General features: G+C 41.0%; 64 protein-coding genes and 1 pseudogene. 28 read left to right on the top strand and 37 right to left on the bottom strand.

Features of this window, described 5'->3' with window-relative positions; all coding sequences use genetic code 11:
• From WA352_RS17345 to WA352_RS17335, 3 genes and pseudogenes are all read right to left on the bottom strand, one after another.
• Positions 1 to 3,132, bottom strand: a 3,132-nt coding sequence (locus tag WA352_RS17345) for an ESPR-type extended signal peptide-containing protein (protein ID WP_336143436.1), incomplete at its 3' end; no start/stop codon positions are given.
• Positions 3,133 to 3,541: 409 nt separating this feature from the next.
• Positions 3,542 to 4,333 (bottom strand): trimeric autotransporter adhesin/peptidogylcan-associated protein TpgA, encoded by a 792-nt coding sequence (gene tpgA, locus WA352_RS17340; RefSeq protein WP_005323053.1) that lies wholly within the window; start codon positions 4,331 to 4,333, stop codon positions 3,542 to 3,544.
• Between the two features lie 60 nt (positions 4,334 to 4,393).
• A pseudogene (locus WA352_RS17335) lies at positions 4,394 to 9,247 on the bottom strand (ESPR-type extended signal peptide-containing protein).
• Between the two features lie 485 nt (positions 9,248 to 9,732).
• Between WA352_RS17335 and WA352_RS17330 the strand changes: the two are divergent.
• The 5 genes from WA352_RS17330 (at position 9,733) to WA352_RS17310 (ending at position 15,869) form a co-directional block, all read left to right on the top strand.
• The gene (locus tag WA352_RS17330; protein ID WP_005202345.1) at positions 9,733 to 10,320 is read left to right on the top strand and encodes a 5-formyltetrahydrofolate cyclo-ligase; all 588 of its coding nucleotides are present in this window, start codon (positions 9,733 to 9,735) and stop codon (positions 10,318 to 10,320) included.
• 144 nt (positions 10,321 to 10,464) lie between these two features.
• The gene (gene lon, locus WA352_RS17325; protein WP_005202342.1) at positions 10,465 to 12,894 is read left to right on the top strand and encodes an endopeptidase La; all 2,430 of its coding nucleotides are present in this window, start codon (positions 10,465 to 10,467) and stop codon (positions 12,892 to 12,894) included.
• A 323-nt stretch (positions 12,895 to 13,217) separates the two neighbouring features.
• A complete protein-coding gene (gene rlmH, locus WA352_RS17320; protein ID WP_004801239.1) occupies positions 13,218 to 13,697 on the top strand; it encodes a 23S rRNA (pseudouridine(1915)-N(3))-methyltransferase RlmH in 480 nt (159 codons plus the stop codon).
• 100 nt (positions 13,698 to 13,797) lie between these two features.
• On the top strand, positions 13,798 to 14,571 hold the full coding sequence (locus WA352_RS17315; protein WP_005202340.1) for a DODA-type extradiol aromatic ring-opening family dioxygenase: 774 nt from the start codon (positions 13,798 to 13,800) through the stop codon (positions 14,569 to 14,571).
• Positions 14,572 to 14,762: 191 nt separating this feature from the next.
• Complete coding sequence (locus WA352_RS17310) at positions 14,763 to 15,869, top strand: META and DUF4377 domain-containing protein (protein ID WP_005202338.1); 1,107 nt, start codon at positions 14,763 to 14,765, stop codon at positions 15,867 to 15,869.
• Positions 15,870 to 15,959: 90 nt separating this feature from the next.
• On the opposite strand, the gene gdhA is transcribed toward WA352_RS17310, so the two are convergent.
• Positions 15,960 to 17,306: an NADP-specific glutamate dehydrogenase gene (gdhA, locus tag WA352_RS17305; RefSeq protein WP_005202337.1), complete on the bottom strand. Its 1,347-nt coding sequence runs from the start codon at positions 17,304 to 17,306 to the stop codon at positions 15,960 to 15,962.
• A 357-nt stretch (positions 17,307 to 17,663) separates the two neighbouring features.
• Here gdhA and WA352_RS17300 point away from each other — a divergent pair, with 357 nt between their 5' ends.
• Together WA352_RS17300 and nth are read left to right on the top strand one after the other, a co-directional pair.
• Entirely contained in the window at positions 17,664 to 18,479 is an 816-nt protein-coding gene (locus WA352_RS17300; RefSeq protein ID WP_225761804.1) for an RnfABCDGE type electron transport complex subunit B, read from the top strand.
• A complete protein-coding gene (nth, locus tag WA352_RS17295; RefSeq protein ID WP_005202335.1) occupies positions 18,480 to 19,166 on the top strand; it encodes an endonuclease III in 687 nt (228 codons plus the stop codon).
• Here nth and WA352_RS17290 read toward each other — a convergent pair.
• From WA352_RS17290 to WA352_RS17275, 4 genes are all read right to left on the bottom strand, one after another.
• A complete protein-coding gene (locus tag WA352_RS17290) occupies positions 19,163 to 19,345 on the bottom strand; it encodes a hypothetical protein (RefSeq protein ID WP_004801249.1) in 183 nt (60 codons plus the stop codon). The two genes, nth and WA352_RS17290, sit on opposite strands and share 4 nt — an antisense overlap.
• Positions 19,346 to 19,406: 61 nt before the next feature.
• The gene (gene adk / locus WA352_RS17285) at positions 19,407 to 20,060 is read right to left on the bottom strand and encodes an adenylate kinase (RefSeq protein WP_004801251.1); all 654 of its coding nucleotides are present in this window, start codon (positions 20,058 to 20,060) and stop codon (positions 19,407 to 19,409) included.
• An 83-nt stretch (positions 20,061 to 20,143) separates the two neighbouring features.
• Entirely contained in the window at positions 20,144 to 21,457 is a 1,314-nt protein-coding gene (locus tag WA352_RS17280; protein WP_005202334.1) for a hypothetical protein, read from the bottom strand.
• 61 nt (positions 21,458 to 21,518) lie between these two features.
• Positions 21,519 to 22,037: a hypothetical protein gene (locus WA352_RS17275; protein ID WP_004801255.1), complete on the bottom strand. Its 519-nt coding sequence runs from the start codon at positions 22,035 to 22,037 to the stop codon at positions 21,519 to 21,521.
• Between the two features lie 239 nt (positions 22,038 to 22,276).
• Here WA352_RS17275 and mrdA point away from each other — a divergent pair, with 239 nt between their 5' ends.
• Both mrdA and rsmD read left to right on the top strand, forming a co-directional pair.
• Complete coding sequence (mrdA, locus tag WA352_RS17270) at positions 22,277 to 24,316, top strand: penicillin-binding protein 2 (protein WP_005202332.1); 2,040 nt, start codon at positions 22,277 to 22,279, stop codon at positions 24,314 to 24,316.
• The gene (gene rsmD, locus WA352_RS17265) at positions 24,316 to 24,864 is read left to right on the top strand and encodes a 16S rRNA (guanine(966)-N(2))-methyltransferase RsmD (protein ID WP_005202330.1); all 549 of its coding nucleotides are present in this window, start codon (positions 24,316 to 24,318) and stop codon (positions 24,862 to 24,864) included. The genes mrdA and rsmD overlap by 1 nt, the downstream gene beginning before the upstream one ends.
• On the opposite strand, the gene WA352_RS17260 is transcribed toward rsmD, so the two are convergent.
• On the bottom strand, positions 24,861 to 25,265 hold the full coding sequence (locus tag WA352_RS17260) for a hypothetical protein (protein WP_005202329.1): 405 nt from the start codon (positions 25,263 to 25,265) through the stop codon (positions 24,861 to 24,863). The two genes, rsmD and WA352_RS17260, sit on opposite strands and share 4 nt — an antisense overlap.
• A gap of 390 nt (positions 25,266 to 25,655) precedes the next feature.
• Between WA352_RS17260 and WA352_RS17255 the strand changes: the two genes are divergently transcribed.
• Positions 25,656 to 26,006 carry a hypothetical protein gene (locus WA352_RS17255; protein ID WP_004801268.1) on the top strand — a complete coding sequence of 117 codons (351 nt, stop codon included), beginning with the start codon at positions 25,656 to 25,658 and terminating at the stop codon, positions 26,004 to 26,006.
• Positions 26,007 to 26,081: 75 nt separating this feature from the next.
• On the opposite strand, the gene WA352_RS17250 is transcribed toward WA352_RS17255, so the two are convergent.
• Entirely contained in the window at positions 26,082 to 26,783 is a 702-nt protein-coding gene (locus tag WA352_RS17250) for an IS1 family transposase (RefSeq protein ID WP_004282341.1), read from the bottom strand.
• A 58-nt stretch (positions 26,784 to 26,841) separates the two neighbouring features.
• On the opposite strand from WA352_RS17250, the gene WA352_RS17245 reads away from it, so the two are divergent.
• Positions 26,842 to 27,480 carry a DUF2238 domain-containing protein gene (locus WA352_RS17245; RefSeq protein WP_005202327.1) on the top strand — a complete coding sequence of 213 codons (639 nt, stop codon included), beginning with the start codon at positions 26,842 to 26,844 and terminating at the stop codon, positions 27,478 to 27,480.
• 25 nt (positions 27,481 to 27,505) lie between these two features.
• Here the strand turns inward: WA352_RS17245 and blp2 are convergent, their stop codons facing one another.
• From blp2 to WA352_RS17215, 6 genes are all read right to left on the bottom strand, one after another.
• Positions 27,506 to 29,653 carry an Ig-like repeat protein Blp2 gene (blp2, locus tag WA352_RS17240; RefSeq protein WP_005202326.1) on the bottom strand — a complete coding sequence of 716 codons (2,148 nt, stop codon included), beginning with the start codon at positions 29,651 to 29,653 and terminating at the stop codon, positions 27,506 to 27,508.
• Between the two features lie 252 nt (positions 29,654 to 29,905).
• On the bottom strand, positions 29,906 to 30,868 hold the full coding sequence (gene sohB / locus WA352_RS17235; RefSeq protein WP_005202324.1) for a protease SohB: 963 nt from the start codon (positions 30,866 to 30,868) through the stop codon (positions 29,906 to 29,908).
• 147 nt (positions 30,869 to 31,015) lie between these two features.
• A complete protein-coding gene (gene pstB / locus WA352_RS17230) occupies positions 31,016 to 31,930 on the bottom strand; it encodes a phosphate ABC transporter ATP-binding protein PstB (RefSeq protein WP_005202323.1) in 915 nt (304 codons plus the stop codon).
• A 14-nt stretch (positions 31,931 to 31,944) separates the two neighbouring features.
• On the bottom strand, positions 31,945 to 33,339 hold the full coding sequence (gene pstA / locus WA352_RS17225) for a phosphate ABC transporter permease PstA (RefSeq protein ID WP_005202321.1): 1,395 nt from the start codon (positions 33,337 to 33,339) through the stop codon (positions 31,945 to 31,947).
• Positions 33,336 to 34,715, bottom strand: a complete 1,380-nt coding sequence (pstC, locus tag WA352_RS17220; protein WP_004652128.1) for a phosphate ABC transporter permease subunit PstC — start codon at positions 34,713 to 34,715, stop codon at positions 33,336 to 33,338. Before pstC ends, pstA begins: the two co-directional genes overlap by 4 nt.
• Before the next feature lie 99 nt (positions 34,716 to 34,814).
• Positions 34,815 to 35,846: a substrate-binding domain-containing protein gene (locus tag WA352_RS17215; RefSeq protein WP_004801282.1), complete on the bottom strand. Its 1,032-nt coding sequence runs from the start codon at positions 35,844 to 35,846 to the stop codon at positions 34,815 to 34,817.
• Between the two features lie 356 nt (positions 35,847 to 36,202).
• Here WA352_RS17215 and WA352_RS17210 point away from each other — a divergent pair, with 356 nt between their 5' ends.
• Positions 36,203 to 36,652 carry an SRPBCC family protein gene (locus tag WA352_RS17210; RefSeq protein WP_005202319.1) on the top strand — a complete coding sequence of 150 codons (450 nt, stop codon included), beginning with the start codon at positions 36,203 to 36,205 and terminating at the stop codon, positions 36,650 to 36,652.
• A 56-nt stretch (positions 36,653 to 36,708) separates the two neighbouring features.
• Here the strand turns inward: WA352_RS17210 and WA352_RS17205 are convergent, their stop codons facing one another.
• Positions 36,709 to 38,091, bottom strand: a complete 1,383-nt coding sequence (locus WA352_RS17205; protein WP_017402412.1) for an amino acid permease — start codon at positions 38,089 to 38,091, stop codon at positions 36,709 to 36,711.
• 139 nt (positions 38,092 to 38,230) lie between these two features.
• Positions 38,231 to 39,952, bottom strand: coding sequence for an alpha-keto acid decarboxylase family protein (locus tag WA352_RS17200; RefSeq protein ID WP_336143425.1), 1,722 nt, complete (start codon positions 39,950 to 39,952; stop codon positions 38,231 to 38,233).
• 135 nt (positions 39,953 to 40,087) lie between these two features.
• Between WA352_RS17200 and WA352_RS17195 the strand changes: the two genes are divergently transcribed.
• Positions 40,088 to 40,573 carry an Lrp/AsnC family transcriptional regulator gene (locus WA352_RS17195; RefSeq protein WP_336143423.1) on the top strand — a complete coding sequence of 162 codons (486 nt, stop codon included), beginning with the start codon at positions 40,088 to 40,090 and terminating at the stop codon, positions 40,571 to 40,573.
• A gap of 72 nt (positions 40,574 to 40,645) precedes the next feature.
• On the opposite strand, the gene WA352_RS17190 is transcribed toward WA352_RS17195, so the two are convergent.
• Positions 40,646 to 42,076, bottom strand: coding sequence for an aldehyde dehydrogenase family protein (locus tag WA352_RS17190; protein ID WP_336143421.1), 1,431 nt, complete (start codon positions 42,074 to 42,076; stop codon positions 40,646 to 40,648).
• Positions 42,077 to 42,479: 403 nt separating this feature from the next.
• On the opposite strand from WA352_RS17190, the gene WA352_RS17185 reads away from it, so the two are divergent.
• Positions 42,480 to 43,535, top strand: coding sequence for a Rieske 2Fe-2S domain-containing protein (locus WA352_RS17185; protein WP_336143419.1), 1,056 nt, complete (start codon positions 42,480 to 42,482; stop codon positions 43,533 to 43,535).
• Positions 43,536 to 43,622: 87 nt separating this feature from the next.
• Here the strand turns inward: WA352_RS17185 and WA352_RS17180 are convergent, their stop codons facing one another.
• Both WA352_RS17180 and WA352_RS17175 read right to left on the bottom strand, forming a co-directional pair.
• On the bottom strand, positions 43,623 to 45,155 hold the full coding sequence (locus tag WA352_RS17180; RefSeq protein WP_005202314.1) for a pyridoxal phosphate-dependent decarboxylase family protein: 1,533 nt from the start codon (positions 45,153 to 45,155) through the stop codon (positions 43,623 to 43,625).
• Positions 45,156 to 45,158: 3 nt separating this feature from the next.
• Positions 45,159 to 46,529: a diaminobutyrate--2-oxoglutarate transaminase gene (locus WA352_RS17175; protein ID WP_004652118.1), complete on the bottom strand. Its 1,371-nt coding sequence runs from the start codon at positions 46,527 to 46,529 to the stop codon at positions 45,159 to 45,161.
• Positions 46,530 to 46,993: 464 nt separating this feature from the next.
• Between WA352_RS17175 and WA352_RS17170 the strand changes: the two genes are divergently transcribed.
• From WA352_RS17170 to WA352_RS17160, 3 genes are all read left to right on the top strand, one after another.
• Entirely contained in the window at positions 46,994 to 47,695 is a 702-nt protein-coding gene (locus tag WA352_RS17170) for an SIMPL domain-containing protein (protein ID WP_241334007.1), read from the top strand.
• 187 nt (positions 47,696 to 47,882) lie between these two features.
• Entirely contained in the window at positions 47,883 to 50,096 is a 2,214-nt protein-coding gene (locus tag WA352_RS17165; protein WP_336143416.1) for a TonB-dependent receptor family protein, read from the top strand.
• Between the two features lie 240 nt (positions 50,097 to 50,336).
• Entirely contained in the window at positions 50,337 to 52,514 is a 2,178-nt protein-coding gene (locus WA352_RS17160; RefSeq protein ID WP_336143414.1) for a TonB-dependent receptor family protein, read from the top strand.
• 32 nt (positions 52,515 to 52,546) lie between these two features.
• Here the strand turns inward: WA352_RS17160 and WA352_RS17155 are convergent, their stop codons facing one another.
• Together WA352_RS17155 and WA352_RS17150 are read right to left on the bottom strand one after the other, a co-directional pair.
• Positions 52,547 to 53,008 (bottom strand): GFA family protein, encoded by a 462-nt coding sequence (locus tag WA352_RS17155; protein WP_336143412.1) that lies wholly within the window; start codon positions 53,006 to 53,008, stop codon positions 52,547 to 52,549.
• A 29-nt stretch (positions 53,009 to 53,037) separates the two neighbouring features.
• A complete protein-coding gene (locus WA352_RS17150; protein ID WP_241272827.1) occupies positions 53,038 to 53,667 on the bottom strand; it encodes a TetR/AcrR family transcriptional regulator in 630 nt (209 codons plus the stop codon).
• Between the two features lie 111 nt (positions 53,668 to 53,778).
• On the opposite strand from WA352_RS17150, the gene WA352_RS17145 reads away from it, so the two are divergent.
• Complete coding sequence (locus tag WA352_RS17145) at positions 53,779 to 54,246, top strand: hotdog fold domain-containing protein (protein WP_005323026.1); 468 nt, start codon at positions 53,779 to 53,781, stop codon at positions 54,244 to 54,246.
• 52 nt (positions 54,247 to 54,298) lie between these two features.
• Here WA352_RS17145 and WA352_RS17140 read toward each other — a convergent pair whose 3' ends face one another.
• Positions 54,299 to 55,393: a fatty acid desaturase family protein gene (locus tag WA352_RS17140; protein ID WP_070076810.1), complete on the bottom strand. Its 1,095-nt coding sequence runs from the start codon at positions 55,391 to 55,393 to the stop codon at positions 54,299 to 54,301.
• A gap of 14 nt (positions 55,394 to 55,407) precedes the next feature.
• The gene (locus WA352_RS17135; RefSeq protein WP_004801312.1) at positions 55,408 to 56,475 is read right to left on the bottom strand and encodes a ferredoxin reductase; all 1,068 of its coding nucleotides are present in this window, start codon (positions 56,473 to 56,475) and stop codon (positions 55,408 to 55,410) included.
• A gap of 140 nt (positions 56,476 to 56,615) precedes the next feature.
• Between WA352_RS17135 and fabR the strand changes: the two genes are divergently transcribed.
• The 3 genes from fabR to dps all read left to right on the top strand — a co-directional run bounded on the left by fabR (position 56,616) and on the right by dps (position 59,126).
• Positions 56,616 to 57,311 (top strand): HTH-type transcriptional repressor FabR, encoded by a 696-nt coding sequence (gene fabR / locus WA352_RS17130; RefSeq protein WP_005202301.1) that lies wholly within the window; start codon positions 56,616 to 56,618, stop codon positions 57,309 to 57,311.
• Positions 57,312 to 57,397: 86 nt separating this feature from the next.
• Entirely contained in the window at positions 57,398 to 58,414 is a 1,017-nt protein-coding gene (locus WA352_RS17125; RefSeq protein WP_004801314.1) for an AI-2E family transporter, read from the top strand.
• Positions 58,415 to 58,631: 217 nt separating this feature from the next.
• Positions 58,632 to 59,126, top strand: coding sequence for a DNA starvation/stationary phase protection protein Dps (dps, locus tag WA352_RS17120; RefSeq protein WP_004801316.1), 495 nt, complete (start codon positions 58,632 to 58,634; stop codon positions 59,124 to 59,126).
• A 57-nt stretch (positions 59,127 to 59,183) separates the two neighbouring features.
• Here the strand turns inward: dps and rapA are convergent, their stop codons facing one another.
• From rapA to WA352_RS17090, 6 genes are all read right to left on the bottom strand, one after another.
• Positions 59,184 to 62,021, bottom strand: a complete 2,838-nt coding sequence (rapA, locus tag WA352_RS17115; protein ID WP_336143405.1) for an RNA polymerase-associated protein RapA — start codon at positions 62,019 to 62,021, stop codon at positions 59,184 to 59,186.
• Positions 62,022 to 62,165: 144 nt separating this feature from the next.
• Complete coding sequence (locus WA352_RS17110; RefSeq protein ID WP_336143403.1) at positions 62,166 to 62,810, bottom strand: RluA family pseudouridine synthase; 645 nt, start codon at positions 62,808 to 62,810, stop codon at positions 62,166 to 62,168.
• 142 nt (positions 62,811 to 62,952) lie between these two features.
• A complete protein-coding gene (locus tag WA352_RS17105) occupies positions 62,953 to 63,369 on the bottom strand; it encodes a GlcG/HbpS family heme-binding protein (RefSeq protein WP_336143401.1) in 417 nt (138 codons plus the stop codon).
• A gap of 328 nt (positions 63,370 to 63,697) precedes the next feature.
• A complete protein-coding gene (hemL, locus tag WA352_RS17100) occupies positions 63,698 to 64,996 on the bottom strand; it encodes a glutamate-1-semialdehyde 2,1-aminomutase (protein ID WP_336143400.1) in 1,299 nt (432 codons plus the stop codon).
• Positions 64,997 to 65,078: 82 nt separating this feature from the next.
• Positions 65,079 to 65,690 carry a thiamine phosphate synthase gene (gene thiE / locus WA352_RS17095; protein ID WP_336143442.1) on the bottom strand — a complete coding sequence of 204 codons (612 nt, stop codon included), beginning with the start codon at positions 65,688 to 65,690 and terminating at the stop codon, positions 65,079 to 65,081.
• 153 nt (positions 65,691 to 65,843) lie between these two features.
• Complete coding sequence (locus tag WA352_RS17090) at positions 65,844 to 66,215, bottom strand: DUF962 domain-containing protein (protein ID WP_005184094.1); 372 nt, start codon at positions 66,213 to 66,215, stop codon at positions 65,844 to 65,846.
• A gap of 177 nt (positions 66,216 to 66,392) precedes the next feature.
• Here WA352_RS17090 and WA352_RS17085 point away from each other — a divergent pair, with 177 nt between their 5' ends.
• Positions 66,393 to 67,847: a CYTH and CHAD domain-containing protein gene (locus WA352_RS17085; RefSeq protein ID WP_336143399.1), complete on the top strand. Its 1,455-nt coding sequence runs from the start codon at positions 66,393 to 66,395 to the stop codon at positions 67,845 to 67,847.
• Between the two features lie 255 nt (positions 67,848 to 68,102).
• On the opposite strand, the gene WA352_RS17080 is transcribed toward WA352_RS17085, so the two are convergent.
• Positions 68,103 to 68,735 carry a hypothetical protein gene (locus tag WA352_RS17080; RefSeq protein ID WP_336143398.1) on the bottom strand — a complete coding sequence of 211 codons (633 nt, stop codon included), beginning with the start codon at positions 68,733 to 68,735 and terminating at the stop codon, positions 68,103 to 68,105.
• Positions 68,736 to 68,840: 105 nt separating this feature from the next.
• Between WA352_RS17080 and WA352_RS17075 the strand changes: the two genes are divergently transcribed.
• The gene (locus tag WA352_RS17075; RefSeq protein ID WP_005202289.1) at positions 68,841 to 69,224 is read left to right on the top strand and encodes a DUF3144 domain-containing protein; all 384 of its coding nucleotides are present in this window, start codon (positions 68,841 to 68,843) and stop codon (positions 69,222 to 69,224) included.
• A 52-nt stretch (positions 69,225 to 69,276) separates the two neighbouring features.
• Here WA352_RS17075 and WA352_RS17070 read toward each other — a convergent pair whose 3' ends face one another.
• Both WA352_RS17070 and WA352_RS17065 read right to left on the bottom strand, forming a co-directional pair.
• Positions 69,277 to 72,045 (bottom strand): M16 family metallopeptidase, encoded by a 2,769-nt coding sequence (locus WA352_RS17070; RefSeq protein ID WP_336143397.1) that lies wholly within the window; start codon positions 72,043 to 72,045, stop codon positions 69,277 to 69,279.
• Between the two features lie 144 nt (positions 72,046 to 72,189).
• Positions 72,190 to 73,008, bottom strand: a complete 819-nt coding sequence (locus tag WA352_RS17065) for a PhzF family phenazine biosynthesis protein (RefSeq protein WP_336143396.1) — start codon at positions 73,006 to 73,008, stop codon at positions 72,190 to 72,192.
• A 273-nt stretch (positions 73,009 to 73,281) separates the two neighbouring features.
• Here WA352_RS17065 and WA352_RS17060 point away from each other — a divergent pair, with 273 nt between their 5' ends.
• The 4 genes from WA352_RS17060 to WA352_RS17045 all read left to right on the top strand — a co-directional run bounded on the left by WA352_RS17060 (position 73,282) and on the right by WA352_RS17045 (position 75,775).
• The gene (locus WA352_RS17060; RefSeq protein WP_336143440.1) at positions 73,282 to 73,893 is read left to right on the top strand and encodes a DJ-1/PfpI family protein; all 612 of its coding nucleotides are present in this window, start codon (positions 73,282 to 73,284) and stop codon (positions 73,891 to 73,893) included.
• A 340-nt stretch (positions 73,894 to 74,233) separates the two neighbouring features.
• Positions 74,234 to 74,749 (top strand): PAAR domain-containing protein, encoded by a 516-nt coding sequence (locus WA352_RS17055; RefSeq protein WP_336143395.1) that lies wholly within the window; start codon positions 74,234 to 74,236, stop codon positions 74,747 to 74,749.
• The gene (locus WA352_RS17050) at positions 74,746 to 75,456 is read left to right on the top strand and encodes a hypothetical protein (RefSeq protein WP_336143394.1); all 711 of its coding nucleotides are present in this window, start codon (positions 74,746 to 74,748) and stop codon (positions 75,454 to 75,456) included. The genes WA352_RS17055 and WA352_RS17050 overlap by 4 nt, the downstream gene beginning before the upstream one ends.
• A gap of 1 nt (position 75,457) precedes the next feature.
• Positions 75,458 to 75,775: a hypothetical protein gene (locus WA352_RS17045; protein WP_005202282.1), complete on the top strand. Its 318-nt coding sequence runs from the start codon at positions 75,458 to 75,460 to the stop codon at positions 75,773 to 75,775.
• A gap of 411 nt (positions 75,776 to 76,186) precedes the next feature.
• Here the strand turns inward: WA352_RS17045 and WA352_RS17040 are convergent, their stop codons facing one another.
• Both WA352_RS17040 and icd read right to left on the bottom strand, forming a co-directional pair.
• The gene (locus WA352_RS17040; protein WP_336143393.1) at positions 76,187 to 76,807 is read right to left on the bottom strand and encodes a pentapeptide repeat-containing protein; all 621 of its coding nucleotides are present in this window, start codon (positions 76,805 to 76,807) and stop codon (positions 76,187 to 76,189) included.
• A gap of 138 nt (positions 76,808 to 76,945) precedes the next feature.
• A complete protein-coding gene (icd, locus tag WA352_RS17035) occupies positions 76,946 to 78,202 on the bottom strand; it encodes an NADP-dependent isocitrate dehydrogenase (protein ID WP_005202280.1) in 1,257 nt (418 codons plus the stop codon).
• 194 nt (positions 78,203 to 78,396) lie between these two features.
• Here icd and WA352_RS17030 point away from each other — a divergent pair, with 194 nt between their 5' ends.
• Positions 78,397 to 79,215, top strand: coding sequence for an rRNA large subunit pseudouridine synthase E (locus WA352_RS17030; RefSeq protein WP_336143389.1), 819 nt, complete (start codon positions 78,397 to 78,399; stop codon positions 79,213 to 79,215).
• A gap of 86 nt (positions 79,216 to 79,301) precedes the next feature.
• On the opposite strand, the gene WA352_RS17025 is transcribed toward WA352_RS17030, so the two are convergent.
• Positions 79,302 to 81,533 carry an NADP-dependent isocitrate dehydrogenase gene (locus WA352_RS17025; RefSeq protein ID WP_336143387.1) on the bottom strand — a complete coding sequence of 744 codons (2,232 nt, stop codon included), beginning with the start codon at positions 81,531 to 81,533 and terminating at the stop codon, positions 79,302 to 79,304.
• Positions 81,534 to 81,881 lie beyond the last annotated feature (348 nt).

The raw sequence follows: 81,881 nt of genomic DNA, 5'->3' as shown, positions 1-81,881 counted from the left end.
CGTCGTTGCATCAATGGTCGTGTTGCCGCCAATTGCGGTCTTAACACTATCCGCTACGCCTTGTAACTGACCACCATTCACCGCATCTTTAGAACCAGATGTTATCGCGCCATTCGCAACATTACTGATCTTATTGTTACCCGCATTGATGCCTGTCTTATTTAGACTTGGTGTGTTTGTTGTTTGTGTCACACCATCAGCATCAACAAATTTGACACCATCTTTACTTACATTTAGGCCACCAGCCGCATCTTTAATAACTAAACCACTGTTATCTAATTTACTATTCCCCGTTGAAACAGACGTGAAGTTAGGGTTATCACTGGTTGCAACGGTAATATCCTTACCGCTTTGTGTAATTGCAACATTCTTACCTGCAATAAACTTCACTTCTTGGTCTGGGGAAACCTGCGTTGAAGCATTACCTGATACGGTTCCACCAGTTGTAGCGCCAGTATTGACTTTCCAACCCTTATTCGCATTGTTCGCAACATCGCTTACAGTTTTTAATTGGTCTTCTGTTGCTGCTTGACCAGATGTGGCTGTACCACTCCAAGCCTTATTCGTTAATCCACTCACTGTACCTGTTGTACCATTAATCGTTACAGGGTTCGTTCCGGCACCACTACCGATGGTAATGTTGTTCGCTAGGCCAAGTTGAACACCGCCTGCAACTGTTGTGCTGGTGATGTTACTGTCGCCTTTAACATTAATATCACTGCCCAACGCATAGTTGTTCTTGCCTGTTGTGCCACCAAAGTTGATGCCTTTATCTGCTGTTGTTTTAGCTGCGTCTGCTGTGCTTTTTACACTCGTGATCGCACCATCAATGGTGTTCGAGCTTGTGCCACCAATGTTACTTGTGGTGATTGCACCCGTCGTTGCATCAATGGTCGTGTTGCCGCCAATTGCGGTCTTAACACTGTCTGCTACGCCTTGTAACTGACCACCATTCACCGCATCTTTAGAACCAGATGTTACCGCGCCATTCGCAACATTGCTGATCTTATTGTTACCCGCATTGATGCCTGTCTTACTGATACTTGGACTATTGGTAACAGGTGTTGTTCCATCTGCCTGTACAAAACTCAAACCATTGTTGTTAATAACTGTACCACCAGCATTAACACTATCAAATTTTACAGAGTCTGCTGTTGCAATAGTAATGCTAGTTCCTGTCCGAGAAAGCTTAATATTTTTGCCATCAATAAATTTAACTTCTGCGTCTTTACCTACGACTGCAGCAGTATCCGAATTGGTGTTTAACTTCCATGTCTGATTTTCTAAGCTAGTTGTACGATTATCAATATTCGTAATAGCATCACCAACATTCGTTTTTGTAGTACCACCTACATTATAAGTTGGGGTTGTAACTGCCCCCGTCGTTGAATTATAAGTTGAACCACCACCTAAAGCAGCAGCAGTATCAGCACCTTGCTTATCTGTTATTACTTTGAATTGTTTTAATTGAGCAACTGTTACACCATCAGAGTCTACGGCACCATCTGCCAAATTAGTTAGACGACGTTTAACATTGTTAGTGCCATCACCAACTGAAATTGTTCCTTGTGTTGTTGCCCCTACATTTGTTAAAAATGAAGAGCCTGTTTGTGCGGAAGCAACTGATTTTTGCCCTAATGCAATACTATTATCACCTGTGACTTTTGCCTCTGCTCCAATAGCAACACCTGACGTAACACTACTACCAGCTCCTCGCCCAATAGATACAGCATCCGTTTTTGTTGCAATAGAACCACTACCAATTGCAACAGAACCTTCTCCACTTGCTAACGATGTACTACCTATAGCCAAGGCATTATTTGCTAGTGCAGCTGTTGCAGTACCAATAGCAATCGCACGCTGTCCTAATGTGACTGACCCGCCGTGTCCTAAAGATTGATATAATGCATTCGCTTGTTCTGCTGTTAAAGTTTGTCCGTTGTATGATCCACCAGTAATCGCACCAACTGTACCTGTCGTTGCATTACCAGTTCCAGCAGCCTGATTAATTGTTATTGCAACACCATCCACTGTTCCAGTTAGCGTACCGGCAGTCCCTCCTAGGGTATCTTTTACTGTATTAGAACCATTAAAAACTCGAGAACCGACCGTTTTATTAGTTATTGTACCTTGCCCTAAAGACGTTGCTAATTGAATAGGTGCATTTGTACCGCTTGTAACATTCGTTGCACCATTACCAATAGATAAACTTTGTTGTCCCAATGCGGCACCACGGACACCAACCACTGCTGCACCTTGTTCTGTTGCACCAGAGAAGGCCCCTATAGTCATCCCTTCATCTTTTAACGATTGAGAACCACCACCAAAAGCAATTGCGTCCCGCCCAGATGCTTTCGTTTGCCCAACAGTTTGATATGCTGCCCCAGCTTGGCCAGCAACTACAGAAGCATTATCAATATCAGGTGAACCAATCGCAATACCACGATAACCTGTAGCTGTTGCTGAATGGCCAATAGCAAGAGCACCAGTTCCTGTTGCTGCAGCTACATTACCTATAGCTTGAGCATAATCTGCAGTTGCAGCAGATTGACGACCAATTGATAAAGATGTATTTCCTGTCGATAAAGCCGCGGCACCTATTGCTACTGCAGCAACATTATTTGCAGTTGCGTATGTCCCTATAGCAGTAGCTAATCCCTGATTTGCATTTCCAGCAGAAGCACCTGTACCAATCGCAGTATTACCACCAGATGTAGTATCAAAAGTTACTCTGCTGTTACTAGTACTAGTATTATATGGATTGGATCTATCCGCAATTACAGAGTCCTTTGCTCCAGCAATACTAGAACATCCTATTGCTACTCCATTTGTAGTAGTCGCAGATGCTGTACAAGTATTAATATTAGTGATATTAGCCCCGCTTTTAGTCGGGGTTCCACTAACTTCAGTACCTGCATAAGTCAAAGTAGGTGTAACAACTGTAATTAGTGCTAGTGATAAACTCTTTAAATTTATTGTTTCCGAGTGGCTCTTTTCATTAGACTCCTCTAGATTAGAAACCTCCCCAACCTTGCCATTATTACTACCTTTTACTTTTCCTTTCGCAAGTTCCGAAACCGCTACCCAAGCACCCAATGAGGCGTTCCATACAACCTTATAAACCTTATTCATAATATTTTTCCAAACGCAGATAAAAGTTACAACGTGTTCACTTATGTGTACAAGTCTGTCTATTAAGTTAAAGAAATGTAATTTATTACTATTAAAATAACTTTTTTAAAATGAGATGTAAATCACATTAGTACATGTTGTACATCTATCAATTCACCAATTTAAATTAAAATTTTAATTTTTATTTCTAAAATTAAATATTACAAATCAATAGTTAATTTTTAACTACAAGTAAAAAGTAAATCGCATAATCTTCACATTATGCAAATTTATATACAAAAAAAGTCGATACATGACGTAAATTGACATTCTCCTCCTAAATTTATGTTCAAATTTCGCATTAATATTTGTATCTAAATGTCAAAAATAAAAAAAGCCAGCATACATGCTGGCTTTTTTCTCAGGTATTCTACCAAGTTACATTGACACGTCTATTTGGTGCGAAACAACCAACCAATTGTGCATTTGCTTTATTACCTGCACATTGTTGATATAAATCAGTCTGGCTATTGGCTTGAATTTGGATACGATTTGCATCAATTCCTTGATTAACCAACAGCTTCGCAACAGTGTTGGCACGTTTTGATGACAATTGTTGGTTATAAGCAAATTTACCTAATGGATCTGCAAAACCTGCAACAACAATTAGACCTGTCGAATTGCTTTGTTTAATACGTTCTGCAATTGAAGCGACAGAACTAGAACCTTGTTCAATTGCACCTGCATTAAAACGATCAAATGCAAAGAACACACTTCCTGAACGTGCACCATTTACATTGGCATCATTTGGAACTTGATTATTAGCACCCCAAGCCATTAAGCCTTCACACGCTTCACCTTTCCAAGACAATCTTTCTGAAAGATACTTCTTATCGAAATCGACACGTAATTGGCAACGTAAATAGTCTTGGCTATTCGGCTGACGAATATCTAAAACATAATTCCAAGTTTTTACAAAGAAGACGCCTTCGCTAAATTGAGGATGGCCCAAAATGTGACGAATTTGATCTTTGGTCAGACCTGTGTCTAAACGTGCAACATTATCATATTCATAACGCTGTACTTGTTTTAAATAGCTTTTCTCAACCGCTGGAAACTTAATTTCTTCTTGCTGAGCCACAACTTCTTCTTGTGCAAAAGTAGTGGTTGTTGTTAAACCGACTAAAGTTGCCATCATCAAAATTTGAATATTCTTGTTCATTTCTTTACTCACAATATCTGTTGGATAAGGAGAGTCTAGGACTCTCCTTATTGAAGGCAATTAGTCAATAATTGTACTTACACCAATACGTACTAATGGGCTACCTTGGCTGCCTAAAGCAGCACCCGTTGTCAATGACCAGCGACCATTATCGGCAGTACGACGGAACGTCACACCTACTGCATTTTGATCGTTGTAGTAGGCCGCACCGACTGCCATGGTTAACTTACCTGGTACATAAGGTGCTTGCTCAAGTGCAGCTGTTGCAGCAATACCCGCAGACATTTTGTCTTCCAAATTGTCGATACGTTTGTTGGTGTCATAGAACACTTGTTGTAACTGATCACCAAGGTTGTTGATCTTGTTACCCAACTCTTGATTTGACTGGTTCAAACTTCCAATCGCATCATTAATATTGTTCTTACCTGTACCACCGATATTGTTGGTCGTAATACTGCCATCTTGATTAACAACCGTCTCACCGCCAATACTGTTCTTGATACTGTTCGAGATGTTATGGATCTGGCCACCATTCACGGCTTGGTTAGAACCCGCTTTGATTTCACCGTCCTTAACACCTTGCACCACACGATCACCATCTTTACCGGCCATATTGATACTTGTACCGCCTGTATCTTTACCAACGGTAATTTCACCATTTGGCGTCTGTTGCTGAACTAGACCAGACTTACCATTGTTGATGTTATTGATGTTGTTATTGATGTTCTGAATATCATTTGAGTTTTTATCAACTTGCTTCTGAACATCCCATAACTGACCACCATTTACAGCATCTTTAGAACCTTCTTCAACCTTACCATCAGCAACATTTTTCAGGTTTGTGCCTTTATCACCACCGCCTAAAGTCACAGAGTTTTTATCAACATTGCCATCTTTGTCTTTGTCATACTTCACAGCGTTGTCTGACAAGTCACCGATTTCTTTGCCGATTTGGTCTTTAACATCATTGATTTGCTTATCAAGCTGACCTTTATTTACCGCATCTTTTGCATCAACACCATCAGCGACATTGGTAATTTTCTTACCGCCTGCATCAATACCGTTAATTGTGATACTTGGACCACCCTTAATCGTTAAACCATTGTTATTAATAACGGTGTTGCCAGTGGTGATGCTGTCGAACTTCGCATCTTTCAACAATTCAACTTTGATACCATCTGCTGTGGTACGTGTAATGACGTTTTCACCGCTGGTCTTGTCTTCTGCTGTTGCAGCATCAGCGCCACCAACGATATTTAACTTCTCACCCAACTTACGATGTACATCTGCACCTGCATTACCTGCAAAGTTTAGACCTTTATTGGTCAGATCATTAACACCTGTAGTGACTTTGTCATCAACCGACTTGATTGCGTCATTGATGTTGTCTTTACCAGTTCCACCAATGTTATTGGTCGTGATGCTACCGTCTTTATTAACAGTCGTGTTACCACCGATGCTATTCTTGATGCTGTCAGAGATATTCTGAATCTGACCACCATTCACTGCATCTTTAGAACCATTCGCGATTGAACCATCTGCAACATTGGTAATGACTTTATTACCTGCATTGATGCCATCTTTGGTAATACTTGGACCATCTTTAATGGTTAAACCCTTGTCGTTTAATACCGTATCACCAGTCGTGATGCTGTCTAAATTAAGGTCTTTCTTAGTTGAAACTTCGTAGTTGGTACTACCATCTTTATTGGTTGTCTCTTTAACAACGATGTTGTCGCCTTCAGTCACTGTGGTTTTCGCTTTAGTTGCAGCGTCTTTCACATTGCTGATTGCATCATTGATGTTGTTTTTACCTGTACCACCAATATTGTTGGTTACTATACTGCCATCTGGATTAACCGTTGTGTTACCACCAATGCTGTTCTTGATGCTGTCAGAGATATTCTTGATCTGACCACCATTCACTGCATCTTTTGAACCTTTGGCAATTGAACCATCAGCAACATTGCTAATGACTTTATCGCCTGCATTGATGCCATCTTTGGTGATGCTCGGACCATCTTTAATGGTTACCGTCTTTATTAACAGTCGTGTTACCGCCGATGCTGTTCTTAATGCTGTCAGAAATATTCTGAATCTGACCACCATTCACTGCATCTTTTGAACCTTTGGCAATTGAACCATCAGCAACATTCGTAATGACTTTATCGCCTGCATTGATGCCATCTTTGGTGATGCTCGGACCATCTTTAATGGTTACACCCTTGTCGTTTAATACCGTGTCGCCAGTGGTGATGCTGTCGAATTTCGCATCTTTCAATAATTCAACTTTGATGCCATCTGCTGTGGTACGGGTAATCACGTTTTCACCGCTGGTCTTGTCTTCTGCAGTCGCTGCATCAGCACCACCAACGATATTTAACTTATCACCCAATTTACGATGTACATCTGCACCTGCATTACCTGCAAAGTTCAAGCCTTTGTTTTCCAACTCAGTCTTGGTGTTATCAATCTTGGTGTTCAGTTCTGTTTTGGTGTTATTGATCGTGTTGTTGAGCTCAGTCTTGGTATCTGTAATCTGATTACCCAAGTCTTTCTTTGCATCGTCTAACTTGTTGTTGGTGTCCGTGATTTGGTTACCCAAGTCTTTCTTCGCATCATCCAACTTAGTATTGGTATCAGTAATCTTGCCATCTAAACCATCTTTAACTTTGGTTAACTGGTCAACATTGACTGCATCTTTACCATTCACACCATCTGCAACATTGCTAATGACCTTATTACCTGCATTGATGCCATCTTTAGTGATGCTTGGACCATCTTTAATGATCACACCCTTGTCGTTTAATACCGTGTCGCCAGTGGTGATGCTGTCGAACTTCGCATCTTTCAACAATTCAACTTTGATACCATCTGCTGTAGTACGGGTAATCACGTTTTCACCGCTGGTTTTGTCTTCTGCAGTCGCTGCATCAGCACCACCAACGATATTTAACTTCTCACCCAACTTACGATGTACATCTGCACCTGCATTACCTGCAAAGTTTAGACCTTTATTGGTCAGATCATTAACACCTGTAGTGACTTTGTCATCTACCGACTTGATTGCATCATTGATGTTGTCTTTACCAGTTCCGCCAATATTATTGGTGCTGATGCTACCGTCTTTATTAACAGTCGTGTTACCGCCAATGCTGTTCTTAATGCTGTCAGAAATATTCTGAATCTGACCACCGTTCACTGCATCTTTTGAACCTTTGGCAATTGAACCATCTGCAACATTGCTGATAACTTTATCACCCGCATTGATGCCATCTTTAGTGATGCTCGGACCATCTTTAATGGTTACACCCTTGTCGTTTAATACCGTGTCGCCAGTGGTGATGCTGTCAAATTTCGCATCTTTCAACAATTCAACTTTGATGCCATCTGCTGTGGTACGGGTAATCACGTTTTCACCGCTGGTCTTGTCTTCTGCTGTTGCAGCATCAGCACCACCAACGATATTTAACTTCTCACCCAACTTACGATGTACATCCGCACCAGCATTACCGGCAAAGTTCAGACCTTTGTTTTCCAACTCAGTCTTAGTGTTGTCAATTTTGGTGTTAAATTCAGTTTTGGTGTTATTGATCGTGTTGTTGAGCTCAGTCTTAGTATCTGTGATCTGATTGCTGAGGCACCATCACCCGTTGCTTGTGCAACAGCACCAAATGCAGAAGCACCTTTGCCCGCAGCATTTGACATCACACCAAAAGCAGATGAAGCATCACCTGTCGCCTTAGAGGTCATACCGAAAGCCGAAGCAAATGCTCCTGTTCCTACAGCTTGAACACCAACTGCAGTAGAGCCATGATTTGCTTCAGTTGTTGGGTATTTACCAGCTTGTAACTTTCCGCCTGTGATTTCGGTGTATTTTTGGCTTAATTCAGTATCACGAGCAATTTTATCAACATCATCACCACCAATTGCAACAGATGAGTTACCGCGTGCAATTACATCTGCGCCAATTGCAATGGATTGATCACCGATTGCTTTAGTTTGATCACCAATTGCAATCGACTGATTACTATATCCAGACGCGCTACCCGTCGCACCTTTTGTTGATGCATTACGACCGATCGATACATCACCACTACCAACTGTCTCGCTTGCACTACCTACAGCAATTGCACCAGTACCTACGCCTTTTGCATTTGAGCCAACCGCGACTGCCTCTATGCCATTAGAAGTTGTATTTACACCGACAGCAATTGAGTTACGACCTTTAGCGCCATCATTCTCATAATTGCTACCTTTCGTGCCATTATCATTAATACTAACGTAATGTGTTTTTGCTTCTGCTACGGCACTTTTAAGTTGAGATACATTCACCGCATCATTATCTTTGACACCTTCTGCGATATTTGTAACTCTTAAAAATCTATCGTCTTCCCAAGCACCTTGTTCTTTACCTTGATAGTACTTAGGATCACCTTTTTTATGCCCAAAAGACACTGTAAAGTCTTCTGTTGTACTCGCTTGACCACCAATTGCAACTGAATTATCCCCATAAGCAATTGCATCATTACCAATTGCGATAGCCCCTTTACCATCAAGATTCGGTTGTCTTGACTCAGCTCTTGAGCCACTACCAATCGCAATTGAACCTCTACCTGTTGACTGCACATCATTACCCACTGCAATAGCAAAATCACTATTTGCACAAGATTGGGTATTGCCCCCACCTACAATTACAGAGCCAGAATTATTACATTTATTCGGTGTGCTACTTCCATTCCCCAGTACTGTCCCTGCAAGTGCATTTGAAGAGAAAGTAACAGCCCCAACTAAAACTGCAGCAGATAAATTGAGAACTTTTGATTTGGTTTTTGTTTTGCTTTTTGCGAGTTCTGATGTTGCAACCCATGCGCCAATCGATGCATTCCAAACCACTTTATATACTTTATTCATAAAAATTCTCAGATAATTACTACAGTTATTGATGGTCTAAAAATGCCAATGAGCATTTTTAGTTCGGTGCTAAAAAAAGAGTCGCGGATGCTAATAAAACCAAGGAAATTGGTAAAGTATGAATAAACATTTTTATCTATAAAGTGAGATATATTTCTCATATTCACAAAACAAACAATTGATTAAATATTTGATTAAAATAATAAAAATAATTATTTGTTTCATTTTGTTTTTATTGTGTTTTATTTTATAAAGAACATGAAAAATAGAGTAATTACTCTTTAATGTATTAATAAATAATATTCAATACCTCAAACACCCATTAATTATTGGAATAAATAATTAAAACCATATTTGTTAGAATAAATACAGATTGATATATAAGTTGTTAATTTTACTTAAAAGTATAAAAAGCTTTGATTTTAGAATTCAGACAGTAAATCAGGTATGATTGCCTTTACCTCAAAACAGTTTTTTTAAACCTTATGAGTCAGACATTAAACACATTAAGAAAACAACTCCGTTCAAAAAGAAGACAACTCTCTCATTACGAACAAAAGAAAGCTGAACAACGTGTTTTGGTTCAACTTAGACAATTTACTCGATTTAAATCCGCATCAAAAATTGGACTTTATTTACATGCCTTTGGTGAAGTACATACCGATCAACTGTTAAAGCTTTGTTTTAGGCAAAATAAACAAGTTTATTTGCCCATGATTTGTAATATGAATCAGCATTTAGTTTGGGTAAAAGTGAGCTCGAGACAATATTTAAATAAGAGATTTTCCCATCACCCCCTGGGAATGAAAGAGCCGATGGCAAGTCGTGGCAAACATGTTTCATATTTAGACTTACTCATTATGCCTTTACTGGCTTGTGATCAGTTTGGAACACGTATTGGCATGGGCGGCGGCTATTATGATCGAACCTTGGCATCAGCCAAACATCGTCCTTACCGTCTTGGCCTTGCTCACACATTTCAATATGTTGACACCCCACTATTAAGGCAGAAATGGGACCAACCATTAAATGCCTTACTTTGCCCTAAAAAGTTTTATTATTTCATGCCTTAGCATGCTTTTTTTCTTATTTCCGCAATGAATCTTGAGTAATTTAGTCTTTTTTTTATATTTTCTAATCCTACCCCCTTGTATTTTTTCAAATGCACATCACTATAAAAAACATGGCAACACCGTTGTCACTCATTAGGAGTGCCCATGTCTGAATATATCTTAAACAATGAAACTAGCTTAGAGCCACAGGTTCCAAGTGTATTACCACTATTAGCGTTACGTGATGTTGTGGTGTATCCACACATGCAAATCGCGCTATTCGTGGGTCGTGAAAAATCGATCAATGCAGTGGATGTGGCTCGTAACAGTGACAATTTAGTATTTGTAGTTGCGCAAAAAGATTCGCTCACAGAAGAAATTGATCACGATAATCTCTATCAATATGGAACCGTGGCTAAGATCGTACAAGTAGTCAATCATGAAAATGATGAAAACTGCATTAAAGTACTTATTGAAGGTCTACATCGTTCTAAGTTAGAACGCATTATTGACGGAGAAGAATACTTAACAGCTGAACATCATTTAAGCCCAATGACATTACCTTTGGACGAAGAGACCCAAGAGACTCGCTTAAATGAATTACGTACCCTATTCGCTCAATATGCAGAAGCGAAACTACGTAATGCACGTGAACTCGTTGCAGCAGCAAACAAAATCGAAGACTTATTGCAATTGATGTTCTTCGTTGCAACTCGTGTACCTTTAAATATTGAAGTGAAACAAAAATTTTTAGAGCACGACGAGTTTGAAGATCACTTACAAGAGTTAATGAGCTATTTGATGAATCAATCTGCTGAACAGCAAATTGAGCAAACGCTGCATGACAGTGTAAAACGCCAAATGGAAAAGAACCAACGTGAATACTTTCTAAATGAAAAAATGAAGGTCATTCAACGTGAACTTTCCGATATGAATGGCGGTGCGGAAGATGACGTTGCAGAAATTGAAAAACGTCTTGCGGAAGCAGATTTACCTGAGCACGTACGTAAAAAAGCTGAAGCTGAGTTTCGTAAGCTGAAAGCGATGCAACCTGCTTCAAGCGAAGCTGCTGTTGTTCGCAACTATCTAGAAGTTATTTTAGATACGCCTTGGAATAAAGCCAGCAAGGTCAGTATTAACCTTGCGAAAGCACAGGAAATTCTTGATACAGATCATTACGGCTTAGATGACGTAAAAGATCGTATTGTTGAATACTTGGCAGTTCAGTCTCGTGTTAAAAAACTCAAAGGTCCGATCCTATGTTTGGTTGGTCCTCCAGGTGTTGGTAAGACTTCACTCGGTGAATCAGTTGCAAAAGCAACAGGTCGTGAGTTTGTCCGTATGGCACTCGGTGGTGTACGTGATGAAGCCGAGATTCGTGGTCACCGTCGTACTTATATTGGTGCGATGCCAGGTAAGATCGTGCAGTCATTGACGAAAGTCGGTGTCAAGAACCCATTGTTCTTACTCGATGAAATCGACAAGATGGCACAAGATTACCGTGGTGATCCTGCTTCAGCGTTGCTTGAAGTACTTGATCCATCACAAAACAGCAAGTTCAATGACCATTATTTAGATCTTGACCTTGACCTTTCAGAAGTGATGTTCATCTGTACTGCAAACAGCATGAATATTCCTGAGGCCTTGCTGGATCGTATGGAAGTCATTCGTCTTCCGGGTTATACCGAAGATGAAAAAGTGAATATTGCTGAACGTTACCTTGTTCCAAAAGCGATCAAGAACAATGGTTTACGTGCAAAAGAATTGACTGTTCACGAAGAGGCAATCCGCGACATCGTACAACGTTATACACGTGAAGCGGGTGTTCGTAGTTTAGAGCGTGAAGTGTCTAAAATTGCCCGTAAAGTCGTGAAAGAAGCGGTGAGCAAGAAGTCTAAAAACTTACAGATTGACGTGACTTCAGCCAATCTTCCTGAATACTTAGGTCCACATAAGTTTGACTTCGGTATTGCAGAAGATGAAGCACAAGTGGGTCGTGTTAATGGCTTGGCTTGGACCTCTGTCGGTGGTGAATTACTTACCATTGAAGTTGCAGCAGTCAAAGGTAAAGGTAAATTCATTACTACTGGTTCACTTGGTGATGTAATGAAGGAATCAATTACCGCTGCGATGACTGTAGTACGTACGCGTGCTGATGAATTGGGAATTGAAGCATCACGTTTTGAAGAAACAGATGTGCATGTTCACTTGCCTGAAGGCGCAACGCCAAAAGATGGTCCATCTGCTGGTTTAGCCCTGACCACTGCCCTTGTGTCGGCATTTACAGGTATTCCGATTCGTCCAGATATCGCGATGACAGGTGAAACCAGTTTAGGTGGTCGCGCGATGCGTATTGGTGGCTTAAAAGAGAAACTTCTTGCGGCTCACCGTGGTGGAATCAAACTGGTGTTTATTCCACAAGATAACGTCCGTGATTTGGCTGAAATTCCTGACAATGTCAAAGAAGGATTAGAAATCAAAGCAGTGAAAAGCATTGATGAAATTCTACCTTTAGCACTGACAGATACACCAAAGCCTTTGCCAAAGACACCGATTGTAAAACCAGTCGAAGAAGCAAAAGCAGCACGTCACTAATCAGTAAATGATTGGACATAAAAGAGAGCTTCGGCTCTCTTTTTTTGTTACACAATATGGTTGAAAAATAACCAACATGCGGCATAATAAAATAGAGTCGATAAAAACAAAGGCTAAATTTGACTCATGAACTCATTTTAGCGCCATCCGAACTCCAGACGGATGGCACTTTGATCGCAGCTCATACGCGTTTTGAGCTGCGTTTTTTATGACTATGCTACAACTGCTTTTTGTATTTTTTATGACTAGATAAACCATACTTACCTGCATGTAACAAAGAACAGCGTTTATAATAGGGCTCATTTCCTCAAGCACACACGCCTATGAAAATCCGCATTCTCACCATTGGTCAAAAAATGCCTGCTTGGGTGTTAACTGGATTTGAAGACTATTTCAAACGTATCCAGCCCTTTGTACAAACACAGGTGATTGAGCTTCCAATGGCAAAGCGTGGCAAAAATGACTCTGAGGCAGATATTTTGAAATACTGTCAAATTGAAGGTGAAAGTATTCTAAATGCACTCAAATCCAATGAAACCTTGATTGCTTTAGAAGTAAATGGTCGTGAGCTGAGTACGGAAAAGTTAGCTGATACGATGAAACAATGGATGCTTGAAGGCAATGATATTGCGATTGCAATTGGTGGTCCTGATGGGCATTCCGATGCTGTTCGTAAAGCTGCTGCTTGGCATTGGTCATTGTCAAAACTGACCATGCCGCACCCAATGGTACGTATTCTACTGATTGAGCAACTTTATCGTGCCATGAGTATTAATCATAACCACCCGTACCATCGTGCTTAAAACTGTTCTAATTTTAGAACAACATGTTGAAATTTAAGGGCTATCACTGCAGTACTGAATTTGTCAGGATAATGGTGTATTCCCTTTCAGGTGTTTATTTATGGATCTGCAAACTTTACCCGGATTATTTATTTCTCATGGTTCGCCCATGCTGGCACTTGATCCAGAGCAAGTGGGTCCTGCACTGCATCGTCTGGGCAGTAACTTGCCGAAACCACAGGCCATTGTGGTGATGTCAGCGCACTGGGAAAGCCAAGCCTTAGAAGTCAACACTTCAACACGCCCAGAAACGTGGCATGACTTCCGTGGCTTTCCGCCTGAATTATATGACATTCGTTACCCTGCGGCAGGCGCACCAAAACTGGCAGAAGAAATCCTCTCGCGCTTTGCAACAGCGGGTATTTCTGCACATGCCAATAGTACCCGTCCACGCGATCATGGCGTCTGGATGCCGCTTTTGCACATGTATCCAGATGCAGATATCCCAGTGATTGAGATTTCACTCCCCCTTTATATGAGTGCTGATGACATTTACCATGTTGGAGAAGTACTCTCACCTTTACGAGAGCAACAAATTCTGTTGATCGGTTCAGGTAGTATTACTCACAATCTGGCTGAATTGTCATGGCATGCTGATGCCGATGTACCCGCATGGGCCAGTACTTTCCGTAATACAGTGGTCAGTAAACTCAGTCATCAAGATTACGATGCGGTACTAGATTGGCCATCTTTGCCTTATATTGAGCGTAATCACCCGAGCCTTGAGCACCTTGCGCCACTATTCTTTGCAATGGGTACAGGTCATCGTTTCAATATTGTACATAGCAGCTTCTCGATGGGCTCGTTGGGTATGGATATTTATCGTTTTGATTAAATAACCAACTACATCACATAAAAATAAAATGGGCTTGCTCAAAATAACGGCAAGCCTATAAATCTGCTATATTTTTCCAAAATTTTACAAATAGAAACATTTAACAAACTTAATTGCTAAAAGGATGACATGTTCTCTTTTTAAGAATCCTTTAAGCTTATGTCTGTTATTTATTTATCGTTGTTTTGAATATGAAAATCAAATATTTAGTTCTTGCATTACTTCCGCTTTCTTTAATGGCGTGCCAAACTGTGCAAAATGTAACTGATAATGTAATTTCTCAAATTAATACAACTGCTGCAAAAAACCTAACTGAATATAATTGGACCTACCAAGGTTCTAAAGCATCTAAACCTTTAGTGTTATCTTTTAACGCTGACCAAAAACTTGCAATCCAAACTGGCTGTAACAACCAAGGCGGTACTTGGGCTGTTGAAAACAACAAGATTGTAACGTCCCCGCTTGTATCAACAATGATGGCTTGTGCTGATGATTTAATGCAGCAAGAGCGCTTATCTGCTGACATCTTCAGCGAGAAAAAAGTACCATTTGAAATCAGCACAGTAAATGGTCAAGCAATTTTGACTGTTACTGATGCCAAAGGTCAAAAGCATGTATTTACAGGTGCAAAAGTGGCAAATAGCAACGTATTAACTAACTACACTTGGTCATATCAACCTGCTAATACTAAACGTCCAATCGTATTAAGCTTCTTAGCCAATGATCGCTTATCTGTAGACACAGGTTGCAACCGTTTAAATACATCATGGAAAATTGAAAATGGTTTAATCGCTACAGGTGATGGTGCATCAACCATGATGGCATGTGAACCAGCATTGATGGCGCAAGAAAAATTCGCGGGTGATCTTCTACAAAAACGTCAAATCGCGTTTGAAGTAAATACAGCCAACCCAGAGCAACCAACATTGGTAATCGCGGATGCTAAAGGTCAAAAATATACTTTCGTTGGTAAAATGACCCCAGAAGCAAAATACCAGTCTGAAGGTAAAACAGTTTTCTTAGAAATTTCACCTGAAACTAAATCTTGCACAGGCGTGGCACCACAAACTTGTATGCAAGTTCGTGAAATCAAATATGATGACAAAGGTTTAAAAACTTACGCAGATAAAAACTGGTCATTGTACTACGGTCAAATCGAAGGTTTTGAACACAACCCACAACAACGTGTGATTGTACGTGTTAAACGTTTTGACATTAAAAACCCTGCTGCTGACCAATCAAGCATTGCAGACGTACTCGATATGGTTGTTGAGCAAGAGATTGTGAAAAAACCATAATTTCATTCAGAAATAAAAAAATCCGATGCTTTGTCATCGGATTTTTTATGGGAAGCCCCCTCTTTATTAAAGAGGGATTTCGTACGATTTTTAATAAATACCCTGCGCTAAAATTGCATCAGCAACTTTTACAAAACCTGCAATATTCGCCCCATCAACATAGTTAATTGAGCCATCTTCCTGAGTCCCGTATTTGACACAGTTACGATGGATCTCTTTCATAATCGCATGTAAGCGCTCATCAACCTGTTCAAATGACCAACCCAAGCGATTGGCATTCTGCGACATTTCCAAACCTGAAGTTGCTACCCCACCTGCATTCGATGCTTTACCTGGTGCATACAGGATTTTCGCTGCAATAAATTTTTCAACCGCTTCAAGTGTAGATGGCATATTCGCGCCTTCTGCTACGCAAATCACGCCATTCGACAATAACGTTACTGCATCTTCAGCATTCAGCTCATTTTGTGTTGCACAAGGTAGAGCAATATCGATTGGGATATGCCACGGCGTTTTGCCTTCGAAATATTCAAAACCATGCTTTGATGCAAATTCTGACATCCGACCACGTTGAACATTTTTCAATTCCATCACTTCATCGAGCAAAGCCTTAGTGAAGCCATTCTTTAAATAGACCGTACCATTTGAATCAGACAAAGTCACAACTTTAGCGCCTAAGAACATCGCTTTTTCTGCGGCATATTGCGCCACATTGCCTGAACCTGAAATCGATACGGTTTTATTGGAAAAACTATCGCCACGAGTTTTCAGCATTTCCTCTGCAAAATACACTGTGCCATAGCCTGTTGCTTCAGGGCGAGCCAATGAACCGCCAAATGAAATCCCTTTACCTGTAAATACGCAAGATGTGTCGTTACTTAACTTTTTCATCATGCCTGTCATATAGCCAACTTCTCGACCACCCACCCCAATATCCCCAGCAGGAATATCGGTATTTGAGCCTAGATGACGGTATAGCTCCAGCATCAAAGCTTGGCAGAAGCGCATGATTTCTGCTTCAGATTTACCTTTAGGGTCAAAATCCGAACCGCCTTTACCACCGCCCATTGGCAGAGTAGTTAGCGCATTTTTAAAGGTTTGCTCAAAGCCTAAAAACTTTAAAATGGACAAATTCACAGAAGGATGGAAACGCATTCCCCCTTTGTATGGACCAATTGCAGAGTTGTATTGAACGCGGAAACCACGATTGACATGGGTCTGACCTTGGTCATCCATCCACGATACACGGAATTGAATCGCTCGCTCAGGTTCAACCAGTCTTTCTAGCAAGCCATATTGAGCATATTTCGGATTTTTCTCAATGAATGGCCACAAGCTGGTCATCACTTCTTCGACCGCTTGCAAAAATTCAGGTTGATATGGATCTCTAGCTTTAACATAATCCAGAAAGTCATTTAAGCTATTGTATTTCAACATTCACCCCCGAGCTTGTGATTTATCTTGGTGCTAAAAATGCACCAAAATAGAGTTTCCATCTATTAAATACAGATTACTATTTCATCACAATATTATTTTTAAGCTTAACTATTTTTATTAATTAAAATCATTTACTTATGTTAATAAATATTCATTATTTATATAATAAATGAAGGTCAAAAATGTAGAAAAAGTCACATTCCAACAGGAAAGCAGATTTATCTGAAAACTTAATTGCACTAAAAAACATCAATAAAAGCACTATTTATAAGCACAACCTATTTTCAACGCTACGGATATTTTTCGATTGCTTCGCCGCGATAAATCATTATTTGCTATACTAAGCTCCCTGTTTTTTTGCTTCATCTTCGATACATGTCCCCAACTGCACAACATGCGCTTATTGTCCAAATTGACCAACTGTTACCACAAACACAATGTGGTTTATGCGGGCATCGTGATGGCTGCTTACCTTATGCAAAATCGATTGCAGAGGGTGAGGAAGCCAATAAATGTGTGCCTGGTGGACAACCTGTTGCAGATGCACTGGCAGCCTTGTTAGAACGCCCGCAACTCAAAGCTGAACCCAGCGTTTGGGATATTCAACTGGATGGTCGACCACAACGGATCAAAGCTGTGATTCGTGAAGATGAATGTATTGGCTGTACCAAATGTATTAGTGCCTGCCCTGTCGATGCGATTATTGGTAGTGGAAAATTAATGCACAGTATTTTGACTGACCTGTGTACGGGTTGTGAGTTATGCATTCCACCTTGTCCAGTCGACTGCATTGATCTGGTTGAAGATACCCAACCTTTACCCACCACAACGCAACGTACGGCTGAACAGGATGATTTAAGACATCGTTATTACGCGCATATCCAACGTGAAGAAAAACGTCGCTTGAGCCGTAAAGGGCCAATTGTACGTGCTGAAATTGATGTGGAGTTTTTCGCCCAATTTTCTCAGGCGCTCAATAATGTCCCCGTGATAACCTTGGCGGATAAGCCGAAAGAAAACACCACACTCGATGCGAAAACAACAATCGAACTTGCAAAAGTACGCACCCAGATTAAAAAACTTGAAAAACAACTCAGTGTTCGTGCTGATGAATCAAAGCAAGCCCAATTAATTGCTTTACAACAACGTCTAACTGAGTTGCAGGAGGTCTAAATGTCCGTAAAAAATATGACTAAAAAGCAGATCCAGACCTTTTTTGAACGTTTACGTGAACAGAGACCACATCCTCAGACCGAGCTGAACTATTCCTCTCCTTTTGAGCTACTGATTGCAGTATTGCTGTCTGCTCAAGCAACTGATGTCAGCGTCAACAAAGCCACGGATAAACTCTATCCTGATGCCAATACCGCTCAAGCCATTTTAGACCTCGGAATTGATGGTTTAAAATCATATATCAAGACCATTGGCTTATATAATTCTAAAGCTGAAAACGTGATTAAAACCTGCCGAATTTTGGTGGATCAATATCAAGGTCAAATTCCAGAAACACGTAAAGAATTGGAAGCCCTCCCCGGTGTAGGACGTAAAACGGCGAACGTGGTACTGAATACTGCTTTTGGTCAGCCGACCATGGCCGTTGATACGCACATTTTTCGTGTCGGTAACCGCACTGGTTTAGCTGTTGGAAAAAATGTTTTAGAAGTAGAAGATCGCTTGATTAAAGTAATTCCGAAAGAATTTATTATTGATGCCCATCACTGGCTGATCTTACATGGTCGTTATTGCTGTATCGCACGTAAACCGAAATGTGGTGAATGTATCGTTGCAGATGTCTGTAACTGGCCAGATCGGTTTGAATTTGGTGCAAGCAAACCAATCGCAATAAAAAACCTCAGTTAATCCTGAGGTTTTTTTTGCTGTTGCAGTTTTGGATGTAATTGGCGAGCTTTACCATTTTTTCTATTTTCCAAGGCTTGTTGCTGTTGCACATGACGCAGCATTTTCTGACTTTGGTACAAAAGAAATAACAGTAAAACGATGCTGAAAATGACCACTAAAATCAAAACAACTTTTAGCATGAGCTTCCTCCAAATAAAAAGAGCTCTGTATTCAGAGCTCTTTTAAAATCTGCAACTTAAATTATTTATCTAAGATTGCAAATAAATCAGCTTGAACGTTTTCGATGGCACGTAAACCATCTAGCTTGTCATAAGTTGGTGCATTTTCACCAGAAGCAGCACGACCTTGATAGAAACCAACCAATTGCTCAGTTTCGCTATGGTAAGACCCAAGACGCTTACGAATCGTTTCTTCTTGGTCATCTGGGCGTTGCACTAGGTCTTCACCTGTTTCATCATCTTTACCTTCCACTTTTGGTGGATTGTAAACAATGTGATAAACACGACCCGATGCAGGGTGCTGACGACGACCAGAAAGACGTTGCACGATTTCTTCGTCAGGTACAGCAATCTCAATCACGTGATCAATGCTAATTCCAGCTGTTTCTAATGCTTCAGCTTGTGGAATTGTGCGCGGGAAACCGTCAAAGATACAACCATTTTCACAGTCAGGCTGAGCAATACGTTCTTTAACCAAGCCAATAATCAGTTCATCAGAGACTAAACCGCCTGATTCCATGACGCTTTTCGCTTTTAAGCCAAGTTCAGTACCTTCACGAATTGCAGCACGGAGCATATCACCGGTTGAAATTTGTGGGATATTGTAGCGCTTACAGATCAACTGAGCTTGAGTACCTTTGCCTGCCCCAGGTGGTCCGAGTAAAATAATGCGCATAAAAGAACATCCTCATTTAAAAACAATAAATCTTAAATTGAGCAATATCATACAGACTTATCACTCAACCAACATCAAATTAATTATAAGAAAGCAACAAATAAGTGAATTAAACCAGCAAAGAAACCAGTCACCCCACCGAGTACAATTAAGATCCACTCATCTTCTTGGAACGCAGGACGCAATAAGTTTTGGAACTCTTTCGGTGTTAGTTCACGGATGCGGTCTCTAAACATTTGAAAGATCTTCTGCGCACGACTTGCATTCAAAGCTGGGTCACATACTGGTCCCATGGTAATTTCAATTGAGCGATCAATCAAGTCGGTCTTGAGTCTAGCATATTCTCTTGGCCCTAATGAAAGCTGCAATGAGGTTCTGACCAGTGGAGTTTCCATAATTTCATTGATATGACGCTTGACAATACGACGAGTTTTGTCTTTTCTACTACCATACATCATTTCAGTCATGATGGACTTTAAGGTAATTAAATCTTCAGTCACTACACTGGCAAATACATCGGAAACCTCTTCCTGACGCTTCATAAATGCGCCTTGAACGTTGTAAGTACCAATCTTTAACACAGGCACAATCCAAGGAAATTTGCGGTCTTTGGTCAGACGAAAAATCTGCGGATAACGAATATAGTGTGGTTCAATCGGATTGAAGACCATCCAGATCGCAATCCAGTTGGTTAAAAAGCCCCAGATTGCTGCCCAAAACGGAACCGTCCAGTGCCATGGCACTACAAACCAAACGATCATTTGGAATATACCAAAGAACATCCCTATTAATGCACTGATATGCCAAATAAAATTAATTTCTTTCTGACCCACTTTCAGGAACATGCGTACCATTAAACGGCGGTCACCTTCCATTTGGCTCACCACCATTTCACGCATGTCCACCAGTGACTCAACGTTCATGGTCAGCTCAGTCACAAGTTCCCTAAGTGTCGTGGGTAACTGTTTATGTGCTTGCGCGTAGATACGACGCTTAATCGAATAAGGTAGGTTTTCCCAAAGTACAGCATTACGATCAATCATCACTTCATCAATCAGATGCTCAAGCTCAAACCCTACCTGCTCACCGATGATCATCGCCATATCTTCTGGATCCATTGCTTCTAAAAACTCTCGCAATGAACCCAATTTAGATAGCGTGTTATCAGTGATGATGCCTGAAATACGTCCAGCTTTACGTGGCACAATTCCTTGCCAACCGACAGGTAATGGTCCTAAATGGAAGCCCCAAAAGTTGATTGGGTAAAATACCATTTTCAATGCCATCCATACGTGTGCCCATGTTACAAAGGCGGTCACAGGGATGATACTCAAGACTGCCAGATGGTCAGGTCGATTTAGGAAAATCTGCCACAATTCATTGACGTAATCAAACATGCATGACTCTCTGAATTATTGATACATGATGGCCTATAAAAGGATGAACGTTAATTTCCTCTTACAAACCAAAACTTAAGGTATAAGAAAACTGAAGGACAGGTTCTGATTTTTTCACAGTATTGCCATTCCCATCTTCTATTTTTTCGCGTACTCCTGCGCCTACACTGAATGTGCTGATACGCTCACTATTCAACCAGACATAAGCAAGATCGGCACCAACACCCAAGTTGCCCTTTTGTTTACCCCCATAGTTCTTACTGTCTAAATGTCCTGCATAGACACCAAGGTAATAACCATTTTTATCGGTACCAGTTAAGTAGTACGGGTAACGGAATCCAATTTGTCCACCGGGTTCATTGTCATCATTTAAAAATGCACCCGCTTTGGCGTAGGCAATCCCATACGGATTTACCCATTCAAGGTTGGCATGTAATAATTTCTTAGTAAAACCTGCACCTACATTCCACGTTGAAACGTTTGCATCTTTTAATTTAGGCTCAGGCTTAAACGGATTTTCGTCAGCATGGGCAAAACCAGTAAGTGTTAAAACCGATAATAAAAGGCAAATTTTTCTCATTATTTTCTCCATTTTCCCTAAGAGTGTATTGGAAAATCCTATTTCAAACTGTTTGTGACTTTAACAGAATTATTTTGCTTCTAATATACAAGACCATACAATTTTAATGTCTGCAAAGTCAAAAGCTGTCGCAGCATCATTTGCATGATTTGTTGAAAATTCTACAGTATGATCATGCAACTTACGTTAAAATGCGTAGCCTTTGTATTCTCTCCATCTTGTAATTAAGTCGACACCCTATGAAACAGCACTTTCCTTTAAAAAATATGCAACAAGAAAAGCGCATTTATAAGGGTCGAATCTTTTTTGCAATCTTTGTCGTGGCGATTTTTCTACTTTTATTGATCTGTCGTTATGCATATTTACAGATCGTTCATTACGATGATTTTACAACGGCATCAGATAAGAACCGTATTCGCTTACAGCCATTAGCACCCGCTCGTGGCTACATCTACGATCGTAACGGCGTGCTATTAGCAGATAACTATCCAGTTTTCACTGCAACACTGAGTCGTGCCGATGTCAGCGATATTGATGACACCATTACCCGTCTCATTCCAATTCTGGGCTTGACCCAAGATGATGTTGACCGCTTTAAAAGCCGTGTCAAAACTGCACGTAAAACTGAACGCCTTGCGATCAAATTGAATTTGACTGAAACCGATATTGCCAAATTCAGTGAAGTGAAATATGCCTTTCCTGGGGTCAAAATTGAAACCCAAATGACCCGCTACTATCCACATGGTGAATTGTTTGCGCATGTGATTGGTTATGTGGGGCGTATCAATGATAAAGAACTCAAGTCTATTGATAAGGATTTATATGCGGGTACCAACCTGATTGGTAAAATTGGGGTCGAAAAAAGCTATGAAGACCTGTTGCATGGTATTCCTGGCTATGAATCTGTTGAAGCCGATGCACACGGCAATGTACTACGTAATTTAGGTCGCCAAAATCCAGCGCGTGGTAATGATCTGTATTTATCACTTGATTACGGTTTACAAACTATTGCCGCAAAACAATTGGCAGATCGCCGTGGTGCAATTGTAGCCATGGACCCACGTACAGGTGAAATCCTCGCATTGGTCTCCAGCCCAAGTTTTAATCCAAACCTCTTCGTGACAGGAATTAGTTCCAAAGACTATAGTGGACTGCGTGACAACCTCGATCAACCGCTTTATAACCGTGCGGTTCAGGGGGCATATCCACCAGGTTCAACCATTAAACCAATGTTTGGTTTAGGTGGTATTCATTATGGTCTCGTCGATTGGAGCACTGCAATTTCCGATCCAGGTTATTTCTCATTGCCTGGTGACAGTCACCGCTTCCGTGACCATAAAAAAACGGGTCATGGTTCAGTGAACATGCATAAAGCTCAAATTGTGTCCTGCGATACCTATTTCTATGTCCTGTCCTATCGCATGGGCATTGAGAAAATGAATGACTGGATGCGCCAATTTGGCTTTGGTGAAAAAACTGGAGTTGATTTACCAAGTGAAAGCACAGGTCTCTACCCGAGTCCTGAATGGAAAATGCGAACGCGTAAATCCAAATGGCTAAAAGGTGAAACCATTTCAGTCAGTATCGGGCAAGGGGCATTTACCTCTACACCTTTACAACTTGCTATGGCAACTGCGATCACAGCCAATAAAGGTTCACATGTCACACCACATGTACTCAGAGAAACCAAAGGTGCCAAAAAATTTAGTGTCCATAACGCGCCTGATGGCAAAATTAATTTCAATGGTACAGAACAAGATTGGATCAACATGCATGATGCAATGGTGGATGTGATTCAATCTGGTACAGGTCGTGGTATTAAAGGTGGTTTGCAATATTCAATCGCAGGTAAAACAGGGACAGCCCAAGTCAAGAGTATTGCTCAAGGTAAACGTTATAACGAAGCAGCACTTTCATCTCGACAATGGGACCATGGCTTATTCGTTGGTTTTGCGCCTGCCGATAATCCTGAAATTGCCATTGCCGTGGTTTGGGAAAATGGTAAACATGGCGGTTCAGCTGCCCAACTAGCACGTCCAATCTTTGACTATTGGCTGGTGACACGTAAAAAGAATCCACTTCGTCCAGCTAGCCATCAAGTCAGTGGAGGCTTAATGACTGCGGGAATTAAACCAGGTGAACTACCAAGCAGCAGTGTTGCAACCACGGCAACACAGAATGGCCAAGCAGCATCTACACCCGTCGCTTCATCCGCTCCAGCTTCTACACCTGTTGCACCAGCAACAGGTGCTCAACCTACGGATGGAGTGACTGAATAATGAAAAATCAATTACGTATCATCGGTGGTAACTGGAAACGCCGTACTTTACCCTTTGCCAGTATTGATGGTTTACGTCCAACACCAGATCGTGTCCGTGAAACACTATTCAACTGGTTGATGTGGGATATTCAAAACGCACAGGTTTTAGACTTGTGCAGTGGCTCTGGTGCATTAGGTTTCGAAGCGCTTTCTCGTGGAGCTGCAAAAGTCGTAATGATTGAACCGAATCCAACACAAGCCAAAGTCTTAAAAGACAATATTCAACTGCTAAAAGCGGAAAATTGCCAACTGCATGTTGCAACGGCACAGCAAGCTTTAAAAAAATTAAACGCAAGTTTTGATGTGGTGTTTCTTGATCCGCCCTATAGTCTAGATTTATGGCAAGAGTTAGCTGAGCTGGCTAACCCAATGATTGCAAACCATGCTTATATTTATGTAGAAGCAGATCGAGATTTAGCTCAACTCACCCTACCGCCTACTTGGCAGAAAATAAAAGAAACCAAAGCAGGTATGGTCAGAGCCGGTTTATATCAAAAAGTCAGTTAAAAAATCCGTAACCAGAAAAATCGAATCAATTGCCCTCGGTCAAAGGGAAAACTGGAAAGATATTCATAGCCAATTCGATTGGTCTGGTTCAACTGATACATCATGCCATAACCGACTGAAATCGAAAAATCATCCAGTGACAGGCTAGTGGTATCGCCTGTCAACATCTTATGGTTAAACTGATTGGTTTGATAAGCCGTATAGTTATAGACACGCCAACGTTCATTTTGAAAAAATTGGTTATGCAAAACTGAATATGCTGTTTTCATTTCAGGATAAGCAGCATCAAACATATGTTCTGTATCTTCGCTCGGCTCTGCAAAAAAATCATAATCATCCGCATAAGCTCCAGCAGAGAGACCAATCAAAAAACAGAATAAAAAAGGGTGCTTAATGTACATAACAAGATGTGTTGATGACTTTCCTATTTAGCATACCGCTAAAAATCATTTTTTATCAATCAATTGAATGTTTTTATCTACTATTTACAAACTGCTGTTTAAAATAACCACTCCATACGGCGACCATCTGGAATTATATGGGGACTCCCCCTTCAAAGCTCGTTTCCTTGATTACCTGCAGCGCTATAAATTATAGGGTACACAGGCATCAACAATCACACAGCCGCGCTTTTCTTATTTTCATTTTACATCCAGTCTATTTAACTTTTGTACAATTAGATATGCAGAGTAAAAAAATATTAATTTTTATCGTGTTAGACATAAATAATTAATTTATAAAATTCACCTTATATACAATAATAGCACCTTTAAAATTCTACTCTATCGATCATGAAGCTTTTGTACTTGCTCATTGCCACCGTGAGCTTAACCGGTTGTATCTTTGGGAAATCAAGCGAAGTAAAACGCGCTGAAAAAGTCCTACAGAGTTTTCAATGTAACAATATTGAATCCAATGAGTTAGCAACTTCTTCTATTTCAAATTTTTATCAACAATCACTGGCGGCGAATAAAGACAAAGCAGCATCTTATATTGAACAATATAAGAATGGTGAAGATCTCTTTGACATTCCGCTCGATGAAGTTGTACAACAAAAATATCAATTATATAAGCAAGCATGTCAGGCACTCGGTGGCGTCTCTACAGCCAAAGGAACAATTGCAGTAAAGGCCACTGAGTAACAGCAATAAAACTTGCCTGACTGTATTTAGGATACAGTATGATCGAACGGTGGTGTTTCAAAAAGTATGCTGGCATTAAACGAATCCATTATTGATATAAAAGAACACTAAATCAAAGGCTTTGAAATGATTTTCAAGCTTTTTGGAGAAGTTGCAGCTTCTCCTAAAGCCTCGCCTGATTCGATGCCGTAATCGACAATTATTGCCTTCTATACCCACAGTGAAAAATTTACCAATCAACTGTTTGCATTCTTTAAAGGTCGTAACAAAGCTATCCCAATGGTCACTTGATATACATGTATAGCTTACACCTAACTGCTTCAATTTTAATTTAAGTCGTTTTGCCGTGGCTAAATCTCGGTTACCCCATACATAAGCAACAATTTCACCTGTTTCTCGATGATAGGCATAAATTAGCCATTGTTTATTTTGCTTATGACCAACAAAAGTCCAAAACTCATCTACTTCAAGGGTTTCATAATGACTTTGCTGTGCTCGAAGTTGATATTTTGATTGGCTAAGTGTCCGTAGAACTTTACCGATACTTACTCTTTCAATTTCTGCTATATCCCTGACACCACTGCCTCGCACCATGAGGTGTAATATTTTGGTTTTGATACCTGAGTGACAGCCTTGATAACTGAGAGCATGATCACCAATAAATTGACGTCTGCATATTTTACATTGGTAATTTTGCTTACCATCTACTTTTGTGCCATTTTTCTTTATACTGTCACTTAGGCAGGCTGGACACTTGATTTCTAGAGTTATTCGCATTTCTCTATTTTATCAAAATCCAACCTGCTTTTTTTCAGCATACTTTTTGAAACACCACCTGATCGAACAACAACTGAGTTTAAAACATTATATTGCACTGGCGATTGTGCTTCTGGTGGTTGCAATTGCAAGTATTCAACCGCTTGAGTTTGAGGCTTATCTACTACACCAAGCGGGTACCGTGTTGATGCTCATCGCCCTCATCGTCACGATGAAAAAGATTGGCATCAGTTTTTATAGTTTTTGCCTCTATCTGGGCTTTCTTTTGATCCATATCTTAGGGGCACACTACCTCTACTCTTATGTGCCTTATAATGAATGGATTGAAAGCCTTTTTCACTTTGACTTAAATCAAACCATGGGTTGGTCACGTAATATGTATGATCGACTGGTGCATTTTGCTTACGGTCTATTACTCTATCCTTTTTTCTATCGCTGTTTTCAAGTCTGGTTACCAACTGCCAAACCTTTGACCCTATTTCTGCTGGTTATCCAGTTTGTCATGGCATCGAGCATGTTTTATGAACTGATCGAATGGTGGATCGCCATTGGTTTATCACCTGAAGATGCTGAAAACTATAATGGCCAACAAGGCGACGTGTGGGATGCCCACAAAGATATGTTCCTTGCAACCATCGGAGCACTGCTAATCGGTATTATTCAACTGCTCAAACAAAAAACGCCTATTCAAAAATAGGCGCTATTCTCAATATGAATACCAATTAAATAATAGAATGTTGCAATACCGTAAGCTGGTCTAAAGGATCGGCTTTAATGGTCTGAGCATAATCCAGATTTGTTAAATCAGCGTTTGCTGAATGACTGATTGTAGGAGATGAGTTTTGCCCTGTAAGCAATTGGTTCAAAACCTCATCCAACTGATTTGATGTTGGTTCTGGAGAAGATAATAAGCTGCTTAAGCCCAATTTTTCAGTGTTGGTCGATTCAGAAACAGGTTCAGCTTGCTGGGTTTGCAAGGCTTCCAAATCAACCGTATCTGCCAAAGATGCTTTCGCTACAGCAGGTGCAAGCACATTAAAACTAAATGCATCACTCGTCTCACTAATATTCCCTGCTGCATCAGTCAGGGTTAAGGTGATTTTATGCGCCCCTACACTCAAATCCTGCTTAACTTCAAAACTCCATCTGCCATTATCCCCGACTGTTACCGTACCAATCGGTTGACCATTGTCATAAATCGTCAGGACGGCTTTTGCTTCGCCCACACCTGCCAAAGTCGGTTTGCTATCATCGGTATCACCTCCCGCAGCGATCGCCCCTTTTACTGCACCGACATCATCCATGACCGTTTGCAAAATAGGTTTATTGGGCGCAATGGTATCTTTTGTCCCGACCACATCGGAAGCTTCGGAACGGTTCCCTGCAGCATCAATGATATAGACTTTACCTACATTTTTATCGGTTAAAGCTGATGAAAGTGTAATGCTAAATTTTCCATCCGCACCAACAGTACCTGAACCATACAGCGTTTTCCCATCTGCACTTCTAATTTCAATTTTACTATTTGCTTCCGCTGTCCCTACCACCGAATCACCTGCTGCATTGATTTCAGCAACCGCTTTATCTGGCGCAATAGTGTCCTTTCCAGCAGTAATCTCAAGTGGCTTGGACTGGTTGCCAGCAGCATCTTCTACAATGATGGTTGCCTTTTTATCTGTGGCTAATGCGGGTGAAAGTGTAATCTGAAATTTACCCTGCGCATCTGTGACTCCACTGCCAATGATTTTTCCATCCGCATCTTTGATCTGTACCTTGCTATTCGCCTCTGCTCGACCTTGAATTGAGGAACCTTCCTTATTTACATCCACAAAAGGTTGATCAGGAGGCAAAGTATCTTTTCCGGCAATCACTTTAGAAGGTGTCGATTTGTTTCCTGCAGCATCTTCGGCAACCACTGTTCCGCCTTTGTCACTGGTTAATACAGGTGAAACTTTTATCGAATACAGTCCTTCTTTATTCGCAATCACGGTACCTAATAGTTTTCCATCAGCATCATAAATCGAGACTTTTGCATTGGCTTCTGCCTTGCCAGTAACAATTGTGCCATCTGCATTAAGTTGTGCTGTCGGCGCATCTGGTGCAATGGTATCTTTATTTCCCGTCACGACAGCTGCTTTAGAGGCATTGCCAGAACTATCGATCGCGGTCACGCTGACCTTGCCACCATTCACCAAAGGCTGATCCAGCTTAATCGTGTAATTTCCTTCGGCATCGGCTTGAGTCGTAGCAATCACTTTCCCCGCAGCATCCTTAATTTCGATTTTGGCCTTAGCTTCGGTTTTACCCGTAATGGTTTGTGTATCTGTACCCAAATTCGCTGTCGGTGTCCCTGGTGGTGTTATATCAATCGGTTGGTTACTACTTTTATTTTTATCGTCATCATCATCTTTTACTGCCCATAAATACACACCTTCTGCGACTAAAGCAGCCAAACCCACTTTCCATAATTGGGATTTACTAATCGCAGAATCATGATCAACATTTTGAGGCTGAGAAACTGGTGTAGTAACTGCATCAGTATATGCAAATTGGGTCAATGAGGTCGCTGGGGCATAACGAACAAATTTACCCGAATCATCAAACTCTGCGACCGCATAAGTACCATCCACTTTTGCGAGTGCTAGGCTGTGTTCGGTTAGATTTTCATTACTATAAAAACCACTAACAACAATCTTTTCACCATTTTTTAGTGTAATGACAAGATCATTACCTTGCTTGATAATTGATTTAATATCTGCTTGATTTACACCAATCTGTACGATCGAAGGCTGGTCTAAAACCACACTTTTTAGTTGTGCATCTTGTAGGATATTCGAGTTTTTCTTTGAAAAAACAACAACTCTTGTGATTATTATGCTCACTTATCAATTATATTTTTAAATAATTCTTCGATTAATGAATAATTAAGTAATTCATCTTGCAAATAAAATATCAAATGATTGATATGACTACAATCTCTTCGATCAGAAGTTTTGTCATGTTTGTTTAATTCACCAAATATTCAAATCTAGCCAAGTATTTTCATAGAAATCAGCAGTAAGGCACATAAAAAAACCAGCCCTATAGACTGGTTTTTCAAGATCATTTTACAGTTCCAATCATTAAAATTTTGGATCACGCATTTGTACCAATGTGCTATTTGCCTTTGCCAGACTATCGGTAATTTTACTGAGCACAGTCGGAATTAAACTCTCAGCCATTTGTGCAGCTTGCAAACCTAATTTCTCACCAAAAGTTGGACGTTTACGGGTATTAATCACATAAATATCATGCTTTGGTAATAGACTTAATAAATACTCATCTGAAGTTTGCAACTTATCTACCAAGTTCAGTTCACGGGCATCCTCACCATACCAGTGCTCGCCTGTTGCCACTTTTGTAATATCCAGTTGAGGACGATATTTCTCAACAAAATGTTTAAATAAAGAATGGGTTTGCTGCAATTCTTCTTCAAACTTCGCCTTACCTTCTGGTGTATTTTCACCAAACATAGTCACGGTACGCTTGTATTCACCTGCGGTATATAATTCAAAATCAACATTATGTTGTTTTAACAAACGATTGAAGTTTGGCACTTGTGCGACCACACCAATCGAACCAACCACAGCAAACGGCGCAGAGATAATTTCGCTGGCAATACATGCCATCATATAACCACCACTGGCTGCAACCTTATCTACACAGATGGTGACGTGAAAGCCTGCATCACGTAAACGCACCAATTGAGCTGCTGCAAGACCATAGCCATGCACCATTCCACCAGGACTTTCCAAGCGAACAACAACACGGTCATGCCCTGCTTTGGCAGTCGCTAAAATCAGGGTAATTTCTTCACGAATAGTATCTACGGCAGAAGCTTGGACATCCCCTTTAAAGTCGAGGACATAGATTTTTTGATCATTCTTTTTGCGGATCTTGGCTTCTTTGGAAAGTTGTTGAACAAGTTGTAATAACTCCAAACGAGATGCTGTCGTTTGCGCAATTCTTTTTCTTTGTTCATTCACACGCGCATTTAAATGACTAATACGAATTTCAGCAGGAAACTTAGGTAAATGGAATAACATGAAGTATGTGCTCTATAAGTTCGGCGTTATTGTTCTAAGATGTGGTCTGCTCAATAAAAATTCAATAGCGATTTTGCAAAATAGATTCATTTTCATTTATATATAAAAAAAGAGTCCGAAGACCCTTTTTTATATAACCCTAAAAAATTAACCAAAACGCCCTGTAATATAAGCTTCAGTCAATTGATGATCAGGCTGAGTAAACACTTTTTCAGTCGAGTTCACTTCAATCAGGTCACCCAAATGGAAGTAAGCTGTACGGTCAGAGACACGCGCCGCTTGTTGCATAGAGTGGGTGACGATCGCAATGGTGAATTGTTCTGACAATTCTGAGATCAATTCTTCAATTTTTGCGGTCGCAATTGGATCGAGTGCCGAACATGGTTCATCCATCAAAATCACTTCTGGACTCACCGCAATGGTACGTGCAATACATAAACGCTGTTGCTGACCACCTGATAAACCAGTGCCTGGCTGACTCAAACGATCTTTGACTTCATCCCATAAGCCCGCTTTACGTAAACTGTTTTCCACGATTTCTTCTAAATCATATTTATCACGTGCCAGACCATGTAGTTTCGGGCCATAAGCAACATTGTCAAAAATTGATTTTGGGAATGGGTTTGGCTTTTGGAACACCATGCCTACTTGCGCACGCAATAACACCACATCAAGGTTTGGATCATAGATATCTTGATCATCCAAAGTCACCTTACCTGTCACACGGCAGCTATCAATCGTGTCATTCATACGGTTTAAAGTCCGTAAGAACGTTGATTTACCACAACCCGATGGGCCAATAAATGCAATCACCTCATTCTGGTAAACATCAAGGTCGATGCCTTTGATCGCCTCAGCGTCACCATAATAAACATGAACATCTTTGGTACTGATTTTCACTTCGCTCGTTTTTGGCTTTTTATTTGAAGAAGCCGTTTCAAACTGAGAGACAAATGCAGTATTTGATTGCTGAACTTGCGCTTCAGGTGACGTAAATTCTTTTTGCTGTGGATTCACTGATTTATCCTTTTCTACGGCGTTCATAATATCAATCGTATTCATTGTACTCTCCTCAATTACCAACGCACTTCAAATTTCTTACGGAGCCAAATGGCAAGGCTATTCAAACCAATCATTAACGCTAGTAAAACAATAATCGCTGCTGCAGTACGTCCTTCGAAGAAGTTACGTAATTCATTACCTTGCCATAAATACACTTGTACTGGCAATGCGGTTGCTTGATCGAGTGGTGTTGTCGGCACGCTTGCAACGAAAGCACTCATTCCGATTAAAAGTAATGGCGCAGTTTCACCCAGTGCATGTGCAACCCCAATGATCGCACCTGTCATAATGCCCGGTAACGCCAGCGGCAATACGTGATGGAAAATGGTTTGTACTTTCGACGCGCCTAGACCCAACGCGGCTTGACGAATCGAAGGCGGCACTGCTTTTAACGATGCACGTGTCGTGATAATCACGGTTGGTAAAGTCATTAAGCTCAGAACCAAACCACCGACCAGTGGTGCTGATAATGGCAATTGCATCCAGCCAATAAAGATAGCTGCACCGAGTAAACCAAATACAATTGAAGGAACCGCAGCCAAGTTATTAATGTTGACTTCAATAATGTCCGTCATCATGTTCTTTGGTGCAAACTCTTCAAGATAAATTGCACTCGCAACACCAATTGGAATCGAGATCACAATCACGATCATCATCATGAATAATGAACCCATGAATGCGCCGGCTAAACCACTTGTTGCAGGTGAACTACGAGAATCTGGACTAAAGAACAAGTTAGTATTGAAGGTACTTTTAATAATTCCTTCTGCTTTTAACTGATCTGCCAGTTGACGAACTTCTGGTTCAAGTTGTTGCTGATCATCTGGCAAACTACGGTCAATATTACCTGCTAACCATACATCTATATTGGCATCCGCTAAGAATTTGATCTCTTCTTTGCTTCCAATCAGTGCAGGGTTTTTAAGCACCATATCACGCAAACGGTATGCTTCAGAACTGGTATATAAACTGCTTAGATAATCACGTTGAGACTCTAATGCTTTATTTTTGGCAACGATGCCATTTACGATCAAGGCATCCCAATCCACCATCCCCATTTCAGTTTGCCAAGCGACCATGCGCTCTTCAAAGTGAGCTGGGGCTTCACCAACTGTTTGTTTTGGCTTCGCCCCAACATTAATGATCGCTGGATCAAAATAAACAGGAACTGTAATACTGCTTTGCCAAAAAGCAGGCAGACCTTTCGCCAAGATGCTACCAAATAGTAAGGCAACAAATGCCAGCGCGATCACAACCGCCGAGATACCGGCAAAGCGAAAGGTTTTTTCTTTCCGATGACGCTTAGCCAAAGAACTTTGGATCTTTCTTTTACGCTGCTCACGTTGTTCAGCAGCTACTTGAGGATCCAATAGGTTCGGATCCAGAGGAGATGTATTTGATGAACTCATTCGTATTGCTCACGATATTTACGCACGATGTACAGTGCAATAATGTTTAGACCCAAAGTAATCACAAACAGCGTTAAACCAAGGGCAAATGCCACCAGTGCTTGCGGGCTGGCAAAGTCAGTATCCCCCGTTAATTGCTTCACAATCGTGACGGTTACGGTTGAAACTGCTTCAAATGGATTTGCATGCAACAATGGACTGTTTCCTGCTGCAAGCACCACAATCATGGTCTCACCCACGGCACGGGATACGGCAAGTAAAAATGCCCCTGTAATCCCTGGTAGGGCAGCTGGTAGAACGACTTGACGAATCGTTTCTGATTTCGTTGCACCTAAACCCAAAGAACCATCACGTAATGCGCGAGGTACCTGAGTAATGATGTCATCGGATAATGAGGAGACGAATGGGATAATCATAATCCCCATTACAAAACCTGCGGTGAGTGCGCTGGTCGCATTAATATTGATGCCAACACTCTCACCCACCATTTTGAAGAATGGGCCAATCACCATTAAAGCGAATACGCCATAAACGATGGTTGGAATCCCTGCCAAAACCTCAATCGCAGGTTTTGCCCAAGAACGCAACCTTGGCGATGCATATTCAGCCAGATAAATCGCAACCAACAAGCCAATCGGTACCGCAACCAATAATGCGATACCACTGACCATCAAGGTTCCCCAAATCAGCGGTAAGATACCGTAACTGCCTTCTGCATTTCCTGAGGTGCTAAAACCTGGATTCCATTCAGTACCAAAGAAGAAATCAACTGGACTCACAAAATGGAAAAAGTGTAACGCTTCTCTCAACATCGATAAAACAATACCGATTGTTGTCAGGATTGCGACACCAGAACACAGAATCAATGCAACATTAATGGTTTTTTCGACTTGGTTACGTGCACGGAATTGTTGGCTCACATGACGCTTTGCCCACACTAAACCAGCCAGTCCAGCACTAATCACCACTGCAAGTTTTGCAAATGAGCCAATGGTCTGGAATTTAGCAAGTTGTTGCGCTGCTGCAACTTCATATGCTGCTGGCTGATCTGTTACCCCGAAACCAGAAGCAATGGCTTGCACTCGACTGGTTAAAACATCACGACCTGCCGCATCTAAGGTCGAACTTACAGATGCAGGAATATTATTAAAAATAATATGCTGTAAAATACTTGGTTCAACCAAGTTCCAAATAATCAAAATTAAAAAAGCAGGAATACCACACCACAAAGCAACCAACGCCCCATAATATCCTGGACGAGAATGTAGTGTTGCTGAGTTATTTCCCTTACCTGCTAGGTTACGGCTTTTACTCAGCCCGATTTGATATGCAATTGCCACAAGGGCTAATAACACACCGATAAGTAGCAGATTCATGTAATCTCCACTGTTTTCTCAATTTTCATGATTTGAAAAAACTTAGCTAGACAAAAAGGCTGATGATCCAACGTCTCACCAGCCTCCCTTTTAACAATATTACTTAACTGATTTACCAGCTTTGAAATCAGCTAGGATTTTTGCGCGCTCTTTGTCGCTTAAAGGAATCAAGCCCGCTTTTTCTAATTTAGAACCTTTACCAGAAATTTTCTTGTTTAAGAAGAATTCTGTGTATTGCGGTAAGCCTTTGATTGATTTCAAGTGCTCGCCTTTCACGTAGAAGAACAATGGACGCGAAACAAGGTAGCTACCATCTAGTACAGTTTTCTCAGATGGAGTCACGCCATTTACAGTCGCTACACGTAATTTATCACGGTTTGAATCATAGAAACCTAGACCAAATACACCGACTGCATTTGGAGAAGTTTTCAAGCGAGCTAGAGTTTCAGTATAGTCACCCGCAATTTCAATCACACGACCATCTTTACGGAAGGTTGAACATGCTTTCTTTTGATCGTCTTTACTTAAAGCTTTGTAGTAATCAAATGCTTCACAACCAGCATCAACCATTTTCTCTTGGAAAACTTCACGCGTACCGTGGTTAGATGCAGGAATAACTAAAGTGATCGGCTCATTTGGTAATGATTTATCAATTTGGTTCCAAGTTGTATATGGGTTTGGAACTAATTTACCATTTGAAGGAAGCTGTGCAGATAATGCAGTGAATACATGGATTGGTTTTAATTTATACGCTGCTTTTTTAACATTTGATGCAAATACGATACCGTCGTAACCCACTTTAATTTCTTGTACTTGGTTTACACCAGATTTTTTACATGCATCAAGCTCTGTGTCTTTAATTTGACGAGAAGCATTTGCGATGTCGATGGTGTTATCACCTACACCTTGGCAGAATTGCTTCAAACCACCGCCCGTACCACCTGAACCAACAACCGGTGCTTTGAACTGTGGGAATGTGTTGCCAAACTCTTCAGCAACAATACTTGCAAACGGTAATACAGTAGATGAACCAGCAATTTGAATCGTATCACGAGCTGCATTCGCAGTCGTTGCTACAGTTGCCCCAGATACAGCTAATGCAATTGCGATGTGACGTGGATTTAAGCGCATTCTGTTTTCTCTCATTTATGCAATTTGGTTTACAACTCTTTTTAAGTTAAGTGTTGTACTTTGGTTAACTGCATTTTGAGCAGATAATATGACAATTAAGTGACAACTTTATGACGCTTTTGTGATAGCCATTTCTTAAGCTCAATTTTTAGAAAATTATTGGTCATAAAGTCATATTTTCTGCTTTATTTTTTGCAGCTCGGAACTCGATTACACTCAGAAAATAACGTTTAGATATTGAATTTTATCGGATTTAAAAGAACACTCGCGCATTCAGCTTAACAAAAAGCATCTTGGGCAGAGCAACCAGTTTATATATGTTTTATGACAATTCCCTATCAAAAAGAACAGATACAATGCTAAATCCTGTCATAATTGAAACACAAATGCTGATTCGTAAACCGGCCCACAGCGTTTTTGAAGCATTTATTGATCCAGAAATCACCTCAAAATTTTGGTTTAGTTCGGCAACAGCACCACTTGAACAAGGAAAAACGGTTGAATGGACTTGGGAAAAATACCAAGTTTCGGCAAACGTAAAGGTGACAAAAATCATTACCAATGAATTGATTCAGATTCAATGGGGCGAGCCGAGCAGTACGGTTGATTTTATCTTTGAAGCGATCAATGACGATCAAACCTATCTCAGAATTCAAAATTATAATATCCCCTTACAAGGTGATGAGCTGATTGCCTTTATTATTGATAATACGGGTGGCTTCACCACCGTCGTAGATAGCTTGAAAGCCTATTTAGAGCATGGAATTCAACTCAATCTGGTTCAGGACAAGTTTCCACCCTTCTAGATCAATACAACTTTGATGCAATAAAAAAAAAGGCACCTTACTGTGCCTTTTTTGATTTAAAGATTGGACTGTGCTTCGGGCAGAACCAGCATTTTTTTACGATATTTAAAGATATACATCGCCGCTAAAATCGCCAGCCAGATCGGTCCAAGAATAACAGCCAAACGCATATCAGGGGTCATCGCCATAATAATCAAAATAAAGCAGACAAAGCTGATGGTGAGATAATTACTCCATGGGCTCCAGATGCTTTTAAATTTGGTTTGATGTTGTTTCAGGCGCATTGCTTTATTAAATTTCAAATGGGTGACGGAAATCATTAACCAGTTAATCACCAATGCTGCAACCACCAGCATCATGAATAACTGAAAGGCTTCACCCGGAATTAAATAGTTGACCAACACACATATCGCCGTAACCGAAGCAGAGACAATCGCCGCAGGAACCGGAATTCCACGCGCATTCACTTTTTTCAATATCGCAGGTGCATTGCCCTGTTCGGCCAAGCCATGCAACATACGGCTATTACAATAAATACAACTGTTATAAACAGAAACCGCTGCAATCAACACCACAAAATTGAGGACATTGGCAACCCCATTACTATTCAAAGACTGGAAGATCAACACAAAAGGGCTGCCCCCTTCCGCCACCATATTCCATGGATAAAGACAGAGTAAAATCCCGATTGCACCAATATAGAAAATCAAAATACGGTACACAATCTGATTCACCGCCTTAGGAATAGTGGTTTCAGGATTTTTGGTTTCTGCTGCGGCAATTCCGATCAGTTCAAGCCCACCAAAGGCAAACATGATCACGGCAAGCGCCATAATAAAGCCATGCGTGCCATGTGGAAAAAAGCCACCGTGTTGCCATAAATTGGCAATCCCCGCCTGTGGACCCGCAGAACCTGAAAGCAATAAATAAGCACCAAAACCGATCATACTTAAAATCGCAACAATCTTAATGCAGGAGAACAGAAATTCGGACTCACCAAAGAATCTGACATTGACCAGATTAATGGCATTAATCAGCACAAAGAACACCAAGGCAGTCAGCCATGTGGGCACGTCTGGCCACCAAAACTGAATAAAGGTCCCGATGGCGCTCAGTTCAGCCATACTGACCAACACATACAGCACCCAATAATTCCAGCCCGACATAAAGCCTGCCATGCGGCCCCAGTATTTATTGGCAAAATAACTAAATGAACCGCTCACAGGTTCTTCAACCACCATTTCCCCTAAATGGCGCATAATTAAAAATGCAATCACACCAGCAATCGCATAACCTAATAAAATAGAGGGCCCTGCCAGTTTGATGGTTTGCGAAAGACCCAAGAATAATCCTGTACCAATCGCACCACCGAGCGCAATCAGCTGGATATGTCGATTGGACAATCCTTGTTTTAACTCATGTTTATTGTTTACATCCATCACGTTATCTCCAATGTGTGTGTCACATCCTGTACACCTTTTTTATACAGCGCATGATTCGAAGCTCAGCATGAAGCTCCAAATCTGATTCGCTCTCTTATCAATTTATAAAGTTGAAGATTTTCCAGTTTTCGTCTGATCAGAAGGAAATTGCTTTTTTAATGGGTAATGTTTGGGAACGTTGTTTTAAGATTTCATAGCCTCGATCGCCATAATCAAAGCGTGCAATCACTGACGCAAATTTTTTCAAACTGGATGGTGCATCCATGGCTGGGAGTTTAAGTTCAATAAAGGTCATTCCGTCGAACTGATGCATATTATCCAAAACCTGCTTTAACTGACCTGCGGTTTCTACCACACAGCTTTTATAGTCTTGGCTACCGTTAAAAACATTTGGAATCTCGCTATATTTCCAGTCCTGAACATCGTTATAAGCCGCGTTCTCGCCCATGATTAAACGTTCAATGGTATAGCCACCATTATTGAGTAAGAAAACAATTGGCTTGAGACCATGACGGATAATGGTCGAAAGCTCCTGTACCGTGAGCTGAAATGAACCATCACCAATAAATAGGATTTGGCGGCGTTCTGGTGCAGCCAATAAACTGCCTAATAAGGCAGGCAAGGTATAACCAATCGACCCCCACAATGGTTGAGCAATATATTTCGCGGTTGCCGGTAGCTTTAGCCCTGCCAAGGCTGAATTAGAGGTCCCGACTTCGCCGATAATCACATCATCATCTTTAAGAAAGCCCGCAATATAACTCCACAAAATATCCTGACTAAGCTTTTGCTGCTCAGGCACCTCAAGTATCTGTTGTGCTTGCTGCTCCAGCATCGGCTGGCTTAACTTCCGTGGTGCAACCTTCTTATTCAGCTCCACCAGAAGTTGTCCAATTTCAATACCAGGGAAATCCTGTCCAAAAATCGTCAAACCATAAGGTTTAATTTCAATGTAATTTTCAGTGACAATTTGATGGGTAAACACCCCAGTTCCGACATCAGTAAAACGCACACCGATGCCCATCAAGCAATCAGACTGCTCAATGGCCTGACGCACATGCGCTTGGCTTGCACCACCGACATAGGTTCCCACATAACGCGGTGAACCCTCATCCATAATATTTTTAGCGGTCAGCATACTGGCAAAAGGAATCGAACATTTTTTGGATAAATCATCCAGTAGTGAGGTAATCCCAAAAACAGAGGCTTCATTATCAATCAGCAGCGCTGGTCGCTTGGCTTGCGCAATCACCTCACACAGTTTGGTGACTGCACTTTGTAACAGCTCTGGCTCAACCCTCGGGTAAGATAAATCGAGTGAACGATCTGTCACTTCAATTTTTACGTGAGTAATATCCGATGCCAACTGGATATGTACAGGTCGACGTTCAAGGAAACATTGACGTAACACACGGTCAATTTCAGAGACGGCATTAGCTGGGGTTAGACGGGTCTGTGCAACAGTGAACTCTTTCATGCAGTTCATGATGTTGTCGTAGTTACCATCCACCAGAGTGTGATGAACTAGAGTTCCTTTCTGAACCACATGTAAAGGCGGAATCCCTGAAATATGCACCACTGGCACATTCTCAGCATAAGCACCTGCAATACCATTAATCGCACTTAAATCACCGACCCCATAGGTCGTTGTCAAAGCAGAAAAACCGTTAATACGTGCATAACCGTCAGCAGCATAAGCCGCATTTAATTCATTACAATTACCAATAAATTCGAGTTGGGTATCCGCCTCAACTTGTTCGAGATAAGAAAGGTTAAAATCACCAGGTACACCAAACAGATGTTGGATACCCATTTGTTTTAGACGAAGATTTAAAAAATCACCGATTTCTATGAACATTGCTCTACATCCTTTCAAGTCAATTTTTTATTCCATAGAAAAATAATATTTCATCTACCTGTTAAATTTCGTGCATAATAAAAACGCATTTTAATAAAAATACAATATTTGTGTATCATAAAAGGATTTTATGCAATGGATAAGTTCGACTGGCAAATCATTCAGGCCCTACAAAAGAATGGACGGCTCACCAATCAGGAAGTTGGAGATTTAATCGGTTTATCGGCATCACAATGTTCCAGAAGACGACAGTTACTGGAGCAAAAAGGCGTGATCTTAGGTTATGCCGCCCGCATCCACCAACAAGCTTTAGGCTTGGAGGTTACCGCGATGATCCACATTAACTTACGTATTCACGAGGCCAAGTCACAACAGGCCTTTCAGGACTTAATTGAAGCTGAGGACAATATTCAGGATGCTTTTTCAATTAGCGGCGATGCTGATTTTATTTTAAAAGTCGTCGCAGAAAATCTGGAACAGCTGTCCCAATTCGTGACAGAGCGACTACTGTCTTATGGTTTCATTGGACATATCAAATCTTACATTGTGTTAAAAAAAATCAAAGAACAGAATCACTTTCTCAGCAAAACTAAGGGTCACAGCTACCATCCAGCCACATAAACCTAGTTTTAAGCAGCACCATGCATAAAAACAAAAAGGCGGATATTAGATCCGCCTTAAAAATATGAAGGTTTAAATTTTATTGATATGCACAGTTTGTCCAACGGTATTTTCAAGCAAACCCTCCATGCCAAACTCAGCACCTACACCCGACATTTTCCAACCACCAAACGGCGCATGTGGAACAATCTCTGCATGGGTATTGACCCATGCTGTACCGCATTGCAATTGTGAGGCGTAGAACTGTGCAGCTTTTAAATCAGAAGACCAGATTGAACCGCCTAATCCAAATTCACTGGCATTGGCCCGTGCAATTGCATCATCAATATCACGATATTTTAGAATCGGTAACACGGGGCCAAACTGCTCCTCTTGCACCACTCGGCAGCTTTCATCCAGTCCAGTTAAAATCGTTGGCGCAATAAAATAGCCTTGCTTAGGTATAGTCTGATCACCCGACAGCGCCTTGGCACCTTGCGCAAGCGCATCGGCAATTAAGGCTTTTACTTTCTGATATTGCAGCTGATTTTGCACAGGTCCAAAGGTAGTCTCGGCAGCCATGCCATCTCCAACATTTTGGGCATTGGCAATATCAGCCAGTTTTTGTGCTAAAGCGTCATATTGGCTTTCGTGCACATATAAACGTTTTAAAGCAGCGCAGGTCTGCCCAGCATTTAAAAATGCCACGTTAAAAATTCGCTTGGCTATTTGATCAAGATCGGCATCAGGTAAAACAATCCCCGCATCATTGCCACCCAGCTCTAGGGTCAGGTGTTTTAAGGTTTTTACCGCACCTGACATAATATGCTGACCCGTCTTAGTCGAACCTGTAAAAACCACCTTGGCGATATCAGCGTGAGTCGATAACGCCTCACCGACGTCGCCCTTACCCAGCAAGATTGAGATCACACCTGCAGGCACTTCTTGTTGAATAATTTCACAGAGCTTTAAAGTCGCCAAAGGGGTAAATTCAGATGGTTTATTAATCACCACATTGCCTGCACGTAAGGCAGGCATGATATGCCACACCGCAATCATCAACGGCCAGTTCCACGGCGTAATCGAAGCTACCACACCTAAGGGCTGATAATGACGTTCAATTCGCTTCTGTTCACTGTCTTCAATAATATCAACCGGCATTTCTAAACTTGCAGTATAACGTGTCCAGCCAATCGCACCCTGCACTTCCATTTGTGCCAATGCCAAAGGTTTGCCTTGCTCAACTACAATCAACTCTGCCAGAGTTTCGGCATGTTGTTCAATTCCATCCGCAATCTTATTCAGTATGCTTTTGCGTTCCTCATGAGAACTGCGTTGCCAGCTTCCAAAAGCTTGCTTTGCCGCCTCAATCGCTTGATTCACCTGTGCAATCGAAGCCTGTGCACACTTTGCTGCAACAGCAGCTGTTGCAGGATTGATAATCTCAAGTTCGCCTGCTTCACCGAGACAAGATTGACCGTTAATAATCAGTTTAAATTGATTTTGCATATTCAAGTGTTGCATGCCTTGTTCCTTCTATTCATTGTAATCATGATGTTTTGCCTGATCCGACCTCAGCTCTAGGTCTCAAGTGCAAAAGTGATGACATCTATCCATCAAAATATTGAGCATCTCTCACTACAATATGGAATTTGTGCATCACAGTTTATGCATAATTATTTCTGATTTAGATTAAAGATGCACAGTTTGTGCAGAACAGTGACAATTTTCTACCTTGTCATCATAAAAAACCATCGTAGAGATGCTGGACAGAATGCAACTAAACAGCAAGCCAAATGCATACCTTTATGTAATTTCATCTCAATTTCTGTGTTCTAAAAGTTACGACACTTCATTCAATTAATTGAAATTTCTTAGAACAGCTGGCTTCGCTATATTCAATACCAATGAGCCAGAAGATAAGAAGATGAACAGCAAAGTGATTACAACGTTTAAGCATACGGATTTACCTGTACACATGACCTTTTCAGAGCACGATTGGCAGCTACTTGCTCAGCACTGGTATCCGATTGCACTCGCTCGTGATATTTCAGAGCAACCAACAGCAGCCATGTTACTGGATATGCCATTGGTGATTTACAAAATGGGAGATGAACTGATTGTTGCAAAAGATGTTTGCCCACATCGTGGAGTTCCTCTTAGTTTGGGCCGTCATGACGGGCAAGGTATTGTCTGTCGCTATCACGGATTACGCTTTGGGCATGCGGGCAAATGCAACCGTATTCCAGCACATCCGCAGCATAAAATCTCGGAGCGCTTTCATCTAAGCACCTATGCTGCCACTGAAAAGTATGGACTGATCTGGTGTTGCTTAGCAGCTCGCCAAGATGATAAACCTGTTATTCCTGACATGCCGTACTGGGAGGATGCAGACTACCAGCAACTGGTATGTCCTTTTGTAGACTTAAATTGCTTTGCGGGTCGACAATTGGAAGGATTTATTGATGTCGCACATTTTGCATGGGTACATCCTGATACTTTTGGTGACCCTGATGATGTTGAAGTACCCGACTATATAACCACAGAAACCAGTTATGGCTTCAATGCGGATTATATCAGCAGTGTCGGACGCTATCCGATTGGCACAGCGCAACGTGGGCAGGACAATTTTAACTGGCTCAGACATTTTGAAATCAACCTGCCTTTTACTGCAACGCTGACCATCCATTTTCCGAATCAAAGTAAACAGGTGATTATGAACGCGGCCTCTCCTGTAAGCGCGCGACAAACTCGCCTGTTTGCACCAATCTGCCGTAATTATGATAAAGATTTACCTGTTGAGGATGCCTATGCATTCAATTTACAGATTTTTGAAGAAGACCGGCTGATTGTCGAAACCCAAAAACCTGAATATCTCCCCCTGGATTTATCGTTGGAAGCGCATTTTCCAGCAGACCGTAGCTCAAGTATGTATCGTCGACTTTTAAGAAAAATGGGATTCAATGCTATTTTTGCGGCCTAGCTGATTTATATATTCAGTTCCAAGACGCAATAAAAAAGAGGTCTATTCAGACCTCTTTTTTATTTTGATGGATGTGCCAGATTGAAATTAATCAATCGCTGGAACATAAGTTCCTGCAGCGATTGCATCTTTAATACGATCAGCTTCTGCCAACACAAGTGCAAGCAAGTTTTGAACGTTTTCAAGTGTTGCAACTGGGCTTAAAGTGGTCATCTTCAATGATTGAACATTACCCACTTTAGTTACACCAATATTCGCTTCACCACGAGCAAACAATTCATCTGCCACGTTTTGGTTTAAGCTATCGATAAATTCAGCAGGATAAGCTTCTGGTACGACACGGAACAGGACTGAAGCGAATTGTGGTTCAACCAACAATTCAAGACCCGCTGTTGCTTTAATATAATCTGCAACTTCACGTGTTAATTTCACACCATGATCAATCATTGAACCATAAAGCTCTTCGCCTAATGCTTCAACCGTCATCCATAATTTCAATGCATCAAAACGACGTGTCGTTTGTAATGATTTAGACACAAGGTTAGGTACACCATGCTCTTCATCATAAGCAGAGTTTAAATATTCTGCTTCATAATGCATAAAGCGATAGTTTGCTTCGTCTTTCAACAAGAAAGCGCCACAGCTAATGCTTTGGAAATAATGCTTATGGAAATCCAGCGTGATTGAGTCTGATAATTCAATTCCATCTAACATTGAACGATGGTCATTTGAAAGAATCAGTGCACCGCCCCAAGCTGCATCAATATGCATCCATGAACCATACTTCGTAGTAATTTCACGGATTTTCTTGAGTGGATCAATTGCACCAGCATCTGTCGTACCCGCTGTTGCAACAACGCAGGCCACAATTTTGCCTTCAGACTGAAGATGCGCCATGGTTTTTTCCAGTGCATCAACATCCATCTGTGCATTTTCATTCACAGGAACAGTGACAACAGACTGGAAGCCCATACCCATCATCGCCATGTTCTTTTGCACAGAGAAATGTGCATTTTCAGAACAGATGACTTTGACGTTTTTCATTGCTTCTGCTGGAATACCATCACGCTGAACCGACCATGGCTTACCATTTTCGTCTTTCCAGTTTTTCGAGATGCACCAGTCACGTGCCAGCAATACACCCATCAAGTTTGACTGTGTACCACCAGACGTGAACACACCAGCTTGACCTGCACCATAGCCCACTTTTTGGCGAAGCCAATCAATGAGTTGCACTTCCATCAAAGAACCCGCTGGGCTTTGATCCCATGAGTCCATTGATTGGTTGGTTGCATTAATCAACACTTCCGCAATCTGGCTCATCACCATGGTTGGGCAGTGTAAGTGTGCAAGTGAATGTGGGTGATGTACTTTTAAGCTTTTGTTGAGAAAAAGCTCAACCATACGTTGTAATGATTGCTGTACACCTAAACCTTGTTTTGAAGGTGCAAAAGAGATTGCTTCACGCAAATCTTTAATGCTACCGCCAGTGTACATTTTATCATTTTGCAACCATGCTGAAACGGCAGTTACCGCCTCGCCCATTGCTGACTGATAGTCAGCAATAGATTGAGCATCATTGCAGAGTAACGCTTTACGATGTTCTGCAAAATCAACCATGAATTAGCCTCGTACTGCTTTTAATGCTTCAGCAACAGCTTTCTTGAAACGAGCAACCGCTTCTACGCACTCTTCTTGATTGATAATCAACGGGCAAAGCAAACGAATTACTGTACCGTTACGGCCGCCTTTTTCAAGCAATAATTTATTGTTGAAACAAGCAGTCTGAATTGCAGCAGCCAATTGTGCATCAGCAGGTAATGAGCCCATATGATCCGCAGGTTTACGCTCATCAACGATCTCAACACCGATCATCAAACCACGACCACGTACGTTACCAATACATGGGAATTCTTGAGCAAGTTTCTTGAACTCTGCTTGTAAGAAATCACCACGCTCTTGCGCATTTTGAGCAAGGTTTTGTTCTTTGATCACTTGAAGTGATGCTAAACCTGTACCCATCGCAAGTTGGTTACCACGGAAAGTACCCGTGTGACCCGCAGGCTGCCAAGCATCAAACTTACGTTTAATACCCAATACTGCAAGTGGTAAACTACCACCTACCGCTTTAGACATCACTACAACATCAGGCTCGATTCCAGCATGTTCAAAGGCAAACATTTTACCTGAACGTGCAAAACCAGCTTGAACTTCGTCCAAGATTAAAACGATGTTGTGCTTTTCAGTCACTTCACGGATTTTTTGCAACCATTTTACTGGTGCAGTAACAACACCACCTTCACCTTGAATCGCTTCAAGGATCACAGCTGCAGGCTTGGTTACACCACTTTCAACATCTTCAATGAAGTTTTCAAAGAAGTAAGTTAAAGCGTCAACACCTGCTTCCCCACCTAAACCAAGTGGGCAACGATATTCATGTGGGTATGGCATAAATTGCACGCCAGGCATTAAGCCATTCACCGCATTCTTCGCTGACAGGTTACCTGTCATTGCAAGCGCGCCGTGCGTCATACCATGGTAGCCACCAGAGAAACTAATCACTGTGCTACGACCCGTATAAGTTTTCGCTAATTTAATCGCTGCTTCTGTACCATCTGCACCAGATGGACCACAGAATTGTAGGCAATATTCTTCTTGACCGCCTGGCAAATAAGCCAAAAGCGCTTCAGTAAACGCATCTTTTAAAGGAGTCGTTAAGTCTAAAGTATGCAATGGCAAACCGCTTGCCAATGTGTCTTGAATACTTTGAATCACCGCAGGATGATTATGGCCCAAAGCCAATGTTCCTGCCCCAGCTAAACAATCAAGGTACTCTGTACCTTCAACATCAGTAACCCAACAGCCTTGTGCTTTTGCTATCGCTAACGGTAATTTACGTGGATAACTACGAACATTCGATTCCATCTGACTTTGGCGAGTCAGATAATATTCGTTAGTTGCATTAGCGGCAGGATTTACGGAAGTAACGCTCATATCGAATTACCATCTCTGATATGGGTAAAAGAAATAAGTCTGGTGACTTGCGGTCGTTTGACTCGGTGCTTTTTAGAATCTAGTGCAGACACTTGTTTATATCTTTCAACTAGGAGCGAGATGATACCTAATTTTGAAATAAAATAAACACTTTTTGTGTCTTACATGCATCTAAATTATTGAAAAAATATTTCATTCCAATAACTATGATGGATTATCATCATACTATGTGACAAGCTAAAGAAAGTAAGCTTTTTTTAATCCCGCCTGCGTTTTTAGATAAATGGTCAAATTACTGCACTTAATAATCTGATTTTAAATATTTTTTGTTTTATTTTCCTGTTGCAAAACACTGCTAATCTCTTACAAAGTCACCACAAAATATGCAGAAGTTCAACATCAGTTCTTTTTAATATCAAACTGGTAAAAATAAATTTTCGATATCAAATTCTAAGGACATTTTTATGCGTACTTTAGCACTTGCTACATTAATGATCGGGGCTGCATTGAGCCCAAGCCTTTTTGCTCACGAGAATGAGAACTTGAACTACAACATTGTGAATATCCAAGCAGACGCATCACGTCAGGTTGCCAATGATGAAATGCGTGCCGTGCTTTATGTTGAGAAAAGCAATAAACAGCCTGCTGAACTCTCAAATCAAATCAACCAACTGATGAATCAAGCGCAAGCAATTGCACGCAAATATTCACAGGTCAAAGTCGAAACAGGCGCACAAAGTACCTACCCTGTGTATGACAATGACAGCAATAAATTGAAAGAATGGCGTGCCCGCGCGGAAATCCAACTGGAAAGTAAAGACTTTAAAGCTGCAAGCCAGTTGATCAGTGAATTACAGCAAAGCTTGCAGACCCAATCGATTAACTTCACCGTGTCGGATGAACAGCGTAAAAAAGTTGAAAATGAGCTGATGATTGAAGCATCGAAGAACTTCCAGCAACGCGCACAAGCCATCACCCAAGCATGGAATAAAGGCCAATACAATCTTGTGAGTTTAAACCTGAATACCAGCAACTACTTCCCGCAACCGATGATGCGCGGCGGCATGGCCAAGTTTGCCATGGCTGAAGCAGCCCCTGCTCAGGATATGGCAGCAGGTGAATCAAAAATCACGGTCAGTGCCAATGGTTCAATCCAATTTAAATAATAGCTCTGACAATAATAAAAAGCCGTGCTTAAGCACGGTTTTTTGCTATTTGAAATAGCCAAAAATATCTTGAGTAAAAAAACAATTAACTTAACTCATTCCATAGTTATAAGTGATAATCATTCTTATTTCATTCAGCGCAATAACTGATTAAGATTCGGGAAATTTATAGCATTCGCCTCCTGATATGAAAATTGCATCCAATACAGCGACATCATTGATTAAATTCCAGCCCTCTTCTTTAAGTCTAGCTATTGCCATTTCATTGAGTGGTGTATCTCATGCGGCTTTTGCCAATGAAGCACAACCCGCTGAAACACAAACGCTTGCGACGATTTCAATTCAGGCACAAGGCAATTGGCTAGACGATGCCAATGCTGAAAAAGTACAACAACATGCAGGCGCACGTAGCATTATTGACCGCAAACGTTTGGATGAGATTGCCACCACCTCAATTCGTGATGCTTTAAAACAAATTCCTGGGGTGCAAGTCCAAGACAGCAATGGTACGGGTGGCAGTGATGTTTCTTTAAATATTGGGGTACGGGGTCTTACCTCACGCTTGTCCCCCCGCTCCACCGTACTCATGGATGGCGTTCCACTTTCTTTTGCCCCATATGGCCAGCCGCAATTATCATTAGCCCCAGTTTCTATGGGTAATATTGAATCGGTCGATGTGGTGCGTGGTGCAGGTTCTGTTCGTTTTGGGCCACAAAACGTGGGTGGGATCATCAACTTTGCAACACGGTCAATCCCCAAAGAATTTTCAGGTTCAGTTGGCTTAACCACTGAGTTTGCAACAGGAACAGACCAACTCAAGTACACACCGAATCTGTTTATTGGTGGCACACTCGACAATGGTTTGGGTATGGCTCTGCTTTATTCAGGCAGCAAAGGTGACGGCTATCGCGAAGCCAATAATAAAATTGATATCGATGATGTCATGTTAAAAACCGCCTACCAATGGACTGATCAGGATGCCATCGCAGTCAATCTGCATCATTATGAAGGCCGTGGCGAGATGCCTGAAGGTTTAACGGCGGCTCAATTTGCAGATAATCCGTATCAATCCAATCAAAGCCGCAACTATTTTGCGGGTCGCCGTTCCGATGTGTCTGTGAAATATAGCCATAAAGATGAATTGAATAACTTTGAAGTGTTGGGTTATTACGTTGATTCTTTCCGTACCAGTGACTTAGAGTCCGTTGCCAATAATGGTACCAGCCGTATTAGTAACTCTCCTCGCGATTATAAATATTTTGGGATTGAGCCACGTTATTCACGTGCCTATCGTTGGGCGGGAATGGATAACGAAGTGACCATTGGCTATCGTTATTTACAGGAAGAAAGTTCTGAGTTCTCAGGACGCACGGCTTCTTACAACACGCTCACAGGGACACCCGGTGAACGTATCGCCAATACCACCAGTGACGGCGGTACCAAAGCGCATGCCTTTTATATCGACAACCGTTTTGGCCTCGCGAATTGGGTGATTACACCTGGGGTTCGTTTTGAATCGATTGATACCCATAATGATTTCACAGCTTATCAAGATGGTAGCGCCACCAATACTGTTTATCCAAAAATCAAATCTGACGAGCTCTTACCAAGCTTATCGGTGCTGTATAAAGCCAATGAGAACTGGAATATTTTTGCCAATGCTGGTGTTTCATTTGGTCCACAGCAATACAACCAACTCGTTACGACTAAGTCTGTTGGTGGTGTGAATACTGCTGCAACGACGCTGGATGGATTACATCCTGAAAAATCTAAAAACTATGAAATCGGAACTAAATATTTAGGCAATGGTTTAAGTGCTGAGTTGACGGTCTTTTATTTAGATTTTGATAAAGAATTGATGTTAGAACGTCCTGATGCTATCGGTACAGGGGTTTGGACAGACTTAGGTGCAACTAGTCATAAAGGTGTTGAAACAGGAATCAGCTATGATTTCGGTCAACTGGCTGATGCGCTAGAGGGTCTCAAGGTCTACGGGAATTACACCTTTACCAAAGCAACGTCTGAAGCGGGCAAGTTTGAAGGCAAAGATTTGCCCTTCTATTCACGCCATGTGGGTAACCTCGGTTTAGCCTATCAAGTTGATCAATGGTCAGTGAATGCAGACATGTTTGCGCAGTCCAAACAACATGCACCGGGTTCAGATGATGTTTATCAAACGCAAGAAACCGCAGATGGCCGCACAGGTGACATTCCTGGATATTCAACTTTTGCCGTACGCACAGGCTATGACTTTAGCAATCAACTCAAAGGCTTAAAAATAGCGGGTGGGATAAAGAACGTGTTTGACAAGCAATACTATACCCGCTCATCTGACTCCACAGGCGGTAAATATGTGGGCCAACCACGAACCTTCTTCCTGCAAACATCATATGATTTTTAAATATAAAACGCCGAACGTTTAAGTTCGGCGTTTTATCTCTTTCATAGCGAATATAGTCGATAAGCCACAATCTAAATTAAATCAAAATCTTGATTCAGTGTACCCCGCAACATTTTACCCCTTAACAAAAAAAATTATATATTTTATGTAAAAATTAAATTAATTTTAACTAAATAATTTCTGTAAATGAGAACCACAATCAATTAAGATGGCGGCGCAAAAATAACTCCTCCAATTCAGATGCTGGGCAATCAACTTATGAAGTGTTCGTTTTCTCATCCTGTTTCTTTTTCAAAATTTAAGCCCTCTACCCTAAGCTGTGCCATCACAGCACTGATCAGCTGCGTTGCAACGACAACATTTGCTGATGACAGCCAAAGTAATACCACACAAACGCTGGCAACCATTTCCATCCAAGCTGAGGGCAACTGGTTAGAACAAGCCAATGCCAAAAAAGTGCTCAACCATCCCGGCGCCCGTACTGTGGTTGATCAACAAAGTTTAGAAGCACGCGGCACAACCTCAGTGAAAGAAGCGTTGCGTACAGTTCCCGGTGTTCAGGTCTCTGAAAACTCAGGCACCTCTGGCAGCGATGCCTCTTTAAGTATTGGTGTCCGTGGCCTAACCTCAAGATTTTCACCTCGTTCGCAACTGATGATCGATGGTGTCCCTTTAGCAGTAGCGCCCTATGGACAGCCTCAGCTTTCATTGGCCCCAACCACCTTGGGCAATATGGAGTTGATTGATGTGGTTCGTGGGGCTGGCTCCGTCCGCTTTGGGCCACAAAACGTCGGTGGCATTATCAATTTTAATACGCGCAGCATTCCAGAAAGTTTTGCAGCCAGTGTCGGTATGACCACGGAAGTGGCTGAAAATGGCAATTTAAAAGTCAACCCAAACCTGTTTGTTGGAACCACTTTAGACAATGGCCTCGGTCTAGCTTTGCTCTATTCTGGGGTGAATGGTGATGGTTATCGTGATCAAAATGATTATGCCAATATCAATGATCTACGTTTAAAAGCCCGCTATGCCTTAGATGATTATTCAAGCATTGAAGCGAATCTGCATCGTTATGAAGCCAAGGTGGATATGCCTGGCGGTTTAACGCCTGCACAGTATGCGCAAAATCCCTATCAGTCTTTACGCAACCATGACTATATGGAAGGCAACCGTAATGATATCTCACTGAAATATAATTATAAAAAAGACAACAATGCCTTTGAGGTACTCGCTTACCACCTCGATAGTTATCGTGATGCAGGTGTAGAGCGCAGCGGTTCCAGTCTTTATCAGATTGCCCCACGTGATTATAAAGTGACTGCCATTGAACCACGTTATTCACATGCATTTCAGCTCGGCGATACGCTGAATGAAGTGTCTGTCGGTTATCGCTATTTAAAGGAAACGAGCAGTGAATCCGTTGATCGCGCCAATTATAACCGTGACACAGGCCCAAGTGATTTTTATGGCTGGACCAAAGCGGATGGCGACACCGAAGCGCATGCCGTCTATGTCGATAACCGTACCGATTTAGGCGCATGGTCCTTCACGCCTGGGATTCGTTTCGAGCGAATTAAAACCAATGAGAACATGTATAAGTTAAACCGTGATTATTCAGTTCTGAATGGCGTGAATGCCAGCAAGTCCTATGACGCTGTACTGCCAAGCTTTGCGGTGATGTACAAAGCCAATGATCAATGGAATATTTTTGCCAACTACGGTAAATCATTTGCTCCACTGCAATATAGTCAAATGGCCAATACCAATGCCAGAGGTGCTTATTTGACTATGGACGGTTTAAATCCTGAAAAAGCAGATAATTATGAAATCGGCACACATTATCTGGACGATTATTTATCGCTTGAATTTACCCTGTTCTATATTGATTTCGCCGATCAGCTCAAGCGTGATGATGCTACACAAACCTATTCAAATCTGGGGGCGACCAAGCATAAAGGCGCTGAACTCGGCTTTAAATATAATCTAGGTGCAATTAATGATGACCTAGCCAATGTCTCGATGTATGCCAATACCACCTATACCAAAGCAACCGCATCGGCAGGTCAAGACTCAGGCAATGAACTGGATTTCTATTCAAACTGGATCGGAAATGCGGGTGTGGATTACAAACGTGATCAATGGACCTTCAACACCAATGTCTATGCACAGTCGCGTCAAACGGCCTCAGGAAATAACAATGATGGTACAGGTCGTTATGGCAATATTCCGGGTTACGGTATTGTTGGTGTTCGCGCCGCTTATGACTTTGCCGATACCTCTCTGTCAGGCTTAAAAGTTGGCTTAGGTGTGAAAAACCTATTTAATCAAGACTATTACACCCGTTCCGCAGATCAGGTTGGTGGCATCTACGCAGGCCCTTCTCGGACCTACTATTTACAGACCTCGTTTGATTTCTAATACCCTAAAGCCGAATGTCCGCATTCGGCTTTTTATTGATTGATTTCAAAATACTGTGTCAACTCAATGCTATTGGGTAACTCATCAAATTCACTAAGTTTTGGATGCGTCTCAGCCCAACTCACTTTAGAGTTCACACAAAAATTTAGCTCGAGCTCTGGGCTAAAATCTTCCTGAATCAATCCCAAAGGAATCCACATCACCTTTGGGTTGATCTTTAGCGCATTCGGTACAGGTGAGCCACATTGCCTACAGAAACTACTATTAAAACCAGTATCTTTAATATAAGTCTGAATCAACTGCTCGCCTTGCTGCCATTGAAATGATTCCGTCTGCACAAAGGTGGAGGCATTCGATGCAGCACCACTCTGCTTGCGGCATAGGCTGCAATAACAGCGATACATCATTTTGATCTTTGCCAGATGGAACTGAAAGCTGATCGCCCCACACAAACAAGCCCCTGTAAATTGTATCTTCTGATGATTTGCTCTCATCAATAATGATCCTGATTGTTGTTATTTGATTAAGCTTGGCTCAAATGTTGTAATGAATCCCAAGCCGCTTGTGCCAGTATTTCCCGATAAGCCGTTGGACTGGTCAATACTTTTTCAGACAACCAAGCACGGCAATAACTTTCACTGGCACCGATCACCAAAGACATCATCAACTCTGCTGGCACTGATTTTAATACACTGGCATCGGCATAGTTGGAAATATGCGCAATGATGTGTTGATTTCTGAGTTTATTTTTGTCATTTAAGACTTGTCGATATTCACCCTGTCGCACACTCAGATGAGCGAGCAAAAGAAATTGCGCGAACTTGGGCTGATCAGAAACCCAGTCGGTATAACTATAAATCAGTGCATAGAGCAATTCTTTGAGTGTTTTTGCTTGTTGTAAATACTGATCACGTAGCTGCGCCTGATCATCCAATGCAGCAAACACCAGTGCTGCAATCACGCCTTCTTTGTTTTTAAAATGATGATAAATCGCACCGACACTGCTCTCTGACTTCGCTCGAATCATGTCGATACTGGTCGTTTCCAGACCATATTCAAGAAAACAGGACAAGGCATCCGATAAAATCTGGCGTTTTAATAAGGATCTACGTTGTGGATATAAACGTTCTAATAATTGCTGAGCTGCCTGCATGCTTTCATCAAAATGACCAATAATCGGAACTATTGTGTATGACTTGACCACAGCTTGTAAACAGAATTATATTCTGTAAAAGAATTTAATTCTGTTAAAGGAAGCTTCATCATGGCCTCAACGCTAGATCTATGGAACAAAGTCTCTGTCTTACCTGCAGGTAAATGGACATTCACCCGAATGTTGTGCCTTAAAGCGCCGTATTTCAGTAGTATTTCCCCGCTGTTTGAAGAACTTAAACCTAACGCCTGCAAAATTAGTATCAAGAAAAAACGGAGCGTGTTGAATCATATTGGTACGGTACATGCAATCGCGATGTGTAACATGGCTGAACTTGCGGGTGGAACCATGACTGAAGTGACGGTACCCACAACCCATCGCTGGATTCCCAAAGGCATGACGGTTGAATATTTAAAGAAGGCTGAAACTGATCTGATTGCGATTGCTAGCCCTGTTGATGAGCATTACGATTGGGACAAAGCAGGTGAATATCTGGTGAATGTTGATGTACTCGATCAACACAATGAAAAAGTATTCCATGCCACCATTACCATGTGGATTTCCAAAAAGAAGAAATAAAATAAAAAAGCCCTGAAGCATATGCATACAGGGCTTTTTTAGGCGTTATCGCTTACTTTTTAAAAGGCAGTGCATATTTAAAAATACGCCCAACCACTTCACCAAACTGCTTCACAAAGCTGGCATTGTTATAATGCAGGCCATATTTCTCACAAACCGCCTGTACTTTCGGTGCAACTTGACGATAGCGACGTGCAGGAATATCAGGGAATAAATGATGCTCAATTTGATGGCTCAAATGTCCCGTTAAGATATGGAAGGCTTCTGAACCAGTCAGATTGGATGAACCACGGATCTGACGCATATACCAATGGCCACGGCTTTCATCTTGCAATACGGCTTTCGGGAATACTTCAACATCTTTGGTAAAGTGACCACAGAAAATAATACTGAATGTCCAAACATTACGAATCCCATTCGCCACCAAATTACCAGTAAATACTGGAATCGCCGCAGGACCAGCAATCAATGGAAAGAACACATAGTCCTTAAACATTTGCTTAAGGATTTTCTTTTGTGCAGGCTGCCATTCACGTTTGAATTGCGCCATGGTTTTACGCTTATAAAGCACCTTACCCAATTCAAGATTTTGAACTGCGACCCCCCATTGGAATAACAGGCTAAATGGCACGATATACATCGGCTGAATTAAAGTGAACTTCGACCAGCGCTGTTCAGGAAACAAACGGAATACACCATAACCGACATCATCATCCATACCTTTTACATTGGTATAGGTATGATGCTTATAGTTATGGGTTTGACGCCAGTTATCCGAAGTTCCTACCGTATCCCATTCATAGGTTTGACCATTAAACTTCGGATCATTCATCCAGTCATACTGACCGTGCATGACATTATGGCCCAACTCCATATTTTCCATGATTTTGGCGAAACCGAGTAAGCCTGTACCGAGTAACCATGCTGGAGGAAACCAGCCTAGAAATAAACAAGCACGCCCAGCCAGACTGCTATAACGAATGGTGGAATAGACACGGCGAATATATTTGGCATCTTTCTCGCCTAAATCATCTAATACTTCTTGTTTGATTTGATCGAGTTCACGAGCAAAAGCATCTAATTCTGCAGCAGTTAAATCACGATTTTTGGGATTTTTAAAAAATTCCATCTTAACAGGCATGTTCATAATCAATTACTCTCTTATAGATCAATCACAAGATCAGACTGGGCTGAATTGACACAAATTTTTAATAGCTGTGTTGGTTCATTATTGGCAGCACCATTCAATAAGTTTTTGGTTGCGCCTTGTGCTTTATTACAGGCACATTTATTACAAATCCCCATACGACAACCATGATTTGGCTTGATGCCTTGATGTTCTAAGCTAGACAGAATCGATTGGCCTTTAGGAATGGCGATGGTCTTATTGGATTGGGTCAACGTAACATTGATAAAGCCTGTATCCGCTGCATCCACATCAAATTGACTCAAGCTAAAAGCTTCAGTTTGTAAGGCTGCAGCGTCTTGGAACAAACGTTCTGCTGTTGCCGCAAAACCCGATGGTCCACAGGCATAGACTGTGGTTTCAGCTAAATCACGAATATGATCAACATGGCTTTGATTTAAACGTTGATCTTGTTCTTGGGTATAAAAAATTTGGGCACTAAAATTTGAAAAATTTTCAGATACTTCTTTCAGATATTCTGCATAAGCTGCATCGGCATGGGTTTTGACCCAATACATCAATTGGACGGATGTTGTATTCAATTGTTTTGACTGACATAACGCTTCAATCAAACTTAGCATCGGGGTAATACCACTCCCCGCTGCCAGCAATACTAAATGAGGGGTTGCAACGGTCTGCTGCATCTCACCATAAGGCTGCCCTAAACGTAAGATATCTCCGGTTTGACTGCCTTCAACCAGCCAAGAACTAACTAGGCCTTGATCCACTTTTTTTACGGTTAAACAGAGATGATCGGCATCCACCTGCATCAAGCTATAGGTACGCTCGTAGTGGCGACCTGCGATATCAACTGTTACAGGATGATGCTGCCCAGCAACACCACGAGCAACATGGCGGTTGCATTGCAGAATAAGACTGACGGTGTCTTTTGCCACGATTTGTTTTTTTACGATTTTGGCAAGAGACTGATTAATCGACCACAATGGATTGATTTTCTGTAACCAAAAATTGGCGTCATGGCTGTTCATCACACTGTGAGCCAACGAATTAAATAGAGAATTTCTCTTTTCAATTGCTTGCATGAGCAGGTTTACTCTGGTTGTTTGCTAATTATTATACATATGTATATATATTTGTATATACACTCGTATAAGAATTTACATTTCACAAGTCCACTGACAATCGCTATAATCCCGAGTAGCTTACTTATATATTGAAAACAATGGTTCATTCTTCTTTTTTACCGCTCGGTCATGACAACTTAAACGAACAAGATGTCATTCCTATGAAATCTCCTGTGCGCTCAGTAGGTAGAAAAGCAACCATTACCAAAGAAGAGTTGTTTCAAGCCACGCTCAACTTGATTGGCCCGCAAAAAAGTATCGCCTCGCTCAGCTTACGTGAAATTGCACGCGAAGCAGGTATTGCACCAAATAGTTTCTATCGTCATTTCAAAGATATTGATGAACTGGCAATTGCCCTGATTGATCAATCGGGTTTGGTACTGCGCCGTATTATTCGTGAAGCACGTTTACAGGCCTCAAAGCAGCAAAGCATTATCCGCAGTTCGGTTGAAGTGTTTATTCAACAATTGAATACCGATGAAGGCAACCTAAGTTTGTTATTACGTGAAGGTTATACCGGCTCGACCTCATATAAGGCCGCAGTTGACCGTCAACTTAACTTCTTTCAGCAAGAGCTTCAAGAAGACCTGATTCGTTTAGAGCGCTTAAATAACAGTAAGCTCAGTCATGCTGATCTTGCAGCCAAAGCCATCACGCAATTGGTGTTCAATATGGGCGCAAAAGTGCTGGATTTGCCTGCGGAACAACGTACTGAAGTGGCAGAACAAACCATGGTCATGATTCGTATGATTTTAGAAGGTGCGCGCCATATCAATGAAATGGAAATTGATTAATTGTTCGCAGCGCAATAGGATAGATGTCATCAAAATCATATGTTTGTTCTTTAACATAACAACAACTTAAACTAGGCATCTAGATCATGAATCTACTCAGTGACCGTCAAAGTATCATCGCCAGCTTTATCCTGATGGCTTTGTTTTTAATGATGGTCATTCCCCTGCATTTACTTCCGAGTTTTTTTGCAGGTTTTCTGGTCTTTGAAATTATTAACAGTTTAAGTTCGATTGTTGAAAAACATATTGATGGTCAACGCGCACGTATCTTTATCAGTATTATTCTGGGTATTTTAACCACGTTTCTGATTGGCTTTTTTATTACCAGTCTGATCAGCTTTGTGATCTATGATTTGAAAGGGACTGGACTAAACTCCTTTAACTTTAAGATCGATCAAACGCTGATTAAATTCCAAGCGGAAATGAGTCATTACCTGCCAGGTTATTTGCCGCATAGCGTGGCGGATATCAAGAACCAGATTCTGTCTTTTATCAAAAATAATATTTCGATCGTCAAAAATACAGGAACCGATATTCTGCATAATCTGGCGACAATGGTGATTGGTCTGATTGTCGGGATTTTGGTGTCGATCCAGAATTTCAAACAACATGCGCCACAGCCTGCGTTTAAAGCGGCTGTGCTGCATCGTATTCAAAAGCTTTCCGTTTCTTTTAAAAATGTGGTCTTTGCTCAAGTGAAAATTTCCTTGATCAATACCGCATTATTTATGATTTTTGTTTTTATCGTTCTGCCAATCTTCAATATCCATTTACCTTTTGCCAAAACCTTGACCATTCTGACCTTTATTTTTGGTCTACTGCCGATTATTGGTAATCTGATTTCAAATACCTTGATCATTATGGCGGGTTTGACCATCTCGCTGTCTGTGGCAGCTATTGCATTGGCCTATCTCGTGATCATTCATAAGCTGGAATACTTCGTCAATGCTAAAATCATTGGCACCAAAATCAATGCCAGTGCATGGGAAGTATTATTGGCGATGCTCATTTTCGAGTCGATTTTTGGACTCAGCGGTCTGATTGTTGCGCCTATTTTCTATGCCTATATCAAACTGGAATGTAAAGATGCAGGGCTGATTTAAGCCATTTTTTAACAATTCGAAAAGAAGTCTAACAGATGGAAGCATCATTCCATCTGAATCAAAACCAATAAAATCAAAAACAAAATTGATGATAAGCAAACTTACAAAAGCCTAGAAAACAAAAACACTCAAGCCCCAATTCAAGCGATAAGCTAGCCATGAAATGAATGGTTTTTATTCACGATGTTTCATCACATTATAATTGAATGAGGTAACTATGAATTCTTCAACAGCGAAAGCTTTAAAAGTATATACACGTAATAATTTAGATGATTCAATCAAAGAGTCCACGGTAAAAATCTTAAATCAAATCCTTGCCAACCTGATTGATCTGTCCTTATTGACCAAGCAGGCGCACTGGAACATGCGGGGTAGCAACTTTATTGCAGTGCATGAAATGTTAGATACGTTCCGTACTTCATTGATCACCCATTTAGACAATGTCGCAGAACGTGCGGTACAGATCGGTGGAACCGCATTAGGAACAACACAAACGGTTGCAGAAACATCACATCTCAAGCCTTATCCTGTGGCAATTCACGCGGTACAAGACCATCTTAAAGAGTTAGCAGATCGTTATGGTGTGGTAGCCAACCATCTGCGTGACACCATTGATGAAATTCAAGACCCAATTTCTGAAGATATTATCCATGCTGCGTTAGAAGATCTGGATCAATATTTATGGTTTTTGGAAGCCAATATTGATCACTAAAAATCTCCCTATAAAAAAGAGGACTATTCAAGTCCTCTTTTTTTATAGCCGTTTTAATTATGGCTTAACCACAACCAAGACCTGAATCGCTTCTGGTGTCACAGATAGACCATCCAACAGGCCTAGGCCTTCTTTTTGGAACTTCTGTAAACGCTCAATTTCGTCTTCACGAATACTTGGATTAAATTGCTTGAGATAGCTTAAACGGTCAATTTCATATTGCCATTTGCCACTGTAATGCTCTTTAGCTTGTTGCATCAATTCTGGCAAAGAAGTTTTAGCAATGTCTAAAGCTTGCGCATAACGGGTTTCGATCACATCACGACGTGCTTTCACCACTTGACGACAGCTATTGCCATCTAGATGATGCAGGTACGGACGTAAAATGCTTGGGTCAATTTTGGCTGACAAGTCTTGACCATTTTCACTAAGCAATACACGAATCAATTGCTTTGGTAAGCTTGATGGTAAATTTAAGGCTTTTGGTGCAACCACATCGACCTTAAACCATACTTCCAATAATACCGAACCTTGTTTCAATGCATTTGATTTCAGTAAAGCAACATTGGTACTACCAAATGATTGCGTGCGGATCATTTCCATCACGCTTTCAATAAATGGATGTTCCAAAGTCAAATATTGTGCATCTTCACGGATTTGTGCCTGATCACGATAGAAGGTCGCAGTCATGCCTTCTTCATCCAAGGTAATTCCTTGAACTTGCATTTGATCAGTCGGCTTGATGATCACCGTACCATTGCTTTGCTCATCAAAATCAATATTGGTGGATGACATGAAACGCTTCACGAACATTGGCAAAGTGGTGTTGTCATCATAATCTTCAAGCGCTTGTACAATGCCTTGTGCAACCACTGGACGACAAGAGTTGTACTCAAGTAAACGGTCACGACCGGCCTGTAATTCAGCTTCCAAGGCTTGACGCTGAACATTGACTTCTTCAAGTAAATCTTCAAACGTTTGACCTTGATCGGCCAATAAGCAATCTTTCAATTCAACAATAAAATTCTCTTGTAGCGTTTGCGCCGTCGGAGAAATACTGCTGAAAATATTGAGTGCTTCGTTGTACCAACGGAACATACGTTCCTGTGCTGTACTCATCAGATACGGCACATGGATTTGAATACGGTTTTCTTGACCAATACGGTCCAGACGACCAATACGTTGTTCCAATACGTCAGGGTTTGCAGGTAGATCAAATAAGATCAAATCACTGGCAAACTGGAAGTTACGCCCTTCTGAACCAATTTCCGAACACAATAGGATTTGAGCGCCATAACTGTCTTCTGCAAAATATGCCGCAGCTTGGTCACGCTCTAATAGACTCATGCCCTCATGGAACATGGCGGTACGAATACCAGCATGTAAACGTAGAACATTTTCCAATGCTTCTACCACTGGCCCGCTGCGTGCAATCAACAACACTTTTTTATGTTTTAAATCTTTGCGCAGCACTTCCATCAACCAAGGCACACGCGGATCATTTTCCATCCATGCGCCATCCAGTTGACCTTCTTCTGGCCACATTTGCTCACGCATTTTGCCATCAAATGACCAGTTTTCTGGTGCTGGCAAAGGTGCTGGCTGGCAATCACGACCTGGGAAGCCTTGAATCGCTTCACGAGTATTACGGAATAAGATACGACCTGTGCCGTGACGGTCTAATAATTCATGAATCGCACGCATACGCTGTTCAGGTTGATCATCAATACGATGACCCAATAAACCGTCCAGTGCAGCAAGATGCTCTTCTGTTAATGCTTGATCAGACATCAACACTTCTGCAATTTTTGCAGTATGTTGATATTGTTCTTCTTCATCAAGGAAACGATCTAGGCTGCTGAAACGTTGCGGATCGAGTAAACGAAGACGGGCAAAATGGCTTTCAACGCCTAATTGCTCAGGTGTTGCGGTGAGCAGTAACACACCTGCTGTTTGTTCAGCCAATTCTTCGACCAGATCATAACGATCATTACCGCCTTCTTCTTCACTCCACATCAAATGATGGGCTTCATCGACCACCAATAGATCAAAACCAGCTTCCATGGCCTGCTCACGCAAGTCATCGTGGTCAACCATCAGGTCGACGCTGGCAATAATGCATTGCTCAGTCAAGAATGGATTCAGATCAGGATCATGTTCTTTGATCGAAGCAGTACGGGTTAAGTCGAACAGCGAGAATTGCAAATTGAAACGACGGCGCATTTCAATCATCCACTGATATTGCAATGAATCAGGGACTAAAATCAGGATGCGTTCTGAACGGCCTGTTTTCAGTTGTTGATGAATGATTAAACCTGCTTCGATGGTTTTACCTAAGCCAACTTCATCGGCCAATAAAACACGCGGAGCAAAACGTTTACCGACTTCATGTGCAATATAGAGCTGGTGTGGAATCAAGCCTACACGTGCACCAAGAAAACCACGTAAAGGGCTGGTGTGCATTTGTGCCTGCAACAGCATCGCTTCAATGCGGAGGTCATACCATTCTTTATAATCAACTTGGCTGGCTAGCAGACGTTCTAATGGTTTTGACAGCTGGATTTGCGCACCGATACGGGTTTCATTCAGTGACTTACGTTCTTGTTCGCCATTTTCAAGGCTACGAACCACATCATAACGCAGTACGCCATGACGATCTTCAATCGACTCAACAGTCCACTTGATGCCTTCTTGGTCTTGTACTTCATCATTAACATTAAAGATGATGCGAGATAAAGGCGCATTGTTACGTGCATAGACACGAGTTTCATCACTTTTAGGGAATAAAATGCTGATAGAACGTTCATCTACATCAATAAGAACCCCTAAACCGAGTTCAGTTTCAGTATCTGATAACCAACGTTGACCAATAGCAAACTGCTGCAATTTTTCCACCTTTATCTCAAGTTAGCCTACATATTTTATGCCCTGACCTAAATAAAAGTTAAGGCATTTTATGTAGTTTTCAACGATGTATTTTGACACAAAGCGCAATCAAATAGCGTGCATCACATCGTGTTTCATAAAAAAGTTTTTAGACTAAAACGGTACTGCACAATCAAAGCTGAGTTGTGCACCAGTTTTAGGATGCGCAAAGCTCAATTGCGTTGCATGTAAGCACAAACGCGGATAAAGCTGTTGCTGTTCTGGCGTGGCATATAAGGTATCGCCTAGAATCGGATGACCTAAATATTGCATATGCACACGAAGCTGATGTGAACGCCCTGTAATCGGAATAAGTTTAACTCGAGTTACAGCTTGTCCTTGAATTTCTAGATGTTCGATCGCTTGCCATTCGGTTAATGCAGGCTTGTGATAGGAAGCATCCACAATATGCAAGGGTGGATGGCTTGGATCATAAATCACAGGAATATCGACTGTGCCCTGACCTTGTAAATGCCCAGCAACCAAAGCTTGATAAATTTTTGAGGTTTGACGATCTTGGAATTGACGTGAAATATTACTCTGTCCAAATTTGGATAAACCAAACACCAAGATGCCAGACGTATCACGATCTAAACGATGAATCAGTAAAGTTTTTGGTTCTAATTCTAATAAACGATTGATTAAACAATCTTGTAAATCAGGTGTTTTCCCCGGCACAGTGAGTAAGCCTGCAGGTTTATGGATGACCATAAAATCTTCATCACGATGAATCAAATGTTCACTTAGAAAATCATTCAAGGTAGCCTTCCAACGACTGGATGAAAACAAGCGGGCAATCATAAAAAGCTTGGCGCTGAATTACAATGCATGACACGTATTTTTACTAATTTTTTTCGTGTTTCTCTCGTTATTTCATCCAGAATCGAATTTAAAGGGTGATTTAGGTCTGTTGCTCTAGAAATTGTTGAATCGCATGTTGAGCAATTTCTGCATCTTGAAAAGATTGTACACCCGAAACACCAACAGCTCCGACAACCTGCCCTTGATAGACAATCGGCTCACCACCTTCTAACATGCCTTTTGCTGCATTGATCGTTAAAAAGCCGATCTTACCATCACGGATCATATCTTCCGATACCTTGGTGGTTCTTCGGCTGACCGCAGCAGATTGTGCTTTTTCTTGGCAAATCTGTGTCGATAATACCGAGGCGCCATCCATACGCTTCATCATTAATAAAGTTCCTCCGTCATCGACAACTGCAATGCTGACATTAAAGCTGTGCGCTGTTGCATATTGCAATGCTGCGTCAACTAAAATTTCCACATCAGCGGACGTTAAATAATGTTTAGTTTTCATGTTTTACTCCATTCCTATGGGTTTCTTATAAAAAGCTTTTAGATATGATACAACTGCCATCTACAGCCTACGCAGGCCCAAAGCACAGCCTAAGACCAACGCAAATATAGTTTACTATTCAAGCATTATTTCACCTTGTGGTACAGTAAAGATTGTTTATCTTTGTGCTTCGTCGCTGAGGTTTAGCATACGAACAGCTGGGAACTCGCTAAGATTTCATTACGCTCAAGCATTATTGTTAAACCCGTTAAGCTCTCTATTCAGCTCAAGCTAAAATTCACCCATAAAAAAAGCCCGAACGAATCGGGCTTCCCTATGCATTACAGGGTTATTTCATTTTTGCAAAAGTTTCTTTTGCTGCCTGAATGGTCTCTGCAATATCTTGATCTGAATGCATCGATGAAATAAATCCAGCTTCAAATGCAGATGGAGCAAGATAGACACCACGCTTTAACATGCCATGGAAGAATTTCTTAAATGCTTCAACATCACAGGCCAACATTGAATCAAAGCTGGTAATGTCCTCTTGATCGGTGAAATACAAGCCGAACATGCCACCCACTTGTTGAGTTTTAAATGGAATACCCGCTTCATCTGCCGCAGCCTGTAAGCCTGCAAGCAATTTTGCGAGCTGTGCAGCAAGCTTGTCATAAAACTCTGGTTCACGAAGGTGTTTGAACATCGCGATACCTGCACGCATTGCCAATGGATTCCCTGACAATGTCCCGGCTTGATAAACGCCGCCTAAAGGTGCGATGCATTCCATGATTTCACGTTTACCACCAAAAGCACCGACTGGTAAGCCCGCACCAATGATTTTACCTAACGTGGTCAAGTCAGGTTTAACTTTATAGACTGATTGTGCGCCACCTAAAGCAACACGGAAACCTGTCATTACTTCATCAATGATAAAGACAGATTTGTATTCATCACAGACATCACGAATCGCTTGCAAGAAACCATCGATTGGCGTCACTAGATTCATGTTGCCTGCAACAGGTTCAATGATGACACCCGCAATCTCATGACCGAACTTGCTAAAGCATTTTTTCAATGCCTCGATATTGTTATACGGTAGCGTTAAGGTATGTTTGGCAAAATCAGCTGGTACACCTTTTGAGGTTGGCTCACCTTCACCGAGCGTCAATAAGCCTGAACCCGCTTTGACCAATAACGAATCGGAATGACCGTGATAGCAGCCTTCAAATTTCACAATCTTGTCGCGGCCTGTATAACCACGCGCCAAACGAATCGCGGTCATGGTTGCTTCAGTACCCGAGCTGGTCATACGTACCAATTCAATTGAAGGCATGATCTCGCAAATGGTGTCTGCCAAAGTGGTTTCATATACCGTTGGTGCACCAAAACTTAGGCCATCTTCCGCAGCAGTCTGTACCGCTTGAATAATATCAGGATGTGCATGACCTAAAATCATTGGTCCCCATGAACCGACATAGTCCACATAACGTTTGCCATCGACATCCCACAAGTACGCCCCTTTTGCCTTTTCAATAAAGACAGGCGTACCACCAACACCGTTAAATGCACGTACAGGTGAATTTACGCCACCTGGAATATGTTTATTTGCTTGTTTAAATAGCTGTTCTTGCTTTGGAGATAAGCTCATAAAAGACTCAACCTAGAATCGAGGACGAGGAACATTGTGGTTCCGAGAAACAATAAAAGTTCCGCGAAGCGGATACATATAATTAGTCAAATAACGTTGCCCATGCATTTACACGAGCAGGAATTTCGGCTGTTGATCGTCCTAATATATCACTAATTACGGCACAAAGGCTCGCCCCAGCCTCAATCACCACTTGAGAATTTTCAACGGTCAAACCACCAATCGCACAAATCGGCACGGCAAATTTTTGTTTCGCTTGTTTGATCACTTCAATGCCGACATTGCCTGCTTCTGGTTTGGTTGAAGTCGCATAAACCGCACCAAAGGCCACATAAGTTGCACCATCAGCAATCGCCTTTTCCGCCAACTCTAATGAGTTTAAGCAAGTTCGACCAATAATTACACCTTGTGGTAAACGTGCGGCCGCGTCACTAATTTCACCATCAGACTGTCCAAGATGCACACCTAAACCAAATTGTTCAGCCAGAGCCAGATCATCATTAATCACAAATGGGACTTGATACTTTTCACAAAGTGCTTTGATCTGCTCGACTTCACTTTGCTGATCTGCTTTTGCGACTTTCTTACGACGGTATTGCAAAATAGCAACCTGTCCTGTTGCTAAAGCCACATCTAATTTTTCTAATAATAATTGGATTGGATCATCATTGGTAATGAGGTATAGACCGCGCATGAACGTTTCACTATTCACTATAATTGCATTAACTTCAGGGTATATTTTCTTGGTTAAAAATTAAAGATAGCGAGTGTATTTACATCATTAACCGCTGCAAATCAGAACAAATAAAAAAGCTGCTAAAGCAGCTTTTGAAGTATTGAACCAATTTTAAGAATCAATTTTATCAAACTGACGATCAATCAGACTTAAACGACCACGCGCAACATCCGATAACATGCGCCAATCCGAGATAAAGCTATACAGCGGCTGTTTAAAGCTAGCAGGCTTATTATGTTCAAAGAAAAAATGCCCAACCCAAGCACAGGCATAGCCTGATACCAAACCATACAAAGCATATTTTGCCTGACGTTTACGAATCGCTTTGCTAAAGAAATATAAACCGACCGAGCTTCCTGCGACGTGCAAACGACGGCTAGCAATACTGCGATGTTCTGTTAAATAAAAGTGATAAAATTCATCATAGTTTTTAATCGGTAATGAAAATTCCACTGGCTTGGTAATATTCGCTGGTGCATTCATTTTTAGATCATCCTAATCGTGCAAGACTCTCCACACGTTAATGCATTTTCTGTACAAAATAAAGTCATTGCGTGCCATCCTTTCCAAGCTTAAAACAACTTTACAATGATTTTTGAGATCAACAAGTTATACTAAGTTTTGTCTATATCAGTCTCGGTGGTCAGGAGTCATAACATCATGGAAATAGAGCTAAAATTTCAACTCCCTGAATCTAAGAAAAAAAGTGTATTGCAGCTTTTAAGCAAACAAAAAGCACAAAAAATTCAGCTACAAGCCAAATACTATGACACTGCTGACCGTTTACTGGCAAAAAATTATGTGGCTATTCGTTTGCGTCAGGAAGGTGAACATTGGGTGCAAACCTTTAAGGCGGCCAGTAAAAACCATTTACAACGCATCGAAGAAGATATTTATTTAGGTAAATGTGCTGAAGAACCTGAACTGGATTTATCTTTATACAAACATAATCAAACAGTTCAAACTGTACTTCGCGATGTTTTAGGTGAAGCACCTGCTGAACTAAAGCTGCAATTTCAAACTGATGTACAGCGTACCTTCCATGTATTCGAGTTTGAAGGATCTCAAATTGAAGTCTGCTTAGACGATGGTGAAATCCGTACGCCAACTGATCAAGCCAAAATCTGCGAAGTTGAATTTGAGTTAAAACAAAGATCAGCACAGTCTCTGATTGATTTTGCCAAAACATGGGTAGACAAATATCAACTCTGGCTCGATGTGCGCAGTAAGGCTGAACGTGGTAATTTATTGGCTATTGGCAAAACAGTATCCCCTGCCACCAAAGCGAAGGCACTAAGCCTAGAGAAAAATGTCAGTGCTGAACAAGCAATCAAACTAATTATCGAAAATACGCTTAATCATATCTTACCCAATGCAGCCGCAATTGCCGATGGTGTAGCCGAAGCGGATCATATTCACCAAGCTCGTGTTGGTTTACGTCGTTTACGTTCTGCTTTAAAGCATTTTTCTAACTGGTCTGCGCAAATTGAGCCCTCTTGGGAAAGCCAATTGGCTGATATTTTTAGAGCATTAGGTCAATCACGCGATAATGATGCGATTCAAGATTCCGTTATTCCTTTAATAAAAGAAGTCTGTGATTTTGATTTCCCACTCCCTGAGCGTGTTGACAATAGTGTTTCTCAGTTATTCAGCCACACTCAAACCACACAGCTATTTTTAGCATTACTCAGCTTCACCTATAGTGAACATGAGTCTAAATCTAAACTTTCTAAACAAGCAGCTAAAAGCTTAACCAAGCTTTACCAAAAGATTCTGAAAGATGCAGCTCAGTTTTCAACTTTAGAAGTTGAGCAACAACATCGTACTCGTAAACGCGTCAAACAATTGCGTTATTGCATCGACTTTATTGCAGCAATTTACCCTGAAAAACAAGTTCAACAATTCTTAAATAAGTTACAGCCAATTCAGGAATATTTAGGGTTTTATAATGACTTGTTTGTTGCTGAACAAATCTTTGAGCAACAAGTTACTGAACAGTCGCAGTTTTTATTTGCATTAGGTTGGGTTAAGGCACAACAACCGCATGTGGCAAAGAAAGCGAATAAAAAGCTTCAAACTCTATCTGTTCAGGACGCTTTTTGGGATGAAAAGTGATAGCTGCATAAGGGAAAATCACCTCACTCTATTATCGTGCTGGCGGCATGGATGCCGCCGTTAAGCTGTGGCATCAAGGATGTGCCATTAGCTTAACAGAGGGGTTTTGTTACTTTTGTCCAGTCAAAAGTAAGGAACTACCTATACAAAAGGTATTAGGTTATTCATAATTTTTGAGGTCGTGCTAACCCGGAAAGGAAATGAAAATCCATTCTTTAGCAGGCAGATAATATCTTCATATTGAGCTTAAATCATTTACCGATACTTCCCAAAAATCTTCCACGTGCCATTATCTGCAATCGGATCACTATAACTGTCATTACGCTGCTTACGTGGTTTATCCCGTGCATCGACCAATTTAAAATGTGGTTCTACACTCAAAATCACCCCATTCATATAAAACCGTGTTCGAGTATAGTCACTTTGACCATGCTGAAAGACATAAGTGCGCAAATCAATAAATTCACGATGCGCCACCAAAGCAGCGCTATCATCACTGCCCAACCATTCCTGCATTGCAAAAATCTGATCCGTCTCAAATTGCCCACATTTTTCTAACAAGGCAGCGACACCACGAAAAGTTTTCGATTCCTTAGCGCGTGTTTTATTAATCCGAATCCGATCGACGTGAAAGAAAAACAGCGGCAGATTTAAATGGCTTGGTAAATGAATCGCATCCAGCACATCATCTTCCATAAAAGGCTGACATAGCTGTTGTGCTCTTTCAATCAAGGGTCGCCATTGTCGATAATATTCATCTACGTCATCTTGCAAGCCATAATAAATCGGCAAACCTTCAACATTTTCCAAATACTGAGGCGGATAAATATGTTGGCGTAATAAGGCAATATCTGTTTTCAAGCTTTGAATCGCGATTGCATCTTGCATAGTGATTATTCTAATTGCTTAGGCTATTTTAGATTAAGGCAAAGGTTTAGTTTCGGCAAGGCTTTGTCTATAATGAGGTGTCTTAACTTGTCGCTGGAAAATATCATGTCTCAAAAAATTAACGCCACCGATGTGACGGATGAAGAAGCTTTAAATGCGGTGTTTTTTGAGCGTGCAGATGAATTTATTAAACTTGCCAATGATTTCTGCCGACCACCCAAAGGTCAGCAAGCCAAGCCAGAAGAGTTACGTGGCCAAGTAAGTGCAGCCATGTTATTTGCTACTGCCCGTTTTAATACATGGGTCGCAGCCAATAACTTTAAAGATGGCAATGAAATGCGTGATGCCAAAGAACAAGTCATGTCTTATCTACTGCAACAATTCCAAATGATGTTAGAAGATAATTTTGACGAATATTGTGAACAGTTTGAAAACTACTTACGTTTCCGTAAGAACGAAGATTTTCATACACATAAACACGATCATTAATGATTGATTGTTAAAACAAAGCCACCTGATCGGTGGCTTTATTTTTGATTGCTTATTTCAAGTTTTGAGGCTGACCATATTGATCCGCCATCACTTCAACAAACTGATCAAGCTTGATGTATTTTTTGATGGCCGCATTCACATCTTCTTTGGTCAATTTCGCAAGCTCCTGATCGCGCTCTGCACGATCCAACAGCGTTTTGTTACGCTCTAACTGACCTGTCAGCATGCCATGAATATTGCGTTCATCTTCTAAAGCGGTCACACGCTTCTTCATTATATCCGCTTTCGCTGCTTCCACTTCCTGCTCAGTCACACCTTTGCTCAGCAACTCATTCAATACCTTGTGTACTGATTGTGAAACTTGCTCAGAACGGCCAGAGGTATAATTTGCAGTAATGCTTAAAGTACCATCATCAATATCTGGATCAAGATCTAAGCCACTACCAAAACCATAAACCAAAGCATTCTTCTCGCGTAGCTCTTGAGCCAAACGTGATGAAAGTTGTGAGTTACCTAAAACATGGCTCAGAATAATTAAAGCTGGCGCATCTTTATGATATGAACCAACTGGTAAGGCTAAAACACTTTGATAGCTACCAAACTCACGTTGTTCCGATAAGGCATGAACTTTCTGTGCTTTATACACCGTGTATTGGCCTGTCACTTTTGTGAATGGTTGTTTTGCTTTCCAAGAACCAAAGGCTTTTTGTAAAGTCTTCTGCATTTTCTTGGCATCAAAATCACCCGTCACAGCAATTTGAGCATGATCTGTCACAAAGAACTGATCATAGAATTGTTTCACTTGCGGCTGGGTTACTTCACTAATCTGTTTCTTCGCCAGTTCTGGTTCAAAGTGATAACGGATATCGCCTGGTTGATAGATTTCCAGAATCTTAGACAAGGTCATCGATGAGACAACCGCGGGTTCCGTATATGGACGATCCAATACAGACAGGCTTTGATTTTTTGCTAGATCAAACTCAGTTTGCGAGAATTTTGGCTGCTTAAGGACATCAACAATAAAGTTAAAGAAGTCTTCGAACTTGTCTTTCTTCGCTTGAACAACGATGGTAAAACCATTGCCATTTGAACTGACCGAGGCACCACCGCTAGCCGCAATCGCCTTATCGGTAATTTCCTGCAAAGTATGCTTTTCAGAACCACGCAGCATTAAATAGCTGGCTAAATCTAAAGTAACCCCTTTACCAAATAATGCTTTTTCATCTCCAAAATCCAAGCTAATCGTGGCATAAGTTTTATCATCACGTGTAGGCGTTGGGAAGAGTGCATAGCGGATCCCATTCTTTAATTCACCACGTTGAATTTTCTGCTCATTTTTTTGCAATTGCTGAGCAGACTGTGCCATAAATTGGGTCACTTCCTGCTTGTAAACATTTGCATCTTTTAATGGTTCAGGCTTTTCATCGCTTTGATCTAAAGTTTTTGGCTTCTCTTCTGCTTTCATAGTCATCGCTTTCTTTTGATCTTCAGGCGTCGGTAAAATATCGCCTGAAATACGATGTGAAGAGACTAAAAATTCTTTTAAGGTTTTATTCGCATCATTCAGCTTTAAGTCTTGAACTGCTTGTAAGTCCTTAAAGTATTGATCCCATTGACCATGTGATGAAACTGCATAATCGCTCAGGCGTGAACCTAAAGCGACAGCGTCATTGGCAATGGTATCTGCGGTATTTTGCGTAATATTTTTAATCCGCTGTAATTCAGCCTCGGTGAATGGCTGGCTATTTTCAACACCTGTTTTTAGTGCTTCATCAACCTTTTTCGCATCATGATTCGGGGCATAAATTGCGCCCATAAAGACCACGTTAAAGTCTTGATCTAACCATGTGGTTGATTGCACTGCGGTGCTGATTCCCGTTTCCACCATACTCTTATACAAAGTACCACTTGGCTGCATGGTATATAACGCTGGCGCAAGTGCTAAAGTCGGTTGTAATGGGGTATTTTTTCCATTCATATAGACATGGAATTTAGCTAAATCACTACCCTTTTGTACCGTAAACTGACGCTGTTCAATTTTACTTGAATCGAGAACAGGCACTTGAACTTGCGCAGGTACTGGGCGTGCTGGAATTGGACTAAAATACTGATCAATTTTAGATAAGACCTCAGTCTTATCAAATTTACCTGAAATCACCATTACTGCATTATTTGGCGCATACCAAGTTCTATAGAACTGGTTCAATTCATTCAGTTGAATCGACTTTAATTCAGGTAAATCGCCAATTGGCAAACGGCCTAAATATTGATTGCCATATGCCGCTTTCCACATTTGATCCATCAGTACAGCAAACGGTTGATCCATACGGATTTCTCGTTCACGTTTTACGATTTCAATTTCAGAAGGAACAAATTTTTCTTGTAGCACCAATTTATCCATACGCTCTGATTCAAGGTATAGGATTTCATTGAGTGCATTTTTTTCAGGACGAACAATATTTAAATATTTAGTCGCATAATAATCTGTGCTGGCGTTGGTCATCAACGTATATTGGTCTAGACGACGTTGAAACTCATCGCCCTTCACATTTTGAGTGCCTTTAAAGGCCAAATGTTCTAATAGATGTGCAAGTCCGCCTTTACCCTTAGGATCATTCAAAGAACCTGTTAAATAAACCGTATTTACATAGACTTTATTTTCTTTATCGTTTGGCGCAAGAATAACTCTGAAACCGTTATCTAATTTATATTCTTCGATATTTTTTTCACTTTTTACGAGTACCGTCTGAGACCAAGACGTTGCACTCAACCCAATCAAACAAAGAGAGAGAGTAAGTTGCTTAAACCGCATTAACATAATTTATCCAAGTGTTTTTGATGATTTAAATAAAAACGTCAAGCTATAGTAGAGAACGATTCGCATTTTTAATAGTTATGTTTTGAAAAAAGCTGTTTATTTAAACAGCTTTTATCTTTATTTTTGCACAGTTTAAGCTAAAAATCAGATTGTCAGTTCGGCTTGCATATACAATTTGGCATAACCTGAAATTTCAATACGATCTTCAGATGCAATGACACATTCTAAAATCCCACCGCGTTTAGATGCCTGAAAGGCTGTTAATCGAGTTTGATTTAATTTTTCAGCCCAAAGTGGAACAATCGCAGTATGGATTGAACCGGTTACCGGATCTTCATCAACTCCGATTGCTGGTGCAAAATAACGAGAAACACAATCAAACTGCCCTTCTCCTCTGGCGGTAATTGCAACATCGGGTTGAGAAGCGGTAATTGCCGTACGAACTTGTCCAAGTTGTTTTAGCTTTTCCAGATCAGGTTGTTCATCCAATACATCCTGTACCGTTTCATATTCAACAATATAGGCTTGGACATTGCGATAAACTGCTTTAAATGGCTTGGTAAGTCCTTCACGTAATACTTGAGGATAATCAGTAACTAACTCTGCTTTACGAATCGGGAAATTCATTTTAATTTTGCCGTCTGCATCTTGGCTAACAATAAAAACACCCAGATCGCGTACATGGAACTGGATTGTTTCTACCTTGGTAAAGTCTTTAAATAAAACAAATGCACTGGCTAAAGTCGCATGCCCACAAAACGCCACCTCATTGAGTGGAGAAAACCAACGAATCTCATAATTGGTTTCATCAATCGTTTTCACAAAAGCTGTTTCAGACAGATTATTTTCCATGGCAATATTCTGCATCAAACTATCATCTAACCATTCATCGACGACGATCACAGCCGCGGGATTTCCTTTAAATAATTCTTTTGTAAAAGCATCAACTTGGTACATCTTCATGTCACAGCACTCTCTCTATTTTTCAATTATTTTGAACATTTGGTCTATAAAGTATAGATACAGATTTTTCTAAATTTACGATACACCGTAGCATTTGTTGTTTAACTTACCTAAATGTATAAAATTTAAGCCCAAAATGTGTTCCGCTTGCTAACAGATCAGCCTAAAAGTCCAATGATTTAGCATAATTCAAAATAAGCCATACAGAATATTCACAATAAAAAATCTGAAGCTCACTATGGTATGACGCAGATTAAACAAGCGAGAAAAACCATGCGTATTCCTGTGAATGCTGTCGTATTTGAAGATTTTGAAACCCTCGACATTATGGGTCCTGTTGAATTGTTTGGCTTGCTGCACGAACATTATCAAGTCCAGTTTTATAGCCTGAATGGCGGTCTGGTTTCCAATAAACATGGTGTTTGTATCCAGACCAAATCCTTTAGCGAAATGCACGTGAATGACCAAAGTATTCTGCTTGTTCCTGGCGGCATCGTGACTTTTGAATTAATCAAAAATCAACAGTTTCTTGATCAACTCAAAACTTTAGCGGCTCAAAGTAAATACGTGCTTACCATTTGTACAGGCAGTTCATTGCTTGCAGCGACAGGTCTTTTAAATGGTGTTAAGGCAACATCGAATAAAATGGCATTTGAATTTGTACAAAAACTCAATGACCAAGTGTTGTGGCAAGCCCAAGCTCGATGGGTGATTGATGGGAAATTCTATACTTCATCGGGTGTGAGTGCTGGTATGGATATGACCCTTGCCTTCATCAATGACACACAGGGTGAAAAAGTTGCCCAGCTTTGTGCCGAAGAGGCCGAATATATATGGAATAGCAATCCAAATATTGATCCCTTTTGTAAAGTAAAAGCAGGCTGATCAACGGCTGAATATGAAGATTTATTTTGTTATCACTTGCTGTAGGTATTGTATTTTTAAATCAGCCTTTAAATAACCACATCTTTAATAAGTTGCTATTTGTTTTCACAGCATGGGTAAATAGATGTGTACATAATATAGGTAATTAATGAAAGCTCATATTTCCGCAATAAATTCAATATAATCCAATTTACTATATTTAAACTCATCAAATACACACAAAACATCTAATTTATAAACAAATTAGGCAATGCTTTGCATAAAAATTATAAAGGTGACAATCTTTATCCAATTATTTTTAAATTTTCTATTTATTCTAATAATCCTGGATATTCATAATATGCAAGCATTTATAACAAGAGGATGTTTTACTAACCACGGTGGCAAGATCATTGAAGGAGATGATTTTTGGCTGGTAGATGGTAAAGCGGCTCATTTAGAGGGAATGAAACATTATTGTCCTAAATGTAATGTGATTTCAAAAGCCATAGCAACGCAACGAGGTTTTATGCAGGTTAATTGCCATAATTTAATTGTGGCTGGCGACCAAGCAACATGTGGCGCAAAGTACATGAAGATTTCAGATTTAGCTGTGCGAACTGGTGGCTCTGGTTCGGGTGCTAGTTCAGGACAAGCAAGTAATGTTCAGAATATTATTGATCAATTAAATTTTGATGAACGTGTTCAATTGATCGATAGAGATGATAATGAACCCTTAGCAAACATCCCCTATCACCTCAAAGACTCTACTGGTAGTGTCGTAGCTTCAGGAACCACAGATGAAAATGGATATACAGAAAGGTTTCATACAACCAAAGCTGAAGATATTCACATTTTTATCGGAGAGCCGGAGTGACACAAGGAACCTGCAAAACCAATACAAAGGCTGAATCTGTACATAAACAGCCCATCAAGTTAAAAGAATATTTAATATGTGTTTATTACTACAAACCATCAAAGAGCGATGACAAGGCTTTTCAACGAGCATCAAATCACTGGCTATCCCAACTGAAGCTAAAAAACTGCGGTGATAACTATGTATTTAAAGAGTACCAAGTTACGTCAGGCCAAGACTTTAAAAAAGTTTGGAAGGAAATCTATGACGAGATAAATAAGAATGTTGCTAAGGTCAAGGAAATGCATGTTTTTAGCCATTCTAGTAAAACAGACCGTGGTAATGATGGCCTAGAGTTTTTGAGCACCAGAAACGCTCGTAATGAAGTTTTAGAGGATGGTACAATTTCCTATAGTGAAATATCCCAGTTAGAGAAATTGCGCTGGTCTCCAAATGCTAATCTCGTTTTGCATGGCTGCAATACAGGACTAAGAGGGACTTCACCTAAATCCATTGCAGATGTATTTGCAATTAGACAAGAAAAATGCAGAGTGCACGGTCAAAAAGGCTGGGCTTATTTTTCTAGAAAAGAAGCTGTTTATGAGCGAACTTCACCTACAGATAAAGAGATCTATCTATGGGCCTACAGTAGAGGGAATAACAGCTATGTAGGTAACGTAATCGGTGGGGAACGAATTCCAGCATTCATTGTTGAAAAGAAGAAGTGATATGAAAGTTAAAATCTTATTTTGGGTTGCTCTCCTAAACATTATTGGAGTTGTATTCATTTATACCCTGTCTTTTATGACAAAGAACAATCACTATGCTGTTTCAATTGATACATTTTTCATTTCCACCTCAGCTTTAATATTAATTATTACATTAATTCTGAAGCAGAAAATAGAAATTCTAATTAGTATCATCGCGTTATTACTGAGTATAAGTATGAATGTATTTAATATCAGTATTAGCTATCAAAAATGGTTAGAGCGAGAGCAGCCAGAATTAGGTCATCGAGACGCAGATTTGAATAACGAAAAAATATAATCACAGAATAGCCTTAACCATTAAATTTGAGACTGTTTTAGCACGACATGAATTTAATTAGTTCTCAATTTGGAGTATGTTACCTATTACATATCGGTCAATACTCATCTTTCCCATATTGTTTAATTTTCTATTGACCTTCTGCAAAGAAATAATAGCCAAGTTCTTAAACTGTGGCGTGTCAAATATCACATATAGCCAATGTGCTATCTCCACAAACATAAGCAGTATTATCACAGATAATCTCTACACGCATTGAATTCAAGTAACCGTTTAACGGGCTTCTTTAGATCACAATGAGTCCCTTTTATTCGACTCTATCTTTCATAACAAGATAAGCTTTTTCCATCTCCCATAAAATTGAGTGGCCTAAAACCACTCACTCATTTTGATCATACTCTTTTCACAGACTCAATCAATTCTGACATCGAAGCCTAGATTTTCTGCAATCATCAGCGTTTGATCAAGATTAATAATCGCCTCTTTAATTTGAGTCTCTTTCGGATCTAAGGCACTCAAATCACTGCCTCTTAAATCACACTCGGTAAAATCTGCGCGGTGTAGCCATGCACCAGAGAGGTCACTCTCTCGAATCGAACTTCCATGGCAACGCGCCCCAGTCAAATCAGCTTCTCTTAAACAGGTTCTCAAAAAAGAAGCTTTCTCTAAATCCGCGCCCGGCAATCCAACAAAAGCCCAATCACTGTCCTCAACCCGCATATGGTGAAACTGACAATCACTAAACATGCTACCGACCAACTTGCAGTCGGTGAATTTACTATCAAAGAAATTGCAGAAATAGAAAGTACAATTTAAAAACGCGCTATGCTGATGAACCGATGTATTAAAGCGTGCTCGTCGAAAAGTACATTCATTAAAAATCGCACCTGTGCTTTGGGCTTCTGACAGATCTAAGTCAACAAATAGCGTCCGCTCATATTTTTGATTATTGAGTACTTGTCCGTACCAATCCAAACTTGTAATGGTTTCTGTTGTTTTCGGTGCTGCTGCACCATATTTTCTTTCCGCCATGATGTTCAGCTTTTATTTTCGAATACATCAAAATATGTCATACATTCAATTTTGTACATGTTTTTCTCATGACTTGTTTATCTCAATTTTAAATAAAAAAAGAGCGGCAAAACCACTCTTTCATTTCATACTTAGACTTTAATCTTCCATATGCTGGATTATGGCTTGTCCAAATTCAGAACAACGTAATAAAGTTGCATTGGGCATTAAACGCTCAAAGTCGTACGTCACGGTCTTGGCTGAAATTGCACCCGAAACACCTTGAATAATTAGATCCGCGGCTTCAACCCAGCCCATATCACGCAGCATCATTTCGGCAGAGAGAATAATCGAACCCGGGTTGACCTTATCTTGCCCCGCATACTTCGGTGCAGTGCCATGTGTTGCTTCATAAACTGCTATTGCACCACCAATATTCGCACCCGGCGCAATCCCAATGCCGCCCACTTCTGCTGCAAGTGCATCAGAAATATAGTCACCATTTAAGTTCAGTGTCGCAATCACGGAATAATCGGCTGGACGCATTAAAATTTGCTGTAAGAATGCATCGGCAATCACATCTTTAATAATAATGTCTTTACCCGTTTTCGGATTTTTAATTTTTACCCAAGGCCCACCATCCAGCAGTTGCCCACCAAAACGCTCCATCGCAAGTTCATAGCCCCACTCTTTAAACGCACCTTCGGTGTACTTCATGATGTTACCTTTGTGTACTAGCGTCACAGAAGGTTTATCATTATCAATCGCAAACTGAATTGCTTTACGCACCAGACGTTGGGTTCCTTCTTTAGAAACAGGCTTAATGCCGATACCACAATCTTTAGGGAATCGGATTTTGGTCACCCCCATTTCTTCTTGCAAAAATTTAATGACTTTTTTCGCTTCTGGAGAATCGGCCTTCCATTCAATCCCCGCATAGATATCTTCTGAGTTTTCACGGAAAATCACCATATCCGTGAGTTCTGGATGTTGCACAGGTGAAGGCACACCTTCAAACCAACGTACTGGACGCACACAAACATATAGATCGAGTTCTTGGCGCAATGCAACATTCAAAGAACGAATACCGCCTCCGACAGGTGTAGTCAAAGGGCCTTTTATTGATATAATAAACTCGCGTAAAGCATCAAAAGTTTCTTCTGGCATATAATTGCCATAAATCTTATCTGCTTTTTCGCCGCAGTAGACTTCCATCCATTCGATTGAACGTTTGCCACCGTAAGCTTTTAACACGGCGGCATCTACTACTGCCTTCATTGCTGGTGTAATATCCACACCAATACCATCACCTTCAATAAAAGGGATGATTGGACGATTTGGAACATTCAATGACAGGTCTGCATTTACTGTGATTTTGTCTCCATCAGCAGGAACCACAATCTTCTGATAACCCATTTTGTAGGTTCTCCCTCATGTATTTAGCGATTATCTCTATGCCTTCTATGGCATACTTTCGTTTTTTATTGTATGAAACAGTTTAGTTCAAAACAGGTTTTTTTTGAGATTTATACGGGAAATAACAACATTTCTCCATTAAATAGAAACCTTTATTGTTATGATGCCGCCCATAGCCAAAGTAGTATATCCATATGAAAGTAGTCGTATTTAACAAACCTTTTGACGTTTTGTCACAGTTCCGCGAAGATGAAAAACATTTAACAGTTTCAAGTTTTATTAAAGATCCTGAACTTCGTATTGCAGGACGTCTAGATTTAGACTCTGAAGGTTTAATGTTTCTTACTGATCATGGTGGTTTAAATCAATTCATCACCCATCCTGATAATAAGAAATATAAAACTTATCTTGCTCAAGTTGATGGTGATGTCACAGAAGAAGCTATTGAAAAACTGCAAAAGGGCGTTGAACTTGCAGATGGTATGACTTTACCTGCCAAAGCGCGTAAAGTTGAACAACCGGAATGGCTATGGGAACGTAACCCACCGGTACGTTATCGTGCAAATATTCCAACGACTTGGATCGAACTACAAATCTGCGAAGGTCGTAATCGTCAAGTACGTCGTATGACAGCGGCTGTGGGTTTCCCGACTTTACGTCTAATTCGTACGCAAATTGGTAGCATTGATCTCGTCAAACTGGGTTTACAGCCTGGTGAACAACTCGAAATCGAACCTTTACTTTATCCAGACTTTAAAGACGTTCCAGCTGACAAGCCTTATGAAGGTCGTTCTTTCGCGAAAAAATCGAATAATAAACCGCATTTTTCTCGTGCCAAAGATAAAGCGCGTGAAGAAAAAGGTGAAAAACCATTTAAAGGTAAGAAAAAAGCTGGCGGTGGTACAACCCGTATTTGGCAAACTGATGATGCAGATAAACCACGTCGTAAGACCAATGGAACAACACGTCCAAATACCAAAGCACCACGCGGACGTAGTCGTAATGGCCGTTAAAATCTAAATTGAGCGCATAAAAAAGCCGATGTTTTCACATCGGCTTTTTTATATCACCGACAATGTTGTCGGTGATATATCAACAATTACAGTGACGCAAGTGTGGTATTAAACGTTGCACTTGGACGCATTACTGCATTTACTTTCGCTGGATCGATTGCATAGTAACCACCGATATCAGCAGCTTGACCTTGTACTTGAGCAAGCTCAGCAACAATCTTCTGTTCGTTTTCAGCTAATGCTTTTGCAAGAGGTGCAAACTTCGCTTTTAACTCAGCATCTTCGTCTTGAGCTGCCAATGCTTCAGCCCAGTACAATGCCAAATAGAAGTGGCTGCCACGGTTGTCTAACTCACCTGTACGACGTGATGGCGATTTGTCGTTATCCAACAATTTCCCTGTCGCTTGATCAAGTGTTTTGGCAAGTAATTTCGCACGGTCATTACTTTCTTTAATACCAAGCTCTTCTAAAGATACAGCTAACGCAAGGAACTCACCGAGTGAATCCCAACGTAAGTGGTTTTCTTCAACTAATTGCTGTACATGTTTCGGTGCTGAACCGCCCGCACCTGTTTCGTACATGCCACCGCCAGCCATTAACGGCACGATTGACAACATTTTCGCTGAAGTACCCAATTCCATGATCGGGAACAAGTCAGTTAAGTAGTCACGTAAGATGTTACCCGTTACCGAAATCGTATCTAAACCACGTGCTACACGCTCAAGCGTATAACGCATTGCACGTACTTGTGACATGATTTGAATATCAAGGCCTGTAGTGTCATGATCTTTCAAGTATTTTTCAACTTTCTTGATCAATTCATTTTCATGTGGACGGTATGGGTCTAACCAGAAGATTGCCGGCATACCTGAGTTACGTGCACGTGTTACCGCAAGTTTAACCCAGTCACGAATCGGTGCATCTTTCACCTGACACATACGCCAGATGTCGCCTTCTTCCACATTTTGGCTCATCAACACTTCACCAGTGTCTAGATCAGTAATGTTGGCAACGCCTGCTTCAGAAATTTCGAAAGTCTTGTCGTGTGAACCGTATTCTTCTGCTTTTTGCGCCATCAAACCAACGTTAGGCACAGTACCCATAGTACGTGGGTCAAAGTTACCATTCCACTTACAGAAATTGATCATTTCTTGGTAGATACGTGCGAAAGTTGATTCAGGCATCACTGCTTTACAGTCGTAAGGTTTGCCATCAGCACCCCACATTTTACCGCCACCACGAATCATTGCAGGCATAGATGCATCTACAATCACATCGTTTGGTGAATGGAAGTTGGTGATGCCTTTTGCAGAATCAACCATTGCAAGCGCAGGACGGTGTTCTTGGCAAGCATGTAAATCTTCGATGATTTCTTCACGTAAAGACGTCGGTAAAGTTGCGATCTTTTCATAAAGACCAGCCATACCGTTGTTTACGTTAATACCAAGTTCATCAAACAATTTGCCGTGTTTTTCAAAAGCATCTTTGTAATAGATTTTCACACAGTGACCGAATACGATCGGGTGTGACACTTTCATCATTGTTGCTTTCACGTGTAATGAGAACAAAATGCCCGCTTCACGACAATCTTCAAGTTCTTTTTCATAGAAATCGCAAAGCGCTTTCTTGCTCATAAACATTGAGTCAATGATTTCGCCATCTTGAAGTGCAACTTTTGGCTTAAGCACAATGGTTTCACCAGACTTAGTGATGAGTTCCATTTTCACATTACGTGCACGGTCTAAAGTCATTGATTTTTCGCCATGGTAGAAGTCGCCTTCATCCATGTGAGAAACGTGAGTTTGAGACCATTGTTTCCACTCGCTCATTGAATGCGGGTGTTTTTTCGCATAATTTTTTACCGCAGCTGGTGCACGACGGTCAGAGTTACCTTCACGCAATACTGGGTTTACAGCTGAACCAAGGCATTTACCATAACGTGCCTTGATTTCTTTTTCTTCTTCAGTGGTTGGGTTTTCTGGATAATCAGGAATTGCATAGCCCTTCGACTGGAGCTCTTTAATACATGATACCAACTGAGCAACAGAAGCACTGATGTTCGGAAGTTTAATGATATTGGTATCTGGATCTTGCGTAAGACGACCTAACTCCGCAAGGTTATTGTTTACCTTTTGCTCATCTTTGAGGTAATCTGAAAATTCTGCGAGCACACGAACCGCAACTGAGATGTCACTTTTAACAATCTCAATGCCAGCAGGTTTTGTAAAGGTCTCAATGATCGGTAGTAATGAATAAGTCGCTAATAAAGGCGCCTCATCAGTCAGTGTGTAAATGATTTTTGACTTTCCACCAGCCATATATAGCCCCTTGTGTTGGATTGAGTTATGGAAAACTGCGCTTGTGGCCCAGCTCCTAGAACCGATTTGCTTGAACAAACTTGAGAGTATCAGCGTTCATCACATGCTAGTCAACGCAATATCCTGTGATAACGACATTTCGATAAAAAATACTACAAAATGATATAATAGTAGCGTTCTGGTATGTATATATGAGGTCAAGTTATGTCTTTTCAAATACAAACCACTGCCAACTTTAAATGAACGCACTGAATTGATCATTTAGCAAACAAATATGCATATTGCTTTAGCATGAGCCCTATTTTGACAGAGCTTGATGAAGATTACGTTAATTCTTTAGTGGTAAGA

This window comes from Acinetobacter sp. 102 (genome assembly GCF_037028485.1).
GTDB lineage: Bacteria > Pseudomonadota > Gammaproteobacteria > Pseudomonadales > Moraxellaceae > Acinetobacter > Acinetobacter higginsii.
Note: the sequence above shows the minus strand (reverse complement) of the source record. Positions and strands in the feature narration are given on the sequence as shown.

Excerpts from the sequence above, each read along its gene's own strand:
- tpgA (WP_005323053.1), bottom strand. The coding sequence starts at position 4,333 with ATGAACAAGAATATTCAAATTTTGATGATGGCAACTTTAGTCGGTTTA.
- WA352_RS17330 (WP_005202345.1), top strand. The coding sequence starts at position 9,733 with ATGAGTCAGACATTAAACACATTAAGAAAACAACTCCGTTCAAAAAGA.
- lon (WP_005202342.1), top strand. The coding sequence starts at position 10,465 with ATGTCTGAATATATCTTAAACAATGAAACTAGCTTAGAGCCACAGGTT.
- rlmH (WP_004801239.1), top strand. The coding sequence starts at position 13,218 with ATGAAAATCCGCATTCTCACCATTGGTCAAAAAATGCCTGCTTGGGTG.
- WA352_RS17315 (WP_005202340.1), top strand. The coding sequence starts at position 13,798 with ATGGATCTGCAAACTTTACCCGGATTATTTATTTCTCATGGTTCGCCC.
- WA352_RS17310 (WP_005202338.1), top strand. The coding sequence starts at position 14,763 with ATGAAAATCAAATATTTAGTTCTTGCATTACTTCCGCTTTCTTTAATG.
- gdhA (WP_005202337.1), bottom strand. The coding sequence starts at position 17,306 with ATGTTGAAATACAATAGCTTAAATGACTTTCTGGATTATGTTAAAGCT.
- nth (WP_005202335.1), top strand. The coding sequence starts at position 18,480 with ATGTCCGTAAAAAATATGACTAAAAAGCAGATCCAGACCTTTTTTGAA.
- WA352_RS17290 (WP_004801249.1), bottom strand. The coding sequence starts at position 19,345 with ATGCTAAAAGTTGTTTTGATTTTAGTGGTCATTTTCAGCATCGTTTTA.
- adk (WP_004801251.1), bottom strand. The coding sequence starts at position 20,060 with ATGCGCATTATTTTACTCGGACCACCTGGGGCAGGCAAAGGTACTCAA.
- WA352_RS17280 (WP_005202334.1), bottom strand. The coding sequence starts at position 21,457 with ATGTTTGATTACGTCAATGAATTGTGGCAGATTTTCCTAAATCGACCT.
- WA352_RS17275 (WP_004801255.1), bottom strand. The coding sequence starts at position 22,037 with ATGAGAAAAATTTGCCTTTTATTATCGGTTTTAACACTTACTGGTTTT.
- mrdA (WP_005202332.1), top strand. The coding sequence starts at position 22,277 with ATGAAACAGCACTTTCCTTTAAAAAATATGCAACAAGAAAAGCGCATT.
- rsmD (WP_005202330.1), top strand. The coding sequence starts at position 24,316 with ATGAAAAATCAATTACGTATCATCGGTGGTAACTGGAAACGCCGTACT.
- WA352_RS17260 (WP_005202329.1), bottom strand. The coding sequence starts at position 25,265 with ATGTACATTAAGCACCCTTTTTTATTCTGTTTTTTGATTGGTCTCTCT.
- WA352_RS17255 (WP_004801268.1), top strand. The coding sequence starts at position 25,656 with ATGAAGCTTTTGTACTTGCTCATTGCCACCGTGAGCTTAACCGGTTGT.
- WA352_RS17250 (WP_004282341.1), bottom strand. The coding sequence starts at position 26,783 with ATGCGAATAACTCTAGAAATCAAGTGTCCAGCCTGCCTAAGTGACAGT.
- sohB (WP_005202324.1), bottom strand. The coding sequence starts at position 30,868 with ATGTTATTCCATTTACCTAAGTTTCCTGCTGAAATTCGTATTAGTCAT.
- pstB (WP_005202323.1), bottom strand. The coding sequence starts at position 31,930 with ATGAATACGATTGATATTATGAACGCCGTAGAAAAGGATAAATCAGTG.
- pstA (WP_005202321.1), bottom strand. The coding sequence starts at position 33,339 with ATGAGTTCATCAAATACATCTCCTCTGGATCCGAACCTATTGGATCCT.
- pstC (WP_004652128.1), bottom strand. The coding sequence starts at position 34,715 with ATGAATCTGCTACTTATCGGTGTGTTATTAGCCCTTGTGGCAATTGCA.
- WA352_RS17215 (WP_004801282.1), bottom strand. The coding sequence starts at position 35,846 with ATGCGCTTAAATCCACGTCACATCGCAATTGCATTAGCTGTATCTGGG.
- WA352_RS17210 (WP_005202319.1), top strand. The coding sequence starts at position 36,203 with ATGCTAAATCCTGTCATAATTGAAACACAAATGCTGATTCGTAAACCG.
- WA352_RS17205 (WP_017402412.1), bottom strand. The coding sequence starts at position 38,091 with ATGGATGTAAACAATAAACATGAGTTAAAACAAGGATTGTCCAATCGA.
- WA352_RS17200 (WP_336143425.1), bottom strand. The coding sequence starts at position 39,952 with ATGTTCATAGAAATCGGTGATTTTTTAAATCTTCGTCTAAAACAAATG.
- WA352_RS17195 (WP_336143423.1), top strand. The coding sequence starts at position 40,088 with ATGGATAAGTTCGACTGGCAAATCATTCAGGCCCTACAAAAGAATGGA.
- WA352_RS17190 (WP_336143421.1), bottom strand. The coding sequence starts at position 42,076 with ATGCAACACTTGAATATGCAAAATCAATTTAAACTGATTATTAACGGT.
- WA352_RS17185 (WP_336143419.1), top strand. The coding sequence starts at position 42,480 with ATGAACAGCAAAGTGATTACAACGTTTAAGCATACGGATTTACCTGTA.
- WA352_RS17180 (WP_005202314.1), bottom strand. The coding sequence starts at position 45,155 with ATGGTTGATTTTGCAGAACATCGTAAAGCGTTACTCTGCAATGATGCT.
- WA352_RS17175 (WP_004652118.1), bottom strand. The coding sequence starts at position 46,529 with ATGAGCGTTACTTCCGTAAATCCTGCCGCTAATGCAACTAACGAATAT.
- WA352_RS17170 (WP_241334007.1), top strand. The coding sequence starts at position 46,994 with ATGCGTACTTTAGCACTTGCTACATTAATGATCGGGGCTGCATTGAGC.
- WA352_RS17165 (WP_336143416.1), top strand. The coding sequence starts at position 47,883 with ATGAAAATTGCATCCAATACAGCGACATCATTGATTAAATTCCAGCCC.
- WA352_RS17160 (WP_336143414.1), top strand. The coding sequence starts at position 50,337 with ATGCTGGGCAATCAACTTATGAAGTGTTCGTTTTCTCATCCTGTTTCT.
- WA352_RS17155 (WP_336143412.1), bottom strand. The coding sequence starts at position 53,008 with ATGAGAGCAAATCATCAGAAGATACAATTTACAGGGGCTTGTTTGTGT.
- WA352_RS17150 (WP_241272827.1), bottom strand. The coding sequence starts at position 53,667 with ATGCAGGCAGCTCAGCAATTATTAGAACGTTTATATCCACAACGTAGA.
- WA352_RS17145 (WP_005323026.1), top strand. The coding sequence starts at position 53,779 with ATGGCCTCAACGCTAGATCTATGGAACAAAGTCTCTGTCTTACCTGCA.
- WA352_RS17140 (WP_070076810.1), bottom strand. The coding sequence starts at position 55,393 with ATGAACATGCCTGTTAAGATGGAATTTTTTAAAAATCCCAAAAATCGT.
- WA352_RS17135 (WP_004801312.1), bottom strand. The coding sequence starts at position 56,475 with ATGCAAGCAATTGAAAAGAGAAATTCTCTATTTAATTCGTTGGCTCAC.
- fabR (WP_005202301.1), top strand. The coding sequence starts at position 56,616 with ATGGTTCATTCTTCTTTTTTACCGCTCGGTCATGACAACTTAAACGAA.
- WA352_RS17125 (WP_004801314.1), top strand. The coding sequence starts at position 57,398 with ATGAATCTACTCAGTGACCGTCAAAGTATCATCGCCAGCTTTATCCTG.
- dps (WP_004801316.1), top strand. The coding sequence starts at position 58,632 with ATGAATTCTTCAACAGCGAAAGCTTTAAAAGTATATACACGTAATAAT.
- WA352_RS17105 (WP_336143401.1), bottom strand. The coding sequence starts at position 63,369 with ATGAAAACTAAACATTATTTAACGTCCGCTGATGTGGAAATTTTAGTT.
- hemL (WP_336143400.1), bottom strand. The coding sequence starts at position 64,996 with ATGAGCTTATCTCCAAAGCAAGAACAGCTATTTAAACAAGCAAATAAA.
- thiE (WP_336143442.1), bottom strand. The coding sequence starts at position 65,690 with ATGCGCGGTCTATACCTCATTACCAATGATGATCCAATCCAATTATTA.
- WA352_RS17090 (WP_005184094.1), bottom strand. The coding sequence starts at position 66,215 with ATGAATGCACCAGCGAATATTACCAAGCCAGTGGAATTTTCATTACCG.
- WA352_RS17085 (WP_336143399.1), top strand. The coding sequence starts at position 66,393 with ATGGAAATAGAGCTAAAATTTCAACTCCCTGAATCTAAGAAAAAAAGT.
- WA352_RS17080 (WP_336143398.1), bottom strand. The coding sequence starts at position 68,735 with ATGCAAGATGCAATCGCGATTCAAAGCTTGAAAACAGATATTGCCTTA.
- WA352_RS17075 (WP_005202289.1), top strand. The coding sequence starts at position 68,841 with ATGTCTCAAAAAATTAACGCCACCGATGTGACGGATGAAGAAGCTTTA.
- WA352_RS17070 (WP_336143397.1), bottom strand. The coding sequence starts at position 72,045 with ATGTTAATGCGGTTTAAGCAACTTACTCTCTCTCTTTGTTTGATTGGG.
- WA352_RS17065 (WP_336143396.1), bottom strand. The coding sequence starts at position 73,008 with ATGAAGATGTACCAAGTTGATGCTTTTACAAAAGAATTATTTAAAGGA.
- WA352_RS17060 (WP_336143440.1), top strand. The coding sequence starts at position 73,282 with ATGCGTATTCCTGTGAATGCTGTCGTATTTGAAGATTTTGAAACCCTC.
- WA352_RS17055 (WP_336143395.1), top strand. The coding sequence starts at position 74,234 with ATGCAAGCATTTATAACAAGAGGATGTTTTACTAACCACGGTGGCAAG.
- WA352_RS17045 (WP_005202282.1), top strand. The coding sequence starts at position 75,458 with ATGAAAGTTAAAATCTTATTTTGGGTTGCTCTCCTAAACATTATTGGA.
- WA352_RS17040 (WP_336143393.1), bottom strand. The coding sequence starts at position 76,807 with ATGGCGGAAAGAAAATATGGTGCAGCAGCACCGAAAACAACAGAAACC.
- icd (WP_005202280.1), bottom strand. The coding sequence starts at position 78,202 with ATGGGTTATCAGAAGATTGTGGTTCCTGCTGATGGAGACAAAATCACA.
- WA352_RS17030 (WP_336143389.1), top strand. The coding sequence starts at position 78,397 with ATGAAAGTAGTCGTATTTAACAAACCTTTTGACGTTTTGTCACAGTTC.
- WA352_RS17025 (WP_336143387.1), bottom strand. The coding sequence starts at position 81,533 with ATGGCTGGTGGAAAGTCAAAAATCATTTACACACTGACTGATGAGGCG.